Raw genomic sequence first — 115,343 nt, 5'->3', positions numbered from 1 at the left:
CCCTCTTCCAGAAGGAGGTGAACGTTGGTGCCACCGAGGCCGAAGCCGGAGACGCCTGCGCGGCGGGTGCGTGCACCGGCCGGCCACGGTGCCGGAGCGGTCAGCAGCCGTACCCCGCCGGAGGACCAGTCCGCCCCGGGGGTGGGCTCGTGTGCGTGCAGGGTCGCGGGGAGTTCGCCGTGTCGCAGGGCGAGCACCATCTTGATGACGCCCGCGACACCGGCGGCGGCCTGGGTGTGGCCGATGTTGGACTTCACCGAGCCCAGCCACAGCGGCCGACCCTCGGGACGCTCCTGACCGTAGGTGGCCTGCAGCGCCTGCGCCTCGATCGGATCGCCCAGCCGCGTCCCCGTACCGTGCGCCTCCACCGCGTCCACCTGGTCGGCGGTCAGGTGCGCGTCGGCCAGTGCGCGGCGGATGACGGACTGCTGGGCGCTGCCGTTCGGCGCGGTCAGCCCCTCGCCGGCGCCATCGGAGTTGATGGCCGAACCGCGCAGCACGGCCAGCACGGGGTGGCCGTTGCGGACGGCGTCGGACAGGCGCTCCAGGACGATCAGGCCGACGCCTTCGGACCACACGGTGCCGTCGGCGGCGGCCGAGAAGGGTCGGCAGACCCCGTCGGCCGACAGGGCCCGGAGTCCGCTGAAGGCGATGAAGTTCCCTGGGGTGGACATCACGGACACTCCGCCGGCCAGCGCCAGCGAGCAGTCGCCGGTCCGCAGCGCCTGCACCGCGAGGTGGATGGCGACCAGGGAGCTGGAGGCGGAGGTGTCCACGGTGAGCGACGGGCCGTGCAGTCCCAGCAGGTAGGAGATCCGGCCGGACATCACGCCGGGTGAGGTGCCGGTGAACAGGTGGCCCTTGGCGCTGCCCGGTGCGCTGTGCGGCCGGGGACCGTACTCCCTGGGCTCGGCGCCCACGAACACGCCGGTGCGGGTGCCGCGGATGTCTGCGGGGAGGATGGCGGCGTTCTCCAGCGCCTCCCAGGATGCCTCCAGGAGCAGCCGCTGCTGGGGGTCCATGGTCTGGGCCTCGCGCGGTGGGATGCCGAAGAAGGCGGCGTCGAAACCGGCGGCGTCGTCGAGGAATCCGCCGCGGGTGAGGTAGGTCGTCCCGGTGCCGTCCGGGTCCTGGCCGTGGAGCGGGCCGAGGTTCCAGCCGCGGTCCTGCGGGAAGTCGGAGAGCCCCTGTCCGCCTTCGGCCAGCAGCTTCCACAGGTCCTCGGGTGAACGGACCCCGCCGGGGTAGCGGCAGCTCATACCGACGATCGCCAAAGGCTGTGCGCCGGTTGCGGCGGTGTCCTTCAGGGCCGGCCCATCGGTGTCGTTCACAAGTCCCTCGGCATTCCGGAAGTTGACTGCGGTACCCGCTCGCCGGTCCTTCGGCCGGGAACGGGGCCGAAGGACCGGGCGGCTGCCGCGGGCAGGCTCAGCGAAAGGGGTGGGAGAAAGGCGTCGGGCGCGGCGGGCGTCCGGCCCGTCGTGCCCGGGCGGCGGGCCCGGCGGGCGGGCCGCCGGGCGTTCGGCGCGTCAGCCGACGGGGGTCTTCTCCCCGGTGTCGGGGGCCAGCTCGGGGGCGATCAGGCGCATGGTGGACGGTGCCGCGCGGTGGTCGGCGAGCAGGTGCAGCCGCTGGACGCCCTCTCCGGCGGCGGCTTCGAGCGCGGCGAGGCAGGCGCAGGCGTCGTCGGTGAAGCCGGCGAACCGGTAGGCGATGTCCATCATGCGGTTGCGTTCGGTGCGCCGGAAGTCGGCGGTGAGGTGCGCGTCGGCCCGGGCCGCCTGGTCTATGAGCCAGTTGAGGATCACCGAGCCGGCGCCGAAGCTGACCACCCGGCAGGAGGTGGCCAGCAGCTTGAGGTGCCACAGCCGCGGGTGGCGCTCCAGGAGGAGGACGCCCACCGCGCCGTGCGGGCCGAAGCGGTCGGTGAGGGTGACGGTCAGCACCTCGTGGTCGGGGTCGGCCAGCAGCGCGCGCAGCGCGGCGTCCGGGTAGTGCACGCCGGTGGCGTTCATCTGGCTGGTGCGCAGGGTGAGTTCCTCGACGCGGGAGAGGTCTTCCTCGTCGGCCCGCTTGATGGTCATGACCAGGTCGAGGCTGCGCAGGAAGTCCTCGTCGGGGCCGTTGAAGGTCTCCTTCTCGGCGTCCCGGCGGGCGCCGGCCTGGTACATCTCGCGGCGTCGGCGGGCGTCTACGGTGACGGTCGGCGGGCTGAACTCGGGCAGTCCGGTGAGCGTGGTGGCCTGTTCGGCCGGGTAGCAGCGGACGTCCGGGGCGCCGTAGGTGACCTCGGCGCGCTCGGCGGGCTGGTCGTCGATGAACGCGATGGTTGTCTCGGCGAAGTTCAGCCGCTCGGCTATCTCGCGGACCGCGTCGGACTTGCGGCCCCAGCCGATCCGGGGGTGTACGAAGTACTCGGCCAGGCCCAGCTCCTCCAGCCGCTTCCAGGCCAGGTCGTGGTCGTTCTTGCTGGAGACGGAGTGCAGGATGCCGCGGGAGTCGAGCTCCACGAGGGTGTCCAGGATGCCGGGGAACGGTTCGACGCTCGAATCCTCCAGCAGGGTGCCGTCCCAGATGGTGTTGTCCAGGTCCCAGACCAGGCACTTCACGAGGGTTGTCTTGTCGGCCACGAGTTCTCCTACGGGCTTCGCTCGCGTGGCCCGCGGACGACGCGGGCCGAGGGGGGAGTCAAAGGGGCGGGGACGGCGGGGGGCCGGCGGGTCAGCCGGTCTTCGTGGTGGACAGCACGTGGTCGGCGAGGATCAGCCGGCAGATCTCGTTGCTGCCCTCGATCAGTTCCATGAGCTTGGCGTCGCGGAACGCGCGGGCCACCACGTGGCCGTCGGCGGCGCCGGTCGAGCCGAGCAGTTGGACCGCGGTGGCGGCGCTGCGGGCGGCCTGCTGGGCGCTGACGTGCTTGGCCAGGATGGCCATGGTGCCCATGTCCGGGGCCGCGGCGTCCCACTGCCGGCTGGCGTGCTCGCAGGCGCGCAGCGCGACCTGTTCGGCGACCAGCAGGTCGGCGAGGTGCCCGCGTACCAGTTGGTGCTCGGCCAGGGCCACGTCGCCCTGGTGGCGCTGCTGCGCGTGCCGGCCGGCCGCGTCCAGGCAGGCCCGCAGGATGCCGACGCAGCCCCAGCCGATGGACACCCGCCCGTAGGTCAGGGCGGTGGTGAACAGCATGGACAGGGGCTGTCCGCCGCCGCCGAGCACGTGTGAGGCGGGCAGCCGTACTTGGTCCAGCCGGATGTCGGCGTGTCCGGCGGCCCGGCAGCCCATCGGGTGCGGCACCGGCCGGATGTGCACACCGGGCGCGTCGACGGGGACGATCGCGGCGGCGGCGCCGTCCCCGTCGCCGTACCGGCCGATGATCAGCACGAAGTCGGCGTAGCGGGTGCCGGTGACCCACTTCTTCTCGCCGTCGATGACGTATCCGTCGCCGTCGGCCTTGATCCGGGTGAGCATGGCGGCCAGGTCGCTGCCGGCGCCCGGTTCGCTGAAACCGACGGCGGTGAGTTTGCCGCCGGTCAGCTCGGCGAGCAGCTCGCGCCGCTGGGTGCGGTCGCCGAAGCGCTGGACGGTCCAGGCCACGATGCCCTGTGAGGTCATCACCGAGCGCAGTGAGCTGCACAGGCTGCCGGCGTGGGCGGTGAGTTCGCCGTTGGCGGCGCTGCTCAGGCCGAGGCCGCCGTGGTCGGCGGGAACCTGTGCGCACAGCAGGCCGCGGGCGCCCAGGGTCCGCAGCATCTCGACGGGAAGTTCGCCGGCCACGTCCCAGTCGGCGGCCCGGTCGCCGACGAGCTCGCTGATCACGGCGCGCCCGTCGGCCAGGAGGTCTGTCATCTCAGTGCGCCTCCGCCGTGCCCTGCAGCCGCAGTACCAGGTCGGTCATGGTCTGCACGGTGCGGAAGTTGTCCAGCTTGAGGTCGCCGCCGACGATGGCGATGTCGTACGCCTCCTCCAGGTGGACGACGAGTTGCATGGCGAACATGGAGGAGACCATGCCGGAGGAGAACAGGTCCTGGTCCGGCTCGACGGTGGTCTGGATCCGCTCGGTGAGGAAGTCGAGCAGTTCCTTGTGCACGGTCTCGGCGGTGAGCGTGGCGTTTTCGCCTTCGACGGTCATGATGCGGCCTTTCCGTAGTCGTAGAAGCCCCGGCCGGTCTTCCGGCCCAGGTGGCCGTCCCGCACCTTGGCGAGCAGCAGGTCGCAGGGGCGGCAGCTCTCGTCCCCGCGGCGTTCGTAGAGCACGTTGAGGGAGTCGACCAGGTTCTCCAGGCCGATGAGGTCGCCGGTGCGCAGCGGTCCGGTGGCGTGGCCGAGGCAGCCCTGCAGCAGGTTGTCCACCGTCTCGACGGAGGCCACGCCCTCCTGGACGAGCATGGCCGCGGTGTTGATCAGTGGGTGCAGCAGCCGGTTGATCACGAAGCCCGCGGAGTCCTCGACGACGAGGGATTCCCGGCCCAGGACCGTGAGCAGTGCGGTGGCGCGTTCCAGGGCGGCGGGGGAGGTCCGCGGGCCCCGGATGACCTCGACCATCTTGATCATGTAGGCGGGGTTCATGAAGTGCACGCCCAGGAGGTCTTCGGGGCGTGCCGTCCAGGCGGCCATTTCCTCGATCGGGATGCAGGAGGTGTTGGAGATCAGGGTGGTGCCGGGCGCGACGAGCCGGGAGGCCGCGCCGAGCACCTCCTTCTTGGCCTCGGCGACTTCGGTGACGGCCTCGACGACGGTGTCGGCGTCCGCGATGTCGTCCAGCGCCGCGGTGACGGTCAGCGTGCCCTGCGGGCGGTCCGCGGGCAGTACGTTCATCAGCTGGGCGTGCCGCAGCTTGTGCCGTACGGTGCCGTCCGCCCGGCCGAGGGCGGCCTCGTCGGTCTCGACCAGGACGACGTCGACGCCGTGGCCGAGGGCCAGTGCCGAGATGTTCGTGCCCATCACGCCGGCGCCGATGACGGCGAGCCGGTGCTCATCGAAAGCAGTACTCATGGTCTCTTCCCTGGTCTCTTCCCTGGGTTCGGTGGGCCGGTCGCGGTCGGCCGGTGGTGGCGCGGCCGGCGTCGGCCGGTTCCGGGTCATCGGCGCACCCTGGCGGCCAGGGCGGCGGGGGTCGGGTGCTCGAAGACGTCGCGCAGTTGGAGGGCGATGCCGGTGAGGTCCTCGACCTTCTGCGTCAGTACGGCGGCGAGCAGTGAGTGGCCGCCCGCGTCGAAGAAGTGGGTCTGCGCGGTGACCTCGCAGCTCAGCAGTTGCTGCCAGATCGCGGCGAACTCGCTGACGAGTGGGTCGTCGGCCGCCGCGTCCGGGGCGGTGGGCCCGGCGGCCGTGTCCGCGGCGGGCTGCTCGCGGGGGTGCCAGACGAGGGTGCCGTCCGGCTGCCACTGGGCGAGCCGCCCGGTGCGGTGGTGGCGCCCGTATCCGGGGTGGTCCGGCAGGGCCGGGCCGTCCGGTGTGTCCAGGGCCGTCCCGGTGCCGGCGAGGCAGAGTTCGCCGCGCACCCCGACGGGCAGCTCCCGTCCGTCGGGGGCGGCGACGAACGCCCGGGTGTTGCCGATCGGGCGGCCCCGGCGGGTGTCCTCGGGGGTGGTGACCCGGCCGGAGAGGGCCCAGCCGGTGGTCTGCGGAGCGCCGTAGCCGCAGTACAGCCGGCAGTCCGCGGCGAGCAGCGCCTTGGCGGTCGGCGCGGACAGCTCGTCACCGGCGACCAGGACGGTCAGTCCGGGCAGTTGGCCGCCCAGCTCCTCCAGCAGCCGGGGCGCGGTGCCCGGCGGTACGGCCAGCACGTCCGCTCCGTGCCGCTCGGCGGTCGCGCGCAGGGTGGCGGCGTCGGTGCGGGCCTTCTGGGGGGCCGGTACGAGCCGACCGCCGACGCCCAGCGCCAGGGCGGCGTCGAAGAGCGCCGCGAAGGTCCCGGGCCGGGCCAGGCTCAGCACACCGGTGCCGGGCCCGACGCCGAGCTCCCGGGCGAAGTGGGCGGCGGTGTCGGCGATACCGGCGTGGCTCAGCACGGCGGCCGGTTGCTCCTCGTCCTCCTCGTCTGCGGGCAGCCGACAGGCGGGCGTGTCTCGTCGGGGTTCGTCGCCGTGCGGGTCCGCGGGCGCGCCGGGCCGCTGGGGGCCGGTGCCGGGGAACGCGGGCAGCGGCAGGGCGGGCGTCAGGTCCGACCCGGCGGGCAGGTGGACTCCGGCTCCGGTGAGCACGGTCTTCGCCGCAGCCTGCGTCAGCCGCCTTGTCTGCCGAGCCGGTTCCTCGCCGGGGTCGAGCGGGAGGCAGACGGCGCCGGCCCGCCAGCAGCCGAGGAGCGCGGCGGCCGTCTCGCCCGGCGCCGCCGCGACCGCGACGACCTCTGCGGGCCGCACCCCGGCGTCCGCCAGCATCTCGCGGACGGTGTCCGCGGCCGCGTCCAGCTCGCCGTAGGTGATGCTCCGGTCGCCGTCCAGCACGGCCACGTCGGCCGGCCGGCTGCGGGCCCAGGAGGTGAACGCCGCCTCCAGCGTGGCCGGTCGGCCGTCCAGCGCGGTGTCGTTGGCCCGGTCGACCGTCTCGCGGTCACGCTCGCTCCAGCCCGCTGTCTCGCCGAGCGGCCGGTCCGGGTCCTGGGCGGCCGTGACGAGCAGCGCCTCGAAGCGGGACAGCAGGGCCTCGGCGTCGGTGCGGGTCAGCGTCCGGGAGTGGCGCAGCATCAGCTCGGCGCGGGCCGGGGAGCCGACCAGTTCCAGGTCGAACTTGCTGTGCGGGTTCTCCACCGTCAGCAGCCGGGCCGGCATCCCGTCCACCCGCAGCTCGCCGACGGGCGCGTCGGGGAGGAAGTTGAACAGGTGCCGGAAGAGCTGGGTCTGCCAGGACGTGCCGATGCCCGGCAGCTCTCCGGCGAGTTCGTCCACCGAGGTGTGCGCGTGCGCCATCGCGCCGAGGAAGGCGTCCCTGGCCTGGCGGGCGAGCGGGCGGAAACCCTCGGTGAGGTCCACCCGGATACGGATGGGGACGACGTTGACGTGGTAGCCAATGGCGCCGGTGCCGGCCCCGCGGACGTCCACCGGGGAGCCGATCACCAGGTCCGGACCGGCACCGTGGGCGGCGAGCAGCGCGGCATAGGCGGCGAGCAGCACCGCGCCCATCGGCGCCCGCGCGGCACGCTGCAGCTCGACCGCGGCCTGCTGGGCCCGGGGGCCGAGCGTCCGCACGGCGCTCTCCCCGGCCAGTACCGGCTGCCGCCCGCGCGGGGTGCCGCACCACAGGTCCAGGCCGGTGGGGTCGAAGCCGTCCAGGGTGCGGCGCCAGTGGTCGAGGTCGGCGGGGCGCGGCGCGGCCTCGGCGAGGGCCGGGACCGGCGCGACGGCCTGCTCGGGCACCGGGAGGCCGGCCGCGACGGCGTCGTAGACCGGGACGAGCGCCTGCAGCAGGACACCGACCGAGACCATGTCGAACACCAGGTGGTGCACGGCCACGCAGAGCACGTCGCCGTCGGCGATGGTGGCGGTGGCGACCCGGATCAAGGGCCGGCCGTCGAGCGGGAAGGGCCGGTCGACGAACGCGGTCAGGTCCTCGGCCAGCGGCCCGCCGGACAGCTCCAGCGGCTCCACCGGGACGGCGAACTCCCCGGCGGGCACGGTCTCCTTGAGCAGGTCGGCGCTGCTCGCGCGGAACACGGTGCGCAGCACCTCGAACCGGCCGGCCACCACGGCCAGGGCCGCGCCGAGCACGTCCGGCCGCAGCCGGCCACTCACCTGGAGCGCCAGTCCCAGGTTGTTCACCCCGGTGCCCGGGACCAACTGCTCCAGCAGCCAGAGGGCCTTTTCCTTGTTCGTGGTGGCCGTGCCGTTCGCGGCGGACGTGCCGTGCACGGGAGGCGCGCTGTGCGCGGTGGCGGTGCCGTTCGCAGGGGCGGTGTCGTCATCGGTGGCCGTGTTCGCGGCCGCCGGTCGGGGTGCGGATTCCGGGGCGCGTGCCGAGAGGTCCGGCTGGGAGTTCATGCCGGTCAGAATTCGGTGTTGGCGAGCAGGGCGCGCACGGTCGACGCATCCCGCAGGAGATCGATGTGGCGGGTCTCGACGGGTATGCGCCGGCCGATCGCCGCGGTGGCGGCGTTCACGACGGTGGTGGCGCCGGCCTTCTCCAATTCGGCGTAATCGGCCGAGGTGAGGCCGAGCGCACCGCCCCAGGCAGCGACCGGGTCGATCCGGGAGGAGGCCGAGAGCCAGGTCATGTACGACTCGAAAAGCAGCACCATCTCTTCGCAGCGGGACTCCGACAGGCCGATCCGGCGAAAGCCCGAGGTGGCCAGCTCCCGGTACAGCTCGACCATCTGCTCGGCCGCCTCCGCCATTCCGATCGACGGGGTGGCGACGATCTCGACGGCCCGCTTCCGGCCGTCCTCCGCCTCCTGCTCGCTGAGCACCGCGGCGGCCTGCCCGATCATCTTGTGCATCTCCGAGGCCAGCAGCGGCAGATCGGCGAGCTGCGCGTCGAACAGCACCACCTGGGGCATCCTGCCCTGCACCGCTGCCAGCCGCTCGGCGATCCGGGCTGCGTAGACCGCGCCGACGCAGTAGCCCAGCACCGCCACGACCTCGTACTTCTCCCAGTCGCCCGACCGCATCCAGTGGTCGGTGTAGAAGTCGCCGGACGGCCGGTCGGACAGCCGTACCGGCGGCGGCGAGGTCTGCAGCACCCCGTGTCCGGACCAGGCGGTGCCCATTCCCCTCACCAGGTCGTCGAGGCCCGCCTCGTGACGGCCGGCCGCCGGGAAGTCGACGCCGAGTATCAGGGAATTCGAGGCAGGCTCGGCTATGACGCTCCAGGCGTTCTCGTTCGGCACTTCTCATCCCATCATCGGAGTTGGCTGGCTGGTTTCCCCGCGCCGCAGCCTGCGGAACTGAGCAACGAAATCCGGTCGGGCATCGGCGATTTCCCGGATTTCCGGCAATCTTCTACCGGTCTTCGGGAGTGCCTTCCCGAAGTGCCACCGTCAGCTCGCCGAGCAGGTACTCCGCGATGGCTTCCGGCATATAGAGGTCATAGACGAAGCCCTCCGGCAGTGTAAGACCAGTCAGCTCGTTCATTCGCAGCCGCAGTTGAACGGCCGACATCGAGGTCATGCCGAGTTCGAAGACGTCGCCGTACTGCGGGACGGAGTCCACGGACCCGTATCCGAGCATCGCCGCTATCTCTTCGCGGACCAGTGCGCTCAGCAGCTCCTGCTGCTGTGCCGGGCCGACTTCGGCGAGCCGCTGCCGCCAGCCGGCCCCGGCGCCGTGCGCGCCTTCCTGAGCGGTGCCCTCGCCCGCGCCCGCGGCACCGGCCTCGGCCGCCCCGTCCGGTGCGGTGCGCTCCCGGCGCCACGCGGCGACCTGCGCCAGTACCGCGCCCAGCGGCATGTCCTCACGCAACGGCGCTCCGGTGCCCAGCACTTCGCCCAGCGCGCTCATGTCCTGCTCCGCCAACGCGGACCACAACCGCTGCTCGTCCGGGGACAGGGAGCCGGCCGCGGGTACTTCGGCAGCGGACCGGGCCGGCGGCTGCGGCCAGTACCGCTCCCGCTGGAAGGCGTAGGTGGGCAGATCCACCCGGCGTCCGCCACCCAGCACGGCGGCCCAGTCGACGGTCACGCCCCTCACGTGCAAGGCGGCCAGCGCGGAGGTGAACGCCCGCAGGCCCGGCTCCCCACGGCGCAGGGTCGCGGTGACCACGGGCGCACCGTCACGCTCCGCGCCGCTCCCTTCGGCCGGCAAGGCCTGGGCCAGGACGGTGGCAAGCACCGGCTCCGGGCCGACCTCGACGTACGCGCCGAAGCCGGCTCCGGCCAGGGCCTCGGCCATTTCCCGTACGGGGACGGCCGGTTCCTGCCCCGGGTACGGCAGCCAGTGGTCGGCGTCCAGGGCCGCACCGTCCACCCAGTCCATGGACCGGGTGGAGAACACCGGCACCGTCCCCGGCCGTGGTTGGACGACGCCCTCACCGGTCGGCGTCCGGTCGCACAACACGGCCAGCCGGGCCGCGTCCGCCGGCGACAGCACACCGGCCACCTGGGCGGCGGCGATCTCGCCCACCCCGTGTCCGGCCACCGCGGCCGGGTGCACACCGGCGGAGCGCCACAGCGCGGCGAGCGCCACCAGCACCGCCCACAGCACCGGGCGGTGGATCTCGGGGGTGGTGAGCGCCGGGCTGTTTCCGCCGGCCCGCAGCACCTCGGTCACCTTCCAGTCCACGAAGGGCGCCAGGGCCTGTTCGCAGTCGGCGATCCGGTCGGCGAAGACCGGCGACTCCTCCAGCAGTGCGGCTACGGCGTCCAGCCGGACGTCCGGGCCTGGAGCTCCGGGCGATGCGGCCGAGTCCGAGCCTCCGGTCGATGCGACCGAGCCGGGGAAGACGAAGACCGGTTTGCGGCCCGTCCTCACGGTTCCGGTCACCACGTCCCGGGTCTGCACGCCCGCGGCGGCCACCGCGAGGCCCGCCAGCAGCCCGTCCCGGTCCGTGCCCTGCACCACCGCCCGGTGGTCGAATGCGGTACGCGTGGTGGCCAGCGAGAACCCGATGTCCACCAGGTCGAGCTCCGGCCGCTCCAGCAGGAACTGGCGCAGCCGTCCCGCCTGGGCCCGCAGCGCCTCCGGGGTCCGCGCGGACAGCAGCCACGGCACCGTCGACGGCGGGACCGAGCCGGCCGCCGGAGCAGTTCCGGCTCCGGGCGGGGGCCCTGCGTGGGTCCCGGGCCCGGCGGGCGACGCGTGGGGCTCGGACCCGGCGGGCGATACGTGAATCTCGGGCCCGGCGGGTGGCACGTGGGCCCCGGACCCGGTGGGCGACGCGTGGGGCTCGGGCCCGGCGGGCGACGCGGGCGCCTCTTCGAGGATGACGTGCGCGTTGGTGCCGCTGATCCCGAAGGAGGAGACGCCGGCACGGCGGGGCCGGCCGTTCGCCTGCCACGGCACCGGTTCGGTGAGCAACCGCACCTCGCCGCCGGCCCAGTCGACGTGCGGGCTGGGCTCGTCCACGTGCAGGGTGCGCGGCAGTTGTCCGTGCTGGAGGGCCAGCACCATCTTGATGACGCCGGCGACACCAGCAGCGGCCTGGGTGTGACCGATGTTGGACTTCACCGACCCCAGCCACAGCGGGTCGCCCTCGCCGCGGTCCTGACCGTAAGTGGCCAGCAGCGCCTGCGCCTCGATCGGGTCACCCAACTTCGTACCGGTACCGTGCGCCTCCACCACATCCACGTCACCGGGCGCCAGACGGGCGTTGGCCAGCGCGGCCCGGATCACCCGCTGCTGCGACGGCCCGTTGGGCGCGGTCAACCCGTTGGACGCACCGTCCTGGTTGGTGGCACTGCCCCGCAGCACCGCCAGCACCGGGTGCCCGTTGCGCCGCGCATCCGAAAGCCGTTCGACGACGAGCAGACCGGCGCCCTCGGCGAAGCCGGTGCCGTCGGCCGCGGCGGCGAATGCCTTGCAGCGGCCGTCCGCGGCCAGCCCGCGCTGGCGGGAGAACTCCACGAACGTGCCCGGGGTGGCCATGACCGTCACACCGCCGGCCAGCGCCAGCGAGCACTCCCCCGACCGCAGCGACTGAGCGGCCAGGTGCAGCGCCACCAGCGCCGACGAGCAGGCCGTGTCGACCGTCACCGCCGGGCCCTCCAGCCCGAAGGTGTAGGCCAGCCGGCCGGACAGGACGCTGGTGGCGATCCCGGTCATCAGGTGCCCCTGGGACTCGGCGCCGCCCTGCGCCAGCACGCTCGCCTCGTAGCCGGAGGTGTAGCCGCCGACGAAGGTGCCGGTCGGGCTGGAGCGCAGGGTGGTCGGATCGATCCCGGACCGCTCGAACGCCTCCCAGGCCAGCTCCAGCAGCAGCCGCTGCTGCGGGTCCATCGCCAGCGCCTCGCGCGGGCTGATCTCGAAGAAGCCGGCGTCGAAGGAGGCGGCGTCCTGCACGAATCCGCCGGCCTGTGTGGTGGCGGTGCCGCTCCGCGCGGCGTCCGGGTCGTGCAGCCCGTCCAGGTCCCAGCCGCGGTCGGTGGGGAAGGCCGAGATCGCGTCCTCGCCGTCGCGCAGCATCCGCCACAGGTCCTCGGGGTCCGCCGTGCCGCCGGGGAAGCGGCAGCTCATCCCCACGATGGCGATCGGCTCGTCCGGCGCCCCGGCTCCTGACGTCTCCGCTGCCGCCGGTCCGGTGACGGCCTTCGTGCGCGTCTGCGGCCCGTCGCCGAGCCGCCCGCGCAGGTGGCCGGCGAGCGCGGCCGGGTTGGGGTAGTCGAAGACCAGGGTGGCGGGCAGCCGCAGCCCGGTCGCGGTGCTCAGCCGGTTACGCAGTTGTACGGCGGTGAGTGAGTCGAAGCCCAGGTCGGTGAAGGCCCGGCCCGGTTCGACGGCCTCCGCGGAGGCGTGCCCCAGGACCGCGGCGACGTTGGCCCGTACCAGATTCAGCAGCAGCTCGTCGCGCTCGGCGGCGGGCAGTGCGGCCAGTTGCCGGTGCAGGGAGTCCGCGCTCGCGTCGTCCGTCCTTGCGGCGCTGCGCCGCCCGGCAGCGGCACCGACCAAGGCCCGCCACAGCGGTGGGACCTCCGCACTGCGCGCCGCCTGGGCCCGCAGCCCGGCCAGGTCCAGCCGGGACGGCACCAGCACCGCCTCACCGCGGGCCAGACTCAGGTCCAGCAGCGCCAGCCCCTCCCGCGCGCTCAGCGCCATCGCACCACCGCGCGACATCCGGGACCGGTCGGACTCAGCCAACTGCCCGGTCAGCCCGGACACCTCGGCCCACAGCCCCCACCCCAGCGAAACCCCCGGAAGACCCGACGCCCGCCGCTCAGCGGCCAGTGCGTCCAGGAATGCGTTGGCCGCCACGTAATTGCCCTGGCCCGGCACCCCGAACGCCGCCGCCGAGGAGGAGAACAACACGAAGTCCTCCAGCCCCGGAACCAGGTCCCGGGTCAGCTCGTGCAGATTCCAGGCACCGTCCGCCTTCGGACGCAGCACCCCCGCCACCCGCTGCGCGGTCAGCGAACCGACCGTACCGTCATCCAGCACACCCGCCGTATGCACCACCGTCCGCAACGGTGCCTGCGCCGGAACCGCCGCCAGCACAGCGGCCAGCCCCTCACGGTCGGCGGCGTCACACGCCACCACCGTCACCGAAGCACCCGAGTGCGCCACCCGCGCGGCCAACACCGCCACACCGGCCGCACCAGGACCCGAACGACTGGTGAGCACCACATGCTCCGCCCGGCCCGACACCACCAAATGCCCGGCCACCAAACCACCCAACGTACCCGTACCACCCGTGATCAACGCCGAACGGGCACCGGAAGGGTTGGCGGACGGGTCGGTGGGTCGTTCAACTGCCGCCGTGGAGCCGGATGGACGGGTCAGCCGCCGCCCGTGGACCGCGGTGTCGCGGATGGCCACCTCGGGTTCCCCGGCGGCGAGTGCGGCCGGGAGCACGTCCGGGAGTACGGCGATCTGATCGGCGGTGTCGGTGGCCGGCAGGTCCACCAGGAGGAGCCGGTCGGGGTTCTCCGACTGAGCCGAGCGCACCAGGCCCGCAAGGGCCGCTGCTGGCAGATCGGCCACCCCCTCACCGGCCGAGACCGCCACCGCACCCCGCGTGAGAACCACCAGCCGGCTCTCCGCCAGCCGCTCCTCACCCAGCCACTCCTGCACCAGAACCAGGGCCTCACCAGTCACCCGGGCCGCGGCCCGCGCCGGGTCGTTTGCGTCTTGGCTCTCGCTACCGGCGCAGACCAGGACGAAAGCCGGGTCGATCTCCCGGTCCGCTGTGGCAGCGGCCAGCTCCTCCAGACCGGGGAAGCACCGCACCGTGATGCCGGACCGCCCCAGCGCCTCGGCGACATCGAAACGGTCGGCGCCGATCAGCGCCCACTGCTCGGCAACGGGGGCTACGGACTCGGCGTCACTGAGCGGCATCCAGGCGACGGTGAACAAGGCATCCGCAACAGCCGACACGGCACTGCCGAGCTGGCCGGCGTCCACCGGGCGAGTGACCAGCGAGGTTACGGAAATCACCGGCTGGCCTGCCGTATCGGCGGCCGACACCGTCAGCGTGCCCTGCGCATCACAACGCAGCCGGGCCCGCAGCACCGACGCGCCACTGGCATGAAGCTCCACACCAGCCCAGGCGAACGGCAGCCGAACCTCTTCGGTTGCGCCCTCTTCGGCGCCACCCATCAGGAAGGCAGCCTGCAGTACGGCGTCCAGCAGCGCCGGGTGCACACCGAAGGCCGCAGCGTCTTCCGCCACCTCCTCCGGCAGCGCCACCTCGGCGAAAACCTCCTCGCCCCGGCGCCACACCGCCCGCAACCCCTGAAACGCCGGACCATAGCCGTAGGGTCCTTCGGCGGCGGACTGGTAAAGGTTGGAAACGTCCACCGTCGTGGCGTCACGGGGCGGCCATACCGCGAAGTCCTCCTCGGCCGCGGCTACCGGACCGGCGGGGGCGAGCACGCCGCCGGCGTGCTGCGTCCACCCCTGCGACTGACCGACCGCATCCAGCCGGGAGAAGATCTCGACGGCACGCCGCCCCTCGGCATCCGCCCCGGCCAGCACCACCTGGACCTGCACAGCAGCGCCGTCCTCAGGCAAGACCAGCGGCGCCTGAAGCGTCAACTCCTCCAGCACACCACACCTCGCCTGATCCCCCGCACACACCGCCAGCTCCACAAAACCGGTACCCGGCAGCAGCACCACACCACCCACAGCATGATCAGCCAGCCACGGATGCGTACGCACCGACAACCGGCCCGTACACACCAGGCCCGCACCACCGGCCAGCTCAACCGCCGCACCCAACAACGGATGACCCACCGCACCCAACCCCAACGACACCGCATCACCACCGTAAGCCACAGCGCTCGCCTTCGGCCAGAACCGCTCATGCCGGAATGCATATGTCGGCAGCTCCACCCGCTTCCCCTCGGGCAGCACCACCTGCCAGTCCACCGGCGCCCCGTTGACGAACCCCTCCGCCAGTGAGGCCACCAGACGATTCGCACCGCCCTCATCGCGGCGGAGCGTCCCGCAGACGGCCGCCGGGACGATGCCCGGGCCTGTCTCCTGGGCGACCTCTTCCAGGGTGTCGTTCATCGCCCCCATCAGCACCGGATGCGGCGTCACCTCGACAAACAGTTGATGACCACGACCCGCCAGCACCCGCACGGCACGGTCGTAATGCACTGTCGCGCGCAGGCTGCGATACCAGTAGCCGGCGTCCAGCTCCTCGCCGGACAGCGTCTCGCCAGTCATCGCCGAGACCATCGGAACCCGGCCCCGGCGCGGGGAAATCCCGGCCAGGACGGTGGTGATCTCCTCCTCCAGCCGGTCCACCTGCGCCGAATGCGAGGCGTAATCCACCGCGACCAAACGGGCCCTAGCGCCCTCCGCTTCGAACTCCGCCCTCAGCTCCTCAAGGGCCTCCGGTTCACCCGAGACGACCGTGGCCGACGGCCCGTTGACCGCCGCCAGAGACAGCCGGTCCCCGAACCGGACCAGGCGCTCCTGGACCTCCGCCGCCGGACGGCTGACCGACAGCATCCCGCCCGCACCCGCCAGCACCTTCAGCGCACGCGACCGCAACGCCACCACACGCGCACCGTCCTCAAGCGACAGCATCCCCGCCACCGTCGCCGCAGCGATCTCACCCTGAGAGTGACCCACCACGGCTTCCGGGACGACACCCGCCGCCTCCCAGACAGCGGCCAGCGACACCATCACCGCCCACAACGCAGGCTGGACGACATCCGCCGACTCCAACGCCGGAGCACCCTCCACACCCGCCAGAACATCGCTGAGCGACCAGTCCACGTACGGCGCCAACGCCGCCGCACACTCATCAAGACGCGCCGCGAACACCGGCGAAACCCCCGCCAGCTCCCGACCCATCCCCACCCACTGCGAACCCTGACCAGCAAAAGCAAACACCGGACGAGCATCCGGTCGGGCCGTGCCCGCGACCAGCGAACCCGAAGGCGCACCGGACGCCAGGCCCGCAAGCCCCGCCAGCACCTGCTCCCGATCCCTGCCCACGACCACCGCACGGTGCTCAAAGACCGAACGCGTCGCCGCCAACGACCACGCCACATCAGCCGGCTCCAACTCCGGGCGGGCCGTCAGCCAGTCCCGCAGCCGGTCCGCCTGCGCGGCCAGACCCGCAGCCGAGCGGCCGGACACCAGCCAGGCGCTCACCGTCTCGGCAGCCTCGTCCGCTCCGACCCTGGAGAGCACCGGTGCCGAAGTCGCTGTGCCGGCGTCAGCGGGGTCTCCGTTCCCGTGCGCGGGTTCCTCGGCGGGGGCCTCCTCCAAGAGCACGTGGGCGTTGGTGCCGCTGATGCCGAAGGAGGAGATGCCGGCGATGCGCGGCCGGTCGTTCGTCTGCCACGGCACCGGCTCGGTGAGCAGCCGCACCTCTCCCTCGGTCCAGTCGACGTGCGGGGAGGGCTCGTCCGCGTGCAGGGTGCGCGGCAGTTGTCCGTGCTGGAGGGCCAGCACCATCTTGATGACACCCGCAACACCGGCAGCAGCTTGGGTGTGCCCGATGTTGGACTTCACCGACCCCAGCCACAACGGCCGACCTTCGGGACGCTCCTGACCGTAAGTGGCCAGCAGCGCCTGCGCCTCGATCGGGTCACCCAACTTCGTACCGGTACCGTGCGCCTCCACCACGTCCACCTCGGACGCCGTCAGATGCGCACCGGCCAGGGCAGCCCGGATCACCCGCTGCTGCGACGGCCCGTTCGGCGCGGTCAGACCGTTGGACGCACCGTCCTGGTTGACCGCACTGCCCCGTACCACCGCCAACACCTTGTGCCCGTTGCGCCGGGCGTCCGAGAGGCGTTCCACGACCAGGACGCCGGTGCCCTCGGCGAAGCCCATGCCGTCCGCGTCGGCGGAGAACGCCTTGCAGCGGCCGTCCGGGGCCAGGCCACGCTGTCGGCTGAAGCCGACGATCCCGTCCGGGGTCGAGATGATCGTGGAACCTCCGGCGAGCGCCATGGAGCACTCCCCCGCTCGGATCGCCTGGCAAGCCAGGTGCAGAGCGACCAGGGACGAGGAGCACGCCGTGTCCACCGTCACGGCCGGGCCTTCCAGGCCGAGGGTGTAGGACACCCGACCGGACAGCACGCTGGTGGCGAAGCCGGTGGTCAGGTTCCCCTCCGCGCCCTCGTCGCCGGTCGCCACGCCGATGCCGTACGCCGAGGCGAAGCCGCCGACGAAGACACCGGTCTGGCTGCCGCGCAGCGCGGAAGGGTCGATGCCGGCCCGCTCCAGTGCCTCCCAGGAGGTCTCCAGGACCTGTCGCTGCTGAGGGTCCATGGCCAGCGCCTCGCGCGGGCTGATCCCGAAGAAGTCCGCGTCGAAACCGCCGGCGTCGCCGACGAAGCCGCCTTCCCTGGTGTAGGAGGTGCCGACGCTGTCGGGGTCCGGGTCGTAGAGCGCCTCCACGTCCCAGCCGCGGTCGTCCGGGAAGCGGGAGACCGCGTCGGTGCCGTCGGCGAGCAGCCGCCAGAACTCCTCGGGGTCGTTCACCCCGCCGGGGAATCGGCAGGCCAGGCCGACGATCGCGATCGGTTCCCCGGAGGTCTGCTGCGTCGTACCGGTCGGCAGTGGGTTCGCGTCCGGCCCGTCGCCGTTGCCGATGATCCTGGTCTTGAGGTGGCCGGCGAGCGCGGCCGGGTTGGGGTAGTCGAAGACCAGGGTGGCGGGCAGCCGCAGCCCGGTCGCGGTGCTCAGCCGGTTACGCAGTTCGACGGCGGTGAGCGAGTCGAAGCCCAGGTCGGTGAAGGCCCGGCCCGGCTCGACGGCCTCCGCCGAGGCATGCCCCAGGACGGCCGCCGCATGCGTACGGACCAGGCCGGTCAGCAGCCTGGTCCGCTCCTGCCCGGAGAGCCCGGACAGCCGCTGATGCAGCGAATCCGCACCCGCGTCACCGGCCCCGGCAGCGCTGCGCCGCCCGCTACCGGCACCGACCAGAGCCCGCCACAGCGGCGGAATCTCCGCACTCCGCGCCGCCTGGGCCCGCAGCCCGGCCAGGTCCAGCCGGGACGGCACCAGCACCGCCTCATCACGGGCCAGACACAGGTCCAGCAGCGCCAAGCCCTCGTCGGCGCTGAGCGCCAACGCACCACCACGCGACAACCGAGAGCGGTCGGACTCGGCCAGCTGCCCGGTCAGCCCGGACACCTCGGCCCACAGCCCCCACCCCAACGAAACACCCGGAAGACCCGACGCCCGCCGCTCAGCGGCCAGTGCGTCCAGGAATGCGTTGGCCGCCACATAATTGCCCTGCCCCGGCACCCCGAACGCCGCCGCCGAGGACGAGAACAGTACAAAGTCCTCCAGATCCGGAACCAGGCCCCGGGTCAGCTCGTGCAGGTTCCAGGCACCGTCCGCCTTCGGCCGCAGCACCCCGGCCACCCGCTGCACGGTCAGCGAACCAACCGTACCGTCATCCAACACACCAGCGGTATGCACCACAGTCCGCAACGGCGCCTGCGCCGGGATCGCCGCCATCACGACGGCCAGCTCCCGGCGGTCCGCGGCATCACACGCCGCCACCCGCACCGAAGCACCTGCCTGTGCCAACCGCGCGGCCAACGCCGCCGCACCGGCCGCACCAGGACCCGAACGACTGGTCAGCACCACATGCTCCGCCCGACCCGACACCACCAGATGCCCGGCCACCAGACCACCCAGCGTGCCCGTACCGCCCGTGATCAACGCCGAACGGGCACCGGACCGGGCCGATTCGGGCTGCTGCGTTGCGGAGAGGTGCGCGGGGATCGTCAGGACGATCTTGCCGGTGTGCCGGGCCTGCTGCATGAACCGGAACGCGTCCCGCGCCCGGCGCACCTCCCAGGCCCGCATCGGCAGCCGCCGCAGTTCGCCGGCGGACAGCAGTTCCACGATCCTGCCGAGCATGGTGCCCAACCCCTCGGGGCCTGCCTCGCCGAGGTCGAACGAGCGGTAGGTGACACCGGGTCGGTCCGCGGCCACTGCCTGGGCGTCGCGGACGTCGGTACGGCCCATCTCCACAAATGCCCCGCCCCGCGGCAGCAACCGCAGCGAAGCATCGGTCAACTCACCCGCCAGCGAATTCACCACGACGTCCACACCCGCGCCATCCGTGGCGGCCAGGAAATCCGCCTCGAATGCGGCAGTACGGGAGGACGAGACGTGCTCCGCATCCAGGCCCATCGACGCCAGCACCGGCCACTTCCCCGGACTGGCGGTCGCGAAGACCTCCAGCCCCAGGTACCGGGCGATCTGCACCGCCGCCATCCCAACCCCACCGGTCGCAGCGTGCACCAACACCCGCTGCCCCGGCTTCGCCCCGGCCAACTCCACCAACGCGTACCAAGCAGTCATGAACGCCGTCGGCACCGAGGCCGCCTCGGCGAACGACCAGCCGTCCGGAATCCGCACCACCTGCCGGGCGTCGGTGACAACCACCGGGCCGAACCCGCCCTCACCGATTCCCGTCACCCGGTCGCCCGGGACGAGGTGGTCCACCCCCGGCCCGGCTTCGAGCACCGTTCCGGCAATCTCGCTGCCCAGCACCCCGCCGCCCGGGTACATGCCCAACGCGATCAGTACGTCGCGGAAGTTCAGCCCGGCGGCACCAACGGCGATACGAACCTGCCCAGCCGCCAACGGTACATCCGCCTCCGGCGACGGCAGCAGCGACAGCCCCTCCAGCGAACCGCCCGCATCCGGTACCAGACGCCACCGGCCCTCCGGAACCGACAGCTCCCCAGAGGGCCGCACCAGCCGTCGTGCATGCACTCCACCATTCCGGAGCGCCAGCTCCGGCTCCCCGGTGGCAACGGCAACCGGCAGCTCGGTGACCTGCTCCGCAGTGCCGGTGGCCGGCAGGTCTACGAGGAGCAGCCGGTCCGGGTTCTCGGACTGGGCCGAGCGCACCAGGCCAGCGAGAGCTGCTGCCGACAGGTCAGCCACGCCCTCACCGGCTGAGACCGCTACCGCGCCCCGCGTGAGAACCACCAGACGGCTCTCCGCCAGCCGCTCCTCACCCAGCCAGCCCTGCACCAGAACCAGGGTCTCGCCAGTCACCCGGGCAGCGGCCCGCGCCGGGTCTTCCTCGCCCCGGGCGTCGCCACCGGCACAGACCAGGACGAACGCGGGCGTGCACTGCCGCGCCTCCACGGCAGCAGCGGCCTCTTCCAGCCCCGGGAAGCACTGAACCGTGATGCCGGACCTGCCCAGGGCCTCGGCGACACCGAAACGATCGGCGCCGACCAGCGCCCACACCCCGGCTACGGGGGCTATGGACTCAGTGCCGCTGACTGGCATCCAGGCGACGGTGAACAAGGCATCCGCAACCGGCGACACGGCACTGCCGAGCTGGCCGGTGTCCACCGGGCGGGTGATCAGCGAGGCCACGGAAATCACCGGCTGACCTGCGGCATCGGCGGCCGTCACCGTCAACGTGCCCTGCGCGTCACGACGCAACCGGGCGCGCAGCACCGACGCACCACTGGCATGCAACTCCACACCCGTCCAGGCAAACGGCAACCGGATCTCGCCCGGCTCCCCCTCAGCATCGAGCAAGGCACTGGCATGCAGTACGGCGTCCAGCAGCGCCGGGTGCAGGCCGAAGGCGGCAGCGTCCTGCGCCACTTCCTCGGGCAGCGCCACCTCGGCGAAGACCTCCTCGCCACGGCGCCACACCGCCCGCAACCCCTGGAACGCCGGACCGTAGCCGTAGGGGCCTTCGGCAGCGGACTGGTAGAGGCCGGAGACGTCCACTGTGGTGGCGTTACGGGGCGGCCACACCGCGAAGTCATCGTCGGCCTCGGCTGCCGGGCCGGCGGGGGCGAGCGTGCCGCTGGCGTGCTGCGTCCATCCTTGCGACTGACCAGCCGCATCGGACCGGGAGAAGACCTCGACGCTACGGCGGCCTTCGGCGTCCGCACCGGCCAGCACCACCTGGATCTGCACCGCAGCGCCGTCCTCGGGGAAGACCAGCGGGGCATGCAGCATCAGTTCTTCCAGGAGCCCGCAGCCGGCCTGATCCCCCGCGCACACCGCCAGCTCCACGAAGCCGGTACCCGGCAGCAGCACCACACCGCCCACAGCGTGATCGGCCAGCCACGGATGCGTACGCACCGACAACCGGCCCGTACACACCAGACCCGCACCACCCGCCAGCTCAACCGCCGCACCCAACAACGGATGACCCACCGCACCCAGGCCCAGCGATACCGGATCACCACCGGATACCGTGGCCGTCGCCTTCGGCCAGAACCGCTCGTGCTGGAAGGCATACGTAGGTAGCTCCACCCGCTTACCTACGGGGAGCACCGCCTGCCAGTCCACCGACGCCCCACTGACGAAGGCTTCCGCCAGCGACGCCACCAGACGATCCGCACCGTCCTCGTCGCGGCGGAGCGTCCCGCAGACGGCCGCCGGCATGACGCCCGGGCCCGCTTCCTGAGCGAGGTCCTGGAGGGTGTCGTGCATGGCGCCGACCAGCACCGGATGCGGCGTGACCTCGACGAACATCTGATGGCCCTGACCGGCCAGCACGCGCACCGCACGGTCGTAATCCACCGTCGCCCGCAGGCTACGGAACCAGTACCCGGCGTCCAGCTCCGCGCCCGTCAGCGTCTCGCCGGTCATCGCGGAGACCATCGGGACCCGGCCCCGGCGCGGGGAAATCCCAGCCAGAACAGAGGTGATCTCCACCTCCAGCCGGTCCACCTGCGCCGAATGCGAGGCGTAATCCACCGCCACCATGCGGGCCCGGGCGCCCTCCGCCTCGAACTCCGCCCTCAGCTCCTCCAACGCCTCCGGCTCACCGGACACCACCGTCGCCGACGGCCCGTTGACCGCCGCCAGAGACAGCCGCTCCCCGAAACGGACCAGACGTTCCTGGACCTCCGCCGCCGGACGGCTGACCGACAACATCCCACCCGCACCCGCCAGCACCTTCAACGCACGCGACCGCAACGCCACCACGCGCGCGCCGTCTTCAAGCGACAGCATCCCGGCGACTGTCGCAGCGGCGATCTCTCCCTGCGAGTGACCGACCACGGCCTCCGGAGCGACACCCGCCGCCTCCCAGACAGCGGCGAGCGACACCATCACTGCCCACAGCGCGGGCTGGACGACATCCGCCGCCTCCAGCGCAGGAGCCCCCTCCGCACCCGCCAGGACGTCGCTCAGCGACCAGTCCACATACGGCGCCAACGCCGCCGCGCACTCCGCCAACCGTCCCGCGAACACCGGTGATACCACCACCAGCTCCCGGCCCATCCCGACCCACTGCGACCCCTGCCCGGCGAAGGCGAACACCGGGCGGGCATCCGGGCGGGCCATGCCCGCGACCAGCGCACCCGAGGGCGCGCCGGACGCCAGTCCCCCAAGGCCCGCGCGTAGTTGCTCCCCGTCCCCGCCAACCACCACCGCCCGATGCTCGAAGACCGACCGAGTCGCCGCCAACGACCACGCCACATCAACCGGCCGGAGGGCCGGACGGGCCGACACCCACTCCCCCAGCCGCCCGGCCTGCGCCGACAACGCCCCAGCAGTCCGCCCAGACAACACCCAAGCACCAGCACCGGTCACCACCGGAACCACCGGCTCCCCGGACTCCTCAACAGCTTCAACGCCCTGCGCTGCGGGAGCCTCCTCCAGAATGACGTGCGCGTTGGTGCCGCTGAGGCCGAAGGAGGAGACACCGGCCCGCCGCACCCGGTCTCCGCTGGGCCACGGCACCGGCTCGGTCAGCAGCTTCACCTCGCCGGATGCCCAGTCGATGTGCGGGGAGGGCTCGTCCGCGTGCAGAGTGCGCGGCAGCTGTCCGTGCTGGAGGGCCAGCACCATCTTGATGACACCCGCGACACCGGCAGCCTGCTGGGCGTGGCCAATGTTGGACTTCACCGAGCCCAGCCACAGCGGCCGCCCTTCGGGACGCTCCTGGCCGTAGGTGGCCAGCAGCGCCTGCGCCTCGATCGGGTCACCCAGCTTCGTACCAGTACCGTGCGCCTCCACCACATCCACGTCACCGGGCGTCATACGCGAGTTGGCCAGCGCGGCCCGGATCACCCGCTGCTGCGACGGCCCGTTCGGCGCGGTCAGACCGTTGGACGCACCGTCCTGATTGACCGCACTGCCCCGCAGCACCGCCAACACCTTGTGTCCGTTGCGCCGGGCATCGGACAGCCGCTCCACCACGACCATGCCGGCACCCTCGCCCATACCCATGCCGTCCGCGTCGGCGGAGAACGCCTTGCAGCGGCCGTCCGCGGCCAGGCCGTCCTGCCGGGAGAACCCGCGGATCCCGATGGCCGAGGCCATCACCGTGGCACCGCCGGCCAGCGCCAGCGAGCACTCCCCCGCGCGCACGGCCTGCGCCGCCAGGTGGAGCGCCACCAGCGAGGAGGAACAGGCGGTGTCCACCGACACCGCCGGCCCCTGTAGGCCGAGCAGGTAGGAGATGCGCCCGGACATCACGCTGGTCGCGCCGCCGGTGATCAGGTGCCACTGCAGGTCGTCGGTGTGCAGGGCGGGGTTGGCGCCGTAGTCGGAGGGGCCGACGCCGACGAACACACCGGTCTGCGAGCCGCGGAGAGAGGCGGGTGCCACCCCGGCCCGCTCCAGCGCCTCCCAGGAGGTCTCCAGCAGCAGCCGCTGCTGAGGGTCCATGGCCAGCGCCTCGCGCGGGCTGATGCCGAAGAAGTCCGCGTCGAAGGCGGCCGCGTCCCGCAGGAATCCGCCCTCGGCCGCGGAGGAGCTGCCCGGCCGGCCTGGGTCGTCCAGGCCCTCGGTGTCCCAGCCACGGTCCGCGGGGACACCGGAGATGGCGTCGCCGCCGGTGGAGACCAGCTCCCACAACTGCTCCGGGGTGGTCACACCACCCGGGTACCGGCAGCTCATGCCCACGATCGCCAGCGGTTCCGAGGCCGCCGAGACGAGCTGCCGGTTCTGCTGCCGCAGCCGCTCGGTCTCCTTCACGGAGGCACGCAGCGCTTCAAGGAGCTTGTCGGTCTGTCCTGTCATCGCTGCCTCCACACATCGAGCATCACCATCGCCGTTCGCGGCACTGTCAGCACCGTCGTTCCGGGCGTCATCCGGGGTGTCATTCCTTCTCGCCGCCCAGTGCGAGACGGATCAGGCTGTCGGCGTCCAGTTCGTCGATGTCTTCGCCCTGTTCGCCCTCTTCGGCGAGCAGGGCGTCGTCCTGGACGCCGGCGAGCCGCAGCAGCGCCTCCATCAGCCCGGCTTCCCGGAACCTGGACAGCGGTACGGTCGCGAGTGCCGTGCGGAGTTTCTCCTCCGCAGCGTCCGGCTCGCCATGTTCAACGATCTGATGCAGCAGCTTTTCCTTCAGGAAGGAGGCCAGTTCGAGGGTGTTGGGGTAGTCGAAGACCAGGGTGGCGGGCAGCCGCAGCCCGGTCGCGGTGCTCAGCCGGTTACGCAGTTCGACGGCCGTGAGCGAGTCGAAGCCCAGGTCGGTGAAGGCCCGGCCCGGCTCGACGGCCTCCGCCGAGGCATGCCCCAGGACGGCCGCCGCATGCGTACGGACCAGGTCGGTCAGCAGCCTGGTCCGCTCCTGCCCGGAGAGCCCGGACAGCCGCTGATGCAGCGAATCCGCACCCGCGTCACCGGCCCCGGCAGCGCTGCGCCGCCCGCTACCGGCCGAGACCAAGGCCCGGAACAGCGGCGGGACCTCCGTGCTTCCGATGCTCTGCGCCCGCATCCCGGCCAGGTCGAGCTTGGCCGGCATCAGCAGCGCCTCGTCCCGGGCCAGCGCCAGGTCCAGCAACGCCAGGCCTTCGTCGGCGCTGAGCGCCATGACTCCGCCACGGTTGATGCGGGCCCGTTCGGACTCGCTGAGCTGCACGGTCAGCGCGCTGGCGTCGGCCCACATGCCCCAGGCCAGCGAGGTGGCGGGCAGTCCGGCCGCCCGCCGCTTCGCGGCCAGTGCGTCCAGGAAGGCGTTGGCCGCCACGTAATTGCCCTGGCCAGGGCTGGAGAAGGTGGCTGCCGCGGAGGAGAACAGCACGAAGTGGTCCAGGTCCAGTCCCTGGGTCAGCTCGTGCAGGTTCCAGGCACCGTCCGCCTTCGGACGCAGCACCCCCGCCACCCGCTGCGCGGTCAGCGAACCGACCGTACCGTCGTCCAGCACACCCGCGGTATGCACCACGGTTCGCAACGGCGCTTGCGCCGGGGCCGCCGCCAGTACGGCAGCCAGCTCCCCACGGTCGGCGGCGTCGCACGCCACCACCGTCACCGAAGCACCCGAGTGCGCCACCCGAGCGGCCAACACCGCCACACCGGCCGCACCAGGACCCGAACGACTGGTCAGCACCACATGCTCCGCCCGACCCGACACCACCAGATGCCCGGCCACCAAGCCACCCAACGTGCCCGTACCACCCGTGATCAACGCCGAGCCGACACCGGACGGTTCGGTGGACCGGGGTTCGGCGAGGTTCGACGGCAGGGTCAGGACGATTTTGCCGGTGTGCCGGGCCTGCTGCATGAACCGGAACGCGTCCCGCGCCCGGCGCACCTCCCACGCCCGCATCGGCAGCCGCCGCAGCTCGCCGACGGACAGCAGCTCCACGACCCGCTCCAGGATCGTGCCCAGTGCTGCCGGTCCCGCCTCACCGAGTTCGAACGGGCGGTAGGTGACACCGGGTTGCTCCGCCGCCACCGCCTGGGCGTCGCGGACATCGGTACGGCCCATCTCCACGAACGCCCCGCCCCGCGGCAGCAACCGCAGCGACGCATCGGTCAGCTCACCCGCCAACGAGTTCACCACGACGTCCACACCGGCACCGTCCGTGGCGGCCAGGAAATCCGCCTCGAACCCAGCAGTACGGGAAGACGAGATGTGAGCCCCATCCAGACCCATCGCCGCCAGCACCGGCCACTTCCCCGGACTGGCGGTCGCGAAGACCTCCAGCCCCAGGTACCGGGCAATCTGCACCGCCGCCATCCCAACCCCACCCGTGGCAGCATGCACCAGCACCCGCTGCCCCGGCTTCGCCCCCGCCAACTCCACCAGCGCATACCAAGCAGTCATGAACGCACTGGGGACGGAGGCGGCTTCGGCGTAGGACCAGTCGTCCGGAATCCGCACCAGCTGCCGGGCGTCGGTGACGACCACCGGGCCGAAACCGCCCTCACACAGCCCCATCACCCGGTCACCCGGGACGAGATGGTCCGCCCCCGGTCCGGCTTCGAGCACCGTCCCGGCAACCTCGCTGCCCAGCACTCCGCCACCCGGATACATACCCAACGCGATCAGTACGTCGCGGAAGTTCAAGCCGGTCGCCCGGACCGCCACCCGCACCTGTCCGGCCGTGAGGGGCTGGTCCACCTCCGGCGACGGGAGCAGTGACAATCCCTCCAGCGAACCACCCGCGTCCGGCTCCAGCCGCCACCGGCCCTCCGGAACCGGCAGCCCCCCGGAGGGCCGCACCAGGCGTCGTGCGTGCACTGCGCCGTTTCGGAGCGCCAGCTCCGGCTCCCCGGTGGCAACGGCAAGTGGGAGAACGTCAGTCTCACCGGCGGTGTTGGTGGCCGGCAGGTCGACGAGGAACAGCCGGTCGGGGTTCTCCGACTGGGCCGAGCGCACCAGGCCCGCAAGGGCTGCTGCCGGAAGATCGGCCACCCCCTCACCGGCCGAGACCGCCACCGCACCCCGCGTGAGAACCACCAGCCGGCTCTCCGCCAGCCGCTCCTCACCCAGCCACTCCTGCACCAGAACCAGGGCCTCACCAGTCACCCGGGCCGCGGCCCGCGCCGGGTCGTTTGCGTCTTGGCTCTCGCCACCGGCGCAGACCAGGACGAAAGCCGGGTCGATCTCCCGGTCCGCTGCGGCAGCGGCCAGCTCCTCCAGCCCCGGGAAACAGCGCACCGGCGTCCCAGCAGCCGCCAGTTGCCCGGCGACATCGAAACGGTCGGCACCGATCAGCGCCCACTCACCGACGGCCGCCTCGGCCTCGGTGACCGCCGCCCATTCCACTCCGAACAGCGCATCGGCCATTCCGGTGTCGGCGGTGCGAAGCTGGCCGGTGTCCACCGGGCGAGTGATCAGCGAGGCTACGGAAATCACCGGCTGACCCGCCGCATCAGCAGCCGACACCGTCAACGTGCCCTGCGCATCACGACGCAACCGGGCGCGCAGCACCGACGCACCACTGGCATGCAACTCCACACCCGTCCAGGCAAACGGCAACCGGATCTCGCCCGGCTCCCCCTCAACACCGAGCAAGGCACTGGCATGCAGTACGGCATCCAGCAGCGCCGGATGCACACCGAAGGCCGCAGCGTCCTCCGCCACCTCCTCCGGCAGCGCCACCTCGGCGAAAACCTCCTCGCCCCGGCGCCACACCGCCCGCAACCCCTGAAACGCCGGACCATAGCCGTACGAATTCGCGCCCGCCGCCTGGTACAGGCCAGAGACGTCCACCGTCGTGGCGTCACGGGGCGGCCACACCGCGAAGTCCTCCTCAGCCGCAGCCGCCGGACCGGCGGGGGCGAGCACACCGCCGGCGTGCTGCGTCCACCCCTGCGACTGACCAGCCGCATCCAGCCGGGAGAAGACCTCGACGGCACGCCGCCCCTCGGCATCCGCCCCGGCCAGCACCACCTGGACCTGCACAGCACCACCGTCCTCAGGCAAGACCAGCGGCGCCTGAAGCGTCAACTCCTCCAGCACACCACACCCCGCCTGATCCCCCGCACACACCGCCAGCTCCACAAAACCGGTACCCGGCAGCAGCACCACACCACCCACAGCATGATCAGCCAGCCACGGATGCGTACGCACCGACAACCGGCCCGTACACACCACACCCGCACCACCCGCCAGCTCAACCGCCGCACCCAACAACGGATGACCCACCGCACCCAACCCCAACGACACCGCATCACCACCGAAAGCCACAGCGCTCGCCTTCGGCCAGAACCGCTCATGCCGGAACGCATACGTCGGCAGCTCCACCCGCTTCCCCTCGGGCAGCACCACCTGCCAGTCCACCGGCGCCCCGTTGACGAACGCCTCTGCCAACGAGGTCAGCAGGCGCTCGGCGCCACCGTCATCGCGCCGCAGGGTTCCACACACCGCGGCGGGCTCTGTCCCCGGGCCTGTCTCCTGGGCGACCTCTTCCAGGGTGTCGTTCATCGCCCCCATCAGCACCGGATGCGGCGTCACCTCGACAAACAGTTGATGACCACGACCCGCCAGCACCCGCACCGCACGGTCGTAATGCACCGTGGCACGCAGGCTGCGATACCAGTACCCGGCGTCCAGCTCCTCACCGGACAGCGTCTCGCCGGTCATCGCCGAGACCATCGGAACCCGGCCCCGGCGCGGGGAGACCCCGGCCAGAACAGAGGTGATCTCCTCCTCCAGCCGGTCCACCTGCGCCGAATGCGAGGCATAGTCCACCGCGACCAAACGGGCCCGAGCGCCCTCCGCTTCGAACTCCGCCCTCAGCTCCTCAAGGGCCTCCGGTTCGCCCGAGATCACGGTGGCCGAGGGGCCGTTGACCGCCGCCAGGGACAGCCGCTCCCCGAACCGGACCAGACGTTCCTGGACCTCCGGCGCCGGGCGGCTGACCGACAGCATGCCGCCCGCACCCGCCAGCACCTTCAGCGCGCGCGACCGCAACGCCACCACGCGGGCGCCGTCCTCAAGCGACAGCATCCCCGCCACCGTCGCCGCAGCGATCTCCCCCTGCGAATGGCCCACCACGGCTTCCGGGACGACACCCGCGGCCTCCCAAACAGCAGCAAGAGAGACCATCACCGCCCACAACGCAGGCTGGACGACATCCGCCGCCTCCAACGCCGGAGCACCCTCCACACCCGCCAACACCTCAGTCAGCGACCAGTCCACGTACGGCGCCAACGCCGCCGCACACTCATCGAGCCGCGCCGCGAACACCGGCGAAACCCCCGCCAGCTCCCGACCCATCCCCAGCCACTGCGAACCCTGACCAGCAAAAGCAAACACCGGGCGGGCATTGGAACGGGCCACGCCGGACACCACCGAACCAGCCGGAACACCCGACGCCACGCTTTCCACGCCGCCGAGCAACTCGGCACGCCCCGTACCCACCACGACAGCCCGGTGCTCAAAGACCGAACGCGTCGCCGCCAACGACCACGCCACATCAGCCGGCTCCAGCTCCGGGCGAGCCGTCAGCCAGTCCCGCAGCCGGTCCGCCTGCGCGGCCAGACCCGCAGCCGAGCGGCCGGACACCAGCCAGGCGGGTGCCACGCCGGGAACGAGTACCGTGCTCACGGCCCCGGTCCCCTCGGGGGCTCCGACGAGGCTGTCACCGTCCTGTGTGACGGCGGGTGCCGGGGCCTCCTCCAGGATCACGTGTGCGTTGGTACCGCTGAGGCCGAAGGAGGAGACGCCGGCCCGCCGCACCCGGCCCCCGCTGGGCCACGGCACCGGTTCCGTCAGCAGCTTCACCTCGCCAGCGGTCCAGTCCACGTGTGAGGACAGTTCGTCGACGTGCAGAGTGCGCGGCAGTTGTCCGTGCTGGAGGGCCAGCACCATCTTGATGACACCGGCGACACCAGCAGCGGCCTGGGTGTGCCCGATGTTGGACTTCACCGACCCCAGCCACAGCGGGTCGCCCTCGCCGCGGTCCTGACCGTAAGTGGCCAGCAACGCCTGCGCCTCGATCGGATCACCCAACTTCGTACCGGTACCGTGCGCCTCCACCACATCCACGTCACCGGGCGCCAGACGAGCGTTGGCCAGCGCGGCCCGGATCACCCGCTGCTGCGACGGCCCGTTGGGCGCGGTCAACCCGTTGGACGCACCGTCCTGGTTGGTGGCACTGCCCCGCAGCACCGCCAGCACCGGGTGCCCGTTGCGCCGCGCATCCGAAAGCCGTTCGATGACGAGCACGCCGGCGCCCTCAGCCATGCCCATGCCGTCGGCCTGGTCGGAGAACGCCTTGCAGCGGCCGTCCTTGGCGAGGCCGCTCTGCTCGCTGAAGCCGATGAAGCCTTCGGGCGTCACCATCAGGGTGACGCCGCCGGCCAGTGCCATCGAGCACTCCCCGGAGCGCAGAGCCTGGGCCGCCATGTGCAGGGCCACCAGTGAGGACGAGCAGGCGGTGTCCACCGTCACGGCCGGGCCTTCCAGGCCGAGGGTGTAGGACACCCGGCCGGAGAGCACGCTGGTCGCGGTGCCGGTGATGAGGTGGGCCGCGCCCTCGAAGTCGGCGCCGTAACCGTAGCCGGACGCGTAACCGCCGATGAACAGGCCGGTCGCGGTGGACCGCAGGGAGGTCGGGGCGATGCCGCTGCGCTCCAGTGCCTCCCAGGAGGTCTCCAGCAGCAGTCGCTGCTGGGGATCCATGGCCAGGGCCTCGCGCGGGCTGATCCCGAAGAAGCCGGCGTCGAAGCCGCCGATGTCCTCGATGAAGCCGCCGTGCCGGACGTACGAGGGGCCGTCCAGCGCCTCCAGGTCCCAGCCACGGTCGTCGGGGAACCCGGAGATGCCGTCGCCTGCGGAGGTGAGCAGTTGCCACAGGTCGTCGGGTCCGGCCACGCCTCCGGCGTAGCGGCAGGCCATGCCGATGATCGCGATCGGTTCGTCCGTCACGAGGGTGGCCGGCAGCGCGGCCGGTGTGGCGGGTGTCTGCGGCCCGGTGCCCAGGAGTTCGGTCTCCAGGTAGCCGGTGAGAGCGGCCGGGGTGGGGTGGTCGAACAGCAGGGTCGCGGGGAGCCTGAGACCCGTTGCGGCACTGAGGTCGTTCCGGAGTTCGACGGAGGTCAGCGAGTCGAAGCCGAGGTCGCTGAAGGCGCTCCGGTTTTGGACCGCGTCGGGCGAGGTGTGGCCGAGCACCCGGGCGGCCCCGGCCCGCACCAGGTCGCTCAGCACCCGGCGCTGTGCGGGGCGGCCCAGTCCGGCCAGCCGTTCCGCCAGGGCCGGCTCGGCCGGTGCCTGCGGGGTCTCGGCCAGCAGCGCGGCCAGCCGGTGGACCTCCGGCAGGTCCCGCATCACGGCGGCTCGCAGCAGACCGGCCGAGGACTGCGGCTGGGCGAGGATCGCCGACCAGTCGATGTTCATCACTGTCAGTACGGTGTCGCCGCCGTCCAGCGCCTCGCCCAGGGCCCGTACCGCCAGGTCCGGGTCCATCACCTCTTCCCACTGGTTGCGGGCCAGCCGCTGCCGTGCCGCTGCGGAGCCCTGTGCCACGCCGACCGCCCACGGTCCCCAGGCCACGGCGAGTGCGGGCAGGCCGCGACTGCGTCGGTGCTGGGCGAGGGCGTCCAGGTAGGCGTTGGCCGCACCGTAGTTGGCTTGTCCGGGGGCTCCGGTGGTGGCGACCACGGAGGAGAACAGGACGAAAGCGTCCAGGTCCAGGTCGGCGGTCAGCTCGTCCAGGTGGGCGGCGCCGGCGGCCTTGGCCGCGAGCGCGGTCTCCAGCCGGGCCGGCGAGAGGGCGTCCACCACGCCGTCGTCCAGCACCGCCGCGGTGTGCACGACGGTGGTGAGCCGGGGGCCGTCGGTGCCGATCCGGCCGATCACCGCGCCCAGTTGGGAACGGTCGGCCGTGTCGCAGGCCAGTACGTCCACACGGGTGCCGCGCGCGGCCAGTGCGGCGGCCTGCGCTGCGGCTCCGGCGGCTGCGGGGCCGGAGCGGCTGGTCAGTACCAGCCGCTCGGTGTCGCGTGCGGCCAGCCAGGTGGCCACGTGGCCGCCGAGTGCGCCGGTGCCGCCGGTGATCAGCGCGGTTCCCGTCGCCGACTGCGAGGTAGCGGCCGCCGGGGACTGCGGAGCGTGGGCGAGTCTGCGACCCAGGGCCCCGGACGGCCGAAGGGCGACCTGGTTCTCCACGGAGCCGGCGAGTGCGGTCGCCAACTGCCAGCCGGTGCGTTCGTCCAGGACGGTGGGAAGGTCGATCAGCCCGCCCCAACGGTCAGGGTGTTCCAGCCCGGCGATCCGGCCGAAACCCCAGACCTGGGCCTGCAGCGGGCTGGTCGGCGCCTCGTCGGGGCCGGTGGCGACGGCGCCGCGGGTGGCCACCCACAACGGCGCTGTGATGCCGGTGTCGCCGAGCGCCTGCACCAGTGCGAGGGTGGCGGCCAGGCCCGCCGTCACCACCGGGTGGTCCGGCAGTGGCGTCTCGTCCAGCGCCAGCAGCGAGAGCACTCCGGATGCCGGCTCGGCGTCCTGCTGTGTCCGGTCGAGCAGCGCGGCGATCGCGTCCCGCTGAACGGTGCCTTCCGGCACCTGGACCGGCACGGTCTCGGCACCGCGGGCGGTGAGCGCCGCACGGCACTGCCGGGCCGCCTCGCCGTCGGCTTCCTGGGCCGGTACGAGCAGCAGCCAGCGGCCGGCCAGCCGGGCCGGTACCGGGTCGGCCACCGGCGCCCAGGTGATCCGATAGCGCCAGCTCTCGGTGGCCGAACGTTCCTGCTCGCGGCGCCGCCAGGATGCCAGCGCGGGCAGCAGACCGTCGAGTTGGTGCTCGTTCTCGATGGCCAGTGCCCGGGCGAGCCCGGTACGGTCGCCGCCTTCGACGGCGGCCCAGAACCGCGCCTCGGCGGCCGAGGACCCGCCAGCGGCGACCGCGGCGGCGGCTGCTGTGGCGGTGGCGGAGGGCTCCAGCCAGTAACGGCGGTGCTGGAAGGCGTAGGTGGGAAGCTCCACCACCTCACCGGCCGGCAGGACCTTGCGCCAGTCCACCGGCAACCCCGCCACGTGGGCGTGTGCGAGGGCGCGCAGCAGACCGGCCGCGCCCGCATCGGTCTGCGACAGGGTGCCGATGCTCAGCACCGGGGTGGTGCCCGCGTCCGTGTCCTGGGCGGTTTCGGTCACCGCAGCCGTCAGCACCGGATGCGGCGAGATTTCGACGAACGCCCCGTAACCGGATTCCAGCAGCGTGCGCACGGCGTCCTCGAAGCGCACCATCTGCCGCAGGTTCGCGAACCAGTACCCGGCATCCACCTCCTGCCCGGCCAGCCACTCCCCCGTAACGGTCGAGACCAACGGGATGCGGCCCGCCTGCGGGGCAATACCCGACAGCTCCACTTCAAGCTGGGCGGCAAGCGGCTCCACCGCCGCCGAATGCGCCACGAAGTCCGTCGCCGGGATACGCCAGCGCAGCACCTTACGCGCCGCCAGCTCCCGCTCGAATCCAGCCAGCGCCTCCGCTTCTCCGGAGACCACCACCGACGCCGGGCCGTTGACCGCAGCCACCGACAACCGCCCGTCGAAACCCGCCACCAACTCACGCACCGCACCAGCCGGCATCACCACCGACACCATCGCCCCAGCCACATCCAGCGACGACAACGCACGCGAACGCACCGCCACCACCCGTGCCGCATCCTCCAGCGACAGCATCCCCGCCACCGTCGCCGCAGCAATCTCCCCCTGCGAATGACCCACCACAGCATCCGGCACCACACCCGCCGCCTCCCACACCGCGGCCAACGACACCATCACCGCCCACAACGCAGGCTGAACAACCTCAGCCGCCTCCAACGCCGGAGCACCCTCCGCACCCGCCAACACATCAGTCAGCGACCAGTCCACATACGGCGCCAAAGCCACCGCACACTCATCGAGCCGCGCCGCAAACAAGGGCGACGAAGCCAACAACTCCCGGCCCATCCCCACCCACTGCGCACCCTGCCCCGCGAACACGAACACCGTACGACCCGTGGCCCGAGCAACCCCCGACACCACACCCGGCGACAACTCACCGGCCGCCAGGCCCCGTACCCCGTCCAACAGCCCCGTCCGGTCACCAGCCACGACCACACCCCGGTGCTCCAACACCGCCCGCGTAGCCGCCAACGACCACGCCACATCAACCGGACGCAACGCAGCACGCCCAGCCGCCCACTCCCCCAACCGACCCGCCTGCGCAGCAAGACCCTCCGCAGACCGACCCGACACCAACCACGCGGACGCCTCACCCGCCGCAAGAACGGCAGGCGCGGCCTCAGCCGGTTCGGGCGTTTCGCCAGTGTCGGCCGGATCGGCCGGGGCCTCCTCCAGAATCACGTGTACGTTGGTGCCGCTCATCCCGAAACCGGAGACACCCGCCCGGCGCACCCGCTCACCACCAGGCCACGGCACCGACTCCGCCAGCAGCCTGACCTCACCCGCCGACCAGTCCACATGCGGCGTCGGCTCATCCACATGCAGCGTGCGCGGCAACCGCTCATGCTGAAGAGCCAGCACCGTCTTGATGACACCCGCAACACCGGCAGCAGCCTGCGTATGACCGATGTTGGACTTCACCGAACCCAACCACAGCGGCCGCTCCGCGGGGCGGTCCTGGCCGTAGGTGGCCAGGAGGGCCTGGGCCTCGATGGGGTCGCCCAGCTTGGTCGCCGAGCCGTGCGCCTCCACCACGTCCACGTCACCGGGCGTGAGACGGGCGTTGGCCAGCGCAGCACGGATCACCCGCTGCTGCGACGGACCGTTGGGCGCGGTCAGACCGTTGGACGCACCGTCCTGGTTGACCGCACTGCCCCGTACGACAGCCAAGACCTTGTGCCCATGGCGACGCGCGTCGGAAAGCCGCTCGACCACCAGCAACCCCACGCCCTCGGCGAAGCCGGAGCCGTCGGCCGAGGCCGCGAATGACCGGCAGCGGCCGTCCAGAGACACCCCGCCCGCGGTGGCGAAGGTGACGAACACGTCCGGGGTGGCGGTGACCGTGACGCCGCCCGCGAGAGCGAGTGAGCACTCGCCCGCGCGCAGGGCCTGGGCGGCCATGTGCAGCGCCACCAGGGAGGAGGAGCACGCGGTGTCCACCGTCACCGCCGGGCCCTCCAGGCCGAAGACGTAGGAGAGCCGGCCGGAGAGCACGCTGGTCGCGTTGCCCGTCGCCAGGTGTGCCTCGGCGACGCCGGTGCCCTCCAGCGACGCGTCGTGGGCGTACCGGGAGGAGTAGCCGCCGATGAAGGCACCGGTCTGGCTGCCGCGCACCGAGGCCGGGTCGATGCCCGCGCGCTCGAACGCCTCCCAGGAAGTCTCCAGGAGCAGCCGCTGCTGGGGGTCCATGGCCAGCGCCTCGCGCGGGCTGATCCCGAAGAAGCCGGCGTCGAAGGAGGCGGCGTCCGGTACGAATCCGCCGACCTGCTGGTAGGAGACGCCGGTGCGCTCTGCGTCCGGGTCCTGGAGCCGGTCCAGGTCCCAGCCACGGTCGCGGGGGAACGGGCCGATCGCGTCCGCGCCGGAGTCCAGCAGGTGCCACAACTGCTCCGGGCCGGTCGCACCGCCCGGGAAACGGCAGGCCATGCCGACGATCGCGATGGGTTCGTCGGCGCCCACTGCAACCGGTGCGGTGGGAGCGGCGGTGGCGGGCAGGTCCCCGGCCAGTTCGCCACGGAGCATCGCGGCCAGCGCGGCCGGGGTGGGATGGTCGAACACCAGCGTCGCCGGCAGCCGTAGTCCGGTCTGTGCTTTCAGCCGGTTGCGCAGTTCCACCGCGGTCAGCGAGTCGAAGCCGACATCGGTGAAGGCACGGCCGGCGTCGATCGCGTCAGGGGAGGCGTGCCCCAGTACGGCGGCGGCGTGCGCGCACACCAGCTCCAGCAGGAGCCGGTCCCGCTCGGTGCCACCGACCGAGGCCAGCCTGCGGCGCAGTGCCTCACCGGCCTCCGCACCGGAGCCGGTGGCGGTCCCGGAGGCGACGGTGCGCCGGGCGGACGGTCCCGCCAGTGCCCGCCACAGCGGCGGCACCTCGCCGCCGGCCGCGGTCTGTGCGCGCAACGCCGCGGTGTCCGGCCTGGCGGGCATCAGCACTGCTTCGTCCCTGGTCAGCGCCGTGTCCAGGACGACCAGTCCCTCGTCGGCGGTCAGCGGTACGAAGCCCCGGTCGATGCGGGCGAGGGAGGTGGCGTCCAGGTTGCGGCCGATGCCGGACTCGTGAGCCCACGGGCCGAGCTGCAGCGACGTGCCCGTGAGGCCGGTGGCCCTGCGGTGCGCGGCCACGGCGTCCAGGAACGCGTTGGCCGCCACATAGCTGCCCTGGCCTGCCGAGCCGAAGACGGCGGCGGCGGACGAGAACAGCACGAACCGGTCCAGTTGGAGTCCGGCCGTCAGCTCGTGAAGGTGCCAGGCGGCATCGGCCTTCGGCCGCAGCACCGCGGACAGCCGCTCCGGCGTCAGCGACATGATCACACCGTCGTCGACGACGCCCGCGGCGTGCACGACGGAGCCCAGCGGGTTCGCGGCCGGGATCTGCTCCAGCACGGCGGCCAGGGCGTCCCGGTCTGCTGCGTCGCAGGCGACGATGCGTACCTGTACGCCGAGCTGGGCCAGTTCGGCGGCCTGGGCGGCCGCACCGGTGGCGACCGGGCCGGAACGGCTGGTCAGTACCACGCAGCCTGCCCGGCCGGTGGCCGCCAGGTGCCGGGCCACCAGCCCGCCCAGGGTTCCGGTGCCGCCGGTGACCAGCAGCGAGCGGGCTGCCGGGTCGGCCTGGATGCCGGACGGCCACTGGATCCGCGTCACCTCCCCCGTGGGACGGGTCAGGCGCCTGCCGTACTGGGCCTGACCGCGGATCGCCACCTCCGGCTCCCCGCTGCCCAGCGCCGTGGGCAGCAGCGCCGCCTCGTGCGGGGCGTCGGCGTGCGCGGGGAGGTCGGCCAGGAACAGCCGGTCCGGGTTCTCCGACTGCGCCGACCGCAGCAGGCCGCGGGCGACCGCAGCGGCCGGGTCCACCACGTCCTCGTCGGTGACCGCGTCCGCCCCCCGGGTGACGACCACCAACTGGGCGTCTTCCAAGGCTGGTTCGGTCAGCCACTGCTGAACGAAGTGGAGCGCGGCGACGCCGGCCCGGTGTGCCGCACCCGGGAGGTGGCGCGCCGCGCCGACCGGTTGCGGGAAGCCGGGGGCCGCCGGTACCTCCTTGCCCGCCGACGTCGCATCGTCAGCCGGTGCCTGGTCGTCAGCCGACGCCTCGGCGTCCTCGGCGGACACGTTGTCGCCAGGCAGGGCGTCCACGTCGGACAGGGCGTCGGCACCGGTCAGGATGTCCACGTCGGACAGGACGTCGGCGCAGACCACAACGGTTCGCGGGGCACCGGTGCCGGTCTGCGCCGCGGCGACCAGCTCGGGGAGGCCGGGGAAGGAGCGCAGTTTCACGCCTGCCGTCTCCAGCCCGTCGGCCAGCCCGTAACGGTCGGCGCCGAGCAGAGCCCACTCGCCGGTCGGGGCGTCACCGCCGGGCAGCTCGGCCCATTCCTGGACGAACAGCGAGTCGGCCAACTCGTCCTGTGCGGCGTGCAGTTGTTCCGCCGATACCGGGCGCCGTACCAGCGAACCCACGGTGACCACCGGGGCTCCGGTGGTGTCGGCAGCCGCCAGCGAGAGCCCGCCCTGTGCGTCCTGGCGCAGCCGTACCCGCAGCACTGTGGCGCCGCCGGCGTGCAGTGCCACGTCGGTCCAGGCGAACGGCATGGTGACCTGCCCGGTCTCCTGCGCGGCGGCCGGTTGGGAAAGGAACGAGGCGTGCAGCGCCGCGTCCAGCAGCGCCGGGTGCAGACCGAAGGTGCCCGCCTGCTGCGCGACCTCCTCGGGCAGCACCACCTCGGCGAAGACCTCCGTGCCGCGCCGCCAGGCCGCACGCAGCCCGTGGAAGGCGGGGCCGTAGGCCTCCGCCAGCCGCACCGGGTAGACGTCCGAGACGTCGGCCGGCACCGCGTCCTGCGGGGGCCACACCGCGAAGTCCCGGTCGGCCGGTGCGGGCGGCGCGGTTGGGCCGAGCGTCCCGCCGGCGTGCAGCGTCCATGCCTGCCGGTCGGCGGCGTCCTCGGGGCGGGAGAAGACCCGGACTCCGCGATGTCCCTCCGTGTCCGGTGCGGCCACCGCGACCTGGAGCTGCACCCCGCTGCCGTCGGCGGGCAGCACCAGCGGAGCGTGCAGCGTCAATTCCTCCAGGAGCCCGCAGCCGACCTGGTCGCCGGCGCGCACCGCCAGCTCCACGAAGCAGGTGCCGGGCAACAGCACCACACCGCCGACGGCGTGGTCGGCCAACCAGGCATGGGTGCGCAGTGAGAGCCGTCCCAGGCACACCACCCCGTCGCCCCCGGCCAGTTCGACGGCAGCGCCGAGCAGTGGGTGGCCGACCGCGCCGAGGCCCAGCGCCAGTGCGTCGCCGCCGTCCTGGCGCAGCCCCACCATCGGGCCCTTGGGCCAGTACCGGCGGTGCTGGAAGACGTAGGTGGGCAGCTCGACCCGCTCACCGGCGGGCAGCACCGACGCCCAGTCCACCGGCGCGCCGTTGACGAACGCCTCGGCGAGCGAGGTGACCAGCCGTTCCGCGCCACCGTCGTCCCGGCGGAGCGTCCCGCACAGGGCGGCGGGCACGACGCCCGGGCCCGCCTCCTGCGCGGCCTCCTCCAGCGAGTCCGTCATGGCGCTCAACAGCACCGGATGCGGCGACACCTCGATGAAGACCCGCTGCCCCTGGCCGGCCAGGGAGCGCACCGCCCGTTCGAAATGTACGGTGGTGCGCAGGCTGCGATACCAGTAGCCGGCGTCCAACTCTTCGCCGGTGAGGGTCTCACCGGTCATCGCGGACACCATCGGGACGCGGCCCTGGCGCGGGGTGATTCCGGCCAGGACGGTGGTGATCTCCTCCTTCAGCCGGTCCACCTGCGCCGAATGCGAGGCGTAATCGACCGCGACCATGCGGGCCCGGGCGCCTTCCGCTTCGAACTCCGCCTTCAGCTCTTCAAGGGCCTTCGGTTCGCCCGAGACGACGGTGGCCGAGGGGCCGTTGACCGCCGCCAGGGACAGCCGGTCGCCGAACCGGGCCAGGCGTTCCTCGACCTCCGCCGCCGGACGACTGACGGACAGCATGCCGCCCGCACCCGCCAGCACCTTCAGCGCACGCGACCGCAACGCCACCACGCGCGCGCCATCCTCAAGCGACAGCATCCCCGCGACCGTAGCCGCAGCGATCTCCCCCTGCGAGTGGCCGACCACCGCATCCGGAGCGACACCGGCCGCCTCCCAGACATCAGCCAGCGACACCATCACCGCCCACAACGCAGGCTGAACGACATCCGCCGCCTCCAGCGCAGGGGCGTCCCCCGTTCCCGCCAGGACATCGGTCAGCGACCAGTCAACGTACGGCGCCAACGCCGCCGCACACTCCGCCAACCGCCCCGCGAACACCGGCGAGGTACGCACCAGCTCCTGTCCCATACCCAGCCACTGCGACCCCTGACCGGGGAAGACGAACACCGGCCGGAGGCCGGGGCGGGCCGTTCCGGACACCACCGAACCGTTCGGCGTTCCGGCGGCGAGATTTTCCAAGCTCGTCAGCAGCGCGGCGCGGTCGTCACTGCCGACGATGACGGCACGATGCTCGAAGGCGGTCCGCACGGTCGCCAGCGACCAGGCGACATCGGCCGGTCGCAGCTCCGGACGGGCCGTCAGCCAGCCGTGCAACCGGTCCGCCTGCGCCGCCGGTGCTGCCGCCGACCGGCCCGAGACCTGCCAGGCCCGGACCGCACCGGCACCTTCCCCGGACAGCACCCGCGCAGCCGGCCCATCCGGTTCCGTCTCTGGTTCCTTGGGCTCCTCGGCGGCTTCGGCCTCCTGCGCTGCGGGAGCCTCTTCCAGGATGAGGTGAGCGTTGGTACCGCTCATGCCGAACGCAGAAACAGCAGCCCGCCGCACCCGGTCTCCGTCGGCCGGCCAGGGCGCCGGTTCGGTGAGCAGCCGCACCTCACCCGCCGACCAGTCCACATGCGAGGACGGCACCTCGGCGTACAGCGTCTGCGGCAGCCGCTCATGCTGGAGCGCCAGCACCATCTTGATGACACCCGCAACGCCCGCAGCGGCTTGGGTGTGGCCGATGTTGGACTTCACCGACCCCAGCCACAGCGGCTCGCCATCGCCACGGTCCCGGCCATACGTCGCCAGCAGCGCCTGCGCCTCGATCGGGTCACCGAGTGTGGTACCGGTGCCATGGGCCTCGACCACGTCCACGTCCCCCGGAGCCAACCGGGCGTTGACCAGGGCCGCACGGATCACCCGCTGCTGCGACGGCCCGTTGGGCGCGGTCAGACCGTTGGACGCACCGTCCTGATTGACCGCACTGCCCCGCAACAGCGCCAGCACCTTGTGGCCATTACGGCGGGCATCGGACAGCCGCTCCACCACAACCATGCCGGCACCCTCGGCCCAGCCCGTACCATCCGCATCCTCCGAAAACGCCCGGCACCGGCCATCAGCCGACAACCCCTGCTGACGGGAGAAGTCGATGAACGTCCCCGGCGTCGCCATCACCGTCGCCCCACCCGCCAGCGCCAGCGAACACTCCCCCGACCGCACCGACTGCGCCGCCAGATGAAGCGCCACCAACGACGACGAACACGCCGTGTCCACCGTCACCGCCGGACCCTCAAGACCCAGCACATACGACACCCGCCCGGACAGGACACTGGTCGCATTGCCGGTCAGCACGTGACCCTCAGCGCCGGAGTCGTCCTGGCTCATGGATATGCCGAGCCCGTAACCGGAGGTGAAGCCACCGGCAAACACACCGGTGGCGCTCTCCTTCAGGGACGCCGGGTCGATGCCGGCACGTTCCAGCGCCTCCCAGGACGTCTCCAGCAACAGCCGTTGCTGCGGGTCCATCGCGAGAGCTTCGCGCGGGCTGATTCCGAAGAATTCCGCGTCGAACTCGGCCGCTTCCCGCAGGAACGCGCCCTGGGCGACGTACGAGGTGCCTTCGCGCTCACCGTCCGGATCGTACACACTCTCCAGGTCCCAGCCGCGGTCGGTCGGGAAACCGTCCACGCCGTCGCCACCGGAAGCAAGGAACTCCCAGAACTCCTCCGGACTGCCCACGCCACCGGGGAATCGGCACGCCATCCCGACGATCGCCAGCGGCTCCTGCTCGGCGGCCTCCAGCCGGTGCAGACGCTTACGCGTTTCCTGGAGCTGGGCCGCGGTCTTCTTGAGGTAGTCGAAGAGTTTCTCTTGGTTGTCCACCAGGATCCCTTACCAAAATGTTCCGTCAGTGAGCGCGAAGTACTAGTCGGACAGACCAAGTTCCCTGTCGAGAAACTCGAACATCTCGTCGGGTGTGGCCGACTCGATTTCCACCCCGTCGCTGCCGGAATCCGACCGGCCCTGCTTTTCGATCCAGTTGGAGAGAATGCCTTGCAGCCGCCTTGTGATCCGTTCGTTCGTGTCCTGGTCGGGTGCCGCGCTCAACAGACCGGCTTCGAGCCGGTCGAGGTCGTCGAGTATCGGCAGCGCAGTCGGCTCGTCCGGGGCGAGCTCGGTACGCAACCAGGCGGCCACCGCCACCGGGGTGGGGTGGTCGAAAATCAATGTAACCGGGACTCGCAGTCCGGTCGCAGTGTTCAACCGGTTACGCAGTTCGACTGCTGTCAGTGAATCGAATCCGAGGTCCTTGAATGCCTGCTGGTCCTGCACCGCCTCGGCCGAGGGGTGGCCCAGTACCACGGCGGCCTCGGCCCGCACCAGATCGGTGAGGGTCCGCTCCTGCCCGGCCCGGTCCAGTTCGGCCAGCCGGCGTGCCAGCTCGCCCTCCGCGGAGGCGGGCTGCTCGGCGACCCGGTTGCCGACCGTAGCCAGTCGGCGCACCGCCCGCAGGCCCCGCACCAGCGGCACCTCCGTCAGGTTGGCCGCGCTCTGCGCCAGCACGGCCCAGTCGACGTCCATCACCGTCACCACGGCGTCCGAGCCGTGCAGCGACTCGCCCAGCGCCCGGACCGCCGACCGCGGATCCATCGCGGCCAGCGGGAGTTTCTTCATCCGTTCCCGGATCGCCTCCTTGGAGTCGGCCATTCCGCCGCCGCCCCACTGGCCCCAGGCCACCGACAGACCAGTCAGTCCGCGGGCCCGCCGGTTCTCCGCCAGCGCGTCCAGGTAGGAGTTGGCGGCCGCGTAGTTGCCCTGACCTGCGGAACCGAGGGTGGATGCGGCGGAGGAGAACAGTACGAAGGCGTCCAGGTCCAGTCCGGCCGTCAGCTCGTCCAGGTGGGCGGCGCCCACAGCCTTGGCCGCCAGCACCGTCTGCAACCGCTCGGCGGAGAGCCGGTCCACCACCCCGTCGTCCAGCACCGCGGCCGTGTGCAGCACGGTGGACAGCGCCGGTCCGCTCGTCCCGATCCAGGACACCAGCCCGGCCAGCGCGGAGCGGTCACTCACGTCACACGCCACCACGTCCACCCGGGTTCCCCTGGCGGCCAGTTCGGCGGCGGTCGCCGCGACACCGCCGGCGGCGGGTCCGCTGCGTCCGGTCAGCACCACACGGGCCGCGTCGGCCTCGGCCAGCCACCGGGCCACGTGCCCGCCGACGGCGCCGGTGCCACCGGTGATCAGCGCACTGCCGCGCGGCGTCCAGTGCCCCTCGTCGGGGCCGGCGTCGGCGGCGTGGTGCATCCGGCGGCCGAGTATCCCGGTGGCCCGGACAGCCACCTGGTCCTCACCGCAGCCGCTCAGTACCGCGGCCAGCCGTGCGGCCGCCCGCTGGTCCAGTTCCTCGGGCAGGTCTACCAGCCCGCCCCAGCGGTCCGGGTGTTCCATGCCGATGACGCGGCCCAGGCCCCAGACCTGCGCCTGCACCGTGCCGGCCGGCACCTCGCCGGGGACGGCCGCCACGGCACCACAGGTGACCGGCCACAGCGGCGCCTGGATGTCGGCGTCGCCGAGTGCCTGTACGAGAGCCAGGGTTGCGGCCAGTCCAACAGGCACCGCCGGGTGGTCCGGCAGCGGCGTCTCGTCCAGCGCCAGCAACGACAGCACACCGGAGACGGCCGACGGGTCCGCCGCCTTGCTCAGCAACGCGGCCAGCTCGGCCCGGTCCACCGACCCGATCGGTACCTCGACAACCGCGACCTCGGCACCTCGGGCGCTCAGCGCCTCGGTGCAGCTCTGCGCCAGCTTCGCAGCGGCAGGCTGCGCGGGGACGGCGACCAGCCAGGTGCCGGTCAGCGCACCCGGGTCGGGTTCGGCGATCGGCTCCCAGACCATCCGATAGCGCCAGCCGGCGGTGGTCGAACGCTCCAGGTCACGCCGCCGCCACTGGGTCAGTGCGGGCAGCACCTGGTGGAAGGGACGGTCGCCGTCCACCGCCAGGGTCTCCGCGAGCTGTTCCAGGTCACCGCTCTCCACAGCCGACCAGAACGCCGACTCGGCCGCGCTGCCAGCCCCGTCCCGGCCGGTGGCCGAGGCTCCGGCCGACAGTGCCGCCGGAGCCTCCGGCCAGAACCGCTGGTGCCGGAAAGCGTACGTGGGCAGCTCGACGTGTTCACCGGCGGGCAGCACACGCGTCCAGTCCACCGGCACACCGCTGACGAAGGCGCGAGCCAGGCCGGTCAGCAGGCCCGTGGCACTTTCGTCGTCACGCCGCTGGAGCGGGAGGAAGGCGGGCTCGGCCCCGTCCACCTCTACGACCGCATCCGGGCCGAGCGAGGAGAGTGAGCCGTCCGGGCCCACTTCGAGGAAGACGGAGATGCCTTCCGCCGCGAGGGTAGCTATCGCGTCGGCGAAGCGGACAGTCTGGCGGGTCTGGGCGGGCCAGTAGCCGGACTGCGGATCGGACACCAGGTCACCGGTGAGGGCACCGGCCCACATCACCTCCGGACGACGGAACTCCAGCCCTTCCACGACGGTTCGGAGCTCATCCAGGACTGGGTCCATGGCCGGGGAGTGGAAGGCGTGCGAAACCCGCAGGCGCCGCACCCGGCAGCCCCGATCCCGCCACAGCTCCACCACCGCGTCGACCGCATCGGCCGCACCGGAGATGACCACGGATTCCGGGCCGTTGACCGCCGCTACGGCCACCTCACCCGACACCTCGTCAAACGAGGCGATGACCTCTGCCTCGGCGGCGTTGACCGCCGCCATCGCCCCACCCGACGGCAGCTCCTGCATCAACCGAGCACGAGCCGCCACCAGCGCACAGGCATCCGGCAACGACAACACACCAGCCACATGAGCCGCAGCCACCTCGCCCACCGAATGACCCACCACCGCATCCGGCACCACACCAGCAGCCTTGAGAACCTCCGCCAGGGCTACCTCGAAGGCAAACAGGCCGGCCTGCGCATACAGCGTCTGGTCCGCCAGCCCAGCAGCCGCATCGTCGCTGTTCAGAACGACGTCCCGGAGACGCACCTCGGTCCCCAGTTCCAGCTCCAGCAGTCCGCACACCCGGCCAAAGACCTCGGCGAACACCGCACTGCCCGCATACAGAGCACGGCCCATACCCGCCCATTGCGCACCCTGACCGGCGAAGACCAGACCCACCCGGACGTCGGGCCGGGCCACGCCCGACACCACCACAGGCGAGGACGAACCGGCCGCCAGGCTGTGCACGCCATCGAGAAGGGCACCACGCTCCGTACCGAGCACCACCGCGCGGTGCTCGAACGCCGACCGCGTCGCCGCCAGCGACCAGGCCACATCGGCCGGTCGCAGTTCCGGACGGGCCGTCAGCCACTCCCGCAGCCGCCCGGCCTGCGCCGACAGCGCCTCAGCCGTACGCCCGGAAACCACCCACGCACCAGCACCCTCAAGAGCCGCGACCGGCACCTGACCGGCGCTTTCGCTCCGCGCATCGATCGCGGGGGCCTCCTCCAGAATCACGTGGGCGTTGGTACCGCTGATACCGAACGCCGAGATCCCCGCCCGGCGCGGGCGGTCGCCCACCGGCCACGGCACCGACTCCGTCAGCAGCCGCACCGCACCCGCCGACCAGTCCACATGCGACGACGCCATATCAGCATGCAACGTCCGCGGCAACTGACCATGCTGCAACGCCAGCACCATCTTGATCACACCCGCAACACCCGCAGCAGCCTGGGTGTGACCGATGTTGGACTTCACCGACCCCAGCCACAGCGCGTCCCGGTCACCACGATCCCGGCCATACGTCGCCAGCAGCGCCTGCGCCTCGATCGGGTCACCAAGCTTCGTGCCGGTACCGTGCGCCTCCACCACATCCACCTCGGCCGCCGAGAGACCCGCACTGGCCAACGCCGCCCGGATGACGCGCTGCTGGGAGGGGCCGTTGGGGGCGGTCAGGCCGTTGGACGCCCCGTCCTGGTTGACCGCACTGCCCCGCAGCACCGCCAGCACCTTGTGGCCATTGGCCCGCGCGTCCGACAGCCGCTCCACCACCAGCATGCCCGCGCCCTCGGCCCAGCCCGTACCGTCCGCGTCATCCGAAAACGCCCGGCACCGGCCATCCGCCGACAGACCCTGCTGACGGGAGAAGTCGATGAACGTACCCGGCGTCGCCATCACCGTGACGCCACCGGCCAGAGCCATCGAGCACTCGCCGGACCGCACCGCCTGGGCCGCCAGGTTGAGCGCCACCAGCGACGACGAACACGCCGTGTCCACCGTCACTGCCGGACCTTCCAAACCGAGCACGTACGACACCCGGCCGGACAGGACACTGGTCGCGTTGCCGGTCATCAGGTGGCCCTCGACACCGGAGCCGCCCTCACCGGCCGCTGCGGAAACCCCAAGGCCATAACCAGAGGCAAAACCGCCGGCGAACACACCGGTCGAACTGCCGCGCAGGGACGACGGGTCGATACCGGCCCGTTCCAACGCCTCCCAGGACGTCTCCAGCATCAGCCGCTGCTGCGGATCCATCGCCAGCGCCTCACGCGGGCTGATTCCGAAGAAACCCGCATCGAACTCGGCCGCTCCCCGCAAGAACGCGCCTTGGGCGACGTACGAGGTGTTCTCGCGCTCACCGTCCGGGTCGTAAATGCCCTCCAGGTCCCAGCCACGGTCGGTCGGGAAACCACCCACCGCGTCACCACCGGAAGCCAACAGCTCCCAGAACCCCTCGGGCGTGCTCGCGCCACCGGGGAAACGGCAGGCCATGCCGACAATCGCCAGCGGCTCGTCCGCAGCGGGGGCAGCGGGGACCGGCGCCGCAGCTACGGCCTCCGGCACCTGCCCGGTCAGTTCGCCGCGCAGGAAGGTGGCGAGCGCGGTCGGGGTGGGGTGGTCGAAGACCAGGGTGGCAGGCAGTCGCAGCCCGGTCGCCGCATTGAGACGGTTACGCAACTCGACCGAGGTCAGCGAATCGAATCCCAGGTCCTTGAAGGCCTGCCGCGCCTGCACCCCGTCCGAAGAGGCATGTCCCAGTACGGCGGCGGCCTCAGCGCGGACCACGCCGGTCAGCACCCGGTCCTGCTCCGAGCGGGACAACCCCACTACCCGAGCGGCCAGTTCGCCCTCCACTGGCGCCAGCACCGGAGGACGGCCGGAGGCCGCGGACAGCTCCCGGACCTCGGGCAGGTCCCGCACCAACGGCCGGACCCGCATATCAGCAGCACCCGCACCGGACGCCAGCTGCGCCCAGTCCACCTCCATCACCGTCACCACGGCATCCGGACCGTCCAACGCCTCACCCAACGCCCGCACAGCCAACTGCGGGTCCATCGGCGGCATCGGCATCCGACGCATCCGGGACCGGATGACCTCACTGGACTCACCCAGACCGCCACCACCCCACAGACCCCAGGCCACCGCCAGACCGGCCAGCCCGCGGGCGCGCCGATTCTCCGCCAGCGCATCCAGGAAAGCATTGGCCGCCGCGTAGTTACCCTGCCCCGGGCCGCCGACGGTGGAGGCGGCCGAGGAGAACAGCACGAACGCGTCCAAATCCATGTTCGCGGTCAGCTCATCCAGCAGCACCGCACCGTGCGCCTTCACCCCCAGCACACTCTCCAGCCGCGCCGTGTCGAGGCGGTCCACCACACCGTCATCCAGCACACCCGCGGTATGCATCACCGAGGACAGCCCCGGACCGCTGCTGCCGATCCAGCTCAGCAGGTTGGTCAGCGGGCCGCGTTCGCTGACGTCGCAGGAGGTGACGTTCACGTGGACGCCAGCGGTGGCCAGCTCTGCGGCCCGTGCCGCGACATCGGCTGCTGCCGGACCGGAACGGCCCGCCAACACCAGACGCTCGGCACCCCGGCCAACCAGCCACCGCGAGACGTGCCCGGCAATCGCACCGGTCCCACCGGTGACCAGTACAGTCCCTCGCGGCGACCAGCCCTCTCCCACACCACGGCCCGAGACGTGCGCGAGCCTGCGACCCAGGATTCCGGCCGCCCGGATGGCGACCTCGTTCTCCTTGCAGCCGGCCAGTACCGCCACCAACCGCGCACCGGACCGCTCATCGAGCGTCTCCGGCAGATCGACCAGACCACCCCAACGCTCCGGGTGCTCCAGGCCGACGACCCGGCCCAGACCCCAGACCTGCGCCTGCACCGGATGCGACAGCAGCTCGCCGCGGCCGGCAGCGACTGCACCGGAGGTCGCCACCCACAGCGGCGCCTCGATCGCGGCATCACCAAGAGCCTGCACCAGGCCCAAGGTGGCAGCCAGCCCAGCGTTCACGACCGGACGGTCCGGCAGCGCAGCCCCGTCCAGGGCCAGCAGCGACAGCACACCGGAGACGGCCGACGAGTCCGCCGCGCCAGTCAGCGCTGCCGCCAGCTCGGCCCGGTCCACCGTCCCAGTCGGAACCTCGACCACCGCGACCTCTGCACCACGGGCCGTCAGCGCCGCCACACACCGGTGCCGCAGCTCCTCCGCGCAACCGGCCGGCGCAAGCAGCATCCAAGTCGCCGTCAGCACACGAGCGTCAGGCTCGGCAACAGGCGACCAGACGGTCCGGTAGCGCCAGTCAGCAGTAGCCGAACGGTCCAGCTCACGACGCCGCCACGACGCCAACGCCGGCAACACCAAATCCAGCTGCCCCGCATCCTCCAAAGCCAGCGTCTCCGCAACCCCCGCCAGATCACCGTCCTCAACCGCCGCCCAGAACCCGGCCTCCGCCTCGGTGCCAGCCCCGGCCACGGTGGTTGCGGAACCGGGCATCGGCAGGACCAGCATGCCCTCCGGCCAGAACCGACGACGCCGGAACGCGTACGTCGGCAACTCAACCTGCTCACCAGCAGGCAGCACCGCCTGCCAGTCCACCGGCGCCCCGTTGACGAACGCCTCTGCCAACGAGGTCAGCAGGCGCTCGGCGCCGCCGTCATCGCGCCGCAGGGTTCCACACACCGCGGCGGGCTCCGTCCCCGGGCCTGTCTCCTGGGCAACCTCTTCCAGGGTGTCGTTCATCGCCCCCATCAGCACCGGATGCGGCGTCATCTCGACAAACAGTTGATGACCACGGCCAGCCAGCACGCGTACAGCGCGGTCGTAATGCACCGTGGCCCGCAGACTGCGATACCAATAGCCGGCGTCCAGCTCCTCACCGGACAGTGTCTCGCCAGTCATCGCCGAGACCATCGGAACCCGGCCCCGGCGCGGGGAAACCCCGGCCAAAACGGTGGTGATCTCCTCCTCCAACCGGTCCACCTGCGCCGAATGCGAGGCATAGTCCACCGCGACCATGCGGGCCCTAGCGCCCTCCGCTTCGAACTCCGCCCTCAGCTCCTCAAGGGCCTCCGGCTCGCCCGAGACAACCGTGGCCGACGGCCCGTTGACCGCCGCCAGAGACACCCGATCCCCGAACCGGACCAGACGCTCCTCAACCTCCGGCGCCGGACGGCTGACCGACAACATCCCACCCGCACCCGCCAGCACCTTCAGCGCACGCGACCGCAACGCCACCACACGCGCACCGTCCTCAAGCGACAGCATCCCCGCCACCGTCGCCGCAGCAATCTCACCCTGCGAATGACCCACCACAGCATCCGGCACCACACCCGCCGCCTCCCACACAGCGGCCAGAGACACCATCACCGCCCACAACGCAGGCTGAACGACATCCGCCACCTCCAACGCGGGGACATCCCCCGTTCCCGCCAGGACATCGGTCAGCGACCAGTCCACATACGGCGCCAACGCCGCAGCACACTCCGCCAACCGCGCCGCGAACACCGGCGAAACCCCCGCCAGCTCCCGACCCATCCCCAGCCACTGGGAGCCCTGACCGGCGAAGGCGAACACCGGACGGACGTTGGAACGGGCCACGCCGGACACCACCGAACCAGCCGGAACACCCGACGCCAGGCCCCCAAGACCCGCCAGCACCTGCTCCCGGCCCCCGCCCACGACCACCGCACGGTGCTCGAAAACCGACCGCGTCACCGCCAACGACCACGCCACATCAACCGGTGCCAGTTCCGGACGCATCGCCGTCCACTCCCGCAGCCGCCCCGCCTGCGCCGTCAGCGCATCAGCAGTCCGACCGGACAGCACCCATGCACCGACACCGGCGTCCGCAGCCAGCGCTGCCGCCTCCGGCATTGTCGGGTCGTCCTCAAGGCCGTCGACCGTCTCGATGTCCTCCGAGGCGGGAGCCTCCTCCAGAATGAGGTGGGCGTTGGTGCCGCTCATCCCGAACGCCGAGACAGCGGCCCGTCGCACCCGATCACCATCAGACGGCCAGGCCACCTGCTCATTCAGCAGCCGCACCGCACCCGCCGACCAGTCCACGTGCGAGGACGGCACCTCGGCGTACAAGGTCTGCGGCAACCGCTCATACTGCAGGGCCAGCACCATCTTGATGACACCCGCAACGCCCGCAGCGGCTTGGGTGTGGCCGATGTTGGACTTCACCGACCCCAGCCACACCGGCCGGCCCTCCGCACGATCCCGGCCGTAGGTCGCCAGTACCGCCTGGGCCTCGATGGGGTCACCGAGTGTGGTGCCGGTGCCATGGGCCTCGACCACGTCGATGTCGGCGGTGGTCAGGCCGGAGTTGGCCAGCGCGGCACGGATGACACGCTGCTGCGAGGGTCCGTTGGGCGCGGTCAGGCCGTTGGACGCACCGTCCTGATTGACCGCACTGCCCCGCAACAGCGCCAGCACCTTGTGGCCATTGCGGCGCGCGTCCGACAGCCGCTCCACCACCAGCATGCCGGCACCCTCAGCCCAGCCCGTACCATCCGCCTCCTCCGAAAACGCCCGGCACCGGCCGTCCGCCGACAGACCCTGCTGCCGGGAGAAGTCGATGAACGTCCCCGGCGTCGCCATCACCGTCGCCCCGCCGGCCAACGCCAGCGAGCACTCGCCCGACCGCACCGCCTGCGCCGCCAGATGAAGCGCCACCAACGACGACGAACACGCCGTATCCACCGTCACCGCCGGCCCCTCCAGACCGAGCACATAAGACACCCGCCCGGACAGGACACTGGTCGCATTGCCCGTCAGCGAATGGCCCTCGGCACCAGAATCCCCCTGATTGGCAAGCGACAGCCCAAGCCCATACCCCGAGGTGAAACCGCCGGCAAAGACACCGGTGGCGCTCTCCTTCAGGGACGACGGATCGATGCCGGCACGCTCCAGCGCCTCCCAGGACGTCTCCAGCAACAGCCGCTGCTGCGGATCCATCGCCAGCGCCTCACGCGGACTGATCCCGAAAAACCCCGCATCGAACTCAGCAGCCTCCCTCAGGAACGCACCCTGCGCGACATACGAGGTCCCCTCCCGCGCACCCTCCGGGTCAATGAGACCGTCCAGATCCCAGCCGCGGTCGGACGGGAAGTCACCGACCGCGTCGCCACCGGAGGCCAGCAGCTCCCAGAACTCCTGCGGGCTGCCCACCCCGCCCGGGAAGCGGCACGCCATCCCGACGATCGCCAGCGGCTCGTCCGCAGGCGCCGCCACCACAGTGAGTGCCGCAGCACCAGCGGTGTCAGGCTCCCCACCGGTCAGCTCACCGCGCAGGAAAGCGGCCAGCGCCAGCGGGGTGGGGTAATCGAAGACCAAGGTCGACGGCAACCGCAAACCGGTCACCGCATTGAGACGGTTACGCAACTCGACCGAGGTCAGCGAGTCGAAACCCAGGTCCTTGAACGCCCGACGGTCCTCCACCGCATCGGGCGAGCCATGGCCCAACACAGCAGCGGCTTCCGCCCGTACCACCTCCGTCAGCAACCGCTCCTGCTCCGCGCGGTCCAGCCCGGCCAGCTGACGGGCCAGCTCACCTTCCGCAGGCGCCACAGTGACCGTGTTCCCGGCCGCCGCGAGCAGCTGACGGATCTCAGGCAGGTCCCGCACCAACGGCCGCTTCAACATCCCCGTGGCACCGGCATCGGATGCCAGCTGCGCCCAGTCCACACCCATGACAGCCACGGCGGCATCCGGCCCCCGCAACGCCTCGGCCAGCGCACGGACCGCAAGCCGCGGGTCCATCGGCGGCATCGCACCCCGCTCAACCCGCGCCCGCACCGCACCACTCGACGCAGCCATACCACCACCGGCCCACGGCCCCCACGCCACCGCCAGCGCGTGCAACCCACGGGCCCGCCGGTTCTCCGCCAACGCGTCCAAGAAGGCATTGGCCGCCGCGTAGTTACCCTGCCCCGAACCACCCAGAGTGGCAGCCGCAGCAGAGAACAACACGAACGCATCCAGGTCCAGGTCCGCGGTCAGCTCATCCAGCAGCACCGCGCCGTGCGCCTTCACCCCCAGCACGCTCTCCAGCCGCGGGGTGGTGAGGCGGTCCACCACACCGTCATCCAGCACACCCGCGGTATGCATCACCGACGACAGCCGGGGGCCGCTACGGCCGATCCAGGCCACCAAGCCTGACAGCGGCGCCCGGTCACTCACATCGCACGCCACCACCTCAACCGCGCTGCCCGCCTCCGCAAGCTCCGCAGCCAGCGCGGCCACACCCTCCGCCGTCGGACCCGAGCGGCTCGTAAGCACCAGCCGCTCAGCGCCCTCACCACAGAGCCAGCGCGCCACATGTCCCGCGATCGCGCCCGTCCCTCCGGTGATCAGCACAGTGCCGCGCGGCGACCAGTTCTCCCCGGAACCGTGTCGCGTGACACGCGCGAGCCGGCAGCCCAGAATTCCGGACGGCCGCAGGGCCACTTCGTTTTCACCGCAACCGGCCAGTACCGCCACCAGCCGTGCAGCGGACCGCTCATCGAGCGTCTCCGGCAGATCGACCAGACCACCCCAACGCTCCGGGTGCTCCAGCGCAACCACCCGACCCAGGCCCCAGACCTGCGCCTGCACCGGACGGGCCAGGGCTTCTTCCGCACCGGCCGCCACCGCGCCGGACGTAGCCACCCACAGCGGCACCTCGATCCCGGCGTCACCGAGAGCCTGTACGAGAGCCAGGGTGGCGGCCAGCCCGGCGGGCACCGCCGGGTGGTCCGGCAGCGGCGTCTCGTCCAGCGCCAGCAGCGACAGCACACCAGAGACGGCGGAGTCATCCACCGCGCCAATCAGCAACGCGGCCAGTTCGGTCCGGTCCATCGTTCCGGCCGGAATCTCGACCACCACGGCCTCGGCACCACGGGCGCTCAGCGACTCGATACAGACCTGCGCCAGGTCTGCCGCAGCCGACTCCGCAGGAACGGCGACCAACCACGTACCGGACAGCACATGGGCGTCAAGCTCTGCAACGGGCGACCAGACGGTTCGGTAGCGCCAGTCGGCGGTAGCCGAACGGTCCAGCTCGCGACGGTGCCAGGACGCCAGTGCGGGCAGCACCTGGTGGAAGGGACGGTCGCCGTCCACCGCCAGAGTGTCCGCGAGCTGTTCCAGGTCACCGCTCTCCACAGCCGACCAGAACGCCGACTCGGCCGCGCTGCCAGCCCCGTCCCGGCCGGTGGCCGAGGCTCCGGCCGACAGTGCCGCCGGAGCCTCCGGCCAGAACCGCTGGTGCCGGAAAGCGTACGTGGGCAGCTCGACGTGTTCACCGGCGGGCAGCACACGCGTCCAGTCCACCGGCACACCGCTGACGAAGGCGCGAGCCAGGCCGGTCAGCAAGCCCGCGGCGCCTTCGTCGTCACGCCGCTGGAGCGGGAGGAAGGCGGGCTCGGCCCCGTCCACCTCCACGACCGCATCCGGGCCGAGCGAGGAGAGTGAGCCGTCCGGGCCCACTTCGAGGAAGACGGAGATGCCTTCCGCCGCGAGGGTAGCTATCGCGTCGGCGAAGCGGACAGTCTGGCGGGTCTGGGCGGGCCAGTAGCCGGACTGCGGATCGGACACCAGGTCACCGGTGAGGGCACCGGCCCACATCACCTCCGGACGACGGAACTCCAGCCCCTCCGCAACGCTACGAAGATCGTCCAGCACCGGGTCCATGGCCGGGGAGTGGAAGGCGTGCGAAACCCGCAGGCGCCGCACCCGGCGACCCCGGTCCCGCCACAACTCCACCACCGCATCAACCGCTTCGACCGCACCAGAAATGACTACCGACTCGGGACCATTGACCGCCGCGACAGCCACTTCACCCGACGCCTCAGCCGACACCTCGTCGAACGAAGCAATGACGGCCGATTCATCGGCGTTGATCGCTGCCATCGCCCCACCCGACGGCAGCTCCTGCATCAACCGAGCACGAGCCGCCACCAGCGCACAGGCATCCGGCAACGACAACACACCAGCCACATGAGCCGCAGCCACCTCGCCGACTGAGTGGCCCACCACCGCATCAGCCACCACACCGGCGGCCTTCAGGACAGCCGCCAGGGCCACCTCGAAGGCAAACAGGCCCGCCTGCGCATACAGCGTCTGATCGGCAAGCTCAGCAGCTTCCCCGTCACCCTCCAGGATCACGTCCCGCAGATGTACCTCGGTGCCCAGTTCCAGCTCCAGCAGCCCACACACCCGGTCAAAGACCTCGGCAAACACCGCACTGCCCGCATACAGACCACGGCCCATACCCGCCCACTGCGCACCCTGACCCGCAAACACCAGACCCACCCGGACATCAGACCGGGCCACACCCGACACCACTTCGGGCGAGGAGGTTCCGGCGGCCAGCTTGTGCAGGCCGGACAGCAGCCCATCACGTTCGGTGCCGAGCACCACCGCACGGTGCTCGAACGCCGACCGCGTCGCCGCCAGCGACCACGCCACATCAGCCGCGCCCAACCCCGGACGCGCCGACACCCACTCCCGCAACCGACCGGCCTGCGCCGACAACGCCTCAGCCGTACGACCCGACACCACCCACGCACCAGCATCCACCAGCACCGGCGCCGCACCCACCGACCCGACCGTCCCGGAACCGGCCTCGGCAGACCCGCCAACCTCGCCGGACTCCACCGGCGGAGCCTCCTCCAGAATTACATGGGCGTTGGTGCCGCTGATGCCGAACGCCGACACCCCGGCCCGGCGCGGACGCTCACCCGCCGGCCACGGCACCGACTCCGTCAGCAACCGCACCGCACCCGCCGACCAGTCCACATGCGACGACGCCACATCCGCATGCAACGTCCGCGGCAGCTGGCCGTGCTGGAGCGCCAGCACCATCTTGATCACACCCGCAACACCGGCCGCAGCCTGGGTGTGGCCGATGTTGGACTTCACCGACCCCAGCCACAGCGGATCGCCCTCACCGCGGTCCCTGCCATAGGTCGCCAACAGGGCCTGAGCCTCGATGGGGTCACCGAGTGTGGTGCCGGTGCCATGCGCCTCGACCACGTCCACCTCGGCAGCGGACAGCCGGGCGTTGGCCAGCGCCGCTCGGATCACCCGCTGCTGCGAAGGCCCGTTGGGCGCCGAAAGACCATTCGACGCACCATCCTGATTCACCGCCGCGCCACGGACGACAGCCAGCACCCGATGCCCGTTACGCCGCGCATCCGAAAGCCGCTCCACCACCAGAACACCGGCACCCTCGGCCCAGCCCGTACCGTCCGCATCCTCCGAGAACGCCCGGCACCGGCCATCCGCCGACAGACCCTGCTGACGGGAGAACTCCACGAAGGAGGAAGGCGTAGCCATCACGGTCACACCACCGGCCAGAGCCATAGAGCACTCCCCGGACCGTACCGACTGCGCGGCCAGGTTGAGCGCCACCAGCGACGACGAACACGCCGTGTCCACCGTCACCGCCGGCCCCTCCAGGCCGAGCACGTACGACACCCGGCCGGACAGGACACTGGTCGCGTTCCCAGTCATCAGGTGGCCCTCGACACCGGAGCCGCCCTCACCGGCCGCTGCGGAAACCCCAAGGCCGTACCCGGTAGTGAAGCCGCCGGCGAACACACCGGTCGAACTGCCGCGCAGGGACCACGGGTCGATGCCGGCGCGCTCCAGGGCCTCCCAGGACGTCTCCAGCATCAGCCGCTGCTGCGGGTCCATGGCGAGGGCTTCGCGCGGGCTGATCCCGAAGAACCCGGCATCGAACTCGGCTGCCCTCTGCAGGAAGGCGCCCTGGGCGACGTACGAGGTGTTCTCTCGCTCACCGTCCGGGTCGTAAATGCCCTCCAGGTCCCAGCCACGGTCGGTCGGGAAACCACCCACCGCGTCACCACCGGAGGCCAACAGCTCCCAGAACTCCTCCGGACTGCTCGCGCCACCGGGGAAACGGCAGGCCATGCCGACGATCGCCAGCGGCTCGTCCGCAGCGGGGGTCGTGCCGTCCACCGCAGTCTGCATAGCGGAAGTTCCGCTGTCGGCGGCGTCCGGGTGGTCGCCGATCATTTCGCCGCGCAGGAAGGCGGCCAGCGCGACCGGAGTCGGGTGGTCGAAGACCAGGGTCGCCGGCAGCCGCAGCCCGGTCGCCGCGTTGAGGCGGTTACGCAACTCGACCGAGGTCAGCGAATCGAACCCCAGATCCTTGAACGCATGCCGCGCCTGCACCCCGTCCGCCGAGTCGTGCCCGAGCACAACAGCGGCCTCGGCACGGACCATGCCGGTCAGCACCCGGTCCTGCTCCGAGCGGGACAACCCCGCTACCCGAGCGGCCAGTTCGCCCTCGACTGGCGCCAGGGCAGGCGCACGGCCGGGGGCCGCGGACAGCTCCCGGATCTCGGGCAGGTCCCGCACCAACGGCCGCTTCAGCATCCCCGTGACGCCGGCATCGGATGCCAGCTGCGCCCAGTCCACCTCCATCACCGTCACCACGGCATCCGGACCGTCCAACGCCTCACCCAACGCCCGCACAGCCAACTGCGGCTCCATCGGCGGCATCGGCATCCGACGCATCCGGGACCGAATGACCTCGCTCGACTCGCCGAGGCCACCACCGCCCCACAGACCCCAGGCCACCGCCAGACCGGCCAGCCCACGACCGCGCCGGTTTTCCGCCAGCGCGTCCAGGAAAGCATTGGCCGCCGCATAGTTACCCTGCCCCGGGCCACCGAGGGTGGAAGCGGCCGAGGAGAACAGCACGAACGCATCCAGGTCCAGCCCGGCGGTCAGCTCGTCCAGCAGCACCGCGCCGTGCGCCTTCACGCCCAGCACACTCTCCAGCCGCCCGGTGTCGAGGCGGTCCACCACACCGTCATCCAGCACACCCGCGGTATGCATCACCGAAGAGAGCCGGGGACCGCTCGCATCGATCCAGTCCAGCAGCCCGGCCAGACCCGCACGCTCGCTGACATCGCAAGCCACGATCTCCACGGCGGAACCGGCTGCCGCGAGTTCGGCCGCCAGCGCTGCCGCGCCCACAGCCGCCGGACCCGAACGGCTCGTCAGCACCAGACGCCCGGCACCCCGGCCCGCCAGCCACCGCGAAACATGCCCGGCAATGGCACCGGTGCCACCGGTGACCAGTACAGTCCCCCGCGGCACCCAGCTCTTCCGCGCACCACGGCCCGATACGTGCGCGAGCCTGCGGCCCAGGATCCCGGCCGCCCGGATGGCCACCTCGTTCTCACCACAGCCAGCCAGCACCGCCACCAACCGCGCACCAGCCCGCTCATCGAACGTCTCCGGCAGGTCAACCAGACCACCCCAACGCTCCGGATGCTCCAGCGCAACGACCCGGCCCAGACCCCACACCTGCGCCTGCACCGGACGGGCCAACACCTCGCCCCGCCCGACCGCCACCGCACCACACGTGGCCACCCACAGCGGCGCCTCAACCCCAGCGTCACCAAGAGCCTGCACCAGGCCCAAGGTGGCAGCCAGGCCCACGGGCACCACCAAATGCCCAGGCGTTGACGTCTCGTCCAGGGCCAGCAACGACAGCACACCCGAGATGGCTGACGGGTCCGCCGCGCCGGTCAGCAACGCCGCCAGCCCGGCCCGGTCCACCGTCCCAGCCGGAACCTCGACCACCACGGCCTCAGCACCACGGGCGCTCAGCGCCCCGACGCAGTCCTGCGCCAGCTCCACCACGGCCGACTCCGCAGGGACAGCGACCAACCACGTACCGGACAGCAGCCGAACATCCGGCTCGGCGATGACCGACCACCCAGTGCAATAACGCCAACCAGCCGTGGTCGAACGGTCCCGCTCACGCCGCCGCCACGACGCCAACACCGGCAGCACCTCATTGAACGGACGCCCACCCTCCAGGGCCAGCGCGTCCCCCAGCCCGGACAGGTCTCCATCCTCAACGGCCGCCCAGAATGCCGTCTCAGCGTCAGTGCTGGCACCGCCTCCGGCGGACGTGGAACCGGCAGTCGCGGAGCCAGGCATCGGCAGGACCAGCATGCCCTCCGGCCAGAACCGACGACGCCGGAACGCGTACGTCGGCAGCTCCACCTGCTCACCAGCAGGCAGCACCGCCTGCCAGTCCACCGGTGCGCCATTGACGAACGCCTCCGCCAGGGAAGTCAGCAGGCGCTCAGCACCACCGTCGTCCCGGCGGAGCGTTCCGCATACGACGGCGGGCTCTCCACCAGCGTCCTGGGCGAGGTCCACGAGGGTGTCGTTCATCGCCCCCATCAGCACCGGATGCGGCGTCACCTCAACAAACACCTGATGCCCACGACCCGCCAGCACCCGCACAGCGCGGTCGTAATGCACCGTCGCCCGCAGACTGCGATACCAGTACCCGGCGTCCAGCTCCTCACCGGTGAGGGTCTCGCCGGTCATCGCGGAGACCATCGGAACCCGGCCCCGGCGCGGGGAAACCCCGGCCAGGACGGTGGTGATCTCCTCCTCCAGCCGGTCCACCTGCGCCGAATGCGAGGCATAGTCCACCGCGACCATGCGGGCCCGGGCACCCTCACTCTCGAACTCCGCCCTCAGCTCCTCCAGCGCGGCCGGTTCACCCGAGACCACAGTGGCCGACGGCCCATTGACCGCCGCCAGAGACAGCCGCTCCCCGAAACGGACCAGGCGCTCCTCAACCTCCGCCGCCGGACGGCTGACCGACAACATCCCACCCGCACCCGCCAGCACCTTCAACGCACGCGACCGCAACGCCACCACACGGGCACCGTCCTCAAGCGAGATCATCCCCGCCACCGTGGCAGCGGCAATCTCCCCCTGCGAATGGCCCACCACCGCATCCGGAGCGACACCAGCCGCCTCCCACACCGCAGCCAGCGACACCATCACCGCCCACAACGCAGGCTGGACAACATCCGCCACCTCCAACGCAGGAGCACCCTCCGCACCCGCCAGGACATCGGTCAGCGACCAGTCCACATACGGCGCCAACGCCGCAGCACACTCCGCCAGCCGCCCCGCGAACACCGGCGAAACCTCCGCCAGCTCCCGCCCCATACCCACCCACTGCGAACCCTGACCAGCGAAGACAAACACCGGGCGGGCATGGGAGCGGGCCACGCCCGAAACGAGCGAGCCCGAGGACGCAGCGGACGCCAGGCCCCCGAGCCCCGCGAGCACCTGCTCCCGGTCTCCGCCCACCACCACCGCCCGGTGCTCGAAGACCGACCGAGTCGCCGCCAACGACCACGCCACATCAACCGGCCGAAGAGCCGGACGAAGCGAAACCCACTCCCGCAACCGCCCCGCCTGCGCCGACAACGCCCCAGCAGTCCGCCCAGACAGCACCCAAGCACCAGCACCGGTCACCACCGGAACCACCGGCTCCTTGCGCTCCTCGGCGGCTTCGGCCTCCTGCGCCGCAGGCGCCTCTTCCAGAATGAGGTGAGCATTGGTCCCGCTCATACCGAACGCCGAAACAGCAGCCCGCCTTACCCGGTCTCCGTCGGCCGGCCAGGGAGCCGGTTCGGTGAGCAGCCGCACCTCACCCGCCGACCAGTCCACATGCGAGGACGGCACCTCGGCGTACAGCGTCTGCGGCAGCCGCTCATGCTGGAGCGCCAGCACCATCTTGATGACACCGGCGATACCCGCGGCGGCCTGGGTGTGACCGATGTTGGACTTCACCGACCCCAGCCACAGAGCATCCCGCTCACCACGATCCCGGCCATACGTCGCCAGCAGCGCCTGTGCCTCGATGGGGTCACCGAGTGTGGTGCCGGTGCCATGCGCCTCGACCACGTCCACCTCGGCAGCAGACAGCCGGGCGTTGGCCAGCGCGGCACGGATCACCCGCTGCTGCGACGGCCCGTTGGGGGCAGTCAGACCGTTCGACGCACCGTCCTGGTTGACCGCACTGCCCCGCAGCACCGCCAGCACCTTGTGGCCGTTGCGGCGGGCATCGCTCAGCCGCTCCACCACAACCATGCCGGCGCCCTCGGCCCAGCCCGTACCATCCGCATCCTCGGAGAAGGCCCGGCACCGGCCGTCCGCCGACAGACCCTGCTGCCGGGAGAAGTCGATGAACGTCCCCGGCGTCGCCATCACCGTCGCCCCGCCGGCCAACGCCAGCGAGCACTCGCCCGACCGCACCGACTGCGCCGCCAGATGAAGCGCCACCAACGAGGACGAACAGGCAGTGTCCACCGTCACCGCCGGCCCCTCCAGGCCGAGCACATAAGACACCCGCCCGGACAGGACACTGGTCGCATTGCCCGTCAGCGAATGGCCCTCGGCACCAGAATCCCCCTGATTGGCAAGCGACAGCCCAAGCCCATACCCCGAGGTGAAACCGCCGGCAAAGACACCGGTGGCGCTCTCCTTCAGGGACGACGGATCGATGCCGGCACGCTCCAGCGCCTCCCAGGACGTCTCCAGCAACAGCCGCTGCTGCGGGTCCATCGCCAGCGCCTCACGCGGACTGATCCCGAAAAACCCCGCATCGAACTCAGCCGCCTCCCGCAGGAACGCACCCTGCGCGACATACGAGGTGCCCTCGCGTTCACCCTCCGGGTCGTACACACTCTCCAAGTCCCAGCCACGGTCGGCCGGGAAATCGCCCACGCCATCGCCACCGGAAGCCAGGAACTCCCAGAACTCCTCCGGACTCCCCACCCCACCGGGGAAGCGGCACGCCATCCCGACGATCGCCAGCGGCTCGTCCGCAGGCGCCGCCACCACGGTGATTACCGGAGCGGCCGTGCCCTTCTGCTGCCCGGTCAGCTCGTCACGCAGGAAAGCCGCCAGGGCCAGCGGGGTGGGGTAATCGAAGACCAGGGTCGACGGCAGCCTCAGCCCAGTCGCCGCGTTGAGACGGTTACGCAGCTCGACCGCGGTCAGCGAATCAAAACCCAGATCCTTGAACGCCCGACGGTCCTCCACCGCATCAGCCGATGCGTACCCCAGCACCACCGCAGCCTCGCCACGCACCACGTCGGCGAGCATCCGCTCCTGCTCCGCGCGGTCCAGCCCGGCCAGCTGACGGGCCAGCTCACCTTCCGCAGGCGCCACAGTGACCGTGTTTCCGGCCGCCGCGAGCAGCTGATGGATCTCAGGCAGGTCCCGCACCAACGGCCGCTTCAGCATCCCCGTGGCACTGGCATCGGATGCCAGCTGCGCCCAGTCCACATCCATGACGGCAACGGCGGCATCCGGCCCCCGCAACGCCTCGGCCAGCGCGCGGACCGCGAGCCGCGGGTCCATCGGCGGCATGGGCATCTTCCGCATCCTGGAGCGGACCGCCTCGTTGGAGTCGGCCATGCCTCCGCCGGCCCACGGGCCCCAGGCCACCGCCAACGCGTTCAGCCCACGGGCGCGCCTGTTCTCCGCCAGCGCGTCCAGGAAGGCATTGGCCGCCGCATAGTTGCCCTGCCCCGGACCGCCCAGGGTGGCAGCCGCAGCGGAGAACAGTACGAACGCGTCCAGGCCCAGGTCCGCGGTCAGCTCATCCAGCAGCACCGCACCGTGGACCTTGACCGCCAGCACCGACTGCAGACGGGAGACCGACAGCCGGTCCAGCACACCGTCGTCGAGCACACCCGCGGTGTGCATCACCGAGGACAGCTCCGGGCCACTACGGCCGATCCGGCCCAGCAGGTTGGTCACCGGGCCGCGTTCGCTGATGTCACAGGAGATGACGTCCACGTGGGCGCCAGAAGCAGCCAACTCCGCGGCCTGTGTCGCGACATCGGCTGTTGCCGGACCCGATCGGCTGGTCAGCACCAGACGCTCGGCGCCCCGGCCCGCCAGCCACCGCGAGACATGTCCGGCAATGGCGCCGGTACCGCCGGTGACCAGGACGGTTCCCCGCGGTGTCCAGCTCTCCCGCACACCAGGCCCCGAGACATGCGCGAGCCTGCGTCCCAGGATTCCGGACGACCGCAGGGCCACCTCGTTCTCGCCACAGCCGGCCAGTACCGCCACCAGCCGCGCACCAGCACGCTCATCGAGCGTCTCCGGCAGATCGACCAGACCACCCCAACGCTCCGGATGCTCCAGCGCGACCACCCTGCCCAGGCCCCAGACTTGCGCCTGCACCGGACGGGTCAGCGTCTCCTGCGCACCGGCCGCCACCGCACCACGCGTAGCGGCCCACAGCGGTGCCTCAACCCCGGCGTCACCCAGAGCCTGGACAAGGCCCAGGGTGACAGCCAGACCGGCATTCACCACCGGATGGTCCGGCAGCGGCGTCTCATCCAGCGCCAGCAACGACAGCACACCAAACACCACCGACGTACCCACCGCGTCGGTCAGCAACGCGGCCAGCTCCACCCGGTCCACCGACCCGGCCGGGACCTCGACCACCACGACCTCAGCACCACGGACGCTCAGCGCCTCGGCGCAGCCCTGCGCCAGCTCCGCCACAGCCGACTCCGCGGGGACAGCAACCAGCCACGTACCCGAGAGCACACGAGCGTCCGGCTCGGCAACGGGTGCCCAGGTGGTGCGGTAGCGCCAGTCGGCAGTCAGGGAGCGCTCCAGATCGCGTCGCCGCCAGGAGGCCAGCGCCGGCAGCACCTCGCTGAACGGACGGTCGCCGCCCACGTCCAGCGTCTCGGCGAGCCGGGTGAGATCCTCCCCCTCGACGGCCGCCCAGAACTCGGCCTCCGCCTCGGTGCCCGCGGTGATCCGGTTCGTACCGCCGGCCGTCGGGGGCATCAGCGAGACGATCCCCTCGGGCCAGTAGCGCTGGTGCCGGAAGGCATACGTAGGCAGCTCCACCTGCTCACCGGCAGGCAGCACACGCGTCCAGTCCACCGGGACACCGTGGACGAAGGCACGGGCCAGACCGGTCTCCAGGTCGGTGGCGCCGTCCTCGGTGCGCCGCTGAAGGGGGACGAAGGCCGCCTCCGCACCCTCCACACCGGCCACCGCATCCGGGCCCAGCGAGGAGAGCGAACCGTCCGGACCCACCTCAAGGAAGACCGAGACACCCTCCCGCGCAAGGGTGGCCACCGCATCCGCGAACCGCACGGCCTGCCGGGTCTGCGCAGGCCAGTAACCGGCCTGCGGCTCGGACACCAGGTCACCGGTGAGCGCACCCGCCCACATCACCTCAGGCCGGTGATACACCAGCCCCTGCGCCACACCATCGAGCTCATCCAGGACCGGGTCCATGGCCGGGGAGTGGAAGGCGTGCGAAACCCGCAGGCGCCGCACCCGGCAGCCCCGATCCCGCCACAGCTCCACCACCGCGTCGACCGCATCGGTCGCACCGGAGATGACCACGGATTCCGGGCCGTTGACCGCCGCTACGGCCACCTCACCCGACACCTCGTCAAACGAGGCGATGACCTCTGCCTCGGCGGCGTTGACCGCCGCCATCGCCCCACCCGACGGCAGCTCCTGCATCAACCGAGCACGAGCCGCCACCAGCGCACAGGCATCGGACAGCGACAGCACACCAGCCACATGAGCCGCAGCCACCTCGCCCACCGAATGACCCACCACCGCATCCGCCACCACACCAGCGGCCTTCAACACCGCAGCCAAAGCCACCTCGAAAGCGAACAGCCCCGCCTGCGCATACAGCGTCTGATCCGCCAGCCCAGCGTCCACCCCCTCCGCACCCAAAACCACATCCCGCAGACACACGCCGGCCCCGAGTTCCAGCTCCAGCAGCCCACACACCCGGTCAAAGACCTCGGCGAACACCGCACTGCCCGCATACAGGCCACGGCCCATACCCACCCACTGCGCGCCCTGACCCGCAAACACCAGCCCCACCCGGACATCCGGCCGGGCCACCCCCGACACCACCACAGGCGAGGACGTACCAGCAGCCAGGCTGTGCACGCCATCGAGAAGGGCACCACGCTCCGTACCAAGCACCACCGCGCGATGCTCGAACGCCGACCGCGTCGCCGCCAACGACCAGCCCACATCAGCCGCACCCAGCCCCGGGCGCGCCGACACCCACTCCCGCAACCGACCGGCCTGCGCCGGCAACGCCTCAGCCGTACGACCCGACACCACCCACGCACCAGCACCCGCCAGCACCGGCGCCGCATCCGCCACCGGCCCGGCCGGCCCGGCCGACCCGGAACCGGCCTCGGCAGGCTCGCCGGCCTCGCCGGACTCCACCGGCGGAGCCTCCTCCAGAATTACATGGGCGTTGGTACCGCTGATACCGAACGCCGACACCCCGGCCCGTCGCGGACGCTCACCCGCCGGCCACGGCACCGACTCCGTCAGCAACCGCACCGCACCCGCCGACCAGTCCACATGCGACGACGCCACATCCGCATGCAACGTCCGCGGCAACCGCCCATGCTGCAACGCCAACACCATCTTGATCACACCCGCCACACCCGCCGCAGCCTGAGTGTGACCAATGTTCGACTTCACCGACCCCAACCACAACGGGCGCCCTTCCGGGCGGCCCTGGCCGTACGTGGCCAGCAGGGCCTGGGCCTCGATGGGGTCGCCGAGCGTGGTGCCGGTGCCGTGTGCCTCCACCACGTCCACCTCGGCCGCCGAAAGGCCCGCACTGGCCAACGCCGCGCGGATGACGCGCTGCTGGGACGGGCCGTTGGGCGCCGAGAGGCCGTTCGACGCACCGTCCTGGTTGACCGCACTGCCCCGCAGCACCGCCAGCACCTTGTGGCCATTGCGCCGCGCGTCCGACAGCCGCTCCACCACCAGCATGCCGACGCCCTCGGCCCAGCCCGTACCGTCCGCGTCCTCGGAGAAGGCCCGGCACCGGCCATCCGCCGACAGACCCTGCTGACGGGAGAACTCCACGAACGTCCCCGGGGATACCAGCACCGTGACACCACCGGCCAGGGCCAGCGAGCACTCTCCCAGCCGCAGGGCCTGAACAGCCAGGTGGAGTGCCACCAACGACGAGGAGCAGGCAGTGTCCACCGTGACCGCCGGACCCTCCAGGCCCAGGGCGTACGACAGCCGACCGGAGAGCACGCTGGTCGCGTTGCCGGTCATCAGGTGGCCCTCGACACCGGAGCCGCCCTCACCGGCTGCCCAGGAGAGCCCGATGCCGTATCCGGAGGCGAAGCCGCCGGCGAAGACACCGGTGGCGCTCTCCTTCAGGGACGCCGGGTCGATGCCGGCGCGCTCCAGCGCTTCCCAGGCCGACTCCAGCAGCAGGCGCTGCTGCGGGTCCATGGCCAGCGCCTCACGCGGACTGATCCCGAAGAACCCCGCATCGAACTCGGCCGCCCCCTGCAGGAACGCGCCCTGGGCAACGTACGAGGTGTTCTCGCGCTCCCCCTCCGGGTCGTAGATGCCCTCCAGGTCCCAGCCACGGTCGGTCGGGAAGCCGCCCACCGCGTCACCACCGGAAGCCAGCAGCTCCCAGAACTCCTCAGGGCTGCCCGCGCCACCGGGGAAGCGGCACCCCATGCCCACGATCGCCACCGGCTCCGCCGCCTGCTCCTGCACCTCGCGCAGCCGGGCGCGGGCGTCCTGCGCGTCCGCGATGGCTCGCTTGAGGTAGCTACGAAGCTTGTTTTCGTCGGACACGGTCGGCTCCTTGCAATGATGTTTCAGCAGAGTCAGGGGTGGTCCGCCCCGCGCGGGGCGGGGCGGACCGGTTCGGGCCGGGGGGCCGTCAGGGCCGGGCGGGTGTCATTCGAGTCCGTCGACGAGGGCGAACAGCTCTTCGTCGGTGGCGGCGTCGATGTCGGCTTGCTGTTGCTTCCTGCCCTGGTCGGCGGCCTGTTCGCCGATGGTCTCCAGCAGTCGGCGCAGTCGGCTGGTGGCCTCCTCCCGCACCGGGTCGTCCACCGGCCCGGAGCGCAGGGCGGCCTCCAGCCGGTCGAGTTCGGCGAGGAGCGGTACTGCTGGCGCCTCTTGGGGGGCGAGTTCAGTGCGCAGCCAGCCGGCGAGCGCGGTCGGGGTGGGGTGGTCGAAGACCAGGGTGGCCGGCAGCCGCAGCCCGGTCGCCGCGTTGAGGCGGTTGCGCAGTTCGACGGCGGTGAGTGAGTCGAAGCCCAGGTCCTTGAAGGCCTGTCGGGCCTGCACCCCGTCCGCCGAGTCGTGCCCCAGTACGGCGGCGGCCTCGGCGCGGACCACGTCGGTCAGTATCCGGTCCTGCTCCGAGCGGCCCGCCCCGGCCAGCCGGGTGGCGAGTTCGCCCTTGCTGTCGCTGCGGGACACGCTGCCTGCGGCGGCCCGCTCCGCGGCCAGTCGGCGGATCTCCGGAATGTCCCGGACCAGCGGCAGATCCAGCTCGTCCGCCGAGCCCGGTGCCGAGCCCAGCTGCTGCCAGTCGAAGTCCATCACCGTCACCGTCGGCTCCGGACCGTCCAGCGACTCACCCAGCGCCCGGACGGCGAGCTGGGGGTCCATCGGCGGCATCGGGAGCCGTCGCATCCGGGAGCGGATGGCTTCGTTGGATTCACCCAGGCCGCCACCGCCCCACAGGCCCCAGGCCACCGCCAAGCCGGCCAGTCCGCGACCGCGCCGGTTCTCCGCCAGCGCGTCCAGGAAGGCATTGGCCGCCGCGTAGTTGCCCTGACCCGGACCACCCAGGGTCGAGGCGGCCGAGGAGAACAGTACGAAAGCGTCCAGATCCAGGTCCGCAGTCAGCTCGTCCAGGAGCGCCGCGCCGTGGGCCTTCACACCCAACACGGCCTCCAGCCGCGGGGTGGTGAGGCGGTCCAGCACACCGTCGTCGAGCACGCCCGCGGTGTGCAGCACCGAGGACAGCTTCGGACCGCTACGGCCGATCCAGGCCAGCAGGTCGGTCAGGGGACCTCGTTCGCTGACATCGCAGGAGATCACGTCCACGTGGGCGCCAGCGGTGGCCAGCTCTGCGGCCCGTGCCGCGACATCGGCGGCTGCCGGGCCGGAACGGCCCGCCAACACCAAACGCTCGGCACCCCGGCCCGCCAGCCACCGCGAAACATGCCCGGCAATGGCACCGGTGCCACCGGTGACCAGTACGGTCCCCCGCGGCGTCCAGGGTGCGCGGGGGCTGCGTCGCGGCACCCGCGACATCCGCCGCCCCAGGGTTCCGGCCGCACGGATGGCGACCTCGTTCTCCTTGCAGCCGGCCAGTACACCGACCAGCCGTGCACCGGACCGCTCGTCGAGTGTCTCCGGCAGGTCAACCAGACCGCCCCAGCGCTCGGGGTGCTCCAGCGCGACCACGCGGCCCAGGCCCCAGACCTGCGCCTGCACCGGACGGGCCAGTACCTCGCTGCGGCCGACCGCGACCGCACCGCGCGTGGCGATCCACAGCGGCGCCTCGATCCCGGCGTCGCCCAGAGCCTGGACCAGGCCCAGGGTGGCAGCCAGACCGGCGTTCACCACCGGGTGATCCGGCAGCGGCGTCTCATCCAGCGCCAGCAACGACAGCACCCCGGACACCGCCGACGCATCCGCCGCACCAGTCAGCAACGCGGTCAGCTCGGCCCGGGTCACCGTCCCGGCCGGGACCTCGACCGTTACGGTCTCGGCTCCGCGGGCGCTGAGCGCGGCCGCGCACTGCTGCGCCGCATCGCCGTCCACCCCAGCCGCGACCACCACCAGCCACGTGCCGGACAGCAGTCCGGCATCCGGCTCGGCAATGGCCGACCAGCCCGTGCGGTAGCGCCAACCGGCAGTGGTCGAACGATCCCGTTCGCGGTGACGCCAGGACGCCAGCGCCGGCAGCACCTCGTTGAACGGGCGCCCGCCCTCCAAAGCCAGCACATCACCCAGCCCGGACAGGTCACCGTCCTCGACAGCCGCCCAGAACGCCGACTCCGCATCAGTACTAGCCCCGGCTCCAGCCCCGGCCCCGGTCCCGGTCCCGGCGGTTGCGGAACCAGGCATCGGCAGCACCAGCATGCCCTCCGGCCAGAACCGGTGACGACGGAACGCGTACGTCGGCAGCTCAACCTGCTCGCCCACGGGCAGCACCGACGCCCAGTCCACCGACGCGCCGCTGACAAACGCCTCCGCCAGCGAGGTCAGCAGGCGCTCGGCACCACCGTCATCACGCCGGAGCGTCCCGCACACCCCAGCAGGCTCCCCACCCGCCTCCTGGGCGAGGTCCACGAGGGTGTCGTTCATCGCCCCCATCAGCACCGGATGCGGCGTCACCTCGACAAACAGTTGATGACCACGACCCGCCAGCACCCGCACCGCGCGGTCGTAATGCACCGTCGCCCGCAGACTGCGATACCAATAGCCGGCGTCCAGCTCCTCACCGGTCAGCGTCTCGCCGGTCATCGCCGAGACCATCGGAACCCGGCCCCGGCGCGGGGAGACCCCGGCCAGAACGGAGGTGATCTCCTCCTCCAACCGGTCCACCTGCGCCGAGTGTGAGGCATAGTCCACCGCGACCATGCGGGCCCGGGCACCGTCCGCTTCGAACTCGGACTTCAGCTCCTCCAGCGCGGCCGGTTCACCCGAGATCACGGTGGCCGAGGGGCCGTTGACCGCCGCCAGGGACAGCCGGTCCCCGAACTGGACCAGACGTTCCTGGACCTCCGGCGCCGGGCGGCTGACCGACAGCATGCCGCCCGCACCCGCCAGCACCTTCAGCGCGCGCGACCGCAACGCCACCACGCGGGCGCCGTCCTCAAGCGACAGCATCCCCGCCACCGTCGCCGCAGCGATCTCCCCCTGCGAATGGCCCACCACGGCTTCCGGGACGACACCCGCGGCCTCCCAAACAGCAGCAAGAGAGACCATCACCGCCCACAACGCGGGCTGGACGACATCCGCCGCCTCCAACGCCGGAGCACCCTCCACACCCGCCAACACCTCAGTCAGCGACCAGTCCACGTACGGCGCCAACGCCGCCGCACACTCATCGAGCCGCGCCGCGAACACCGGCGAAACCCCCGCCAGCTCCCGGCCCATCCCCAGCCACTGCGAACCCTGACCAGCGAAGGCAAACACCGGACGGACGCTGGAGCGGGCCACGCCGGACACCACCACGCCGGATGGAACACCCGACGCCACGCTTTCCACGCCGCCGAGCAACTCGGCACGCCCCGTACCCACCACGACAGCCCGGTGCTCGAAGACGGAACGCGTCGCCGCCAGCGACCAGGCCACATCAGCCGGCTCCAGCTCCGGACGCATCGCCGTCCACTCCCGCAGCCGCCCCGCCTGCGCCGTCAGCGCATCAACGGTCCGACCGGACAGCACCCAGGCGCCGGCACCGGTGACGACCGGGGCCTCCGGTTCCCCGGATTCCTCGACGGCTTCGGCGTCCTGCGCTGCGGGGGCCTCTTCCAGGATGACGTGCGCGTTGGTGCCGCTCATCCCGAACGCCGAGACAGCAGCCCGCCGCACCCGATCACCGGTGGAGGGCCACGACGCCGATTCGGTGAGCAGCCGCACCGCACCCGCCGACCAGTCCACGTGTGAGGACGGCACCTCGGCATGGAGGGTCCGCGGCAACCGCTCGTACTGCAGGGCCAGCACCATCTTGATCACACCCGCCACACCGGCCGCGGCCTGGGTGTGACCAATGTTGGACTTCACCGACCCCAGCCACAGCGGGTCACCCTCGCCACGGTCCTGACCGTAGGTGGCCAGCAGCGCCTGCGCCTCGATCGGGTCACCCAATGTCGTCCCGGTGCCGTGGGCCTCGACCACATCCACCTCAGCAGGAGACAGCCGGGCATTCGCCAACGCCGCGCGGATCACGCGCTGCTGCGAGGGCCCGTTGGGCGCGGTCAGACCGTTGGACGCACCGTCCTGATTGACCGCACTGCCCCGCAGCACCGCCAGCACCTTGTGGCCATTACGGCGGGCATCGGACAGCCGCTCCACCACAACCATGCCGGCGCCCTCGGCCCAGCCCGTACCATCCGCCTCCTCGGAGAAAGCCCGGCACCGGCCATCGGCCGACAGCCCCTGCTGACGGGAGAAGTCGATGAACGTACCCGGCGTCGCCATCACCGTCGCCCCACCGGCCAGCGCCAGCGAACACTCCCCCGACCGCACCGCCTGCGCCGCCAGATGAAGCGCCACCAACGACGACGAACACGCCGTGTCCACCGTCACCGCCGGACCCTCCAGACCCAGCACGTAGGACACCCGGCCGGACAGGACACTGGTCGCATTGCCCGTCAGCACATGGCCCTCGGCACCGGAGTCATCCTGACTCATGGAAATGCCGAGCCCGTAGCCGGAGGTGAAGCCGCCGGCGAAGACACCAGTGGCACTCTCCCTCAGCGAGGCCGGGTCAATGCCGGCCCGCTCCAGCGCCTCCCAGGACGTCTCCAGCATCAGCCGCTGCTGCGGATCCATCGCCAGCGCCTCACGCGGACTGATCCCGAAGAACCCCGCATCGAACTCGGCCGCCTCCCGCAGGAACGCACCCTGCGCGACATACGAGGTGCCCTCGCGCTCCCCCTCCGGATCGTAAACACTCTCCAGGTCCCAGCCACGGTCGGTCGGGAAGTCACCCACACCGTCACCACCGGAAGCAAGGAACTCCCAGAACTCCTCCGGACTGCCCGCTCCGCCGGGGAATCGGCACGCCATCCCGACGATCGCCAGCGGCTCGTCCGCAGGCGCCGCCACCACAGTGACCGCCGGAGCGGCCGTGCCCTCTTGCTGCCCGGTCAGCTCGTCGCGCAGGAAGGCAGCCAGCGCCAGCGGGGTGGGGTAATCGAAGACCAGAGTCGACGGCAACCGCAAACCGGTCACCGCATTGAGACGGTTACGCAGCTCGACCGCAGTCAGCGAATCAAAACCCAGATCCTTGAACGCCCGACGGTCCTCCACCGCATCGGCCGAGCCATAGCCCAACACCACCGCAGCCTCGCCGCGTACCACGTCGGTGAGCATCCGCTCCTGCTCCGATCGGCCCAGCCCAGCCAGCTGACGGGCCAGCTCACCCTCCGCAGGCGCCACGGTGACCGCGTTCCCCGCCGTCGCCAGCAGCTGACGGACCTCGGGCAGGTCCCGCACCAACGGCCGCTTCAGCACCTCCACAGCCCCCGGGCCGGACGCCAGCTGCGCCCAGTCCACGTCCATCACCGTCACCACGGCATCCGGACCCTGCAACGCCTCGGCCAGCGCGCGGACTGCGAGCCGCGGATCCATCGGCGGCATCGCACCACGCTCAACCCGCGCCCGCACCACACCACTCGACGCAGCCATACCACCGCCCGACCACGGACCCCAAGCCACCGCCAGACCAGCCAGCCCACGACCACGCCGGTTCTCCGCCAACGCATCCAGGAAAGCATTGGCCGCCGCATAGTTACCCTGACCCGAACCCCCCAGAGTCGCCGCCGCAGCCGAGAACAGTACGAACGCGTCCAGGCCCAGGTCCGCGGTCAGCTCATCCAACAGCACCGCACCATGCGCCTTCACCCCCAGCACGCTCTCCAGCCGCGCAGCGGAGAGACGGTCCACCACACCGTCATCCAGCACACCCGCGGTATGCAACACCGACGACAGCCGAGGGCCGCTCGCACCGATTCGGCCCAGCAGCCCGCTCAGACAGGACCGTTCGCTGACGTCACAGGCGACGACCTCCACAGCCGAGCCGGCCACGGCCAGTTCGGCCGCCAGCGCTGCCGCGCCCACAGCCCCCGGACCCGATCGGCTGGTCAGCACCAGGCGCTCGGCACCCCGGCCCGCCAGCCACCGCGAGACATGTCCGGAAATGGCGCCGGTGCCACCGGTGACCAGTACAGTGCCGCGCGGTGTCCAGCTCTCCCGCACACCACGCCCCGAGACATGCGCAAGCCGACGACCCAATACCCCGGCCGCCCGGATCGCGACCTCGCTCTCGCCGCAGCCGGCCAGCACCGCCACCAACCGCGCACCGGACCGCTCATCGAGCGTCTCCGGCAGATCGACCAGACCACCCCAACGCTCGGGGTGCTCCAGCGCGACCACCCGGCCCAGACCCCACACCTGCGCCTGCACCGGACGGGCCAGTACCTCGCTGCGGCCGGCCGCGACCGCACCGCGCGTGGCGATCCACAGCGGCGCCTCGATCCCGGCATCACCCAGAGCCTGCACCAGGCCCAAGGTGGCAGCCAGACCGGCATTCACCACCGGGTGATCCGGCAGCGGCGCCTCGTCCAGCGCCAGCAACGACAACACACCGGACACCGCCGACGCATCCACCGCGCCGGACAGCAACGCGGCCAGCTCCGCCCGGCCCACCGCCCCGGCCGGGACCTCGACCACCACGACCTCAGCACCACGGGCCGCCAGCGCCGCCACACACCGGTGCCGCAGCTCCTCCGCACAACCAGCCGGCGCAAGCAGCACCCAAGCACCGGTCAGCACACAAGCATCAGACTCGGCAACAGGCGACCAAACAGTCCGGTAACGCCAGTCGGCAGTAGCCGAACGGTCCAGCTCACGACGCCGCCACGACGCCAACGCCGGCAACACCGCACCCAGCTGACTCTCATCCTCCAAAGCCAGCGCCTCCGCAAGCTGCTCCAGATCACCACCCTCCACAGCCGCCCAGAAACCAGCCTCCGCCTCGCTGCCAGCCCCGGCCTCGATAGCAACCGCTGATGGCATGAGCGGGAGAACGCCCTCGGGCCAGTAGCGCTGGTGGCGGAAGGCATACGTGGGCAGCTCCACCTGCTCACCGGCGGGCAGCACCGACGCCCAGTTGACCGGAGCACCGTGGACGAAGGCACGAGCCAGACCGGACAACAGGCCAGTGGTGCCTTCGTCATCACGCCGCTGGAGCGGGACGAAGGCGGGCTCGGCGCCGTCCACGCCGGCGACCGCGTCGGGGCCCAGGGAGGAGAGTGAGCCGTCCGGGCCCACTTCGAGGAAGACCGAGACGCCTTCCGCTGCGAGGGTGGCTACTGCGTCGGCGAACCGTACGGTCCCGCGGGTCTGCGCAGGCCAGTAGCCTGCCTGCGGCTCAGACACCAGCTCACCGGTGAGGGCGCCGGCCCACATCACCTCCGGGCGACGGAACTCCAGCCCCTCCGCAACGCTACGAAGCTCCTCCAGCACCGGGTCCATGGCTGAGGAGTGGAAGGCGTGCGAGACCCGCAGCCGCCGCACCCGACAGCCCCGGCCCCGCCACAACTCCACCACCGCATCAACCGCCTCGGCAGCGCCGGAAATCACCACCGACTCCGGGCCATTGACCGCGGCAATGGCCACCTCACCCGGCACCTCGCCGAACGAGGCGATCACTGCCGTCTCTGAGGCGTTGACCGCCGCCATCGCGCCACCCGACGGCAGTTCCTGCATCAGCCGGGCCCGGGCGGCTACCAGAGCGCAGGCGTCCGGCAGCGACAGCACCCCGGCCACATGGGCCGCGGCCACCTCGCCCACCGAATGACCCACCACCGCGTCCGCCACCACACCAGCGGCCTTCAACACCGCAGCCAGGGCCACCTCGAAAGCGAACAGCCCCGCCTGCGCATGCAGCGTCTGATCCGCCAGGCCAGCGTCCACCTCCTCCACGCCCAACACCACGTCCCGCAGGCACACCGCAGTCCCCAGTTCCAGTTCCAGCAGCCCGCACACCCGGTCGAAGACCTCGGCGAACACCGCACTGCCCGCATACAGGCCCCGGCCCATACCCACCCACTGCGCACCCTGCCCCGCAAACACCAGACCCACCCGGACATCCGCCCGAGCCACACCCGACACCACTTCGGGCGAGGAGATTCCGGCGGCCAGCTTGTGCAGGTCGGACAGCAGCCCGTCACGTTCGGTGCCGAGCACCACCGCACGGTGCTCGAACGCCGACCGCGTCGCCGCCAGCGACCAGGCCACATCGGCCGCCTCCAGTTCCGGGCGCGCCGACACCCACTCCCGCAACCGACCGGCCTGCGCCGACAACGCCTCAGCCGTACGGCCCGACACCACCCACGCAGCAGCATCCGCAAGAGCCGCAACCGGCTTCTGACCGATGCCCTCGCTGCCCGCCTCAACCGTGGGGGCTTCCTCCAAGATGACGTGCGCGTTGGTGCCGCTGATACCGAACGCCGACACCCCGGCCCGACGCGGACGCTCACCCGCCGGCCACGGCACCGACTCCGTCAGCAACCGCACCGCACCCGCCGACCAGTCCACATGCGACGACGCCACATCAGCATGCAACGTCCGCGGCAACCGCCCATGCTGCAACGCCAGCACCATCTTGATCACACCCGCAACACCCGCAGCAGCCTGAGTGTGACCAATGTTCGACTTCACCGACCCCAACCACAACGCATCACGGTCACCACGGTCCCGGCCATAGGTCGCCAACAACGCCTGAGCCTCAATCGGATCACCGAGCGTAGTGCCGGTGCCATGCGCCTCGACGACATCCACATCCCCCGGCGCCAGCCGGGCATTCGCCAACGCCGCACGGATCACCCGCTGCTGCGAAGGCCCGTTGGGCGCCGAAAGACCATTCGACGCACCATCCTGATTCACCGCCGTACCACGAACAACGGCCAGCACCCGGTGCCCATTACGCCGCGCGTCCGACAGCCGCTCCACCACCAGAACACCGGCACCCTCGGCCCAGCCCGTACCGTCCGCATCCTCCGAAAACGCCCGGCACCGGCCATCAGCCGACAACCCCTGCTGCCGGGAGAACTCCACGAAGGAGAAGGGGGTGGCCATTACGGTCACACCGCCGGCCAGGGCCATCGAGCACTCCCCGGAACGCAACGCCTGGGCGGCCAGGTTGAGCGCCACCAGCGAGGACGAGCAGGCCGTGTCCACCGTGACCGCCGGGCCTTCCAGGCCCAGGGCGTAGGAGACCCGGCCGGAGAGGACGCTGGTGGAGTTGCCGGTCATCAGGTGGCCCTCGACGCCGGAGCCGTCCTGGCCGGTGAGTGCCATGCCGATGGCGTAGCCGGAGCCGAAGCCGCCGGCGAAGACGCCCGTCGAACTGCCGCGCAGAGACGACGGGTCGATACCGGCGCGCTCCAACGCCTCCCAGGACGTCTCCAGCATCAGCCGCTGCTGCGGATCCATCGCCAGCGCCTCACGCGGACTGATCCCGAAGAACCCCGCATCGAACTCGGCCGCTCCCCGCAGGAAGGCACCGGAGTCGGTGTAGGAGGTTCCGGTGCCGTGTCGGTCCGGGTCGAAGAAGCCGTCCAGGTCCCAGCCGCGGTCGGTGGGGAAGCCGCCCACCGCGTCGCCACCGGAGGACAGCAGCTCCCAGAACTCCTCGGGGCTGCTCGCACCACCGGGGAAACGGCAGGCCATACCGACGATCGCCAGCGGCTCATCCGCAGCAGGGGCTGCGGAGACCGGCGCAGCGGCTGCGGTCTGCGTCACCTGTCCGGTCAGTTCGCCGTGCAGGAAGGCGGCCAGCGCGACCGGGGTGGGGTGGTCGAAGACCAGGGTCGCCGGCAGCCGCAGTCCTGTCGCCGCGTTCAGTTGGTTGCGCAGTTCGACGGAGGTCAGCGAGTCGAAGCCCAGGTCCTTGAAGGCCTGCCGGGCCTGTACCCCGTCCGCCGAGTCGTGCCCCAGTACGGCGGCGGCCTCCGCGCGGACCACGTCGATCAGTATCCGGTCCTGCTCCGAGCGACTCATCCCGGCCAGCCGGGCGGCGAGTTCGCCGTCGGCGCGGAAGGCCGGTCCGGTGCTGCTGTTGTTGGCACGGGCGGCGGCCAACCGCCGGATCTCCGGCATGTCCCGGACCAGCGGCATCTCCAGGACATGCGCCGTTCCCGGCGCCGCGCCCAGCTGCTGCGGGTCGAAGTCCATCACCGTCACCGCGGCGTCCGGGCCGTCCATTGCCTCGATCAGGGCCTCCACCGCGAGCTGGGGGTCCATCGGCGGCATCGCGGTCCGGCGCATCCGGGAGCGGATGGCCTCGTTGGACTGCGCCAGGCCGGCGCCGCCCCACAGCCCCCAGGCCACCGCCAGGCCGGCCAGGCCACGACCGCGCCGGTTCTCCGCCAGCGCGTTCAGGAAGGCATTGGCCGCCGCGTAGTTGCCCTGACCCGGACCGCCCAGGGTTGAGGCGGCCGAAGAGAACAGTACGAAAGCGTCCAGATCCAGGTCCGCGGTCAGCTCGTCCAGGAGCGCCGCGCCATGGGCCTTCACACCCAACACGGCCTCCAGCCGCGGGGTGGTGAGGCGGTCCACGACGCTGTCGTCCAGGACGGCGGCCGTGTGCAGTACGGAGGAGAGCCGGGGACCGCCGGCGTCGATCCGGCTCAGCAGCCCGGCCAGACGGTTCCGTTCGCTGACATCGCAGGCGACGACCTCCACGGCGGAACCGGCCGCGGCCAGTTCGGCCGCCAGCGCTGGCGCGCCCACAGCCCCCGGACCCGAACGGCTGGTCAGCACCAGGCGCTCGGCGCCCCGGCCGGCCAGTCGCCGCGCGACGTGTCCGGCGACCGCCCCGGTTCCACCGGTGATCAGCACCGTGTCGCGAGGCGTCCAGCCATTTTCCGGGCCGTTGCTGTGTGGGACGCTCGACAGCCGTCGGCCCAGGATTCCGGCCCGTCGGACGGCGACCTCGTTCTCGCCGCAGCCGGCCAGTACCGCCACCAGCCGCGCACCACCACGCTCATCGAGCGTCTCCGGCAGGTCAACCAGACCACCCCAACGCTCGGGGTGCTCCAGCGCGACCACCCGGCCCAGACCCCAGACCTGCGCCTGCACCGGACGGGCCAGTACCTCGCTGCGGCCGGCCGCCACCGCACCACGCGTGGCAACCCACAGCGGCGCCTCGATCCCGGCATCACCGAGAGCCTGCACCAGGCTCAGGGTGGCAGCCAGACCGGCATTCACCACCGGACGGTCCGGCAGCGGCGCCTCGTCCAGCGCCAGCAACGACAGCACACCGGACACCGCCGACGCATCCACCGCACCGGTCAGCAATGCCGCAATCTCGGCCCGGCCCACCGCCCCGGCCGGGACCTCGACCGTTACGGCCTCGGCACCGCGAGCGCTGAGCGCGGCCGCGCACTGCTGCGCCGCATCATCATCGACCCCAGCCGCAACCACCACCAGCCACGTACCGGACAGCAGCCCGGCATCCGGCTCGACAATGGCCGACCAGCCCGTGCGATAACGCCAACCGGCAGTGGTTGAACGATCCCGCTCACGACGCCGCCACGACGCCAACGCCGGCAACACCTCGTTGAACGGACGCCCACCCTCCAAAGCCAACGCATCACCCAGCCCCGACAGGTCACCGCCCTCAACAGCCGCCCAGAACGCCGACTCCGTATCAGTGCTCGCGCCCTCCCCGGCAGCAGCAAGCGAACCGCCCGTCGGCAGCGCCAGCATGCCCTCCGGCCAGAACCGTCGACGCCGGAACGCATACGTCGGCAACTCAACCTGCTCACCGACAGGCAACACCGACGCCCAGTCCACCGACGCGCCGCTGACAAACGCCTCCGCCAGCGAGGCCACCAGGCGATCCACACCACCGTCGTCCCGCCGCAGCGTCCCACAGACGGCGCCCGGCTCTGCCCCCTGGCCAGCCACCTGAGCCAGGTCCATAAGGGTGTCGTTCATCGCCCCCATCAGCACCGGATGCGGCGTCACCTCAACAAATAGTTGATGACCACGACCCGCCAGCACCCGCACCGCGCGGTCGTAATGCACCGTCGCGCGCAGGCTGCGATACCAGTACCCGGCGTCCAGCTCCTCACCGGTCAGGGTCTCGCCGGTCATCGCGGAGACCATCGGGACCCGGCCCCGGCGCGGGGAGAGCCTGGCCAGAACGGTGGTGATCTCCTCCTCCAGCCGGTCCACCTGCGCCGAATGCGAGGCGTAATCCACCGCGACCAAACGGGCCCGAGCACCCTGAGCCTCGAACTCCGCCCTCAGCTCCTCCAGCGCGGCCGGTTCACCCGAGACCACGGAGGCCGAAGGCCCGTTGACCGCCGCCAGCGCGGCACGCTCCCCGAAACGGACCAGGCGCTCCTCAACCTCCGCCGCCGGACGGCTGACCGAGAGCATGCCGCCCGCACCCGCCAGCACCTTCAGCGCACGCGACCGCAACGCCACCACACGCGCACCGTCCTCAAGCGACAGCATCCCCGCCACCGTCGCCGCAGCGATCTCACCCTGAGAGTGACCCACCACAGCATCCGGGACGACACCCGCCGCCTCCCACACAGCAGCCAGCGACACCATCACCGCCCACAACGCAGGCTGAACGACATCCGCCGCCTCCAACGCCGGAGCACCCTCCACACCCGCCAACACCTCAGTCAGCGACCAGTCCACATACGGCGCCAACGCCACAGCACACTCATCAAGACGCGCCGCGAACACCGGTGAGGTACGGGCCAGCTCCCGCCCCATCCCCACCCACTGCGAACCCTGACCAGCAAAAGCAAACACCGGACGAGCATTGGAACGGGCCACACCGGACACCACCGAACCAGCCGGAACACCCGACGCCAGGCCCCCAAGCCCCGCCAGCACCTGCTCACGGCATCCGCCCACGACCACCGCACGGTGCTCGAAAACCGACCGCGTCACCGCCAGCGACCACGCCACATCAACCGGCCGAAGAGCCGGACGAAGCGAAACCCACTCCCGCAACCGCCCCGCCTGCGCCGACAACGCCCCAGCAGTCCGCCCAGACAGCACCCAAGCACCGACATCGACACCGACACCGGCGTCCGCGGCCAGCACTGCCGCCTTCGGAGTCGTCGGGTCCTCAAGGCCCTCTGCCGTCTCGATGTCCTCCGGTGCGGGGGCCTCCTCCAGAATGAGGTGGGCGTTGGTACCGCTGATGCCGAAGGAGGAGATGCCGGCGCGTCGCACCCGGTCGCCGTCGGACGGCCAAGGTACCGACTCGGTGAGCAGCCGCACCTCACCGGCCGTCCAGTCCACGTGGGTGGAGGGCACCTCGGCGTACAGGGTCTGCGGCAGTTGCTCGTGCTGGAGGGCCAGCACCATCTTCATGACACCGGCGACACCGGCGGCAGCCTGGGTGTGACCGATGTTGGACTTCACCGAACCCAGCAGCAGCGAGCCGCGGTCACCTCGGTCCTGGCCGTAGGTGGCCAGCAGCGCCTGGGCCTCGATGGGGTCACCGAGTGTGGTGCCGGTGCCGTGCGCCTCGACCACGTCGACATCGGCGGTGGTCAGGCCGGAGTTGGCCAGCGCGGCGCGGATCACCCGCTGTTGGGAGGGTCCGTTGGGGGCGGTGAGGCCGTTGGAGGCGCCGTCCTGGTTGATGGCGGAGCCGCGGAGCACGGCGAGCACCGGGTGTCCGTTGCGGCGGGCGTCGCTCAGGCGTTCCACCACGAGCATGCCGGCGCCCTCGGCCATGCCCATGCCGTCGGCCTGGTCGGAGAACGCCTTGGAGCGGCCGTCCGCGGCCAGGCCCCGGGCGTGGGAGAACGCCAGGAAGCCGTCCGGGCTGGCCATGATGGTGACGCCGCCCGCCAGGGCCAGCGAGCACTCACCGGTGCGCAGGGCCTGGGCGGCCAGGTGGAGCGCGACCAGCGAGGAGGAGCAGGCGGTGTCCACGGTGACCGCCGGGCCCTCCAGGCCCAGAGTGTAAGAGACCCGGCCGGACAGCACGCTGGCAGCGTTGCCGGTCATCAGGTGGGCGCCGAGGTTCTCCAGTTCTTCCTCGTCGGTGACGCTGACGGCGAGGTAGGAGGAGCCGTAGCCGCCGACGAAGGCGCCGGTGTGGCTGCTGCGCAGGGTCGCCGGGTCGATGCCGGCGCGTTCCAGGGCCTCCCAGGACGTCTCCAGCAGCAGGCGCTGCTGCGGGTCCATGGCGAGGGCCTCGCGCGGGCTGATGCCGAAGAAGCCGGCGTCGAAGGCGCCTGCGTCCTGCAGGAACCCGCCCACCTGTGTGTAGGAGGTACCGGCGTGCTCGATGTCGGGGTCGTAGAGCGCTTCGAGGTCCCAGCCGCGGTCGGTGGGGAAGGTGGACAGGCCGTCGGTGCCGTCGGCGAGCATCTGCCACAACTGTTCGGGGCTGGTCACGCCGCCCGGGAAGCGGCAGGCCATGCCGACGATGGCGATCGGCTCGTCCGCGGTGTACGCGGCGGTGGTCTGCGGGGCGGCGGGTGACGCGCTCTGCGGCAGGTCGTCGGTCAGCTGCTCGTGCAGCAGCCGGGCCAGCGCCGTCGGGTTGGGGTGGTCGAAGACCAGGGTGGTGGGCAGCCTCAGTCCGGTCGCCGCGTTGAGGCGGTTACGGAACTCGACGGCGATCAGCGAGTCGAAGCCCAGGTCGGTGAAGGGCCGGCCGGCCTCGATGGCGTCGCCCGAGGGGTGCCCCAGTACGGCGGCCGCGTGGCTGCGGACGAGATCGAGCAGGAGCCGGTCGCGCTCCGGGCCCAGTTGCGCGGCCAGGTGTGCGCGCAACTGGTGGGAGGTGCCGGCGCCGGAGTCGCCGGCGGCCGAGGTGACGGCGGCCCGGCGCGGGGCGAGGTCGTCGGCCAGCTCCGTCCAGAGGGCGGGGATGCCGGTGGCGGCTGCCTGGGCCCGCAGCGCGGCCTTGTTCAGCCGGGCCGGGACGAGGAGCGCCTCGGTCCGTTCGAGGGCCAGGTCCAGCAGCGTCAGGCCCTGGTGCTCGTCGAGGGCGGTGAGGCCGGAGCCGGTCATCCGGCGCAGCATCACCTCGTCGAGGTCGCGGCCGATGCCGGCCTGCGGCATCCACGGGCCCCAGGCCAGCGCGGTACCGGCCAGCCCGGCGGCCCGCCGGTGGCCGGCCAGGGTGTCCAGGAAGGCGTTGGCCGCCGCGTAGTTGCCCTGACCTGCGCCGCCGAAGGCGGAGGCCACCGAGGAGAACAGGACGAAGTGGTCCAGGTCCAGGTGCCGGGTGAGGTCGTGCAGGTGCCAGGCGGCGTCCGCCTTGGGGCGCAGGACGGCTGCCAGCTGCTCGGCGCTGAGGGAGCCGATCAGGCCGTCGTCGATGATGCCGGCGGTGTGCACGACGGAGCGCAGCGGGCGGTCGGCGGGGATCGTGTCCAGGACGCCGGCCAGGGCGTCCCGGTCGGCCGCGTCGCAGGCGATCACCCGGACATCCGCGCCGTGTGCGGCTATCCGGGCGGCCAGGGCGGCGGCGCCGGGGGCGGCCGGACCGGAGCGGCTGAGCAGCAGGGTCTCGTGGGCTCTGCCGGTGGCGGCCAGGTGCCGGGCGACGACCCCGCCCAGGGTTCCGGTGCCGCCGGTCACCAGTACGGTGCGCGGGTGTGCCGCGGCGGGTGCGGGGGTCGGTGCGGTGCGGTCGGTGACGGTGGGGCGGACCATGCGCCGGGCGTAGCCGCTCTGGTGCCGTACGGCCAGTTCCGGTTCACCCGTGGCCAGTGCGGCGGGCAGCGCGGCGGTGTCGCCGGCGCTGCCGTCCGCGGGGAGGTCGGCCAGCACGAAGCGGTCGGGGTGCTCTGTCTGGGCCGATCGCAGCAGGCCCCAGACGGCGCCCGCGGCCGGGTCCGCGACCTGCTCGCCGGGGTGCACCAGCACGCCGCCCCGGGTCACCAGGACGAGCTTGGACGCCTCCAGCTCGGGTGCGGCGAGCCAGTCCTGCACGAGGGTCAGGGCTTCAGTGGCGACCTGGCGGGCGGCCTCGGCGATTCCGTGGGCATCCGTCCCGGCGGGTCCGCTGTGTGTGGTGGTGCCGCTGTGTTTGGTGGTGCCGCTGAGGCAGGCGAGCACGGTGCTCGGTACGGTCTCGCCCGCACCGACAGCGGCCACGAGTTCGGCGATTCCGGCATGGCTGCGGACCGGTGTCCCGGCGGTGGTGAGCTGCTCGGCCACGGCGAAGCGGTCGGCGCCGATCAGCGCCCACGGCCCGTCCGGGGCCGGGGCCTGCGAGGGGTTGGGGGAGCCACTGCGGTGCAGCGGAAGCCACTCCACGGTGAACAGGGCGTCGCGGGTCCACGCGTCGTCGCCCTGGAGCTGGTCGGCGGAGAGCGGCCGGGTCCGCACCGATTCCACCGAGACCACCATCGCTCCGGTGGGGTCGGCGGCGGTCAGTGCCAGGGTGTCGTCGGGGTTCCGGCGCAGCCTGATGCGCAGTACGGACGCGCCGGCGGCGTGCAGTTCCACGCCGCTCCAGGCGTGGGGCAGGCGGATCCGGTCGGGTCCGTCGTCCGTGGCCCGCCCCTGGGCCTGCCCGGCCACGCGGTCGGCGAGCAGGGCCGCGTCGAGCAGCGCCGGGTGGAGGGCGTACGGGTCCGCGGTGCCGGCGTCCGACGGCAGTGCCACCTCGGCGAAGATGTCCGCGCCGCGCTGCCAGACGGCCTGCAGGCCCTGCTGGGCGGGGCCGTAGACGTCGGCCAGTTGGACGGTGTAGAGGTCGTCGATGTCCAGTGCCCGGGCGTTGCGCGGCGGCCAGGCGGTGAGGTCGGCCGGTGTCCGGACCGCGTCCGGCGCGGGAGTGCGGGCCGGGGCGACGACGGCTGTGGCGTGCCGGACCCAGCCGTGCTCCTCCTCCGAGCGGTCCGGGCGAGCGAAGACGTCCACCTGGCGGTAGCCGTCCTCGTCGCCCGCGCCGACGACCACCTGGAGCTGCGTCCCGGGGCCTTCGGCGGGCAGCATCAGCGGCTCGTGCAGCGTGAGTTCGGTCAGCAGCGGGCAGCCCGCCTGGTGGCCCGCGCTGACGACCAGCTCCACGAAGCCGGTGCCGGGCAGCAGCGTCACGCCGCCGACCGTGTGGTCGGCCAGCCAGGTCTGGGTGTGTACGGACAGCCGTCCGGTGCACACCAGCTGGTCCTCACCGGCCAGCTCGACGACGGCGCGCAGCATGGGGTGACCCACTGCTTCCAGGCCCAGCTCGGCAGGGTCGCCGACGCCCGGCTTCACCGTGCCGGGCAGCGCCATCATGCCCTTGGGCCAGTAGCGCTGGTGCCGGAAGGCATACGTGGGCAGCGCCACCTGCTCACCGGCGGGCAGCACACGCTTCCAGTCCACCGGCACGCCGTGGACGAAGGCACGGGCCAGACCCGTCAGCAGGTCGGTGGCGCCTTCCTCGGTGCGCCGCTGGAGCGGGACGAAGGCGGGCTCGCCGCCCTCCAGGCCGGCGACCGCGTCGGGGCCGAGGGAGGAGAGTGAGCCGTCCGGGCCCACTTCGAGGAAGACCGAGATGCCTTCCGCTGCGAGGGTGGCTACTGCGTCGGCGAACCGTACGGTCCCGCGGGTCTGCGCAGGCCAGTAGCCTGCCTGCGGCTCAGACACCAGCTCACCGGTGAGAGCGCCGGCCCACATCACCTCCGGGCGACGGAACTCCAGCCCCTCCGCAACGCTACGAAGCTCCTCCAGCACCGGGTCCATGGCTGAGGAGTGGAAGGCGTGCGAGACCCGCAGCCGCCGCACCCGGCAACCCCGGCCCCGCCACAACTCCACCACCGCATCGACCACCTCGGCCGCACCCGAAATCACCACCGACTCCGGACCATTGACCGCGGCAATGGCCACCTCACCCGGCACCTCGCCGAACGAGGCGATCACTGCCGTCTCTGAGGCGTTGACCGCCGCCATCGCGCCACCCGACGGCAGTTCCTGCATCAGCCGGGCCCGGGCGGCTACCAGAGCGCAGGCGTCCGGCAGCGACAGCACCCCCGCCACATAGGCCGCGGCCACCTCGCCCACCGAATGACCCACCACCGCATCCGCCACCACACCAGCGGCCTTCAACACCGCAGCCAAAGCCACCTCGAAAGCGAACAGCCCCGCCTGCGCATACAACGTCTGATCCGCCAGGCCCGCAGCCCCGCCGTCGCCATCGCGGTCGCTGTCCAGGACCACATCCCGCAGACGCACCCCGAGCCCGAGCTCCAGCTCCAGCAGCCCGCACACCCGGTCGAAGACCTCGGCGAACACCGCACTGCCCGCATACAGGCCACGGCCCATACCCACCCACTGCGCACCCTGCCCCGCGAAGATCAAGCCCACCCGGACATCCGCCCGAGCCACACCCGACACCACCACAGGCGACGGAACCCCGGCCGCCAGGTCTGCCACTGCGGACAGCAGCTCCTCGCGCTCCGTACCCAGCACCACCGCACGGTGCTCGAACGCCGACCGCGTCGCCGCCAGCGACCACGCCACATCAGCCGCGCCCAACCCCGGACGCGCCGACACCCACTCCCGCAACCGACCGGCCTGCGCCGACAACGCCTCAGCCGTACGACCCGACACCAGCCAGGCGCCGGAGCCCGGCAGCAGCGGCTCGGCGGCGTGGCTGCCGGTGTCCTGAGGTGCGGTGTCCGTGCCGCCCTCGCCGTCCGTCCCGGTCTGCACCTCGGCGGGCTCCTCCGCAGGGGCCTCCTCCACGATGACGTGGGCGTTGGTGCCGCTGACGCCGAAGGAGGAGACGCCGCCGCGCCGGACCCGCTCCCCCAGCGGCCAGGAGTGGGCCTGGGTCAGCAGCTCGATGTTTCCGGCCGACCAGTCGATGTGCGGCGAGGGCTCTTCGGCGTGCAGAGTCTGCGGCATCTGCTGGTGTTGCAGCGCCAGCACCAGCTTGATCACACCGGCGATGCCGGCGCCGGCCTGGGTGTGGCCGATGTTGGACTTGACCGAGCCCAGCCGGACCGGCTGGTCCTCCGCGCGGCCCTGGCCGTAGGTGGCCAGCAGGGCCTGAGCCTCGATGGGGTCGCCGAGCGTGGTGCCGGTGCCGTGCGCCTCGACCAGGTCGACATCGGCGGTGGACAGGCGGGCGTTGGCCAGGGCGGCGCGGATGACCCGCTGCTGGGAGGGACCGTTGGGGGCGGCCAGCCCGTTGGAGGCGCCGTCCTGGTTGATCGCTGAGCCGCGGATGACCGCGAGCACCGGGTGCCCGTTGCGGCGGGCGTCGGAGAGCCGCTCCAGTACGACCATGCCGGCGCCCTCGGATATGCCCATGCCGTCGGCGTCGGCGGAGAAGGCCTTGCAGCGGCCGTCCGCGGCCAGCCCCAACTGCTTGGAGAACTGGGTGAACATGACCGGGACGGTGGTGACCGTGACGCCGCCGGCCAGCGCCAGCGAGCACTCCCCGGACCGCACCGACTGTGCGGCCAGGTGGAGCGCGACCAGGGAGGAGGAGCAGGCGGTGTCCACGGTGACCGCCGGGCCCTCCAGGCCCAGCGCGTAGGAGACCCGGCCGGAGATGACGCTGGTGGAGGTGCCCGTCATCAGGTGGACGTCCAGGTCCTCGTCCGTGCCGAAGCCGTAGCCGGACAGCGAGGCGCCGGCGAAGACGCCGGTCGAGCTGCCGCGCAGGACGTGCGGGTCGATGCCGGAGCGCTCCAGCGCCTCCCAGGCCACCTCCAGCAGCAGCCGCTGCTGCGGGTCCATCGCCACCGCCTCGCGGGGGCTGGTCCCGAAGAACGCGGCGTCGAACCCGCTGGCGTCCGTGATGAACCCGCCCTCGGGGAGCCTCGTGCTGCCGTCCGGGTCCTGGACCCGCAGTTGCGCGAGGTCCCAGCCGCGGTCGGTGGGGATGTCGGCGATCCCGTCGCGTGCGGTGGCGAGCAGGTTCCAGAAGTCCTCCGGAGTGTCGACTCCTCCGGGGTAACGGCAGCCGATGCCGACGACCGCAATGGGCTCGTGGCTGCGTTCCTCGACCTCACGCAGGCGCTGCCGCGTGTTGTAGAGGTCCGTGGTCACCCACTTGAGGTAGTCGCGGAGGGCCTCTTCATCTGCCATCGGATCTCACCATTCCAGTTCGTGAAACGCGCACGTGCTGTCCGCACCTGAGGGGGGCCGGTTACCGGCCGAGTTCTCGGTGGATGAACTCGAATATCTCGTCGTCCGTTGCGGATCCGATCTTGTCCGCGACCGCTTGGCTTTCCTGCGGGGCGCCGCTCTCCTTCCACTGGGCGAGGAGGTGGTGCAGGCGCTCGGTGACCATGTCGTACGTCTTCTCGTCCGGCGCCGACCCGGTCAGCAGCGACCCGAGCCGGTCGACCTCCTCCACCAGGGACACCGCGCCCGCGCCGTCCTGGAACTGCTCGCTCCACAGGTGGTCGGCCGCCGCTTGCGGGGTGGGGTGGTCAAACAGCAGGGTGGCGGGCAGTTGCAGGCCGGTGGCGTTGCTGAGCCGGTTACGCAGTTCGACCGAGGTCAGCGAGTCGAAGCCGAGGTCGCTGAAGGCGCGGGTGGCCTCGACCTCGCCGGGTGCGGCGTAGTCGAGTACCGCGGCCGCGTGTTCCTGCACCAGCCGGATCAGTGCCCGGTGCTGCTCGGCACTCGGCAGCCCGGCCAGCTCCTCGCGCAGCGAGGCTCCCGCGGCCGGATCGGTGGCCGGGGCGGCCGCCTCTGCCGCCAGGGCCGCGGCGGCCTCGGGCAGGCCGGCGATCAGCGGGCTGGGGCGGCGCAGCGTGAACGGCACGGCGAATCGCGACCAGTCGACATCGACGATGGTCAGCGGCCCTTCCCCGCCGTCCACGAGGTGTGCCAGGGCCTGGACCGCGCGGTCCTTGTCCATCAGCGCCACGCCTCCGCGGGCCAGCCGTCCGGCGGTCTCCGCGTCGGTCATTCCGCCGCCGCCCCAGGGGCCCCAGGCCACCGAGGTGGCGGGCAGGCCGCGGGCCCGGCGGTGTTCGGCGAGGCCGTCCAGGTAGGTGTTGGCGGTGGCGTAGGCGGGCTGCACGACGCTGCCCCAGATCGCGGAGATGGAGGAGAACAGGACGAACGCGTCCAGGTCGAGGCCGAGTTCGCGGGTGAGCTCGTCCAGGTGCCGGGCTCCGGCCGCCTTGGCCGCCAATACCGCGTTCGTCTCCGCCAGGTCGGCCTCGGCTACCGTCACGGCCTGCCCGATCCCGGCGGTGTGCAGCACCGTGGTCAGCGTGGGGCCCTGCGCGACGATCCGGCCGAGCGTCCCGGCGACCTGGGCGCGGTCGCTGACGTCGCAGGCCAGGATGTCCACCCGGCTGCCCGTAGCGGCCAGTTCGGCGGCCAGGGCGGCAGCTCCGGCGGCTGCGGGGCCGGAGCGGCTGGTCAACACCAGCCGTCGGGCGCCGCGCCCGGCCGCCCAGCGCGCGACGTGTCCGCCGATGGCGCCGGTGCCGCCGGTGACCAGGACCGTGCCGCCCGGCGTCCACGGCCGGTCCGGCAGGACGGGCTGTGGGGCGTGGGTCAGTCGCCGGCCCAGGATGGCGGCCGCTCGGATCGCCACCTGGTCCTCACCACAGCCGGCCAGTACCGCGCCCAGCCGCGCCGCGACCTGCCCGTCCGGCCCGTCGAAGTCGGCGGGCAGGTCGACCAGACCGCCCCAGCGCTCGGGGTGCTCCAGACCGACGACCCGCCCCAGGCCCCAGACTTGTGTCTGCAGCGGGCGGACCGGCGGCTCGCCGGGTGCGGCGGCCACCGCGTGGGAGGTGGCCACCCACAGTGGGGCGTCCACCTCGGCATCGCCGAGGCCCTGCACCAGGGCGAGGGTGGCGGCCAGACCCACGGTCAGCGCCGGATGGCCCGGCATCGGCGTCTCGTCCAACGCCAGCAGGGACAGAACACCCGCGAACCCGTCCGCCGCCGACACAGCGCGGACCTGATCGGCCACCGCCTCACGGCCGGCAGCCCCGGCCATCTCCAGCACGACAACGTCCGCACCACGGGCGGACAGCGCCGCACGGCACTGACGCGCCAACGCCCCGTCGACCTCCTGGGCCGGTACGAGCAGCAGCCAGCGGCCGGCCAACCGGGCCGGTACCGGGTCGGCCACCGGCGCCCAAGTGATCCGGTAGCGCCAGCTCTCGGTAGCCGAACGCTCCAGTTCCCGGCGCCGCCAGGACGCCAGCGCGGGCAGTACGCCGTTCAGTTGCTCCTGATCCGCAAGGGCCAGGGTGTCCACGACACCCGACAGGTCGCCGCCCTCGACGGCGGCCCAGAACCGCGCCTCGGCGGCTGAGGACCCGCCAGCGGCGACCGCGGCAGCGGCTGCTGTGGCGGTGGCGGAGGGCTCCAGCCAGTAACGGCGGTGCTGGAACGCGTAAGTCGGCAGCTCCACCACCTCACCGGCCGGCAACACCTTCCGCCAGTCCACCGGCAGCCCCGCCACATGGGCCTGCGCGAAGGCGCGCAGCAGGCCGGCCGCACCGGCATCGGCCTGCGTCAGCGTGCCGATGCTCAGCACCTCGGCGGTGACTGCGTCCTGCGCGGTCTCGCTCACCGCGGCCGTCAGCACCGGGTGCGGGGAGATCTCGACGAACGCCCCGTAACCCGCCTCCAGCAGGCTGCGGACGGCCTCCTCGAAACGCACCGTCTGCCGCAGATTCGCGAACCAGTACCCCGCATCCACCTCCGGCCCGGCCAGCCACTCCCCCGTAACCGTCGAGACCATCGGAACCCGGCCCGCCCGCGGAACGATGCCCGACAGCTCCGCCTGAAGCCGGGCAGCCAGCGGCTCCACCGCCGGCGAATGCGCCACAAAATCCGTCGCCGGAATCCGCCAGCGCAGCACCTTCCGCGCCGCCAGCTCCCGCTCGAAAACAGCCAGCGCCTCCGCTTCTCCGGAGACCACCACCGACGCCGGGCCATTGACCGCAGCCACCGACAACCGGCCGTCGAAGCCAGCCACCAACTCACGCACCGCGTCAGCCGGCATCACCACCGACACCATCGCCCCAGCCACATCCAGCGACGACAACGCACGCGAACGCACCGCCACCACCCGCGCCGCATCCTCCAGCGACAGCATCCCCGCCACCGTCGCCGCAGCAATCTCCCCCTGCGAATGACCCACCACAGCATCCGGCACCACACCCGCCGCCGCCCACACCGCGGCCAACGACACCATCACCGCCCACAACGCAGGCTGAACAACCTCAGCCGCCTCCAACGCCGGAGCACCCTCCACACCCGCCAACACATCGGTCAGCGACCAGTCCACATACGGCGCCAACGCCACCGCACACTCCTCAAGCCGCGCCGCAAACAACGGCGACGAGACCAACAGCTCCCGGCCCATACCGACCCACTGCGCACCCTGCCCGGCGAACACGAACACCGTACGACCCGTGGCCCGAGCAACCCCCGACACCACACCCGGCGACAACTCACCGGCCGCCAGACCCCGCACCCCGTCCAACAGGCCCGTCCGGTCACCAGCCACGACCACACCCCGGTGCTCCAACACCGCCCGCGTAGCCGCCAACGACCACGCCACATCAACCGGACGCAACGCAGCACACCCAGCCGCCCACTCCCCCAACCGACCCGCCTGCGCAACAAGACCCTCCGCAGACCGACCCGACACCAACCACGCCGACGCCCCACCCGCCGCAAGAACGGCAGGCACAGTGTCCGCCGGGGCGGGGACCCCATCGGCGTCCGTCTCCTCGGGCCGCTCGGCCGGGGCCTCCTCCAGGATGAGGTGGGCGTTGGTGCCGCTCATGCCGAACGACGAGACGCCGGCGCGGCGTACTCGGCCCTTCCCCGGCCACGGGGCCGTTTCGGTCAGCAGCCTGACGTCGCCGACCGACCAGTCGATGTGCGGGGAGGGCTCGGCTGCGTGCAGGGTGCGCGGCAGCTCGCGGTGCTGGAGTGCCAGCACCATCTTGATGACGCCGGCGACACCGGCGGCAGCCTGGGTGTGACCGATGTTGGACTTCACCGAACCCAGCCACAGCGGGTCGGCCTCGCCGCGGTCCTGGCCGTAGGTGGCCAGCAGTGCCTGGGCCTCGATCGGGTCGCCCAGCGGGGTACCGGTGCCGTGCGCCTCCACCACGTCCACGTCGCCAGGGGTGAGACGGGCGTTGGCCAGGGCGGCGCGGATCACCCGCTGCTGCGACGGCCCGTTGGGCGCGGTCAGACCGTTGGACGCACCGTCCTGGTTGACCGCACTGCCCCGTACGACAGCCAAGACCTTGTGCCCATGGCGACGCGCGTCGGAAAGCCGCTCGACGACCAGCATGCCGGCGCCCTCACCCAGTCCCATACCGTCGGCGCCGGCCCCGAACGGCTTGCACCGGCCGTCCGGGGAGAGCCCCATCTGCCGGCTGAACTGGTCGAACAGCAGCGGGTTGGCCGCCACCATGACCCCGCCGGCCAGTGCCAGCGTGCACTCGCCGGAGCGCAGGGACTGGGCGGCCATGTGCAGCGCCACCAGGGAGGAGGAGCACGCGGTGTCCACCGTCACCGCCGGGCCCTCCAGGCCCAGTACGTAGGAGACGCGGCCGGAGACCACGCTGGTGGAGATGCCGGTCACCAGGTGGCCGTCGAGCTCCTTCTGTACTCCGGAACTCCAGCCGTAGCCGGAGGCGGAGGCGCCGGCGAAGACGCCCGTCGGGCTGCCGCGCAGCGCGGACGGGTCGATGCCGGAGCGTTCCAGCGCCTCCCAGGCCACCTCCAGCAGCAGCCGCTGCTGCGGGTCCATCGACACCGCCTCACGCGGACTGATTCCGAAGAAGCCGGCGTCGAAGTTGGTAGCGTCGTAGACGAAGCCGCCGGAGCGGACGGGGCCCTGGGGGTCTCCCTGGCGGTCCTCGATGTTCCAGCCGCGGTCCTCGGGCAGTACGGAGATGGCGTCGGTCCCGGCGGTGACCAGGTTCCACAGCTCCTGCGGGCCGCTCGCCCCACCCGGGTAGCGGCAGGCCATGCCGACGATCGCCAGTGGTTCGTCCGCGGCCGCCGCCAGGACGGGGGCGGCGTGCGACGCGTCGGCCTGCGTGCCGTCCGGTGTGCCGGGCAGCTCGGCCAGTTCGGCCAGCAGGAATGCGGCGGCGGCGCCGGGCGTGGGGGCATCGAACAGCAGGGTGGCGGGCAGGTGCAGGCCGGTGGCGCTGCTGAGCCGGTCACGCAGTTCGACCGAGGTCAGCGAGTCGAAACCGAGGTCGCTGAAGGCGCGGGTGGCCTCGACCTCGCCGGGCGTGGCGTAGTCGAGTACCGCGGCCGCCTGGGTCTGGACGAGGGTGAGCAGTGTCCGCTTCTGCTCGGTGCGGGACAGGCCCGCCAGCTGTCGGCGCCAGGAGGCGCCGGCGTGCGGGCCGGCTGCCGTGTCACCGCTGCCCGGGGCGTGCGGCCCGTCGGCGGCCAGCACCTCCTGGACCTCCGGCAGGTTCTCGATCAGCGGGCTGGGGCGGCGCAGCGTGAACGGCGGCGCGAACCGCTGCCAGTCCACGTGGGCGACGGTCATCTGTGGTTCGCCGCAGTCCAGGACCTGGGCCAGCGCCTGCACGGCGTGGTCCGGGTCCATGACGATCAGGCCGCGGCGGATGCCCTGTGCCGCACCCGCCTCGTCGGTCATGCCGCCGCCGCCCCAGGAGCCCCAGGCCACCGAGGTGGCGGGCAGACCGTGGGCCCGGCGGTGCTCGGCGAGACCGTCCAGGTAGGTGTTGGCGGCGGCGTAGGCGGGTTGCAGGCCGCTGCCCCAGGTGGCCGAGATGGAGGAGAACAGGACGAACGCGTCCAGTTCCAGGCCGAGTTCGCGGGTCAGGTCGTGCAGGTGCAGGGCGCCGGCCGTCTTGGCCGCCAGTACGGCGTCCGTCTCGGCGAGGTCGGTGTCCTGCACCAGAGTGGCCTGGTTGACGCCGGCGGTGTGCAGCACCGTGGTCAGCTTGGGGCCCTGCGCGGCGATCCGGCCGAGCACCGTGGCGACCTGGGCGCGGTCGCTGACGTCGCAGGCCACGACGTCCACCCGGCTGCCCGCGGTGGCCAGTTCGGCGGCCAGGACGGCAGCTCCGGCGGCTGCGGGCCCGGAGCGGCTGGTCAGCACCAGCCGGGCGGCGCCACGGCCGGACAGCCAGCGGGCGACGCGTCCGCCGATGGCACCGGTGCCGCCGGTGACCAGGGCGCTGCCGCCGGGTGCGTACGATCCGGCCTCGCCACGGGGGCGGCCGGCCCTGCTCAGCCGGCGGCCGAAGATGCCGGCCGGCCGGATCGCGGTCTGGTCCTCGCCGCAGCCGGCCAGCACCGCGCACAGGCGCGCCGTGATCTGTCCGTCCGCGCCGTCCGGCCCGTCGAAGTCGGCGGGCAGGTCGATCAGTCCACCCCAGCGGTCGGGGTGCTCCAGGGCGGCGACCCGGCCGAAGCCCCAGGTCAGGCTCTGTGCCGGGGTGACGGGCGGCTCCTGGGCGGTGGTGGCGACGGCGCCGCGGGTCAGTACCCACAGCGGGGCGTCCACCCCGGTGTCGCCCAGTGCCTGTACCGCGGCCAGTGTGCCGGCCAGGCCGCCCGGGACCGCGGGGTGCCCGGGCACCGGCGTCTCGTCCAGGGCGAGCAGCGAGACGATGCCCGCCGGTGCCGTGGTCTCTTGCAGTGCCTGGCCGAGGACGTCCGCCATCGCGACGCGGTCCACGGTGTCCGCGGGCACCTCCACGACGGTGGTGTCGGCCCCACGGGCGGCGAGCGCCTGGGCGCAGGCCCGGGCCGGGCCGGCGCCCTCGGGTCCGGTGAGCAGCAGCCAGCGGCCGGTGAGGACGGTGGCGGCCGGGTCGGCCACCGGTGCCCAGGTGATGCGGTAGCGCCAGTCGGCGGTGGCCGACCGGTCCTGTTCCTGGCGGCGCCAGGAGGTGAGGGCAGGAAGCACCTCGCCCAGCGCGTGCGCGTCGTCCAGGTTGAGCACCTCGGCCATGTGGGTCAGGTCGCCGCCCTCGACGGCGGCCCAGAACCGTGCCTCGGCGTCCGAGGAAGCGGTTGCGGCGGCCGTGGCGGAGGCTGCGGCGGAGGGCTCCAGCCAGTAACGGCGGTGCTGGAAGGCGTAGGTGGGAAGCTCCACCACCTCACCGGCCTGCAGGACCTTGCGCCAGTCCACCGGCAACCCCGCCACGTGGGCGTGTGCGAGGGCGCGCAGCAGACCGGCCGCGCCCGCGTCGGTCTGCGACAGGGTGCCGATGCTCAGCACCGGGGTGGTGCCCGCGTCCGTGTCCTGGGCTGTTTCGGTCACCGCGGCCGTCAGCACCGGATGCGGCGAGACCTCGATGAACGCCCCGTAACCGGATTCCAGCAGCGTGCGCACGGCGTCCTCGAAGCGCACCGTCTGCCGCAGGTTCGCGAACCAGTACCCGGCATCCACCTCCTGCCCGGCCAGCCACTCCCCCGTAACCGTGGAGACCATCGGAACCCGGCCCGCCTGCGGGGCAATACCCGACAGCTCCACTTCAAGCTGGGCGGCAAGCGGCTCCACCGCCGCCGAATGCGCAACAAAATCCGTCGCCGGGACGCGCCAGCGCAGCACCTTCCGCGCCGCCAGCTCCCGCTCGAAGACGGCCAGCGCCTCCGCTTCTCCGGAGACCACCACCGACGCCGGGCCGTTGACCGCAGCCACCGACAACCGCCCGTCGAAACCCGCCACCAACTCACGCACCGCGTCAGCCGGCATCACCACCGACACCATCGCCCCGGCCACATCCAGCGACGACAACGCACGCGAACGCACCGCCACCACCCGCGCCGCATCCTCCAGCGACAGCATCCCCGCCACCGTCGCCGCAGCGATCTCCCCCTGCGAATGCCCCACCACCGCATCCGGCACGATGCCAGCGGCCTCCCACACCGCGGCCAGCGACACCATCACCGCCCACAACGCAGGCTGAACAACCTCAGCCGCCTCCAGCGCGGGAGCACCCTCCACACCCGCCAGGACCTCGCTGAGCGACCAGTCCACATACGGCGCCAGCGCCGCCTCGCACTCCGCCAACCGCGCCGCGAACAACGGCGACGAGACCAACAGCTCCCGGCCCATACCGACCCACTGCGCACCCTGCCCGGCGAACACGAACACCGTACGGCCCGTGGCCCGAGCAACGCCAACAACCGTATCGGCAGTAGCCGTTGCGGAAGCCAGATCGTCCAGCCCGGACAGAAGTGCGGCGTGCTCGTCGGCCACGACCACACCACGGTGCTCGAAGACCGATCGGGTGGCCGCCAGCGACCAGGCCACGTCCGCCGGACGCAGGGCGGGGCGCTCGGCCGACCACTCCCGCAGCCGTCCCGCCTGTGCGGCAAGTCCCTCCGCAGACCGTCCCGAGAGGAGCCAGGCCGTGGGACCGCCGTCAACGAGCAGCGCCGGCGCGGGAGCCGACACGGCCTCCTGGTCCGGACCGTGCTGCGCCGACTCGGACAGGGCCTCCGCCTCACCCTCGCCCGCGTTCGGGCCCTCCTGCCCGGTCGGATCCGTGGTCTCCTCGGCCTCTTCGGCCGGGGCCTCTTCCAGGATCACGTGCACGTTGGTGCCGCTCATCCCGAAACCGGAGACACCCGCCCTGCGCACCCGCTCGCCACTGGGCCACGGCACCGGCTCGGACAGCAGCCTGACCTCACCCGCCGACCAGTCCACCTCGTCGGTGGGTTTTTCGACATGGAGGGTGCGCGGCAGGTTCTCGTGCTGCAGGGCCAGGACCATCTTGATGATTCCGGCCATGCCCGCGGCCTGCTGGGCGTGGCCGATGTTGGACTTCACCGAACCCAGCCACAGCGGCCGGCCCTCGGGGCGCTCCTGGCCGTACGTGGCCAGCAGGGCCTGGGCCTCGATCGGGTCGCCCAGCGGGGTACCGGTGCCGTGTGCCTCCACCACGTCCACCTCGGACGCCGTCAGGTGCGCACCGGCCAGGGCGGCGCGGATGACACGCTGCTGAGCGGGGCCGTTGGGGGCGGTCAGGCCGTTGGAGGCACCGTCCTGGTTGACGGCGCTGCCCCGTACGACCGCGAGTACGCGGTGGCCGTTGCGTCGTGCGTCGGAGAGCCGCTCGGCGACCACGACGCCGACGCCCTCGGCCACGCCCATACCGTCGGCGCCGGCCCCGAACGCCTGGCACCGGCCGTCCGAGGAGAGTCCCAGGGAGCGGCTGAAGTCGGTGAACAGTACCGGGGTTGCGGCCACATAGGCACCGCCGACCAGGGCCATGGAGCACTCTCCCGCACGCAGGGCCTGGCAGGCCAGGTGCAGCGAGACCAGCGCCGAGGAGCAGGCGGTGTCCACGGTGACCGCCGGGCCCTCCAGACCCAGGGTGTAGGCGAGGCGGCCGGAGAGCACGCTCATCGCGTTGCCGGTCATCACGTGCCCGTCCAGGTCGCCCTGGGCGCCGCTGGCCCAGCCGTAGCCGGAGGCGGAGGCGCCGGCGAACACGCCGGTCGGGCTGCCGCGCAGCGCGGACGGGTCGATGCCGGAGCGCTCCAGCGCCTCCCAGGCCACCTCCAGCAGCAGCCGCTGCTGCGGGTCCATCGACACCGCCTCACGCGGACTGATCCCGAAGAAGGCGGGGTCGAAGCCGGTGGCGTCGTGCAGGAAGTTGCCCGCCTGTACCTCGGCGGCGTCCTGTCCGGTGCCGTCGTCACCCAGGTCCCAGCCGCGATCGCGCGGCAGTGCGGCCACCGACTCGCGGCCCGCGTCCAGCAGTTGCCACAGGTCCTGGGGGCTGCGCACCCCGCCGGGGAAGCGGCAGGCCATGCCCACCAGGGCGATGGGCTCGCCGCCGGCCGCCTCCATCTCCTGCAGGCGCTGCCTGGTCTCGTGCAGGTTGGCGGTCACCCGCTTGAGGAAATAGCGAAGCTTCTCCTCGCTCACTTAACTCACCTCGTCGAAGAAGTCGCGGCGCTGGCCGGTTCAGTAGATTCCGAGTTCTTTGCCGATGAAGTCGAAGACTTCGTCGTCGGACGATGATTCGAGCTTCTCCGCGACTTCGGTCTCGGCGTTTTGGGCCTGGGTCTGCTTCCAGCGGGAGAGGACGATCTCAAGCCGGTTGGTGATCTGGGCGGCGTCGCCGCCGCCGGGCACCGCGGTGAGCATTTCCTCCAGCCGGTCCAGTTCGGCCAGGACGGGTCGGGCGGGGCTGCTCTCCTCGGTGAGGCGGTCCCGCAGGTGGCCGGCGAGTGCGGCCGTGGTCGGGTAGTCGAACAGCAGGGTGCTGGGCAGGCGCAGCCCGGTGGCGCGGCCCAGCCGGTCCCGCAGTTCCACGGCGGTCAGCGAGTCGGCTCCCAGGTCGCTGAAGGCCCGTTCGGCCTGCACCGACTCGGGGCTGGGGTGGCCCAGCACGGCGGCGGCCTCGGTCTGCACCAGTGTGATCAGCAGCCGGTCCTGTTCGGTCGGGGACAGGGTGGCGAGTTGGCGGGCCAGCGCGTTGCCGGCGGCCGACGCCTCCGGGGCGTCGCCGTCGTCGCCGCGGGCGGCCAGCGCCTGGACCACTTCGGGCAGGCTCTCGATCAGCGGGCTGGGGCGGCGCAGCGTGAACGGCGGCGCGAAGCGTTCCCAGTCCACGTCGGCGACGGTGAGCGTCGGGTCGTCGCCGTCCAGTGCCCGGGCCAGGGCGCCGAGTGCCGCGTGGGGGTCGATCAGGCGCAGGCCGCGCCGCTCCATGTGGCCGGTGGCTTCCTCGTCGGTCATGCCGCCGCCGCCCCACGGGCCCCAGGCCACCGAGGTGGCGGGAAGGCCGCGGGCCCGGCGGTCCTGCGCCAGGGCGTCCAGGTAGGCGTTGGCCGCCGCGTAGCCGGCCTGCATCGCGCTGCCCCAGGTGGCGGCGACGGAGGAGAACAGGACGAAGGCGTCCAGTTCCAGGTCGGCGGTGAGCCGGTCCAGGGCGGCCGCGCCGGCGGCCTTGGCCGCGAGGACCGCGGCCAGTTCCGGTACCGAGGCCTGGTCCAGTGGGGTCATCTGGCCGAGGCCGGCCGCGTGCAGGACGGCGGTCAGCGGCGGGCCGCCGACGCTGATCCAGTCGATCACGCCGGCCAACGCGGCCTCCTCGGCGGCGTCGCAGGCCAGGATGTCCACCTGTGTCCCGGCCGCCGCCAGTTCGGCGGCCAGCGCGGCGCTGGTGGCGGCGCCGGGGCCGGAGCGGCTGGTGAGTACCAGCCGTTCGGCGCCGCGGCCGGCCAGCCAGCGTGCCGCGTGCCCACCGATGGCACCGGTGCCGCCGGTGATCAGGGCGGTGCCGCGCGGTGTCCACTGCCCGGCGCGTTCGCGCGGCTGCGCGGCGCGGGTCAGCCGGCGTCCGTGGATGCCGGACGGGCGGAGGGCCACCTGGTCCTCGCCACAGCCGGCGAGCACGGCGCGCAGCCGCTGTGCGGTGTGCTCGTCGCACTGCTCGGGCAGGTCGATCAGCCCGCCGCCGTGGTCGGGGTGTTCCAGGACCACGACCCGGCCCAGTCCCCATGCCTGCGCCTGCACCGGGCGGTCCGGCGCTTTTTCGGGGGCCACGGCGACGGCGCCGCGGGTGATGCCCCACACCGGGGCGAGCACGTGCTCGGCGACCAGAGCCCGCGTCAGATTCTGGGAACCGGCCAGGCCCTGTGTCAGCGCCGGATGGCCGGGCAGCGGGGTCTCGTCGAGGGCCAGCAGGGAGACGACGCCGGCGACGCCGTCCGGGGGAAGCACCGCGGCGATCTGTGCCGCCAGCCGCTCGGGGTCGGCTGTCTGGGTGGCTTCCAGGGGCACGACCCGGGCGCCCCCGGCGGTCAGTGCCTGCGTGCAGTGCTCGGTCAGCGCCTGCGCGACCGGTCCGGCGGGGGCCACCAGCAGCCAGGTGCCGCTCAGTTCTGCCGGGGCCGGGTCGGTGACCGGCTCCCATGCCACCCGGTAGAACCAGTCGGCGGTGGCCGACCGGTCCTGTTCGCGGCGGCGCCAGGACGCCAACGCGGGCAGCGCCTCAGCCAGTTGCTGTGCGTCCTCCGCGGGGAGGGTGCCGGCGATGTCGGTGAGGTCGCCGTCCTCGACGGCCGCCCAGAACCGGTCCTGCGCAGTTGCGGACGCGCTGTCGCCCCAGGCGTGCGGGAGGGTCTGTATGCCGTTGGGCCAGTACCGCTGGTGCCGGAAGGCATACGTGGGCAGCTCCACCTGCTCACCGGCAGGCAGCACCGACGCCCAATCGACCGGGGCGCCGTTGACGAAGGCACGGGCCAGACCGGTCAACAGGCCAGCGGAGCCTTCGGTACTGCGTCGCTGGAGCGGGACGAAGGCGGGCTCGGCGCCGTCCACGCCGGCGACCGCGTCGGGGCCGAGGGAGGAGAGTGAGCCGTCCGGGCCCACTTCGAGGAAGACCGAGACGCCCTCCGCTGCCAGGGTGGCCACCGCATCCGCGAACCGTACGGTCCCGCGGGTCTGCGCAGGCCAGTAGCCTGCCTGCGGCTCAGACACCAACCCACCGGTGAGGGCACCGGCCCACATCACCTCCGGGCGACGGAACTCCAACCCCTCCGCAACGCTACGAAGCTCGCCCAGCACCGGGTCCATGGCTGAGGAGTGGAAGGCGTGCGAGACCCGCAGCCGCCGCACCCGGCAACCCCGGCCCCGCCACAACTCCACCACCGCATCAACCGCCTCGGCAGCACCCGAAATCACCACCGACTCCGGGCCGTTGACCGCCGCAATGGCCACCTCATGCGACAGCTCACCCGGCACCTCGCCGAACGAGGCGACGACTGCCGCTTCCGCGGCGTTGACCGCCGCCATCGCCCCACCCGACGGCAGTTCCTGCATCAGCCGGGCCCGGGCGGCTACCAGAGCGCAGGCGTCCGGCAGCGACAGCACCCCCGCCACATAGGCCGCGGCCACCTCACCGACCGAATGACCCACCACCGCATCCGCCACCACACCAGCGGCCTTCAACACCGCAGCCAAAGCCACCTCGAAAGCGAACAGCCCCGCCTGCGCATACAACGTCTGATCCGCCAGGCCAGCGTCCACCCCCTCCACACCCAACACCACATCCCGCAGGCACACCCCAGCACCAAGCTCCAACTCCAGCAGCCCGCACACCCGGTCAAAGACCTCGGCGAACACCGTGCTACCCGCATACAGCCCACGACCCATACCCACCCACTGCGCACCCTGCCCCGCAAACACCAGACCCACCCGGACATCGGTCCGGGCCACCCCCGACACCACCACAGGCGAGGACGTACCAGCAGCCAGGCTGTGCACGCCATCGAGCAGGGCACCACGCTCCGTACCAAGCACCACCGCACGGTGCTCGAACGCCGACCGCGTCGCCGCCAGCGACCACGCCACATCAGCCGCACCCAGACCCGGACGCGCCGACACCCACTCCCGCAACCGACCGGCCTGCGCCGACAACGCCTCAGCCGTACGACCCGACACCACCCACGCACCAGCATCCGCAAGAGCCGCAACCGGCCCCGAATCAATGCCCTCGCTCCCCGCCCCGACCTCGACGTCGACCGCAGGGGCCTCCTCCAGAATCACGTGCGCGTTGGTACCGCTGATACCGAAGGCGGAGGTACCGGCCCGGCGCACCCGGTCGCCGTCGGACGGCCAGGCCACCGGCTCGGTGAGCAGCCGTACCTCACCGGACTCCCAGTCCACGTGCGGCGAGGGCTGTTCGGCGTGCAGGGTCTTCGGAAGCTGCTCGTGCCGCAGCGCCAGCAGCATTTTGATCAGGCCTGCCATGCCTGCGGCGGCCTGGGTGTGGCCGATGTTCGACTTCACCGAGCCCAGCCACAGCGGGCGGCCCTCGGGGCGCTCCTGGCCGTAGGTGGCCAGCAGGGCCTGGGCCTCGATCGGGTCGCCCAGCGGGGTGCCGGTGCCGTGTGCCTCCACCACGTCCACCTCGGCGCAGGTCAGTCCCGCGTTGGCCAGGGCGGCGCGGATCACGCGCTGCTGCGAGGGACCGTTGGGGGCGGTCAGGCCGTTGGAGGCACCGTCCTGGTTGACGGCGGAGCCGCGGATGACGCCCAGGACCCGGTGGCCGTTGCGCCGGGCGTCGGAGAGCCGCTCCAGTACGACCATACCGGCGCCCTCGCCCATGCCCATGCCGTCGGCGTCGGCGGAGAATGCCTTGGAGCGGCCGTCCGCCGCCAGTCCACGCTGCCGGGCGAAGCCGACCATCTCCCAGGGAGTGGCCATCACCGCGACCCCGCCGACCAGGGCCAGCGGGCACTCCCCGGAGCGCAGGGCCTGGGCGGCGGTGTGCAGCGCCACCAGAGCCGAGGAGCAGGCGGTGTCCACCGTCAGCGCCGGGCCCTCCAAACCCAGGACGTAGGAGACGCGGCCGGAGATGATGCTGGTCGCGTTTCCGGTGACCAGGTGGCCTTCCACCTGGGCCGCGCCGTCCTGGCCGCCGAGCTGCATGCTGGCCAGGCTGTAGTGGGAGGAGTAGCCGCCGATGAACACGCCGGTGCGCGAGCCGCGCAGGGTGGCGGGGTCCAGGCCGGCGGATTCCAGTGCCTCCCAGGACAGTTCCAGCATCAGACGCTGCTGCGGGTCCATGGCCAGCGCCTCGCGCGGGCTGATCCCGAAGAAGCCGGCGTCGAAGCCGGTGGCCTGGTGCAGGAATCCGCCTTCGCGGGTGTAGGAGGTGCCGGCGTGCGAGGGGTCGGGGTCGAACAGGGCGTCGGCGTCCCAGCCCCGGTCCTGCGGATAGCCGGAGATTCCCTCGCCGCCGGCGGCCAGCAGGCCCCAGAGGTCCTCGGGGGTGTTCACGTCGCCGGGGAAGCGGCAGCTCATGGCGACGACGGCGATCGGGTCGCGGTCGGTGTGGCCCGTGAGGTCCTGGGCCGGGTCCGGGGTCGCGGCGGGGTCGGCGTCCGGGGAGCCGAGCAGCGTGGTGCGCAGGTGTGCGGCCAGGACCGTGGGGGTGGGGTGGTCGAACATCAGCGTCGCCGGGAGGCGCAGCGCGGTCCAGGCGGCGATGCGGTTGCGCAGTTCGACCGAGGTCAGCGAGTCGAAGCCCAGCTCGCTGAAGGCGCGGCCGGGTTCGACCTCGTCGAAGCCGGCGTGGCCGAGCACGGCGGCGGCCTCGGTGCGGATCCGGTCCACCAGCAGCCGGTCCTGCTCGGCCCGCGACAGTCCGGCCAGCCGCCGGGTCAGTTCGCCCGCGGCCGGCTGGGCACCGCCGTCGGCGTGCCGGGCCGTCTTGAGCTGCTGGACCTCTGCCAGATCGCGCAGCAGGGGGGCGTCCAGGGCCTGTTGCTGCCCGGGGGCGGCGGCGAAGGCGGCGAGGTCGAGGTCCATGACGGTCAGCACGGTGTCCGTGCCGGCCAGGGCGGTGCCCAGGGCCTGGACGGCCAGCTCGGGGTCCATCAGGACCTCCCAGCGGTTGCGGCGCAGCCGCTGCCGAGCCGCCTCGGTGGCCTGGGAGACGCCGTCGCCGGCCCAGGGGCCCCAGGCGATGGACAGGGCCGGCAGGCCGCGGGAGCGCCGGTTGTCGGCCAGGGCGTCCAGGAAGGCGTTGGCCGCGGCGTAGTTGGCCTGCCCGGCACCGCCGAAGGTGGCGGCCGCCGAGGAGAACAGTACGAAGGCGTCCAGGTCGCAGTCGGCGGTCAGGGTGTCCAGGTGGGCGGCGCCGGTGGCCTTGGCGGCCAGGGCGTTGGCCAGCCGGTCGGCGTCCAGCCGGTCCAGTACGCCGTCGTCCAGGACACCGGCCGTGTGCATGACGGCGGTCAGCGGCGGTCCGTCGGCGGCGATCCGGCCCAGGAGCGCGTCCAGTTGGGTGCGGTCCGCGCTGTCGCAGGCGCGGATCTCCACGGTGGTGCCGGCGGCGGCCACGTGCGCGGCGAGGGCGGCGGTACCCGGGGCTCCGGCGCCGGAGCGGCCGGTCAGCACCAGCCGCTGGGCGCCGCGGCCGGCCAGCCAGCGCGCCACGTGTCCGCCGACGGCACCGGTGCCGCCGGTGATCAGGACGGTACCGCGCGGGGTCCACGGCCGGACGGTGGCGGGTCGCGGGGCCCGGGCCAGCCTGCGGGCGAGGATGCCGGCGGGCCGGATGGCCACCTCGTCCTCCCCGCAGCCGGCCAGTACCGCGCACAGCCGGGCGGCGGCCCGCTCGTCCAGGGTCGCGGGCAGGTCGATCAGACCGCCCCAGCGCTCGGGCTGTTCCAGTGCCACGACCCGGCCCAGACCCCAGGTGGCCGCCTGTACGGGGCGGGTCAGCCGGTCGCCGGGGGCGGTGGCCACCGCGCCGGTGGTCGCCATCCACAGGGGCGCGCTGACGTCGGCATCGGACAGCGCTTGCAGCAGGGCCAGTGTGCCGGCCAGGCCGCCGGGAACCGCCGGGTGGTCTGCCAGCGGAGTCTCGTCCAGTCCCAGCAGCGACAGCACACCGGCCACCGGCGTCGGGGTGGAGGCGGGGCCTGCTTCGGACGGCGCGGTGTGGCCGGGGCGCAGGGCCTCGGTCAGGGCATCGGCCAGCGTGGCGCGCTCGGTGCCGGTGGCCACCTGGACCACCTGGGTCCGGGCGCCGCGCGCGGTCAGTGCGTCGGTGCACGCCTGGATGAGGTCCGCGGTGCCGGGGGCCGGTGCGGCGGGGACCGCCACCAGCCAGGTACCGGACGGGCGGGCCGGGGCCGGGTCGCTCAGCGGGCTCCAGCCGACCCGGTAGCGCCAGCCGGCGGTGACGTCGCGGTCCCGCTCGCGGCGCCGCCAGGCCGCCAGCGAGGCGAGGACCTCGTCGAAGGGCTGTGCGGCGTCCACGTCCAACGTGGCGGCGAGGCGGGGTGCGTCGCCGTCCTCGACGGCCGCCCAGAAGCGGGACTCGGCCTCGGTGGCCGTACCGGGCTGGGCGGGGGCGAGGGCGGTGGGGCCGGCCGGGTGGTCGGCACCGAGCCAGTAACGCTGGTCGGCGAAGGCATAGGTGGGAAGCTCGATACGGCGACCGGCGGGCAGCACCCGGCGCCAGTCGACGGCGGTGCCGGCCACGTGCAACTGCGCCAAGGCCGCCAGCAGCCGCTGCGGGCCGCCGTGCTCCCGTTCCAGTGTCGCGGCGACCACCGGGGTGCCGGCCGTGGCCAGCTCCTGGAAGGTCTCGTCGATGGCGGCGGTGAGCACCGGCTGCGGGGAGACTTCGACGAAGGTGCCGTGGCCGGCCGCGGCCAGCTCCTGCACCGCCTGCTGGAAGCGCACGGTGTGGCGCAGGTTGGCGAACCAGTAGCCGGCGTCCAACTGGGGGCCGTCCACCCAGCGGCACTCGACGGTGGAGAACATCGGGGTGTGCCCGGCCTGCGGCCGGATGCCGGCCAGCCGCTCGGCCAGCGCCCCGGACAGCCGGTCCACCTCGGTCGAGTGCGCAACGAAGTCGCCGGCCGGGACCGGCCAGCGCATGGCGCGCCGGGCCGCCAGGGCGGCCCCGAACTCGGCCAGCGCCTGCGGCTGTCCGGAGACCACGGTGGTGGCGGGCCCGTTGACCGCGGCGACGGCCAGCCGGTCGCCCCAGGGCTCCATCAGTTCGCGTACGGCCGCGACGGGCATCACCACGGACAGCATCCCGCCGCTGGTGCCCAGGGCGGACAGCTCCTGGCTGCGTACTGCCACGACGGCGGCCGCGTCCGTGAGGGAGAGGATGCCGGCCACCGTGGCGGCGGCGATCTCCCCCTGGGAGTGGCCCACCACCGCGGCGGGGGTGACGCCCGCGGCCTCCCACACCGCGGCCAGTGCCACCATCACCGCCCACAGCAGCGGCTGCGCCACCTCGGCGCGTTCCAGTCCCGGCGCGCTGTCGGCGCCGGCCAGCGCTTCGGTCGGCGACCAGTGCACGTGCGGGGCCAGCGCCTCGGCGCACTGGGCGAAGCGTTCGGCGAACACCGTTGAGGTGGCCAGCAGTTCGCGTCCCATGCCGGCCCACTGGGCGCCCTGCCCGGGGAAGACGAAGACGGGCCCGGCCTCCTCGGCGCCCTCGGCGGCCGCGGTGGCGCCGGCGATCACCTGGGGGCTGCTCAGTCCGGCGGCGAGCGCGTCCAGTCCCGCGGTGAGTTCTGCACGGTCCTCGCCGCTCACCACGGCCCGGTACTCGTGCACCGTACGGGTGGTGGCCAGCGACCAGGCGACGTCCGCCACCTGCGCCCCGGGGTGGGCCGCCAGGTGCTCCGCCAGACGGGCCGCCTGCCGGCGCAGTCCGTCCGCCGTCCGCCCGGACACCAGCCAGGCGACGGGGCCGGGCGCCTCCAGCAGCGCGGGCGGTGCCGCGGCCTGCGCGCCGTCACCGGACGCGCCGGTGGGCAGGGCTTGCAGGACCGGCAGTGCCTGGGCAGCCTCGGGTGCCTGCGAAGTCCCAGGGGACTGCGGGGCATCAGGAATCTCGGCAGCCTCGGGGGCCTCTTCGAGGATTAGGTGGGCGTTGGTGCCGCTGACGCCGAAGGAGGAGACACCGGCCCGGCGTGTCCGTTCGCCACCGGCCGGCCAGGGCTGCGCCTGGCTCAGCAGCCGTACCGCGCCCGCGGTCCAGTCGACGTGCGGCGAGGGCTGTTCGGCATGCAGGGTCTTCGGCAGCTGCTCGTGCTGGAGCGCCAGCACCATCTTGATCAGGCCGCTGATGCCGGCCGCACCCTGGGTGTGACCGATGTTGGACTTCACCGAACCCAGCCACAGCGGATCGCCCTCGCCGCGGTCCTGGCCGTAGGTGGCCAGCAGTGCCTGGGCCTCGATCGGGTCGCCCAGCGGGGTGCCCGAGCCGTGCGCCTCCACCACGTCCACCTCGGCGCAGGTCAGCGAGCAGCCGGCCAGCGCCTCCTGGATCACGCGCTGCTGCGCGGGGCCGTTGGGCGCGGTCAGCCCGTTGGACGCTCCGTCCTGGTTGACCGCCGAGCCGCGCACCACCGCGAGCACCGGGTGGCCGTTGCGCCGGGCCTGGGACAGGCGCTCCAGTACCACCATCCCGGCGCCCTCGGCGATGCCCATGCCGTCCGCGTCGGCGGCGAAGGACTTCGAGCGGCCGTCCGGGGCCAGTCCACGCTGCTTGCTGACCCAGACGAACAGCTCCGGGGTCGAGGCGACGAACACGCCGCCGGCCAGCGCCAGTGTGCACTCCCCCGAGCGCAGCGCCTGCGCGGCCAGGTGGACCGCCACCAGCGCCGAGGAGCAGGCGGTGTCCACGGTGATCGCCGGGCCCTGGAGGCCCAGGGTGTAGGCGAGGCGGCCGGAGAGCACGCTGGTCGTGGTGCCGGTCAACAGGTGCGCCTCCAGGCCCTGGGCCGCCTGCGGCTGGGAGAGGCCGTAGCCGGAGAAGCTGGCGCCCGCGAACACGCCGGTACGGCTGCCGCGCAGGGAGCCGGGGACGATGCCGCTGCGCTCCAGCGCCTCCCAGGAGGTGCCCAGCAGCAGCCGCTGCTGCGGGTCCATGGCGAGGGCCTCGCGCGGGCTGATCCCGAAGAAGCCGGCGTCGAAGCGGGTGGCGTCGTGGACGAAGCCGCCCTGACGCACATAGGCGGTACCCGGCGCGTCCGGGTCCGGATCGTAGAGGGCGTCGAGGTCCCATCCGCGGTCGGTCGGGAAGGCGCCGATCGCATCGGTGCCGCCGGCCAGCACCTGCCACAGGTCCTCGGGGGTCTTGACCCCTCCGGGGAAGCGGCAGCCCATGCCGACGACGACCACCGGGTCGTCCTCCTCCGCACCGGCCGTCACCGGGACCGTGACGGCGGCGTCGGCCCCGGCGGCCGGGCTGCCCAGCAGTTCGGCGGCCAGGTAGCCGGCCAGCACTCTGGGGCTGGGATAGTCGAAGAGCAGCGTGGCGGGCAGCGCCAGGCCGGTGGCGGTGGCCAGCCGGTTGCGCAGCTCCACCGCGGTCAGCGAGTCGAAACCCAGCTCGCTGAAGGCCCGCCCGCTGCCGACGGCCTGTACCGAGGAGTGTTCCAGCACGGCTGCCGCTTCGCCCCTGACCAGGTCGGTCAGGGTGCGCTGCTGCTCGGTGTCGCTCTGCCCGGCCAGTCGGCGCAGCAGCGAGCTGCGCGCCTCGGGGACGGTCTCCGCCTCCTCGGCGGTGCCGGCGGCCAGCGCCGCGGCGACCTCGGGCAGGCCGGCGATCAGCGGGCTGGGGCGGCGCAGTGTGAACGGCGGCGCGAACTGTGCCCAGTTGACATCCACCACCACCGGCCGGCTCTCGTCGCCGTCCAGAATCTGCGACAGCGCGCCGGTGGCCGCCCGGGGATCCAGCAGGCGCAGCCCGCGCCGCTCAAGCTGGACACCGTCGTCGCCGGTGGCGGTGGTGCCCGCGTTCCACGGGCCCCAGGCCACCGCCAGAGCGGCCAGGCCGCGGGCCCGCCGGTGCTCGGCCAGCGCCTCCAGATAGGCGTTGGCCGCGCTGAAGCCGGGCTGCCGACCGCCGCCCCACACGGCGGCGACCGAGGAGAACAGCACGAACGCGTCCAGGTCACAGCCGGCGGTCAGCTCGTCCAGCACCGCCGCCGAGCCCGCCTTGGCCGCCAGGACCACGGCCAGCTCCGCCGCGTCCAGGTCGTCCACCGGCGCACTGTCGACGATCTCCGCAAGATGCAACACCGTGGACAGCGCCGGTCCCCGGTCCCGCATCCACGCCAGTACTCCGGCCGTCTCGGCGCGGTCGCTGACGTCGCAGGCCACGACGTCCACCCCGGCGCCCGCGGCGGCCAGTTCGGCGGCGAGCGCCGCGACCCCCTCGTGCTCGGGGGCGCCGGTCAGTACCAACTGGGCGGCGCCGCGCCCGGCCGCCCAGCGCGCCACGTGCCCGCCGACCGCCGTGGTGCCGCCGGTGACCAGGACACTGCCACCCGGCCGCCATGGCCGGTCCGGCAGGACGGGCTGCGGAGCGTGGGTCAGCCGCCGGCCCAGGATGGCGGCCGCTCGGATCGCCACCTGGTCCTCACCACAGCCGGCCAGTACCGCGCCCAGCCGCACCGCGACCTGCCCGTCCGGCCCGTCGAAGTCGGCGGGCAGGTCGACCAGACCGCCCCAGCGCTCGGGGTGCTCCAGACCGACGACCCGCCCCAGACCCCACACCTGCGCCTGCAGCGGGCTGGTCGGCGCCTCGTCGGGGCCGGTGGCGACGGCTCCACGGGTGGCCACCCACAGTGGGGCGTCCACCTCGGCATCGCCGAGGCCCTGCACCAGGGCGAGGGTGGCGGCCAGACCCACGGTCAGCGCCGGATGGCCCGGCATCGGCGTCTCGTCCAACGCCAGCAGGGACAGAACACCCGCGAACCCGTCCGCCGCCGACACAGCGCGGACCTGATCGGCCACCGCCTCACGACCGGCAGCCCCGGCCATCTCCAGCACGACAACGTCCGCACCACGGGCGGACAGCGCCGCACGGCACTGACGCGCCAACGCCCCGTCGACCTCCGAAGCCGGTACGAGCAGCAGCCAGCGGCCGGCCAACCGGGCCGGTACCGGGTCGGCCACCGGCGCCCAAGTGATCCGGTAGCGCCAGCTCTCGGTGGCCGAACGTTCCTGCTCGCGGCGCCGCCAGGATGCCAGCACCGGGAGAACCTCAAGCAGTTGCCGACGGTCCTCGACGGCCAACGTGTCCGCGAGACCCGAGAGGTCGCCGCCTTCGACGGCGGCCCAGAACCGTGCCTCCACCTCGGTGGGTGCCCCGTCCCCGCCGCCGACAGCGACGGAGGGCTCCAGCCAGTAACGGCGGTGCTGGAACGCGTAAGTCGGCAGCTCCACCACCTCACCGGCCGGCAACACCTTCCGCCAGTCCACCGGCAGCCCCGCCACATGCGCCTGCGCGAAGGCACGCAGCAGCCCGGCCGCACCGGCGTCGGTCTGCGTCAGCGTGCCGATGCTCAGCACCTGCGCTGTGACTGCGGCCGCGGCCTGGGCGGCACCCGTCTCCGTGCTGTGAGCAGTGCCTGTCTCCTGGGCAGTGCTCGCGTCCTGCGCGGTCTCGCTCACCGCGGCGGTCAGCACCGGGTGCGGGGAGATCTCGACGAACGCCCCGTAACCCGCCTCCAGCAGGCTGCGGACGGCCTCCTCGAAACGCACCGTCTGCCGCAGATTCGCGAACCAGTACCCGGCATCCACCTCCGGCCCGGCCAGCCACTCCCCCGTAACGGTCGAGACCAACGGGATGCGGCCCGCCTGCGGGGCAATACCCGACAGCTCCACTTCAAGCTGGGCGGCAAGCGGCTCCACCGCCGGCGAATGCGCAACAAAATCCGTCGCCGGAATCCGCCAGCGCAGCACCTTCCGCGCCGCCAGCTCCCGCTCGAATCCAGCCAGCGCCTCCGCTTCTCCGGAGACCACCACCGACGCCGGGCCGTTGACCGCAGCCACCGACAACCGGCCGTCGAAACCCGCCACCAACTCACGCACCGCGTCAGCCGGCATCACCACCGACACCATCGCCCCAGCCACATCCAGCGACGACAACGCACGCGAACGCACCGCCACCACCCGCGCCGCATCCTCCAGCGACAGCATCCCCGCCACCGTCGCCGCAGCGATCTCCCCCTGCGAATGCCCCACCACCGCATCCGGCACGATGCCAGCGGCCTCCCACACAGCGGCCAACGACACCATCACCGCCCACAACGCAGGCTGAACAACCTCAGCCGCCTCCAACGCGGGAGCACCCTCCACACCCGCCAGGACATCACCGAGCGACCAGTCCACATACGGCGCCAGCGCCGCCTCGCACTCCGCCAACCGCGCCGCGAACAACGGCGACGAGACCAACAACTCCCGGCCCATACCGACCCACTGCGCACCCTGCCCGGCGAACACGAACACCGTACGACCCGTGGCCCGAGCAACCCCCGACACCACACCCGACGACAACTCACCGGCCGCCAGACCCCCCACCCCGTCCAACAGGCCGGCCCGGCCGTCAGCCACCACCACACCACGATGCTCCAGCACCGCCCGCGCAACCGCCAACGACCACGCCACATCACCCGCACCCAGTCCCGGCCGCGCCGCCACCCACTCCCCCAACCGACCCGCCTGCGCAACAAGACCCTCCGCAGACCGACCCGACACCAACCACGCCGACGCCCCACCCGCCGCAAGAACGGCAGGCACAGTGTCCGCCGACTGGGACACTTCGCCGGTATCGGCCGACTCGGCCGGGACCTCCGCCTCGCCCGCGTCCGTGGCCGGTCCGTCCTGTCCGGCCGGGTCCGTGGCCTCAACGACCTCCTCGGCCGGGGCCTCTTCCAGGATCACGTGCACGTTGGTGCCGCTCATCCCGAAACCGGAGACACCCGCCCGGCGCACCCGCTCGCCACTGGGCCACGGCACCGGCTCGGACAGCAGCCTGACCTCACCCGCCGACCAGTCCACGTGCGGCGTCGGCTCGTCCACATGCAGCGTGCGCGGCAACTGCTCATGCTGAAGAGCCAGCACCGTCTTGATGACACCCGCAACACCGGCAGCAGCCTGCGTATGACCGATGTTGGACTTCACCGAACCCAGCCACAGCGGCCGGCCCTCCGGCCGCTCCCGGCCGTAGGTGGCCAGGAGGGCCTCAGCCTCGATCGGGTCGCCCAGCCTGGTCGCCGAGCCGTGCGCCTCCACCACGTCCACGTCACCGGGCGTGAGACGGGCGTTGGCCAGCGCAGCACGGATCACCCGCTGCTGCGACGGACCGTTGGGCGCGGTCAGCCCGTTGGACGCACCGTCCTGGTTGATGGCACTGCCCCGCAGCACGGCAAGTACATGGTGGCCGTTGCGCCGCGCGTCGGAGAGCCGCTCGACCACCAGCAGGCCCACGCCCTCGGCCCAGCCCGAACCGTTCGCGTCCTGGCTGAAGGACTTGCAGCGTCCGTCGGCCGACATGCCCCGCTGCCGGGAGAATCCCACGAACACGGACGGCGCGGAGATCACCGTGGAACCGCCGGCCAGGGCCAGCGAGCACTCCCCCGCGCGCAGCGCCTGCGCGGCCATGTGCAGCGCCACCAGGGAAGAGGAACACGCGGTGTCCACCGTCACCGCCGGGCCCTCCAGGCCGAAGGTGAATGCCAGGCGGCCCGAGGTGACACTGGTGGAGACGCCGGTCAGCAGGTGGCCCTCAAGCCCCTGGGTCCTGACGGAGGGACCGGTGCCGTAACCCTGGCCGTAGGAGCCGGCGAACACACCGGTGGAGCTGCCGCGCAGCGCGTTCGCATCGATACCGGCCTGCTCCAGCGCCTCCCAGGCCACCTCCAGCAGCAGCCGCTGCTGCGGGTCCATGGCCGCCGCCTCACGCGGGCTGATCCCGAAGAAGTCGGCGTCGAAGTCGGTCGCGTCGTAGACGAACCCGCCGTGCCGCGCGTAGGAGGTGCCCGGACGGTCCGGGTCGGGGTCGTAGAGGTTCTCCAGATCCCAGCCGCGGTCGGCCGGGAACGGGCCGATCGCATCGGTGCCCGAAGCCAGCAGCCGCCACAGGTCCGCGGGGCCGTTCACCCCTCCGGGGAAACGGCAGCCCATACCGACGATCGCGATCGGCTCCTGGCTGCGTTCCTCCACCTCGGTCAGCCGACGGCGGACCTGACGCAGATTGGCCGTCACGAGCTTGAGGTAATCGCGGAGCTTGTCTTCGTTGGCCATCAGAAACCCGCCGTCCTGCCTGCCGAGATGCGCCGCTCCGATCTCTGTGACCGCGATGCGGACTGCCCAGGAATTACGCCATACTTCGGTGCGCGGGCAGCACGGGGGAAAACACCCGGGCCCGGCAGTGGAATACCCTCACGCTCTCACTGCGGGAAGGACCCGGCGGGCCCCTGCCGCTCAATGCGCCACCTCACGATTACCGTCAATACGTCCGGACGAAGAAACCGGGTGACGCTGAGGAATTCCCTGAAGGTCGAGCCCACCGGTGACAGGAACCTATCCAGGCCCCACAGGCGCCGCAACGTGTCGGTACGTGTCAGTTGAACGCCCCGTCCGACACCCCACCAGCACTGACACCGGCACCCCCGGCACCCGGCACCCGGCACCCGGCACCCGGCCGAACACGGACACCCCCTCGCATCCCACCGCCACCCCGCACAGACCACGAACCCCGGACACCGCGCCGGCCGGTCGGCCGGCGACCGTACGACAGGGCCAAGCGAAAACACGAACCCCAAGCCCGACAGCAGCCCACAGCCGCCCCATCAAAGAACCCCCACGAAAGGAGCCGCCCTACCAAAGAGCGCCGCACGCAAGGAAACCGGCCGAACCGACCCAGCCCGGCTTCAGCCCCCGCACCCCCGCCCTCCTACCGCCATCACTCCGCTCCCCCACCTGACCGTGCAGACCTACAGCAGCCCGCACCGCCCCAAGCAAAGCACCCCGCGCAATAACGGCCCGAAACGGCAGCCCCGCCGCCGCAGGAAATGAATCGGGACGGCCGGGGCCCCCGGCCGACGCGGGAATGGACGCCTCGTGGAAGGGGACCAGGCCGAGGGCGGGCGGCCGCTCCGCGGCACGAATACCGGCGCGGGGCCGCGAGACGGCTTTCTGTCGCCCCACCGCCCCGCGCCGGTCTCGCTGCCGGATACTGCTTCAGCTTTTCTCCTCACCGGCGTTCTTGGCGTCTTCGCCGCGCAACCACCGGCCCAGCGTCCGCCGGGGGTGGCGGACCACCACGTCACCGCCCTTGAGACGCCCGGTGACGTACACCTCACGTTCGACCGGCGCCTGCGCATCGGAGGCGGGATTGCGGTACTTGACGTCGCCCACCCCCACGCTCAGGTCATCGGTGTGCACCACGATGCCCGGCCGGACCACCAGGACCAGATTCCCGCCGACGCTGATCTGCACATCGAGGTCCAGCCTGGCGTGACTGAACTCGGCCTCGGTGAAGTCGAGTTTCACGTCTCCGCCGTGCATCCGTACGTCCAGGTGGCGCGGGACCTCCCAGGCACCGGAGCGGTGCAGGGTGCCCCACCGCTGGTCGATCTCCACAACGTCCCGGCCACGCCCCGGCTGCTCCCGGGAACCGGCCGGCACCGGGGAGACGGGCAGATCACGGGTCAGCCGGGCGAGTTCGCCGACCGTACGGGCACGCAGCGCGCTCTCCACCCGTTCACTGACCTCCTCCAAGGTCAGCCGCCCGTCCCCGGCGGCGTCCCGCAATATCTCCGCCACCTGCTCCCGGTCCGCGTCCGAAGCCCGCATGGCTGCCTGCTCGTCCTGCGTGCCGTCGTCGGTCGGCACCTTCTCATCGCTCATACCCCCACCCTCTTCCTCCCCCGGCCCAAACTCAAGGCACACCAGCCCGACGCCTCCGCCGGCCTGGCCACAACGGCACCGCCCCTCAGACGTTCAACTGCCGACCGGGCGCGCGTGAACGCCCCCAACCGCCCACGGAACCACCAACGGAACCACCATCGGAGCCGCTGCGGACCACCGCAGCCGGAACATCATCGACCACCGGCACCACCTCCATGGACCACTACCGGCGGCCGACGGCCGGCCCAGGCCGCAAGGCACCGACCGCCCGCGCCCGGCCCGCATGTCTGCCGGGCCACCGAGCAGGCACCCACCCGGCCCCCGGAACGGACAGTCCACCCCCGGACCAGGCAGGGCCGTCGCAGGTTGAACAGTCCGTCCGCAACGGCGGCCCGTCTAGCCTGTGCCGAACAGACTGCGCCCGCACAGCAGCACCACCGCGCCCGGCCCGTGCACCGCCCGGAACACCACCGCAGCCCGCACGGCGGCGTCGTGTGCACCGGTCACCCCGCCCCGCCCCAGGCCGCCACAGCCCGCCCCGCCCGCCCGCGTACCACCGGAACGGCACGGACGGCTCACGGGACGGCCTCGGCAAGGCAGGACGGCCGGGACACCGGCCCGGCATCGGCCACCTGCCGTGACGGCCTTGACCGATTGGAAAACTCGGAAATGTCGTTGATGAACCTGCTCATGGGCGCCATGGCCTCCTCAGCGGTCGGCACCGCCGCCGAACTGGGCATCGCCGACGCCCTGGCCGACGGCCCGGCCACCGCTGCCGAACTGGCCAAGACCGTCGAGGCGGACACCGACTCGCTCGACTCCGTCCTGCAGGCCCTGACCGCGCTGGGCGTCTTCACCCGCGACGCAGACGGCCGCTACGCCAACTCCCCGATGTCCGAACCTCTCAAGAGCGACCACCCCGAATCGATCCGCCACCTGGCCACCCTGCTGTGCGGCCTGTACGGCCAGGCCGCCACCGGCGGCCTCACCCAGGCCGTGCGCACCGGCACCGCCGTGATGCCGTGCACCTTCGGCGTCGGACTCTACGACTACCTCGACGGCCACCCGCACACCGCCCGGATCTTCGACCTCGCCATGCAGGACTGGACCCGCCCGATCGGCACCCTGCTGGCCGACAACCTCCCCCTCGACGACGTGCACACCATCGTCGACGTCGGCGGCGGCAACGGCACCCTGCTCCAGGCCCTCCTGAGCGCCCACCCGCACCTGCACGGCATCTGCGCCGACCGCCCCGACACCTGCCACCGCGCCCAGCGCACCCTGGCCGAATCCCAGAACGCCGACCTCGCCAGCCGCCTCACCTTCCAGCCCACCGACATCCTCCAGGACGTCCCCACCGGGGGCGACCTCTACCTCATCAAGAACGTCCTGCACGACTGGAACACCACCACCAGCGTGCAGATCCTGCGCAACATCCACACCGCCATGACCGCCACCCCCCGCACTTCCGCCGGAGCCCCTCCCAAACTCCTGATCATCGATCCCCTGGCGGAACACGACTCCGGAGCCGCGTTTCGCAACGTCATCAAGATGGTGGTCGGCGAACCCCAGGCCCGCACCCGCAGCGAAGCCGACATGCGCCACGAAGCCACCCAAGCCGGCTTCGACGTCCTGTCCATCACCCCCTGCCCCGCAGACCTCAGCATCACCACCTGCATCCCCACCCTCTAGCCTCCGCATCCAGCCCGCTACAAGCGGTAACAGTGCCGCGAGGGCGGGAGAACCAGAACACCCCCGAAGCAATGTCCCGGACCAACCCAAGGACAGCCCGCCCCGGGCACAGCGGCCCTGGCCAGGGGCAGCCCGGCTCCCGGCCCATGGCCTTGTTTCGGGGACCGGGGTGTCGTCCAGGCCAACGAGCGCGGCTGGCCGCCGCGTGAAGCCGGGACCCGAGTGCCCCAGCCACCGCGCCGGGGATACGAGGGACTCGTCGGCCTCCAGTCCCTCGGAGGCGTAGAGGTGGCGCAAGGCATGAAACCCTCCTGCGGCCCGCAGGTCGGCGTCGAACTGCGGGCGGCGCACTCTCGTACGCGGCGGCCGCGCGCAGCAGCGGACAACCTTGCAGCGCAGACACAGCCGCGCGTCCACGGCGACGACGCGCCGCCCGCAGTTGGTCAGCCGTGGGTCTTGTCGGTCAGGGACTTGCCGGTCACGCCCTCTCGCAAGCCCTCCCAGAGCCGTCGTTCGTACGTTGCCGGATCCTCCAGCACGACGGGGGCGGCGTCGCCCAGTCGCATGACGGACCGCCGCCCCCCGTAGGCGGGCCAGTGCGGCAGCGCGCCACCGGAGGCGCCGGTGGGGTGGCCGGTCCGGGCGAAGGAGATCCATGCCTCACGCATGCGGTCGGAGAGTTCCTGTTTGGCGCGTTCCTGTTCGGCGCGTTCCTGTTCGGAGAGTTCCTGTGGGGCGTCGGGACCGGTGAGCGGAGCAGCGAGGTTGCCGAAGACGAAGCCGATCTCCGCCATGTGGCAGGCGCCGAGGGCACCGTCGAGGACGGGCGAGCGGCGCGCGAACTCGTACAGGAAGGTGTCCGCTCCGTGGGCGGCGCGGGCCTCGGCCACGCGGAGGGCCGGAATCCGGTAGGCGTGGTCGGTCATGGCCGCGGACAGCAGGTCGCCGGGGGTCGCGCCAGGATGTGCGGCTGCGTACACACGGCGGGCCTCGACGGGATCGAGGCCGAGACCGGCGAGGAAGCCGTGGAGTACGTCGTCGGTGATCCGCGGTCCGATCCCCAGCGGGATGAGGAAGAGACGGAACTCGTCGCTGGTCGTGCCGGTGAGCAGATCGATGTCCCGGCTCGCTCCGTCGGCGAGTGCGTCGATCGGGCGCCGGGGCAGGGTGGTTCCGTCCACGACCGGTAGCACGGTGGTTCCACCGCCTGCCGATTCGCCCCATGGTCCGGGATCGCTCGCCTGCGCGATCTCCCGGCCCAGAGCGTCGTTGGCGGCGATGAGCCGCTCGGGCGGCAGGGCGGTCAGGCCGTCCCGTGTCGGCTCCGCACCGGCGAGGGCGGCCAGCCGCTCGGTGATGCGCCGGCCGATGTCTTCGGGGTGACTGTGGTGGCCGGCACCGCTCTGAGTGATCGCACGGCGAAACAGTCCTCGGGCTCTCGGCATGGTCATGAGCGCGGTGATGCTGATGGCACCGGCGGACTGGCCGAAGACGGTGACGTTGTCCGGGTCGCCGCCGAATCCGGCGATGTTGTCGCGGACCCATTCCAGTGCGGCGATCTGGTCCAGGAGGCCGAGGTTGGCCGTGCCGTCGGGCAGCAGGAGAAAGCCCTCCGCGCCGAGCCGGTAGTTGAGGGTGACGCAGACGACGCCGTCGGTGGCGAGCCGCGCGCCGTCGTAGGAAGACAGGGTGCCGGCTCCGTTGCGGAACGCGCCTCCGTGGATCCAGACCATGACCGGAAGCCGTCCCGCGCTGCGGCCTGGAGCCGGTGTCCACACATTGAGGTTCAGGCAGTCCTCGCCCGGGTTCGCTGCTTCTTCCAGCAGCCCGGCCATCGCGGGCAGGTAACCCGGCTGGGGCGCGCTGGGGCCGGGGACGAACGTGTCGCGTACTCCGGTCCACGGCTGCGGTGGCTCGGGGGGCCGTAGACGCCGCGGGCCGAACGGCGGTGCGGCGAAGGGAATGCCCATGAACGCCGTGACCTCGCCTTTCCGCCGTCCGCGGATCCGGCCTGCGGTGGTGGGGACGGTGATGTGCATGGGGCCTCACAATGTCGCGGCTCTCTTTCGATCATCCTCAGCGCGTCCGCGGCGGACAGACAACTCAATTTCGAGCGGTCCCCTTACGGGGTGTCTGCTCCCCGCCCCAATCGGGTCGCCGCCCAGGTGGCCGGGAGGGACCGACGGGCGGCCCTGTCTCAGGTCCGGAGGCCGGTGGGCGTCGGGGGCGGAGGTCGGTGGGCGCGGCTGTTCGCCCATCGCGTTGCCCTTGTGCTGGGCGCCAGTTCGTCCATGCCGCATCTGAGTCACAAGGTCGTCGAGGTCGCTGACCAGCAGATCACCCACCTGGCCCCCGGCCGACGGAGCTGGGCCAGGAGACCCGTGTGACGGTGTACTGAGGTTGTCTGCGCGTTGTCGCGAGTGCGAGTCTGGTTGCGGCGAGGCAGCTGTCGATGAGGTTGCTTCGGTACTGGAGTTGGCGGAGGCCGCGGCGGAGGGCTGCCAGTAGTTGGTCGTGGTCGCTGAAGGCGGTGTTGGCCTGGCAATTCCTGCGCAGGAGCGACCAGATCCCCTCGACCGGGTTGAGGTCGGGAGCGTAGGGCGGCAAGTAGTAGCAGGTGATCCAGTCGCGAGCGTCGATGAAGGTCCGCAGGCGAGCGTCCTTGTGGACGTTGAGGTTGTCCCAGATCACAACCATCGGTGCGCCGAGCTGGTGG

At 72.2% G+C, this 115,343-nt stretch carries 17 protein-coding genes (1 of these 17 running past the window's edge); 1 reads left to right on the top strand and 16 read right to left on the bottom strand.

Translation table 11 applies throughout. The features are described 5' to 3' along the window. The 14 genes from AB0A97_RS35740 to AB0A97_RS35675 form a co-directional block, all read right to left on the bottom strand. Positions 1-1,331: part of a type I polyketide synthase coding region (locus AB0A97_RS35740; protein ID WP_361158280.1), annotated on the bottom strand (this coding region is incomplete at its 3' end). Its footprint begins 3,895 nt before the window's first position; the window shows 1,331 of its 5,226 annotated nt. Between the two features lie 198 nt (positions 1,332-1,529). Next, complete coding sequence (locus AB0A97_RS35735) at positions 1,530-2,630, bottom strand: HAD-IIIC family phosphatase (RefSeq protein ID WP_361158277.1); 1,101 nt, start codon at positions 2,628-2,630, stop codon at positions 1,530-1,532. A 91-nt stretch (positions 2,631-2,721) separates the two neighbouring features. After that, complete coding sequence (locus AB0A97_RS35730; protein ID WP_361158274.1) at positions 2,722-3,843, bottom strand: acyl-CoA dehydrogenase family protein; 1,122 nt, start codon at positions 3,841-3,843, stop codon at positions 2,722-2,724. Between the two features lies 1 nt (position 3,844). Continuing rightward, on the bottom strand, positions 3,845-4,126 hold the full coding sequence (locus tag AB0A97_RS35725) for an acyl carrier protein (RefSeq protein WP_361158272.1): 282 nt from the start codon (positions 4,124-4,126) through the stop codon (positions 3,845-3,847). Continuing rightward, positions 4,123-4,989 (bottom strand): 3-hydroxyacyl-CoA dehydrogenase family protein, encoded by an 867-nt coding sequence (locus tag AB0A97_RS35720; RefSeq protein WP_361158270.1) that lies wholly within the window; start codon positions 4,987-4,989, stop codon positions 4,123-4,125. Before AB0A97_RS35720 ends, AB0A97_RS35725 begins: the two co-directional genes overlap by 4 nt. An 86-nt stretch (positions 4,990-5,075) precedes the next feature. After that, a complete protein-coding gene (locus AB0A97_RS35715; RefSeq protein WP_361158267.1) occupies positions 5,076-7,973 on the bottom strand; it encodes a condensation domain-containing protein in 2,898 nt (965 codons plus the stop codon). Between the two features lie 5 nt (positions 7,974-7,978). Next, positions 7,979-8,818 carry a hypothetical protein gene (locus tag AB0A97_RS35710; RefSeq protein ID WP_361158264.1) on the bottom strand — a complete coding sequence of 280 codons (840 nt, stop codon included), beginning with the start codon at positions 8,816-8,818 and terminating at the stop codon, positions 7,979-7,981. 112 nt (positions 8,819-8,930) lie between these two features. Beyond that, the gene (locus AB0A97_RS35705) at positions 8,931-24,023 is read right to left on the bottom strand and encodes an SDR family NAD(P)-dependent oxidoreductase (protein ID WP_361158261.1); all 15,093 of its coding nucleotides are present in this window, start codon (positions 24,021-24,023) and stop codon (positions 8,931-8,933) included. 79 nt (positions 24,024-24,102) lie between these two features. Beyond that, entirely contained in the window at positions 24,103-40,986 is a 16,884-nt protein-coding gene (locus AB0A97_RS35700; protein WP_361158260.1) for a type I polyketide synthase, read from the bottom strand. Positions 40,987-41,028: 42 nt separating this feature from the next. Then, positions 41,029-64,872 carry a type I polyketide synthase gene (locus AB0A97_RS35695; protein ID WP_361158259.1) on the bottom strand — a complete coding sequence of 7,948 codons (23,844 nt, stop codon included), beginning with the start codon at positions 64,870-64,872 and terminating at the stop codon, positions 41,029-41,031. 105 nt (positions 64,873-64,977) lie between these two features. Further along, complete coding sequence (locus AB0A97_RS35690; protein ID WP_361158257.1) at positions 64,978-84,870, bottom strand: type I polyketide synthase; 19,893 nt, start codon at positions 84,868-84,870, stop codon at positions 64,978-64,980. Positions 84,871-84,931: 61 nt separating this feature from the next. Then, entirely contained in the window at positions 84,932-94,666 is a 9,735-nt protein-coding gene (locus AB0A97_RS35685) for a type I polyketide synthase (protein WP_361158255.1), read from the bottom strand. Positions 94,667-94,705: 39 nt separating this feature from the next. Further along, a complete protein-coding gene (locus AB0A97_RS35680) occupies positions 94,706-109,327 on the bottom strand; it encodes a type I polyketide synthase (protein ID WP_361158252.1) in 14,622 nt (4,873 codons plus the stop codon). 939 nt (positions 109,328-110,266) lie between these two features. Next, the gene (locus AB0A97_RS35675) at positions 110,267-110,935 is read right to left on the bottom strand and encodes a DUF1707 domain-containing protein (protein WP_361158250.1); all 669 of its coding nucleotides are present in this window, start codon (positions 110,933-110,935) and stop codon (positions 110,267-110,269) included. 669 nt (positions 110,936-111,604) lie between these two features. Between AB0A97_RS35675 and AB0A97_RS35670 the strand changes: the two genes are divergently transcribed. Next, positions 111,605-112,627 (top strand): methyltransferase, encoded by a 1,023-nt coding sequence (locus tag AB0A97_RS35670; protein WP_361158248.1) that lies wholly within the window; start codon positions 111,605-111,607, stop codon positions 112,625-112,627. A gap of 443 nt (positions 112,628-113,070) precedes the next feature. On the opposite strand, the gene AB0A97_RS35665 is transcribed toward AB0A97_RS35670, so the two are convergent. After that, positions 113,071-114,666, bottom strand: coding sequence for a carboxylesterase family protein (locus tag AB0A97_RS35665; RefSeq protein ID WP_361158246.1), 1,596 nt, complete (start codon positions 114,664-114,666; stop codon positions 113,071-113,073). 298 nt (positions 114,667-114,964) lie between these two features. After that, positions 114,965-115,343: transposase (locus AB0A97_RS35660; RefSeq protein WP_361158243.1), on the bottom strand; the 379-nt coding region annotated here is incomplete at its 5' end.

It is taken from the genome of Streptomyces sp. NPDC045470, from assembly GCF_040646595.1.
GTDB lineage: Bacteria > Actinomycetota > Actinomycetes > Streptomycetales > Streptomycetaceae > Streptomyces.
This window is presented reverse-complemented; position numbering and strand designations above follow the sequence as displayed.

What these genes read in the sequence shown, in the direction of transcription:
- AB0A97_RS35730 (WP_361158274.1), bottom strand. Translation starts at nt 3,843, where the DNA reads ATGACAGACCTCCTGGCCGACGGGCGCGCCGTGATCAGCGAGCTCGTC.
- AB0A97_RS35725 (WP_361158272.1), bottom strand. Translation starts at nt 4,126, where the DNA reads ATGACCGTCGAAGGCGAAAACGCCACGCTCACCGCCGAGACCGTGCAC.
- AB0A97_RS35720 (WP_361158270.1), bottom strand. Translation starts at nt 4,989, where the DNA reads ATGAGTACTGCTTTCGATGAGCACCGGCTCGCCGTCATCGGCGCCGGC.
- AB0A97_RS35715 (WP_361158267.1), bottom strand. Translation starts at nt 7,973, where the DNA reads ATGAACTCCCAGCCGGACCTCTCGGCACGCGCCCCGGAATCCGCACCC.
- AB0A97_RS35705 (WP_361158261.1), bottom strand. Translation starts at nt 24,023, where the DNA reads ATGACAGGACAGACCGACAAGCTCCTTGAAGCGCTGCGTGCCTCCGTG.
- AB0A97_RS35690 (WP_361158257.1), bottom strand. Translation starts at nt 84,870, where the DNA reads ATGGCAGATGAAGAGGCCCTCCGCGACTACCTCAAGTGGGTGACCACG.
- AB0A97_RS35680 (WP_361158252.1), bottom strand. Translation starts at nt 109,327, where the DNA reads ATGGCCAACGAAGACAAGCTCCGCGATTACCTCAAGCTCGTGACGGCC.
- AB0A97_RS35675 (WP_361158250.1), bottom strand. Translation starts at nt 110,935, where the DNA reads ATGAGCGATGAGAAGGTGCCGACCGACGACGGCACGCAGGACGAGCAG.
- AB0A97_RS35670 (WP_361158248.1), top strand. Translation starts at nt 111,605, where the DNA reads ATGTCGTTGATGAACCTGCTCATGGGCGCCATGGCCTCCTCAGCGGTC.
- AB0A97_RS35665 (WP_361158246.1), bottom strand. Translation starts at nt 114,666, where the DNA reads ATGCACATCACCGTCCCCACCACCGCAGGCCGGATCCGCGGACGGCGG.